Raw genomic sequence first — 115,343 nt, 5'->3', positions numbered from 1 at the left:
TCTTGCGCGCCATGGCTCAGGCCTCCAGGTTCCGGCCGACGATGCGGACCAGGAAGAACGCCAGGATGTTGGCGATCACCACCGCCACCAGCCCGCCCGCCGAGGCGCTGCCGACGTCATACTGGATCAGCGCCTGCGAATAGATCAGGAAGGCGATGTTGGTGGTCTGCAGCCCCGGCCCGCCGCCGGTCGTCACGAAGATCTCGGCGAACACGGTGAGCAGGAAGATGGTCTCGATCAGGATCACCACGGTGATGGGCCGCGCGAGGTGCGGCAGCGTGATGTAGAAGAAGGTCGAGAACGCACCTGCGCCGTCCATCAGCGCCGCCTCCTTCTGCTCCTCGTCGAGCGATTGCAGCGCGGTGAGCAGGATCAGCGCGGCAAACGGCAGCCACTGCCATGCCACGATGAGGATGATCGAGAACAGCGGATATTCCGCGAACCAGTCGATCGGCTGCATGCCGAGCGAGGTCATGATCCAGGCGAACAGCCCGGAGACCGGGTGCATCAGCAAATTCTTCCAGACCAGCGCGCTCACCGTCGGCATGACGAAGAACGGCGCGATCACCATCAGCCGGACGATGCTGCGCCCGATGATCGCCTGGTCGAGCAGCAGGGCGACCAGCGTGCCGAGCACGATGGTGATGAGGAGCACCGAACCGACGAGGACCAGCGTGTTGCGCAGCGAGGCGAGGAAGGCCGGATCGGTGAGGAAATATTCGAAATTCTCCAGGCCGACGAAGCGCTCCATTCCCGGATTGAGCAGATTGTAGCTCAACAGCGAGAAGTAGATCGTCATCGCCAGCGGGACGATCATCCAGATGAGAAGCAGCACGACGGCCGGCGCAAGCAGCATGCGGCCGAGCGTCTGCGTCTGCTGGGTTGCCATGGTGGTCCCCGTTTCCGGTCCCGGCTTCGCGGTGGGAGAGAGAAGGCGCCATCCGGAGCCGACCGTCCGGATGGCTCAGGTACCGCGGCCCCGGAGGAGTAGGGCCGCGGCCTCCGGGAGGACCTATTTGATGTAGCCGGCGCGCTTCATCTCGCGCTCGCTCGCGGCCTGCGCGGCGGCGAGTGCAGCGTCGATAGTGCTGGCGCCGGAAAGCGCGGCGGAGAATTGCTGGCCGACCTGCGTGCCGATGCCCTGGAACTCAGGGATGGCGGCGTACTGCACGCCGACATAAGGCACCGGCTTCACCGTCGGATGGTTGGGATCGGCGCTATCGATCGAAGCCAGCGTCAGCTTGGCGAAGGGAGCGGCCTTGATATAGGCCTCGTTCTGGTAGAGCGAGGTGCGCGTGCCCGGAGGCACATTGGCCCAGCCTTCCTTGGAGGCGACGAGGTCGGTATAGCCCTTGCTGGTCGCCCATTCAATGAACTTGGACGCGGCCTCGATCTTCTTGGAGCCGGCGGGGATGGCGAGGTTCCAGGCCCACAGCCAGTTGGCGTTCTTGCCGAGGCCCTTGTTCGGCGCCAATGCGAAGCCGACCTTGTCGGCGACCTTGGAATCCTTCGGGTTGGTCACGAACGAGGCGGCCACGGTGGCGTCGATCCACATGGCGCACTTGCCGGCGTTGAAGAGCGCGAGGTTCTCGTTGAAGCCGTTGGAGGAGGCGCCGGGCGGGCCGGCTTCCTTCATCAGGTTCACATAGTCGGTCAGCGTCGCCTTCCATTCCGGCCCGTTGAATTGCGGCTGCCACTTCTCATCGAACCAGCGCGCGCCATAGGAGTTCGCCATGGCGGTGAGGAAGGCCATGTTCTCACCCCAGCCGGCCTTGCCGCGCAGGCAGATGCCATAGACGCCGGCGGACTTGTCGGTAAGCTTCTTGGCTGCGTCGATCACGAAGTCCCAGGTCGGGCTCTCCGGCATGGTCAGCCCGGCCTTCTGGAACAGGTCGGTGCGGTACATCACCATCGAGCTCTCGCCATAGAACGGCGCGGCATAAAGCGTGCCCTTGACGGAGACGGCATCGGCGATCTTCGGAAGTATGTCCTTGGCGTCGTAGCCGGCGCTCAGCTTGTCGAGCGGCACCAGCCAGTTCTGCTTGGCCCAGATCGGCACCTCATAGGTGCCGATGGTCAGCACGTCGAACTGCCCACCCTTGGTGGCGATGTCGGTGGTGACGCGCTGGCGCAGCACGTTCTCCTCCAGCGTCACCCATTTCACGTTGATGTCGGGGTTCTTGGTGGTGAAGTCGCTGGACAGCGCCTGCATGCGGATCATGTCGCCATTGTTCACGGTGGCGATGGTCAGCGTGGTCTGCTGTGCAACGGCAGGGGTCGAGGCGAGGCCCACGGCAAGGAACGAGGCACCCAGCAGGGTACCGATCATCGTCTTCATCATCTCCTCCCAGAGATATGAGCATATGCTCTATTGTTGGGCATATGCTCACACCGCTGCGGCAAGTTGTCAACGGCCAATCGATGGCCGCGGCGTGGGTGGCGCTTACACGCGGAGCGTCATCCCGGCCGCAGCGAAGCGGAGAGCCGGGATCGTAAGAAAGTGAAGAGCGTTTGCGCGATCCCGGATCGGCCTGCGGCCGTCCGGGATGACGGCATCTTTATTGGCGCCCGAGCAGCGCCTTCGCCGTCGCCTCGTCGGTGATGAAGCCGTTCAGCGCGCCGCCGGCTAGCGCCGCGCGGATCGCTGGCACCTTGGCGACGCCGATGGCGGCGCCCACGGCCCGCGCCTCGGCCGGCACCCGATGCGGCACGCTGGTGACGCGCTCATTGGAGCCGCCTTCGATGATGCGGCCCTGAGCGTCAAAGGCCCAGCCGGTGAGTTCGCCGACCGCGCCGAGCCGCATCAGTTCGAGCAGTTCCTCCCGGCTGATGAAGCCGTCGACATGGAGTTGCGCGCGCTGGTCGACCTGGCCGATGCCCATAAGCCGCAGGTCCGCCTTCTCGGCGATGGCGCGGATGCGGGCGACGGAATGGATGCGCAGCAATTGCTCACGCTCGGTGGCGGAGGAGACGAACACCGGCAGCGGCATCGGATAGTGCCGCGCCTTGGTGATGTCGGCGAGCCGCGCCACCGAATCGAAGAAGCTCGCCGAGCCGTCCGGCGAGATATTGCCGACCAGCGAGACCAGCTGATGGTTCGGGCAATCCATCGAGCGCACCTGCTCGACGGCGGCGCGCATGGCGCGCCCGGTGCCGAGGGCGACGATCGCCGGCTTGTCGCCGCCGAGCACGGATTCGAGCAGCGCCGCCGCCCGCTCGGCGACGCCGGTCAGCGCATTGGGCGCGGCCGGATCGGTCGGCACGATCTCGCAATAGGTGAGAGCGAACGTCTCCTTCATCCGCGCCGCCAGCTCCATGCAGGCAGCGATCGGGTGCTCCAGCCGGAAGGTGATCAGCCGTTCGGAGAGGCACAACGAAACCAGGCGCTGCGCCGTGGCGCGCGAGACATTGAGCTTGCGCGCGATCTCGTCCTGGGTATTGCCGGCGATGAAATAGAGCCAGCCGGCCCGCGCGGCGGCATCGATGCGTGAGGGCTCGCTGTCGGACGTGGCCATCAGCCTGGTGCCTGGTATCGTCTGAAGTCGGCCATGCGTTCGAACACCCGATCGGCGCCGGCCTCGATCAGCAGCGCCCGCCCGTCGCGCGCCGCGTAATGGCTGCCGCCAACGAACCCCCAGGCCGTCATACCAGCAGCCTTCGCCGCTTGCACCCCGCTGACACTGTCCTCGATCACTAGGGTGCGGGTGGGCTCCGCGCCCATGCGCGCGGCGGCATAGAGGAACAGGTCCGGCGCCGGCTTGCCCTTCGCCACCATCTGCGCGGTGAAGATGCGCTCGCTGAACTGGTCAGCGAGGCCGGTGAGCGCGAGAGAGAATTCGACCCGATCGAGATCGCTCGACGAGGCGACGCAATGGGCGCCGGCGAGCCGGCGCAGCACGTGCTCGATATCCTCGATCGGCTGCAATTCCGCGGCAAAGGCCTGGCGGATGCGGGCGCGCAGCACCTGCGGGAAGTCATCCGGGATGGCATAGCCGGCGGCACGATAGTGCTGGATGATCGCCGTGGTGCTGCGGCCGAGGAATTTGCGGAACACCTCGTCGAGATCGGTCTCGATGCCGTAGCCGCGCAGCGTCTCGATCAGGCAGCGGCAGCTCAGCACCTCGCTGTCGACCAGCACGCCATCGCAATCGAATATGATGAGGCTGTAGTCCATGGCAATGCCGGCGGCTCAGTATGCCGGGACCGAACGCCGGCTTTGTCATTCTAGATCACATGCTCAGCCTCTGGGCAATCGCTCGCTCGAATGTCTCTCGCATGTCTCTCGCGCCCGGAAACGCAAACGGCCTCCCGGGGGGAGGCCGTTCGATGGTGAGGGCAATGGCCGCTATTGCTTGACGCCGGCGACCTCTTCGTTCTCCAGCGCCCGCATCATTGCCGCTTCCTCGGCCTCCATGCGCGCCTGGCGGCGCTTGCCGATCATCGTCATGGCCAGCGAGAATCCCATCAGCGCGACGATCGCCATCGCCGCCGGACGGTGGATGATGTAGAGCAGATCGCCGCCCGACAATTGGTACGATCGCAGCAGCTCGGTCTCCAGCATGCGCCCGAGCAGCAGGCCGACCACGACGGCAGCGACCGGATACTCGAACTTCACCAGGGCGAAGCCGATCAGCGAGAACACGAACAGCGTGACCGGCCCGGTGATCGAGCCCTCGACCGCGTAAGTACCCATGACGGCGATGACCAGGATCGCCGGCAGCACATAGCGGGTGCGGACCTTCACCACATTGCAGGCGACATAGATGAATGCGATGCCGACCACCAGCAACAGCACGGCCTGCACCATGTTGTTGAGGATGATGGCATAGACCATCGGCTTCTGGGTCTGGATGAAGTTCGGCCCGGGCACGATGTTGTGCATCAGGAACGCCGCCAGCAGGATGGCGGTGGCGCCGCCGCCGGGGATACCCAGTGCCAGCATGGTGGCCATCGAGCCGCCCTCGGCGCTGGCGACCGCCGCCTCCGCCGCGACCACGCCCTTGGGGTTGCCCTTGCCGAAGGTCGCGCTGTCCTTGGAGGTGCGCTTGGTCTCGGCATAGGCGATGAGATTGCCGACCGAGGAGCCGACCCCCGGCACCGCGCCGATGATGATGCCGATGATCGAGCCTCGCAGCAGCACGCCGGGATATTTGAAGGTGCCCCAGCAGCCGGCCAGGATCTTCTTCAGGCTGACCTCGCGCGAACTTTCGGCATCGAGGATGTAGTCCCTGGTGGCAAGGTTCAGAAGCTGGCCGGACGCCAGCAGCCCGATCATCGCCGGCACCGGGGCGATGCCGTTCAGCAGTTCCGGCATGCCGAAGGTGGCGCGGACGAAGCCGGCGGTGTTCATGCCGAGCGTGCCGAGCAGCACGCCGAAGCCGGCCGCGACGAGACCGCGCGAGGCGTATTTGGTGCCGAGCGAACCCAGCAGCAGCATGCCCCAGAGCGCCACCGTGAACATCTCGAACGGGCCGATCCGGAGCACGATGTCGGCGAGCGGCTCGACCACGATGAGCAGCAGGACGTAGCCGAGCAGGCCGCACAGGGTGGAGGCGAACAGCGCGTAGCCGAGCGCCTCGTTATACTGGCCCTTCTTGGCCATGGCGTAGCCGTCGAAGGTGGTGGCGTACGACGTTGGCGAGCCCGGTATGTTCATCAGGATCGCCGGCACCGAACCGCCGAACCCGGCGCCGGTATAGACCGAGGTGAGGAACACCACGCTCGGGAAGAAGTCCATATAGAGCGACATCGGCAGCACGATCGCCATCGCCATGCTGACCGAGACACCGGGAATGGCGCTGAAGACGAGGCCGACGACGAGGCCGGGAATGATCCAGCCCCAGGAAGCCACGGACGATCCCATGAGATCGAGCGCGGCCATCATTGCATGAAGGTCCATCATCGCCGCACCTCAGAGGATCAGGGTTTCGAGCGGGTACGGCATCATCGCCTTGAACCCGTAGATTGTGGCCAGCGTGACGGCGAGCGGATAGACCAGCAGCGCCACCGGGCGGCGTTCCCCGCAGATGAACATCGCCGCCACCGCGAACAGCCAGACGCCGATGTCGAAGCCGACGGCATCCATGATGAAGATGGCGATGCCGAGCGACAGGCCGAGCACGCCGATGCGGGCGAGATCCTTGCCCTCGGTCGGGAGCGTCGGCGCCAGGGGGTCCTCGGGCAGGAGTTCGTCTTTATCGACCGCGTCGGCGCGCCGGAAGCATTGCGGCAGCACCACCAGGCACAACAGCAGCACCACCAGCGATAGCGGCTGCACCAGCAGCAGGTTGTTCGTGGCCGTCGATACTGAGCGCGCCTCCAGCAAATACCAGAGCACGGCGCCGAACAGCATCGCCAGGAAGACCAGGTGCTGCCAATTGACGACGTATTTAGTGGAACCGATGTTCATTGTTCGCTCCCCCGAAGCGTCGCGCTCTTCAAACGACACGACTGGCCGACCCCGGCCCCCGGATGTGACTTGCCGTTTCCGGCGCGAATGAACCGATGCGGCACCGACGGCAGCAGAAGCGTGCCGGCGATGCCGCAATTTTTCAGGCCTTCGCCTCAGGAGCCCCGGAGGAGCTCGGCGTGCTTCACGCAAGTGGCGCAGGTGCGCATATAGGCTTCGTTGGAGGCCTCCGGGCCATACCAGACCAGCGGCAATTGCTGGGCCTCCGACGCTTTGACTGCCTCGGGATCCTTGGTCGCCCGCTCGAATGCAGCCACCAGGACCTTGTAGACCTCGGGGTTCTTGTCCTTGAGAGAGGTCTGGATCACCCAGCCGCGCTGGGAGCCTTCGACGAACTCGGCCTTGAAGCCCAGGTCACTGCCGACCTTGACGATCGACGGCGTGCTGTCGAATTCCGGGAACAGCGCCTTGTCCCAGAAGCCGACCAGCGGCTTGATCTTCGACATCAGCGGCAGATAGCCCTCGGCGCCGACGAAGCCGACATCGACCTGGCTGCCCATCACCGCATTGCGCACCACGCCGCCGCCATCATAGGTCACGACGCGGAGCTGGGCGGTGTCGACGCCGGCTGCACGCAGCGCCAGGATCAGGTTGAGATAATCGACCGAGGCCGCCTGCATGCCGAGGCTGAGGCTTTTCGGATCCTTGCGCAGCTTCTCCAGCACTTCCCTGAAGCTGGTGATCGGGCTGTCGGAAGCCACGGCGCCAAGGGTGAAGTCGCGCGACGGCAAGTTGATCGGCCAGAAATCCTCCGCCTTGTACTTGGCGAGACCCTGCGCGATCGTCACCGCCGTGTAGTTCACGCCGGTATTGGAGATGATGTAGCCATCGGGCTTCTGCGCCAGGAGATAGGAATTGCCGAGCACGGTGCCGCCGCCGGGCATGTACTCGACCGTGAGCGGTTGGCCGAGTTCCTTCTGCAGGAAGGGAATGAACACCCGGGTGAGCCGATCGCTGCCGCCGCCCGGAGCGAACGGGATCATGATCTTGATCGGGCGGCTCGGATATTTGTCGGCCGCGCGCACGATGCTCGGGGCCGACACGCCGACCAGCGCGGCAGCGCCGCCGAGCGCGATCGAGCCCAGAACGTCACGTCTCGTAAAACTTCCCTTCATTGCTTCCTCCGCTAGATTTGTTGTTGGTTTTCACTGAATTGTCTTCGTGCTCATCGCCCGACAACGGGCGATGACCGTAATAGTCACGTGCGAAATAGAGCAGCGGCGCACCCGGCTTTGGCGAGCGGGTGGCCTCCAGCCGGCAGACGCAAATGGCGTGGTCGCCAGCCGGGTGGATGTCCTGGATGACGGCAGCGATGTTCACCGTGGCGTCGGCAATGATCGGCGCGCCGTGCAGCAGATCCAGGCTGTCATGTCCGTTGCGCGAGGCGCTGCTCGCGAAGAAGCGGGCAATGTCGGTCTGGTGGCTACCCAGGAACGAGATGCCTATGGGCTTGCCGGAACTGAGATGGGCCCGGCTGCGGCTGTGATTGCCGACGCAGAACAGAGCGAGCGGCGGCTCCATCGAGACCGAGGTCACCGACGTCGCGGTGAAGCCGTGGACCTCGTCGCCGGCATGGAAGGTCACGACCGCAACACCGGAGGCCAGCGCGCGGAACGCCTGCCTGAACTGCTCCGCACCGACATCGCCGCGAGCGGCAGCACCGCGCGGCGCGTCATCGACGATGTCGTCGTCCAGAGATATCAGACCGGATCGCCTCATCGCGCTCTCAGGCAAATTTGGTGCGTATGAACGGTTGTCGACAGGCATTGGATGCGCCGGCCGGGGAATGCCGGCCGGCGCAAATGTAGCCGGCTCAGATAATCTGATCCTGCTCGCGGAGTGTCTCCTGCAGCTTGGCGATGTCGACCAGCCGCGGATTGGTGTTGCTGCGGGCGGAAATCGCCGCGGCGGTGCCGACCGCCTGCCCGGTCACCATGCTCGCCGCCTGCGAGCGCACGCTGCCCAGCGCGTGGTACTCGGCCGAGATGCAGCGGCCGGCGACGAGGATATTGTCCACATCCTTCGGCACCAGGGTGCGGTACGGCACGTGGAACCAGCCCTGGCCGCCGACCTCGACGAGGCTTACCGACTTCTTGCCCGACTTGTCGTGCACGTCCATCACGCTGCCATAGCGGCCAATACCGTCGTCGAAGGAGCGGCCATAGAGCACGTCGTCGTCGGTCAGGGTGTATTCGCCGACAATGCGGCGGGTGTCGCGCACGCCGACCGACTGCGCGGTGTAGGCCATATAGGAATCTTCATAGCCGGGCACATACTTGCGGTAGAAGATCGCCATCTTGTTGGCGAGCTCGCGCATCGCCAGCGTCGCCTTCGACAGCGCGATGCGATCGGTGCCGTCGATATTGTAGGCCATGTCCATGTTGTGGAACGAGAAGTCGTAGCGGAACTTGCCGTTCCGATACATCGTGCGCACCACATACATGATTGCGTCGGGATCGATCTTGTCGAGGCCATACGGGATCGGGTAGTCGCCGTTCTTGATCGCCTCGCGCACCTTTTCCTTGAACGGGAACATGGTGAAGGGCTTGTTCTCGGCCTTCAGGCGCAGCGTGGTCTCGACATATTCCCGGCCGAACTCGTCCGGGTGGTCCTTCATGTACTGGAGCGTCTTCTCCAGATTGACCCCACCGACGGCGAAATACAGGCTGAGCGGCTGGTGGCGGCCATCCTCCGGCGAGCCCTTCTCATAGGAGGCGCCCGCCGCCGCGGCAATCTCGCCGTCGCCGGTGGTGTCGATGGTGACGCGGGCATGGACCTCGACGCGGTCGCGCAGCGTCTCGATCACGACGCCGCGGAGCGCATTGCCCTCCATGATGACGTCGGTCGCGGCAGTGTTCAGCCACACTTCGACGCCGGCCTCCTGGACCATCTGCTCGATCACCCACTTGCCGATTTCGGGATCGAACATCTGGCGGGTCGCGGCCTGGCCCTTCTGGCCCCAGGCGGACTCTACCGAGATCATGCGGTCGATATATTCCTGGGCGATGGAGCGCACGAGCTGCTCATTCTCGAACGAGCTCTCGTAGCCGGTGATGAACAGCTTCTTCTCGTCGAGCGTCTTCGGCGCCGCCATGTGCCGCATCGAACGGATCATCATCACCATGCCGCCAGTGTGCGTGCCGCCGAGGTGATCGCGCTGCTCGAGCAGCAGCACGCTGGCGCCGTTGCGTGCGGCAGAGATCGCCGCCACGAAACCGGCGGTGCCACCGCCGACCACGATCACATCCTTATCGACCCGCGAGTGCTGTTTTTTAGCTACCAGAGGCATGACGGCTCCTACCTTCAAGAAAAATCCGGAACTTGGATCTGGCCGGGATGCGCGGGGCGGAAACCTGGGATGCCGCGGCGCATTCTCTCCCTAGACATCGTTGTCTCATTGAGGCAACGTTGTCTCAGGGGTCAGATATTGTCAAGCGTGGAATTGCCCTGTCTGGTTGCCGGAAGTGTGAAACCGTCGCGTGGAAACCAAATGACCGATAATTCCGAGCGAACCAGCCGCCGCCGGAATAGCTCCCCCACCCTCGCCGACGTGGCCCGGATCGCCGAGGTGTCGATCAGCACCGCGGGCCGCGTGCTGCGCGATGCCGAGTGGCCGGTCGACCCCGCTTTGCGCGAACGCGTGCTCGCCGCCGCCGGCCAGGTTTCCTATGTGCCGAATGTCATGGCACGAACGCTGCGCGGCAGCGCGCCGGCGCTGGTCGGCCTCGTCGTCGGCAACATGCTCGACCCCTATTATGGCGAGGTCGCCGAGGCAGTGACGCGCCACGCCGAAGCCACCACCAAGATGCTGGTCATGGTCTGCAACATGCAGCGCGATCCGCTGCTGGAGCTGGATTATTGCCGCCGCTTCTGGGAGCACCGGGTGGCGGGCCTGATCCTTGCCGGCGGCGGCTTTGACCAGCTCAAATACCGCAGCGAACTGTCCGACTTGCTGGAGCGCATGGCACGCAGCGGCGTCGTCATCACCACGCTGAGCCCACGCGATGTCGGCGCCGCCAGTTTCTGCGTCGACAATCTCGCCGTCGGCCAGATGGCGGCGGCAGAACTTGCCGCGCACGGCCACCGCCGTGTCGGCGTCCTCGTCGGCCCGGTGCGCAGCCTCGTGTTGCAGCAGCGCATGGACGGCATCCGCGGCGTGTTCGACCGTGAGCGGGTCAAATACCACATCGTGGAAACCGAACTCCGGCCCGAGCGCATCTTCGCCGCGGCCAAGGAGTTGCTCGACGCCCATCCGGACATCACCGGCATCGTCGCGGTGTCGAGCGCGGTCTCCGTCAACGCCATCCGTGCGGTCAACGCCACTGGCCGTTCGGTGCCGGACGACGTCTCGGTCATCGGCATTGGCGGCGGCGCGCTGGCGGAATGGGCCACGCCCCAACTCACCCGGATCGATCTCGCCCTCGACGTCTCGGGCAAGGCCGCGCTGGACTTCATCGCCGCCCGGGTCGGCGGCGCCAACCCGCCGGAAGGCCTCATCCACCAGCCGCGCCTGGTACCCGCGACATCAGTCGCGGCCGCCAAGCGGCGCAAGCCGTCGCGGCGGACGTCGGCCGCAGAGGCGTGAGCGCGGACTGCTCCCTCTCCCCGACGGGGAGAGGGTTGGGGTGAGGGGTCTTCGCCGCTTCGCAATCGTGCTTCCCCCTCACCAACCCGCTGCGCGGGCCACCTCTCTACCTCGGGGAGAGGAATAGAGAGCCTCTCACCGCCCCACGCCCATCAATGCCGCTGCCCCGGAATGAAGTCGCGCAGGCTGGCGCCGAGCAGCTTGCGGGTATAGGGGTGCTGCGGCCGCTCGAAGATGTCGCTGGTCGGGCCCTGCTCGACGATCTCGCCGTTCTTCATCACCGCCACGCGATGGGCGATGCCGCGCACCACCTCGAGGTCGTGCGAGATGAAGATATAGGCCACGTTCAGGCGCGCCTGCAGGTCCTTCAGGAGATTGATCACCTGCGCCTGCACCGACACGTCGAGCGCCGACACCGCCTCGTCGCAGATGATGATCTCGGGCTCCACAGCGAGCGCGCGCGCGATGGCGATGCGCTGGCGCTGGCCGCCGGAGAATTCGTGCGGATAGCGCGCGAGATGGGATTCCTTCAGGCCGACATGATGCAGCAGTTCGGCCGCGCGCGCCCGCCATCGGCCGCGTGGCAATATCTCCGGATGCACGATCCACGGCTCGCTCAATATCTGCTCTACCGTCATGGTGGGATTGAGCGAGCTGAAGGGATCCTGGAACACCATCTGCATCTTGCGGCGGACGGCATAGAGCTCGCTTGGGCGCAACTGCAGTATGTCGGTGTCGCCGATACGCGCGGTCCCGGCCGTGGCATCGCCGATACGCATCAGCGTGCGCGCCACCGTGGTCTTGCCGGAGCCGCTCTCGCCCACGATTCCCAGCGTCTCGCCGCGCCGCAGCTCGAAGCTCACATCCCGCAGCGCCGAGACGCTGCGCCCGCGCTTCAAGAGCCGCGCCGGCACGACATATTCCTTCGACAGATTATCGACCCGAAGGATCACCTCTTCGGAGCGGGTCTCCGCCGCCTCGCCGCCGACCCGCGCCGAGAGCAGCGCGCGGGTGTAGCTGTGGCGGGGCTCGGAGAGCACCTGCATGACCTCGCCGGTCTCGACCACCCGGCCATTCTGCATCACCGCGATACGGTCGCCCATGAAGGCGGCGACCGCGAGATCATGGGTGATGAGGATCAGCGCCATGCCGTCCTCGGCCTGGATGCGCTTGATCAGCTCCAGTATCTCGGCCTGCACGGTGACATCGAGCGCGGTGGTCGGCTCGTCGGCGATCAGGATGTCGGGCCGCAGTGCTAGAGCCATGGCGATCATGATGCGCTGGCGCTGGCCGCCGGAGAATTCGTGCGGATAGCGCCGTGCGCTCGCGGGTGGATCGGGCAGGCCGACGCGCTCCAGCAGTTCGATGGTACGGCCGTGGATGTCGGTCTCGCGCACTTCCTTGCGGTGGGCGCGGAACACCTCGCCGATCTGCCAGCCGACGCTGTAGACCGGGTTCAGATGCGACAGCGGATCCTGGAAGATGATGGAGATGCGTCGCCCATTGATCGAGCGGCGCTGGGCGCGCGACATGGTCGACATGTCTGCGCCATCATAGAAGATCGAGTTCTTCGAGATCTCCGCCGGCGGTGCCTCGACCAGATCGAGGATCGACATGGTGCTCACGCTCTTGCCGGAGCCGCTCTCGCCGAGGATGACCAGCGTCTCGCCGGGATCGACATGGAAGCTCACATCGTCGACGGCATTGACGACTTCGCCGTCGCGGTTGAAGCGGACCCAGAGATTGCGGACGTCGAGCAGGTGCGCGCTCATTTCTTCACCCCGCGACGCTGCAGGCGCCAGCGCAGCTGGGGATCGGACACCATGCGCAGCCAGTTGCCGAGCATGTTGAGCGACAGCGTGGTGAGCAGGATTGCCGCGCCCGGGAAGAACGAGATCCACCACGCGGTGCCGAGATAGGCGCGCCCGCTCGCCACCATCGAGCCCCAGGTGAAGTCCGGCAATTGCACGCCGAGGCCAAGGAAGCTGAGCGAGGATTCGATCAGCACCACCGCCGCGAACTGCACCGCCGCGATCGTGCACAGCGTCGGCAGCACCAAGGGCAATATATGCCGGAACAGCACGCGCGAGGGCCGCGAGCCAAGCGTCTCGGCGGCGACGACGAAGTTGCGGCGCTTGATCTCCATGGTCTCCGCCCGCGCGGTGCGCAGATAGACCGGCATACGGGTGATCGCCAGCACGATGATCACATTAGCGATGCTGGAGCCGAGCAGATAGAGCACCACCAGCGCCAGCAGCAGCGAAGGAAAGCTCATGATGACGTCGGTGACGCGCAATATGAGCTGGCTGACGGTGTTGCTCGAATAGCCGGCGGCGAGGCCGAGCAGGCCGCCGGCGCAGAACGAGAACAGCGTGCTCACGGACGCGATCAGCAGCGTGTTCTGCGCCCCGACGAACAACCTCGCCAGCACGCTGCGGCCGAGACTGTCGCCGCCGAGCACGAATTCCCACCCTTGCGCGAACGACAAGGGCGGCACGTTGCGCGCCTTCATGTTCACCTTGGTCGCGAGTTCGCCGAACAAGGCCGGCCCGAGGATCGCGATCAGGATGATGCAGACGAGGAAGATCGCCGAGCACAGCGCAAACTTGTCCGCGACAAGGGCGCTCAGCAGGCTGGCGGCCTTGCCGGGTCGCCGTTGCTCGAGCGGAGTGGCGTCGGTCACGGTCATATCCTGGGATCCAGAACGCGATACAACACATCGACCGAGGTGTTGACGAGGAAGACCACGACCGCGGTCACCAGCACCGCCGCCTGGATGATCGGGAAGTCGCGCTGCAGGATGGCGTCGATGGTGAGCTTGCCGATACCCGGCCAGCCGAACACCGTCTCCACTACCACCGCGCCGTTCGCCATGGTGACGGCGAGGTCGGCGGCGACGGTCAGCAGCGGCAGCATCGAATTGCGCAGCGCGTGCACGAAGATGATGTTGATCGGCCGCACCCCCTTGGCGCGGGCGGTCTTCACGTATGGCGCGTTCAGCGCGGTCACCATCGAGCCGCGCACCACCTGCACCATCAGGCCGAACGGACGCAGCGCCAGCACCGACACCGGCAAGATCCAGTAGCTGATGCCGCCGGTGCCGGAGGTCGGCAGCCAGCGCAGCGACACCGCGAACACCAGCACCCCGACAATGGCGACCCAGAAGTCGGGCGCGCTGGCGCCGACCAGCGACGAGACGGTGGTGATGCGATCGAACACCGTTCCCGGCCGATAGGCGGCGAGCGAACCGATGACCACCGCCAGCACGATGGCGATGCCGAGCGCGGCCGCCGCAATCATCAGCGTGTTCGGCAAGGCCTGCAGCGCGGCGGCCATGGCCGGGCGCTGGTAGAGCATGGACTGGCCGAAATCCAGCCGGGCCAGCGAGGCGATATAGTGCCAGAACTGGACCAGCATCGGCTGGTCCAGATAGTTCATGGTGCGGAATGCGGCCTTGGCTTCTTCCGTCGCATTCTCCGGCAGCATGATCGACGTCGGATCGCCGGTCAGCCGCGCGAGAAAGAATACGACGATCAGCACGCCGAAGATCGAGAGAGCGCCGAACACCACCCTCTGCAAGACTGCGCCGAACATCGAACCTCCTGTCCCTGCCCTCGCCCTGCTGGCGTTCAACTACGCAGCTTGACCTTGCCGATCTCGATCATGTTGTTGGTGGACAGGTCCGGGGTCCAGTTGAGCCGCTTGCTGACCCGGCTGTAGCCGACCATGTGGAACATGAAGACGTCGGCGACCATGTCGTCATGGATGCGGCGGAACGCTTCCTGCAGCGCCGCGGTACGTTCCGGCCCCTGCATCGCGCTGGCCTTGTTGATCAACTCGCCGAGCGGCTTGTCGGTGATGGTCGAGGCGATGCCTTCCGGGGTGTACAGGAACAGCTGCGTGAAGATGGCGTCGCCCATATTGTTGTCGTGCATATGGGTGAGCAGCAGGCGGCGGCCATCCTGGAAAGGCTTGTTGAGGAAGCTGTAGAAGGTGACCGGATCGACCACCTTGAGCTCAAGCTTCAGGCCCACCGCCGCCCACATCGACATCATGGCTTCCGCCACTTCCTTCGCATTGCTGAAGTAGGAGTCGCGGGTCATCAGGGTGAGCTTGGCATCGACCGGAACGCCGTCCTTGCGCGCCTCGTCCAGCAGCCGCTTGGCTTCCTTCGGATCATAGGGGAACGGCTTGAGGTTCGGATTGAAGCCATTGATCGCCGAGACGACATATTGCGCGGATTCGGTCACCTCGCGGCCGACCAGGTCCTTCAGCGCTTCCTTGTCGATGGCAAGGTTCAGCGCCTTGCGAACGCGGATGTCGCTGAGTGGTGGCGTCTGCAGATCGAGCCGGATGCGCGTGGTCTCGGCGTTCTGATAGGCGAAGTCCATGCCTTCCGTGGTGGCGTCCTGCAGCGCGATCGACTGGGCGATGTCGGCCTCTGCGGTTTCCACCATGGCGGCGCGCAGCGCGGATTCCGCACGCCAGATATAGGTCGCCTTGTCGAATTGCGGCTTGGGACCCCAATAGGTGTTGGCGCGCTCCAGAACGATGCTCTCGCCCGGCTTCCAGGAGACGAACTTGAACGCGCCGGTGCCGACCGGCGCGCGCGAGGGCGCGGCATTGTCGGTGCCCTCGGGCACCACATAGACCACGCTCATCATGGTCGGCAGGATGGGCAGCGGCTTGCTGGTGACGACCTCGACCGTGGTGGGGTCGATCGCCCTGGAGGTGAGTTGCGCATCGCCGAACATCTTCTGCCGCGTCAGGCAGTTCAGCGGCGCCAGCGGCATGCGGTCCAGCGTGTAGACCACGTCGGCGGCGGTGAACGGCTTGCCGTTCTGGAACTTCACCCCCTCGCGCAGCTTGAAGCGCCAGGTGGTGGGGTTGATCTGCTGCCAGGAGACAGCAAGTCGCGGCTGGATCGAGCCGTCTTTCGTGCTGATCTCGGTCAGCGATTCGACTATGTTCTGCGCCAGCACCCGGGAGACGTCGCTTGCCGTTGACTGGCACGGCTCCAGACTTCTCGGCTCGGCATTCAGGACGATCTTAATACTTTCCTCGGCTCTCGCTACACTGGCACTCAACAGGGCGAGCGAGACCGCGAGCACGAGTCGCCACGGCGTGACCATGCTTATTCCTCCCAATTCTCTTCGGCTCTTATCGTTGTTGGCGGCAGGCTGAACTCTTAACGGCAACCTGTCAACTGGAACGCCCACCAGTCCAGTTAAGGCTGAAAAGACCTAGCTTTGCACCGCTCCGTCCAGCTCGTCCTCGATATGGATGCGGATGATTTCGTCGAACGATTTCTCCGCCTGGAAGCCGAGCGCTTCCGCCCGGCTGGCATCGAAGCGCTGCGGCCAGCCCTTGATGATGCTGGCGATGATCGGATCGGGCTCGCGGCGGATGAGGTCCGCTGCCGCCTTCCCAGCGACGCGGCGCAGCGCCTCGATCTCCTCGCCCACGGTGGCACACAAGCCCGGCATCGTCAGGCTGCGCCGCGCCCCCATCGCGCCGGTATCGATCTCGGCGGCGCGCAGGATGAACTGGATGGCCGAGCGCGGGCTGGCGAACCAGTGGCGCACATCCTCGCCCACCGGCAGCACCGCCTCCTGGCCGACCAGCGGCTCGCGCAGGATGCTGGAGAAGAAGCCCGATGCCGCCTTGTTCGGCTTGCCCGGCCGGACGGTGATGGTCGGCAGCCGGATGCCGACGCCATCGAAGAAGCCGCGCCGCGAATAATCCGCCAGCAGCAATTCGCCGATCGCCTTCTGGGTACCGTAGGAGGTCAGCGGCGTAGTGAAGAAGCTGTCCGGGATGGTCTCCGGGAACGGCTCGCCGAACACCACGATGGAGGAGGTGAAAACGAGGCGCGGCCGATACGATCCATTGCCGCTGCCCTTGAGCCGCACCGCCTCGAACAAGGCCCGCGTGCCGTCGAGATTGACCTGGTAGCCCTTTTCGAAATTCGCCTCGGCGTCGGCGGAGACGATGGCCGCCATGTGGAAGATCACGTCCGGCGCATCTTCCAGCAGGCCGGCGGCAGCGCCCGGCCTGGTGAGATCGGTGCGGATGAAGGTCACGCCCTCCGGCCATGCCGGCGCCGGCGACGGCTCGACCACATCGACCAGGGTGAGCTTGTCGATATCGCTGCCGCGCAGGTGCCCACGCCGGACCAGCGCATCGCTCAGCTTTCGACCGAGCATCCCCGCCGCACCGATGATCAGGATGTGCATGTCGCCAACCCCTGGCTTTCGCTGATGAAGTCTATTCCTGCGGCCGCACGGCGCGGAGCAGGGTCGCCGCCAGCCTTTCGCCGGTCGGCTCGCCAGGCGCCGAGTCCGCCGCTTTCACCAGCCGCGTGGTGTCGTAGATGCGCTGGATGTGCTTCTCGAAGGCCGCCGCCACCGCCTCTGGATCGCGCGCCTGCACGGCGCGGACGATCTCGGCATGGTCCTGGATGCTGCGTCGGATGGCGCCCTCCCGCGACATCGCCGCCCGGCGCACATCGAGCATATAGGTGTAGAGGTCGACCACGAAATCGGTCAGCAGCCGGTTTTTCGCGCCGTAATAGATCGTCAGATGGAACTCGCGGTCGCAGATCAGGAACCGCACCGGATCGTTGCAGGCCACCATCTGCGTCTCGAGCGATTCCTCGAGCCGCGATATCTCATGGGCGCCGAGGTGCTCGGCGGCGTCGGCGACCACCACCTTCTCCACCAGCAGGCGTGCCTCGTGCACGGCGGCAAGGCTGTAGCCGTTGATCGCCTTGGCGCTGGTGACGCCGATGCGGTGACTGGCGATATCGACATCGCTGCGTGCGATCTTGGTGCGCGCGCCCTGCGACACCTGGACGATGCCCTGCCCCGCCAGCCGCTGGATGGCGCCGCGCACCGTCTCGCGGCTCACCGACAGCATGGCCGCCAGTTCGCGCTCGCTCGGCAGTTCGTCATCGACCTTCAATATGCCGGACGCGATCAGCGACAGGATCTTCTCACTGATCATCTCCTTGGCCGTCTGCTTGTGGATGGCCTCCTGCAGCGGGGAGATTACACGCGGCACGTAGCGAGCTCCATAACTGGACCGGTCTACGGACCAGTAGTCCAAAAATTCTGCCCTGTCACCCTGCCTGGAGCCGAAAGTCCGCGATGTTGGACGAAAGGCCTATCCGCACGGTCGAGCGGATATTCGCGCCGTGCAGGCTGACAGCCGCCCGCTTTGGAGGCTATGTTAACGTTGTCATCTGATGGGGGAGCATGATGAAAGTCGCGGTTATCGGTCTCGGCGCCATGGGATATGGCATCGCCTCCTCGCTGCGTCGCGCCGGGCTGGAGGTCTCCGCCTTCGACATCTCCGCCGAGACCCGAGCCCGATTCACGGCCGACGGCGGCGACGCGAGGGGCAGCGCGGAAGAGGCCGCGGACGGCGCGAATGCCATCGTCATCGTCGTGGTCAATGACAAGCAGACCGAGGCGGTGCTCTCGGGCGGCGTGCTGGCAAGCAGCGCCCCGGGTGCGGTCTTGCTGTCCTGCGCCACCATGGCGCCGGACCGGGCGCGCGCCCTTGCGAAGCTGGTCGAGGATTCCGGCCGGCTTTATGTCGACGCGCCCCTAAGTGGCGGCGCGAAGCGCGCGGCGGCAGGCGAGCTCACCGTGATGGCGTCGGGCAGTCCGGCGGCGCTGGCAGGGGCCCGGCCCGTGCTCAATGCGATGGCGACCAAGTCCTACATACTCGGCGACGAGCCAGGCATCGGTTCGTCCTTCAAGATCGTCAACCAGTTGCTGGCCGGCGTGCACATCGCCGCCGCCTGCGAGGCGATCGTGTTCGCCCGCATGCTGGGGCTCGACATCGCCAAGGTGTACGAGGTCATCACCGCCTCGGCCGGCAACAGCTGGATGTTCGAGGATCGCATCCAGCACGTGCTCGACGGCGACTACCAGCCGCGGAGTGCCGTCGATATCTTCACCAAGGATCTCGGCATCGTCACCGACATCTCCCGCGCCTCCCGCTTCGCGACGCCGATCGCCGGCTCCGCGCTGCAGATGTTCCTGATGACCGCCTCCGCCGGCATGGGCCGCGACGATGATTCCTCCGTCGCCCGGCTTTATGCGCAGATTGCGGGGCTGGACCTGCCGGGGGTGTGAAGGGCAGACAAGGATTTCATTGTCATCCCGGCCGGAGCGCAGCGCAGAGCCGGGATCGTGGGAAGGTGATGCACAACACCTTCCTACGATCCCGGATACGACCTGCGGCCGTTCCGGGATGACGACCCGGAGGTATCACCCACCCGCGGGACCAAACCGCGTCTCCAGGTCCGTCACCTCGTCGCAGGTCAGCACCCGCGTGCGCTCGCCGCGCAGCAGCAGGAACAGCTTCGCCGTTTCCTCCAGTTCCTCGATCGCCTGCGTCGCCTTGTCGAGGCTGGCGCCCGACACCACCGGCCCGTGATTGGCCAGCAGCACCGCGCAATGGGCGCAGGCCTGCTGGCGAACCGCGGTTGCAAGGGTGGACGCGCCCGGCGGATGATAGGGGATCAGCGGCAGCCGGCCGATCTTCATCACGAAGTACGGCGTCAGCGGCGGGATGCAGTTGGCCGCGTCGAGCCCCTCCATGCAGGACACGGCCGCCGAATAGGTGGAGTGCAGATGGACGATGGCGCCGGCCTGCGGCCGCTCGGCATACATGCCGTGATGCAGCGGCGCCTCCTTGGTCGGCGGGTCCCCGGAGACAAGGCGCCCCTCACCGTCGATCTTGGAGAGCCGCGCCGGATCGAGCGCACCGAGTGAGGCATTGGTCGGCGTCATCAGCCACATGTCGCCGAGGCGCACGCTGATATTGCCGCTGCTCCCCGCAGTGAGCCCGCGATTGAACAGCGAGGCCCCGGTCTCGCAGATGCGCTCGCGCAGCGCATTCTCTTCCGCGTTGCTGTGGATCGCCGCGCTCATACCAGCAGGTTCCATGCCTTGAGGAAGAAATCCTCGGTGCCGAAATTGCCGGACTTCAGCGCCAGCGCCAGAGGCCGATTGCCCGGCCCGCGATCGGCCTGCGTCCACGGCACGCCGGGATCGATCTGCGGGCCGATCCTGAGACTCTGCACACCGAGCGCCTTGGTCACCGCGCCCGAAGTCTCGCCGCCGGCAACGATAAGTTGGCCGACGTCGCGCTCCACCAGCCCGCCGGCGATATTGGCGAGGGTATTCTCGATCAAGCCGCCCAAGCGCTCGGCGCCATAACGCGCCTGAGCGGAGCGCACCGCGTCCGGCGAAGCGGTGGAGGAGATCAGGATCGGCTCCTGCCCCAGCTTCGGCGTGGCCCATTCCAATGCCGCGCCGACGATATCCTCGCCGGCGGCGAGCGCGACCGGATCAATCTCGAAGGCCGGATGGGTGGCGCGCATCTTCGCCACTTGCGCCTGCGTCGCGGTGGAGCAGCTTCCCGCCAGCACTGCGCGCGCCCCGTCGCTGGGCGGCAGGCGGTCGGCGGCGTCGGTCAGCCTCAGCAATCCGGCGCGCACGAAATTGGCCGGCAGGCCGAGCGCGGCGCCGGAGCCGCCGGTGAGCAGCACCATGTCGCGGCAGGCTTCGCCCAGCACCATGAGGTCATCATTGGAGAGCGCGTCGACGATGGCGCAATAGTCGCCCTTCGCCTGGAGTGCGGCGAAGCGCTCGGTGATCGCGGGGGCACCGCGGGCGACCGTGCCATGTTCGACCAGCCCGACCGGCCGGGTGGATTGAAGGGCCAGCACCCGCACCAGATTGGCGTGGGTCATCGGCGTCAGCGGATGGTTGCGCATCCCGCTCTCATTGAGCAGCACGTCGCCGACGAACAGATAGCCCTTATAGATGGTTCGCGCATTGGCCGGGAATGCCGGACAGGCAATGGTGAAAGCGGCACCGAGCGCGCCCATCAAGGCTTCCGCCACCGGGCCGATATTGCCGCGATCGGTGGAATCGAAGGTCGAGCAATATTTGAAGTAATATTGGCGGGTGCCCTGCCGGCGCAGATAGTCGAGCGCTCCAAGCGAATCCCGTATCGCCTCGTCGGGCGGCGTGGTGCGCGATTTCAGGGCGACGACGACCGCGTCGACATCGGCCGGAATGGCGCGTTCCGGAACGCCGATCGTCACCAGCGTGCGCATGCCGCCATTGACCAATATGCCGGCGAGATCGGTTGCGCCGGTGAAATCGTCGGCTATGCACCCAAGCAGAATACTCAACACTTCCTCCGTTTAGGCGGTTGCGCCCGGGATCAGCTCGAACCCGAGATCGCTGATTTTCGGCACCTCGATGCCGGCCAACTGGTCGAGGATGGCGGCACCCGCGCGGCATCCCATCTCGAAGCGCCGTGTCAGCGTCGTGGTCAGCGGCTTCGGCATTAATTGCCCGACATCGAGCCCGTTGAAGCCGGCAATCGCCAGCCTCTCGGGCACGGCGATGCCCTCGGCCATGCAATGGAACAGGCCGCCTATGGCGGCATCGTCATTGGAGAAATAGACCGCCTCGATAGCGGGATGCGCAGCCAGCAGACGGGCGAGCGCATCGCGCCCGCCCTGCACCGGCGAAGGCCCGGACATCGTCTCGGTGCCGAGCAGTTGGGCGCCGGCCGCGCGCAGCGTTTCCACGAACGCATCGCACCGCGCGCCGGCGCGCAGATCCTTCGTCAGGACCGGCCCGATATAGCCGAAGCGCCGGTAGCCGCGCCCCAGCAGATGCCGGGCCATGTCCTGCCCGGCCTTGGCGTGCGACATGCCGATGGCGATGTCGATCGGCGCGCCGTCAGTGTCCATCAACTCAATCACCGGCACACTGGCCTCGCTCAGCAGCCGTTCGGTCGCCGCTTCATGCTGCCGACCGGTGACGATGATCGCGGCCGGCCGCCACGACAGCAGCGAGCGCACCAGTTCGCATTCCGCCTCGGGACTGTATTCGGTGACGCTGATGACCGAGCGAAACCCGCCGGCGGACAAAACCTCATTGAGACCGCGCAGCACGTCGAGGAAGACGATGTTGTTGAGCGAGGGCAACACCACGCCGACCAGTTCCGACACGGCGGTGGTGCGCAGCGCCCCGGCAAGGCGGTTCGGCACATAGCCGATGGCGCGGATCGCCGCCTCTACGCGCTGGCGCGTCTCCTCCGCGATCGGCCCCTTGGAGCGGATGACGCGGGACACCGTGATCTCGCTGACGCCGGCCGCGCGGGCGACGTCGCGCAGCTTCAAGGTGTCCCCCCGGCTCCCCATGCCTCATTCGCTCCGACGCGCCGCAAATCCGGCCGGAGATTAGGATGATAACGTTGTCATCGCAATGCGGAGGGTAAGAACCACGTCATCCCTAGCGGTTGGCCAAGGGCCAACCGCGGGGGTGCTCGGGCGCAGCCCGAGCCTCGAAGGATGCTCACAAGTGGGACGATCGCTCTGCTTCAGCATCCTTCGAGGCTCGCTTTGCTCGCACCTCAGGATGACGTGGCTATTTCAAGTCAACCCCTCACGAACGCGCATAGAGCCGCTGGTTCAGGGCCAGCAGCACGACGCTTGCCGTGCCGGCGAAGAGCGTCAGCAGCAGCGTCAGCGCCATGATCAGATCGACATTGTGCAGGCCGATCGCGCTCATCAGCAGGAAGCCGAGCCCGCGCTGCGACGCGAACATCTCGCCCAGCAGCGTGCCGATCAGCGTCAGCGAGAAACCGATGCGCAAGCCGGCGAAGATCTCCGGCAGCGCCGCCGGGAAGATGATGCGCGCGATCATGTCGAACGGACCGAGCGCCATGACGCGCCCGGTCTTCAGATAGACCCGCTTCACATTGCGCACCGCGGTCATGGTGAAGAGCGCGATCGGGATGATGCCGTGGATGGTGCCGAACGCCACTTTCGAGGACAGGCCGAGCCCGAAGGCCAGCAGCAGGATCGGATAGAGCGTGATCTTCGGGATCGAGTAGAGCGCCACCAGCATCGGCTCCAGCACGTCGCTGAGGAATCGGTTGGCGCCGAGCGTGAAGCCGATGGCAAGTCCGATCGCCACCGCCAGCAGCAAGGCGAGGCCGAAAGCCTTGCTGGTCTCGGCGAGATGCGCGGCGAACTGCGGCGTCGAGACGAACCTGGCGGTGAAGGCGAACGTCTCCAGTGGTGAGCGCAGCGCGATATCGCCGACGACCCAGTACAGCCCCTGCCACGCAATCAGCACGACCACGATCAGCGTCAGCGTGTTGCGCAGCATGTTGCCGGATTGCGGGTTCATCGCAGCCCCCGTCGCGCCATCAGCGCCTTCTCCCAGCGCGCGATCACCATGTTGATGCTGATCGAGACGATGAGGATCAAAAGGATGAGCGGATACATCACCGCATTGTCGAAATTGTTGTAGGCGAAGCTGATCTCGTAGCCCATGCCGCCATTGGACATGATGAATTCGGCGCCGATGATGCCGATCAGCGAATAGGCGACGGCGAGCTTGGCGCCGGTGAGGACATAGGGCGAGGCGCAGGGCAGCGTGACGCGAAGCGCGGTCTCCACCGGCCCCATATGGTTGATCCTGGCGGTCTTGAGCAGCACGTTCGGCACCCGGTCGAGGCCGTTCAGCGTGTTCACGATCACCGCGACCACGCCGAGCATGGCGCCGATGAAGATCTGCGGCGCATCGCCGAGGCCGAACAGGATGATCAGCATCGGATAGAAAGCGAACACCGGGATTGCGTAATAGGTGGCGAACAGCGGCTCCAGCGTGTCCCGCACCCGCCGCAGGCGATGGATGACGATGGCACTCGCGACGCCAAGCGCCATGGCGATGATGAACGCGATGAACGCATTGCCGAGCGTCTTGGCAATGGCGGCGTTGAGCGTGCCCGCGGCAAGCATCAGCACCAGATCGACGACGATGCGGTGCGGCGGCTGCATGGTCAGCTTGTCGATCACGCCGGTGAGGCAGAGCACCTCGAGCAGGATCACCAGCCCGGCAATGATCGCGATCCGCCAGAGGATGGGGTTCCTCATGCGATGACCCCGGACGCGACGACCTCCGATGTGGCGCCCGCGGGCGGCGCGGCCTCCACCTTGCCGATCGCCTTCATCGATTCCGCGCGCAGCGAGCGCCACAGCCGCGCGGTGATGGCGCCGAAATGCTCGTCCTGGACGATGCGGCTGTCGCGGTCCCGCGACCAGCCGGTCTCGACGATGTCGATCAGGCGGCCGGGCCGCGCCGACATCACGCCGATGCGGTCGGCCAGCATGGCGGCCTCGTCCAGCGCGTGGGTGATCAGGAACACGGTGGCGCCGGTCTTGCGCCAGAGGTTCAGCACCTCGTCGCCCATCAGCAGCCGCGTCTGCTGGTCGAGCGCGCCGAACGGCTCGTCGAGCAGGATGAGACGCGGCTCGGCGACGAGGGTGCGGGCGATGCAGACGCGCTGGCGCATGCCACCGGAGAGCTGTGCCGGAAAGCTGTTGGCGAAGGGCACCAGCCCCATCATCGCCAGCGCCTTCTCGATGCGCCGCGCCTTCTCGTCCGCCGCAATCCTCATGCGGCGGAGCCCGAAGGCGATGTTGTCGCGCACGCTTAGCCAGGGGAAGGAGGCATCCTCCTGGAACACCACACCGACGCCATCGGGGATCCGCCCCTCGATCGGCTTGCCCTCGAAGGCGACATCGCCGCGCGTCGCGGTGGAGAGCCCGGCCACCAGTTCGAGCAAGGTCGACTTGCCGCATCCCGAAGGGCCGACCACGGCGAAGAATTCGCCATGGCGCAATTCGAGATCGATGGGGCCGAGCGCATGGACGGTGTCAGCCGGCTTCCCGGTCCGGCTGAACACCTTGTCCACATTGCGCAACGAGACTTGTGCGGACAATGCGGCTTGCGCTGCCTGGGTCACGGTCACTTCAGAGCCTTCAGGTCGTCGGGCAGATAGCGGGTATCGACCATCTTCGAGATGTCGACGTCGCCCGAAATGGCGCCGACCATCTTCTGCACCTCGACGGCGCGGTTGAGGCCGTCCATGTGGATCTGCCCCGCGCCCCAATATTCGACGCCATTGGTGCGGCTGCCGACCAGGTTCTTGACCGCGGCAAGCGCCACATCCGGCTCCAGATTATAGACCTTGGCGATGATCGCGCTCGACTCTTCCGGGTTCGACGCCATGTAGGCGACCGCCTTGCGGCGAGCGCGGATCACCGCCTTGATGAACTCGTCCTTGCCGGCCGCACTGGCGCCGGCAGCGACGCCGAGCACATTGGCGATCGGCGGCAGCAGCTCGGAGGCCCGGGCGATGGGGCGGTATTTGTCCTTGAACTTGGACCAGAGCGGCTCGGGGATCGGCGCGATGTCGACAAGGCCGATATCGAGCGCGGCGACGCCCTCGCCGAAGCCGCCGGTCTTGACCAGCTCGACGTCCTCGGCCTTCAGACCGCCGGATTGCAGAACCAGCGTCGCCAGCGCCTGGCTGGTGGAGCGCGGATTGGTGTAGCCGAACTTCTTGCCCTTGAGATCCTTGACCGACTTGATCGAGGAATCCGGCTTCACCGCCCAGACGAACTCGGCGACGGTGAGCACGGTGTCGGCGACGATCTTGATGTCGGCGCCCTGCTGGACCGCGGCGATCACGGCGTTCGGATTGACCTCGGCATAGGGTGCGTTGCCGGCCAGCATGTTGCGCAAGGTGGTGCCGCCGCCGGCGGAGGTCAGGATGCCGGTGACATTGGCGCCTTCCTCCTTGAAGAAGCCCTTCTCCTGCGCGACGGCATACGGCATGCCGTTGGCCGAGACGCCGTAATTGCTGACGACGATGTCCTCCGCCGCGACCGGGCCGGCCGCGAGCGCGAGGCCGAGCACGGCAAGGCCGGCCAATGGTTTGAACCGTTTCATCGTGGCGTTCATCTTATCCTCTCCTCCCTGTCCGCTCTTTGGCGGTTGGTCTTGATATCCGCAGCCGAACGGCAGCGGGTCCGGCTAATCCCGCTGCTGCGTTGCCTCGATCGCGCGCCAGCGCGCCAGGTCCACGGCCTTGTCCAATGTAGCGCGAACCGCTGCGCCGTCCGCCATCGGCGTGAGTGCGGCGGTGCCGTCGGCATGCTCGCGCAGGGCTTCCAGCCCATCACGCAGCGCGGCGACGACGCGAAAGATCAGGCTCGCCGGATACGACACCTGCATGAAGCCCATGGCGCCGAGTTCGGCCGGCGACAACCAGGGCGTATCGCCGCCCTCGAACATCGCGGCCGAGCAATAGCTGCCGCGGAAGGCGGCGCCGACGCGGCGATAATCTTCCTCAGTGCGCAGGCCGGCGATGAAAATGCCGTCGGCGCCCAGCTTCAGAAAACGCTCGGCGCGGCGCATCGCCGTATCGAGGCCGAGCGGTCCATAGGCATCGGTACGTCCGATGATGAAGGTCTCGGGATTGCCGCGGGCCGCGATCGCAGTGCGCAGCTTGGCTTCGATGACAGCTTCATCCACCACCGCGGCCGCCTTGTCGGCGCGCTGCTGCTTGCTGTCGCGATCCTGGTCCTCGATCAGGAAGCCGCCGACGCCAATCGCCTCATAGGCGGCGACGAGACGGGCGACGCTCTTCACATCGCCATAGCCGTCATCGGCATCGGCCAGGAACGGGATGCTGGTGGCGGCCGCGATGTCGCTTATGCCCTGGGTCATGTCGGTAAGTCCGATCAGCCCGATGTCAGGATAGGCATGGCGCGCCGCCAGCATGGCCGAACCGCCAATGGCGAAGGCGTGGAAGCCGGCCTGCTCGATCAACCGCGCCGAAAGCGCATCATGGGCCAGCGGCGTGACCAGCGGGGTCTCGCGAGCGAGCGCATCGCGTATGCTTGAACGTTTCACGATGCGGCGCTCCGCTGCAGCGTTGCCGGGAACAGCCAGTCGCTCGCTCCCTTTGCCGCCGCATAATGGGTTTCAATGGCGTCCTGATGCTGCAAGGTCACCGCGATCTCGTCGTCACCGCGCATCAGCGCCTGCACGCGCGAAGCGGGGATGCGGAAGCCACGCGAGGTGCCGTCCGGTCCGGTGACGGTGGCACCGGCGAGATCGACGCGGAAGCGCGGCGCGGCTTCATTAGCCTCGACCGCGACTTTCAGCGCCTGGAAGGTCGCGGGATCGACGATCGCTGCGACCAGCCCGTTGCGGAACGCGTTCTCATAGAAGATGTCGGCGAAGCTCGGCGCCAGCACGCAACCGATGCCATAGCTCAGCAGCGCCCACACCGCGGCCTCGCGCGACGACCCGCAGCCGAAATTCTCGTCCGCCAGCAGGAGCTTCGCCTCGCGGAACGGCGCGCGGTTCAGCACGAAATCCGGCTTCTCGTTGCCGGCTTCGTCATAGCGATGGCCGCCGAACAGGCCCTTGCCGAGTTCGGCCGATGCTGTGCGCAGATACACCGAGGGGATGATCGCATCGGTGTTGATATTGGCGAGCGGCATAAGCGCCATCACGCCTTCGACCGTCGAGACCGGTTCTCTCATTGCACCAGATCCTCGCGGATGTCGGTGATATGGCCGGCGAGCGCGGCGGCCGCGACCATGACCGGGCTGGCCAGATGGGTGCGGCTGCGCGGGCCCTGGCGGTTCTCGAAATTGCGGTTGCTGGTGGCGATGCAACGCGAGCCCGGCGCCACGACGTCGTCATTGATGCTGACGCACATCGAGCAGCCGGCCTCGCGCCATTCGAAACCGGCGGCGCGGAAGATCTGATCCAGCCCGCGCGCCTCGGCCTCGCGCTTCACCGACATCGAGCCGGGCACGACGAGGCCGCGAACGTTCGGCGAGACCTTGCGCCCTTTCACCACATAGGCGGCGGCTTCGAGATCGGAGATCCGGGAATTGGTGCAGGAGCCGATGAAGGCGACGTCGATCGGAATGCCTTTGAGCGGCGTTCCCGGCTCCAGCCCCATATAATTGAGCGCCTGGGCGATGCTGTCGCGGCGCCTCGCATCCGGCAGCGTCGCCGGATCCGGCACGTGCTCGCTGACGCCGGCGACATGCTCCGGCGTTGTCCCCCAGGTCACCTGCGGCGCGATGCTGTCGCAATCGATCAGCACGTCGCGTTCGAACGGCGCGCCCTGGTCGCTGCGCAGCGTGCGCCAGCGTTGCACCGCGCGCTCATACGCCTCGCCCGTCGGCGCGAACTCCCGGCCCTTCACATAGGCGAAGGTCTTCTCGTCGGGCGCGATCAGCCCGAGCCGCGCGCCCAGCTCGATCGACATGTTGCACACCGTCAGCCGCGACTCGACCGAGAGCGCCTCGATCGCCGGGCCGGCATATTCGACCGCGCAGCCGCGCCCGCCGGCAACGCCGAGTTCGCCCATGGCACGCAGGATCAGGTCCTTGGCGAAGATGCCGGTGCCGGCCTTGCCCTCGAAGCGCACCCGCATGTTGCGCGGCCGGGTCAGCGCCAGCGTCTGCGTCGCCAGCACGTGCTCGACCTCGCTGGTGCCGACGCCGATGCCAAGCGCGCCGAGGCCGCCGACCGTCGAGGTATGGCTGTCGCCGCAGGCGAGGATGCTCCCCGGCAGCGCGAAGCCGAGTTCCGGCGCGATGACGTGGACGATGCCCTGGCGCGGATCATCGATGCCGAAATGCTGGACGCGGCTGGCATAGGCATTGGCGCGCATCAGCATCATCAGTTCGCGCCCGCCGGCATAGCTGTCCTCGTCGCGGCCCGGACGGGTCGAGACGACGTGATCCTGGGTGGCGATGGTGAGTTCGGGATGACGAACCGGGCGGTCGGAGCGCTTCAGGCCGGCGAAGGCGATGGCGCTGGTGGTTTCCTGCAGCACATGGCGGTCGACGAAGACCAGGTCGCGGCCATCGTCAAGCCGCGCCACCAGATGGGCGTTCCAGATCTTGTCGAAGGCGGTAGCGGGCTCAGTCGCCATGGCGAGACCACGCATTGCAAGCATCGTCGGATTGAGCATGCGGACAGCAGCCCGCGATCCACGAAAGCCGTGGCATGATTTTTCCTCCCAGTCCGGCGATTGGTCCCGCCGTCGCTTATTTTCCCGCCGCTTCGCACTGCACCATGCGGTTGCGCGTTTGCGACCTGATTTTAAGTTAGCGTAATATCAATATACGGCTGCCGCATAGGCACAATTTGCGCAGCCTTCCATGAGGAAAACTCAGAGCATGAATCGCCGGCTTCTCCCCCTGAATGCGTTGCGGGCCTTCGAGGCGACCGCCCGCAATGGCAGCCTGACACGGGCCGCGCAGGAACTCTCGGTGACGCAGGGCGCGGTCAGCCGGCATGTCACCCAGCTGGAGAACTGGCTCGGCGTGCGGCTTTGCATGCGGGTGCGCCGCGGCATCGAGATGACCCCGCAAGGCGCCGCCTATGCCGCGGCGCTGCGCTCGGCCTTCGACCAGATCGAGGCGCAGACCCAGCGGCTGCGGGCGCGCTCGATCGAGAACACCTTGCGCATCAAGCTGCCGCCGACCTTCGCCATTCGCTGGTTCGTGCCCCGGCTGGCGCGGTTCCACGCGCTGCACCGGCATATCGATGTGCAGATCACCACCTCGCACCAGCAGGTCGAGTTCGACCGCGACGACGTCGATCTCTGCATCCATTCCGGGGTGACGCCGATCCCCGGCGCACTATGCCGCCGGCTGTTCGGCGAGATCCTGCTCCCCGTCTGCAGCCCCGGCCTGTTCAAGTCGGCGCCGGCGCCGTGCGAGCCCGCCGACCTCGCCCGCTTCGTGCTGCTGTGTTCGATGCACCGCGCCTCCGACTGGCCGGACTGGCTCGACGCCGCGGGCGTGAAGTCGATCGACGGCAATAGCGGACTGAAATTCGAGAACTCCGCACTGGCCTATCAGGCCGCCACCGATGAGCTCGGCATCGTCATGGCGCAGCGTGCCTTCGTGGAGGACGATCTGCGCTCGGGCCGGCTGGTCGCCCCCCTCGCGCTCCGGGTGCACACGGCGAGCAGTTATTTCCTGGCCTATCCGAAAGCACGCCGGGACTCGCCGCTGATCCAGGCCTTCGAGCAATGGATCGTGGAGGAGACGGCGGAGATGGAAGAGGCGATCGCGCAACCGCAGCCGCCGCCGCAGACGACCATCAAGCGTCGCTCGCGGTCCGGCCAGGCTTCAGTCGGCGGCGGGGCCCTGGGTAAGCGCATAGTGGGCTGAGATGCGCGCGGCGCACGCCATGACCAGTTCGGGATAGCGGGCTTCCGCCGCCGGATCGAAGCGATATTTCGGCACGCTGATGCTCATCGCGCCGACCGGGCGGCCGGACCTATTGAGTATGGCAGCGCCCAGGCACTGGATGCCCGGCTCGGTCTCCTCGCCATCGACGGCGTAACCCTGCAACTGCGCCCGCTTCAGCGCCTCCTCCAGATCCTTGCGCCGCGTGATGGTCTGCGGTGTCATCCGCGGGAGCTTCAGCCGGCTCAGCAGCGCCGCCCGCTCCTCATCCGGCAGCGCGGCGAGATAGGCCTTTCCGACCGAGCTGGCGTGCAGCATCACCCGGGTTCCAACCCGCGAGGTCATGCGCACCGCCTGCGGGCTTTCCAGCTTGTCGATATAGACCATCGCGATGTCGCTCGGCACGGCGAGGTGCACGGTCTCGCCGGTGATGTCCCGCAAGTGCTGGATGTCGTCTTTGGCGAGGGCGCGCAGATCGAACTTCGCCCAGCTTTGCGACGCGAGGCTGATAAGGCGGGGGCCGAGCACAAGACGATCCGCCTCGCCAAGAAACCCCTCGGCCCGCAAGGCGGCGACGATGCGATAGACCGTCGCCCGCGGCATGCGTGCCCGGGCGACGAGTTCGGCCATGCCGAGCTCTTCCGGCGCATCGGCGATGATCTGCAGCACCGCGACGAATTTGGAGAACGCCGCGGTGCCGGGCACCTGCGCGCGGGTCGTCTCGCTTCCATCCATCGGTGCAATCATTCCCACGCTTGCGTTCCCGCGCTTGACTTCGCGCCCGAAGCAAAACCAAATGTACCACGAAATGGGCAGATGTCCATATTATGGACATTTTGAGCAATGTGGATTGTTACATGACCGAGCTGTCTTCCGTCGCCAGTGAGAAGTGGCAGCCCTACAAGCATCCCCAGCCCAAGGAATCCCCGCCGGAGCTGGTCATTCCCAACGCCATCCCGAAGGATGAGCGCATCTGGGTGCCGGTCGAGGAGAATGTCTGGTTCCGTCCGCTGTGCCTGTGCGTGTCGCGCGGCTACTGGATGAACCTGTTGCGGGTGCGCAAGTCCGGCGTGCTGTCGCGGCATCGCCACCCGATGCCGGTCCATGCCTATGTGATCAAGGGCGAGTGGCGCTATCTGGAACATGACTGGATCGCGACCGAGGGCAGCTATGCCTATGAAGCTCCCGGCGAAACCCACACGCTGGTGGTCGATCCGCATGTCGAGGAGATGATCACGCTGTTCCAGGTGAACGGCGCGATGATCTATGTCGATCCGGACGGCCGCAACACCGGCTATGATGACGTCTTCACCCGCCTCGACAAATGCCGCGCGCACTATGCGCAGAACGGCCTCGGCGCGGACTATGTCGACCAGTTCATTCGCTGAACCGGCCCTGCCGCCCACGGTTCCCCGTCAGCTCCGCCAGCCGGTGAAGGTGCGGCGTCCCGCGCGATTGCCGGTGCGGCCCAGCGTCGACTGGCAATCATGACGGACATGGACCAGAGTGACGCTCGCCGCGCGCCGCTCGCCCTTGCCGGCGCTGTCCTGGCGCCGGCGTGGAAGCCGCAGCAGCGTACCCGGCGGGAAGAACGATCCTCCATTCATGATGAAGGACAGGGCCTGGAGCGCGATGACCGGCTTGGTGCTGGTCGGTATGAAGCCCTGGGCGCCGCCGCGAAAGGCGATGACGACCTCTTCGGCGTCGTCGCGATCGGCCACGACAACCAGCGGTGAATCCGGAAACCGTTCCTTGAACCGCCTCATCCAGTCCAGCGTATCGGGCAGCGCGACCGACTGAAAGCCGAGATTGAGCATGCCGAGCGCGCATGTCGTGCCGTCCTCGATCAACTCGTAGCCGAGCGCCGGATCGACCGCGCGAAGCTCCACACGGTGGGCCCCCGCCCACTCACCCATCAGGCTGAGCACGCCTGCCCGCCTGAGTTCCAGCGCATCGGCGACAACCACGAGCGGGCGCCGGTCCAGTGCCGCGGATTCGGATACGGCAGCCACCTGAGCTTCTCCGATTCCATATCGGCCCGCACCCGGCAGGACTCCGCGATGGAGTCGGAACGATCGTCCGGTTGCAATGCAAGCCACCTGGCCGCCAGCGATCTGCTGGCGCGGAGAAATTATATTTTATCGGCTGATGAACAAAACGACACATAAGTATTAATAGACTATAGGTGCTACAGCCGATGTATCGGCGAGCAATTAATGCTGTCCGATCTCGATGACAGGGCGAAACCCACCGCCCGACACCATGGCGGGCTGGGATCCAGAGACGATCGCCTGATCGTCACGCCTGGCCGATGGCGGAAATTGCCGGTTGCCCGGGGGTGAGCCCCCCTTCGACAGCTTCGTCGCCATCATTGGCCGAAAGGCCCATTTCCAGCGCGCACAGGGCGGCCTGGGTGCGATTGCATGCGCCGAGTTTGCGCATGATCTGGCGGACATGAACCTTGACGGTGGATTCGCACATGCGCAGTTCGCGCGCGATCCGCTTGTTGGACTGGCCTTGCTGGAGCAGCTTCAGCACCGCGTGCTGGCGCTGCGTCAGGCCATTGCCCGAAAGGCTGAGGTGAGCGGTAGCGAGCGGGATGGCGTCGCGCCATTCACCTACGCCCGGCACGTCCGATACCTCCAGCAATGCATCCGGCGGAAAGAAGACACCTCCCCCGATGATGAAGTCCAACGCCCGGAGCATCACGTGGGGGTCCATGCGCGAACTGATGAACCCTCGCGCCCCGGCCCGCAGCGTCGCGATCACATCCCCCGCGCCATCCCGGTCCGACATGATGACCAGCGGCACGTTCGGCATGCGCTGGCGCAGTTCTTCCATCTGTTCCTGTATGGCGGATACCTCGACCGAGCTCGCCCCGACATTCATCACCACGAGCCGTATATCGGCGGCGACATCGTCGAGTTCGTGTATCGGCACATGGTCGAGAGCATCGAGCGCGAAGTGCCCTTCCGACGCCCACGCTTCGAGGAACTTTTTCAGGCTTGCACGTCGGAGTGCAAAGTCATCGATCAACAATATATGTGGCTCTCTTATGCCACCTTGATCGTCTATGCTCATCTGACGTCTCCTCGGATTCCGAGAATCCTCGATCTGAAGCGTGCGCCAAGATCCGTGTATTCCGGGGATTAGAGAACGGCAGACTGGAGTTCGCCCCCCAAGAATACCGCTGGACGCAGCCGGCGCCCGTGTCTCGACGGCGATGACATGCCCTGAAACCACGGAAACCATCAGGGGGATGGAGATCCGTCGCGCACAAGGCGGGCAGCTGGTGGCGCGTCCGCATGCGCGCCCCCACGCCGCCATCAAGCATCGCCACGTTTCCGCATGATCTTACCTCTCATTCCTTATGTTCCTGCACCAGGAATCCGCTCAAATTCGACGATTCTCCTAGGTAAGCTTACAGATCGCTTATCGGAGAACCACGCAACGCTCGACACTTGATTGTTTTTGCGCAAAGCATGTATTTCAATATCAACCACAATATCAGATTATACACAGTTTTCTTTGCAGTGAAATAGCGACTTTCCAAGCTCTTGCTTACGAACGGAAAAGCCTTGTCAATGAACGTTGCGGCAGGCAGGACGGGCTACCAAGCGGTGCAGGTTCACACCTCGCGGAAGCTGCGCCGCCACGCATCGCGGAACGGCTCGATGAGGTAGTCGATCATCGTGCGCTCCTGGGTGACGATCAGCACCTCCGCCGGCATGCCGGGGACCAGCACGACCAGGGAGCCCAGCTGTTCCATCTCGCTGCGGTCGACCTCTACCCGCGCCATGTAATAGGGCGTGCTGCTCTCCGGATCGACCAGGCGATCGGCCGATACGCTCTTCACCACCCCATCTATCCGCGGCATGGCCCGCTTGGAGAACGCCGTCAGGTGCACCTGGGCCGCGAGCCCGGGATGTACGACATCGATATCCGTCGGCGAGACACGCGCCTCGATGAGCAACCTCTCTTCGTCGGGCACGATATCGACGATCGGCTCGCCGGCGCGAATGACCCCGCCGACCGTCTTGAACCGAAGGTTCACCACCGTCCCGCTGATCGGCGCCGTCACCGAAGTGCGCGCCAGCACGTCGCGACTGACCTGCACGCGCTCGGTGACCGCGGCAAGCTCGACCCGCGCCTTGTCCAACTGGTCGGAAATCTGGTCGGCGCGTTCGGCGTCGAGCTGGAGGAGTTGCGAGCGGGTCTCGCCGATCTGTTGCTCGGCGCGTGCGACCATGCCGCGATATTCGCCGCGCTCTCCTTCGATCGAGGCCTGCGCCCGCTCGAGCGCCAGCAGATCCGGCTTTCGGATCAGCGCCTTGCTGAACAGATGCCGCTTGTCGTCGAGCTCCTGGGCGATGAAGCCGAGTTGCGCCACAGCGCTCTTCGCCTGCGCTTCGAGCGCATTGATCTGCTGCAACGATTGCTCGATGCGTTGGGCCAGCACCTCGCGCCGCATCTCGTGCGCCGCCCGGCGCGTCGCGAATATGGTGCGCTGGCCCTCAATGATCATCGCCAGTTCCGGACCGAGCCGCGCCTCGCTCAGTTCGTCCGGAAAGGTGATTTCCCGTGCGTTGTTCTGCTCGGCACGAAGCCGCGCCTGCAAGGCGAGCAGTGTGTAATACTGATTGAGCTGCGAATTGAGCACGGTTTCGACCTGAACCCGCTCGAGCATGACCAGCGGCTGGTTGGCCGTGACCTTGTCGCCGTCACGCACCTTCAGGCTCGCTATGATCCCGCCTTCGAGGTGCTGGACGGTGCGCCGGCTGCCGTCGGGGCTGATGATGCCGGGGGCAATGGCCCCTCCGGCCAGCTTCGCGGTCAGGCCCCAAAGCGCGAAGCCGCCCATGAAGATGACGATCAGCAGGAAGCCCGCGCGCTGCGGCCCTCTTATGTCATTGCGCAGCGTGACCGCGTCGCTTGGTTCGTGGACATAGGCGGGCTGGCGCTTCTGGATGACGATCGATTTCGCGTTGTTCATGCCCGGCTCCTGTATTTCCAGGATGGATCGATCGCGCCGGCCTCTACATCAGGTCGGCGCGGGAACGGGCGCCTGCGCCTCACGTCGCGCGGCATTGCCGGATGTCACGATCCGCAACCGCTGCAGCGCCTCGTCGCGCGGGGCGAACAGCTCCACGCGCCCCTCCTTCAGCACCAGGATCTTGTCGGCCTGGGCGAGGGTCGAGGGACGATGTCCCACGATCAGCAAGGTCGAGCCGCGCTGCTTCATCTCCTCGATCGTGGCGGCAAGGGCCGCCTCGCCGACCTGATCCAGATTGGCATTGGGCTCGTCCAGCACGATCAGGCGCGGCGCTCCATAGACCGCCCGCGCGAGGCCGAGACGTTGCCGCTGCCCGCCGGACAGGCGCATGCCGCCGTCACCGATCGGCGTGTCGTAGCCCTGCGGCAAATGCTGGATCATCTCGTGGGCATGCGCCATCATCGCCGCCTCGATCACCGCACGGTCGTCGACATCGCCCATGCGCGCGATGTTCTCGCGCACGGTGCCGGGGAACAGCTCCACATCCTGCGGCAGATAGCCGAGATGACAGCCGAGCTCGTCCGGATCCCAATGGCTTAGTTCCGAGCCGTCCAGCCGGATCTCGCCGCTGCCGGGCCGGGCGATGCCCGTGAGGATGCGGCACAGCGTGCTCTTGCCGCTCGCCGATGGGCCGATGACGGCGATCGCCTCGCCGGGCCGCGCATCGAACGACACCTGCTGGAGCACCGGCGCCGCGGCGCCCGGCGGGGTGAAGGTGACGTGATCGAGCGAGACCACCCCCACCGGCACTGGCAGGCGGGCGCGCCGGCGTTCTTCCGGCATGGCCTGCAAGCGCGTCTTCAGCCGCCCGTAGGAAATACGGGCGAGCCCGAAATTGCGCCACGTGCTCATTGCCATTTCGACCGGCGCCAGCGCACGGCCGAGCAGGATGGACGAGGCGATCATGGCGCCGCCTGACAATTCGCCGGCAAGCACCAGATAGGCGCCGAGGCCGAGAATGGCCGATTGCATGAACATGCGGGCGAACTTGGTGAAGCCAAGCAGGAGGCCATTGCGCTCGTAGGTCTGCTTCGAGGCCGAGGTGGCGGCCTCGTTCATGTTTCGCCAGCGATCCACCAGCGCCGGCAGCATGCCCATGGCACGCACCACCTCGGCATTGCGTATGGTGACTTCCGCCTGTTGCGTCGCCGCGATCTGGGCGAGGTTGGACTTCTGGTTGGTGCCGCGCGTAGTGGCTTCGTTGGCCAGGCCCATTACCAGCAGCAGCACCGCCGCACTGACGGCGAGAATGCCGAGGCTCGGGTGCAGCATCCAGATCAGCGCGAGAAAAACCGGTGTCCAGGGAGCGTCGAAGAACACCGTCATGCCGGGCGACGCGATGAACCCCTGGATCTGCGCGATATCCCGCAGCGGCTGGGCGCCGGAACTATCACCGAGCAGCCGCGTCCGCACACAATGGGCGAGGTAGACGGGGCCCAGCCGATCGGTGAGCCAGCAGCTCATGCGCACCATCATGCTGCTGCGCAGGCTGTCCAGCAGCCCGATCAGCAGCATTGCCGCCGCGGTCAACCCGGTCAGCATGACCAGCGTATTGACGCTGCCGGTGACCATCACGCGGTCATAGACCTGCAGCATGTAGATCGGTGACGACAGCATCAGTATGTTGATCGCCAGGCTGAAGAAGCCAAGCATCCATACCATCGACCGACAGTCGGCAACGGCCTGCTGCAGGTCGTTCTCCCGCCGGCCGCCGGTCTTAGCGAAACGCCTGAACATGGTCCGCCCCCCTTGCGTGGCGCCGTGTGGAAGCCCTCCTGCACGTCCTCAGGCGATCAGGTTGGCATCGACGAACAGGTCATTGGCGATCAGCGTGTCGGCGGCGGTCTGCGCCGCGGCGAGGTCGGCGGTCGAGCCGACCACGACAAAGGTGGTGTGCGTGGCGCCAATCAATTGCAGGGCGAGCGTCGGATCGGCCTCGCCGAACACCTGAACCAGCGTCGGCGCCTGCGTCAGGCTGTTGACGAAGATATCCTCGCCCGTCTCGTAGCCCTGGATCAGATTGGTTCCCGCGAGAATGCGGTAGGTATCCGCACCCGCCGTGCCCCCGTCGTCCACGCCGTCGCCGTAGATCGTCTTCGTCCCTGTCCCATTCGCTACCAGGATGTCCGCGCCGCTGCCGCCGCGCAGGGTGTCGTTGCCGTCGCCGCTCACCAGCGTGTTGCTTGCCGTGCTGCCCGTCAGCACGTCGCTGAACGAGGATCCGGTGAGATTTTCGATGGTGTTGATGATGTCGCCCTGGGCGTCACCGCCGGCGCCGACCGTCGCGGCCGCCGGATTGGCGGTGAGGGTGACCGTCACACCGGCTGAGGAGCCGGTATAATCGGCCGTGTCGATACCGGCGCCGCCGACCAGAGTGTCAGCGCCGGCACCGCCGCGCAGCACGTTGTTTGCCGTGCTGCCGGTGAGCGTGTCTGCGAAGGACGAGCCGGTGATATTTTCCATGGTGTTGATGATGTCGCCTGCGGCGTCGCCACCGGCACCGACCGTCGCGCTTGCCGGATTGGCGGTGAGGGTGACCTGCACTGCGGCCGACGAGCCGGTGTAGTCGACCGTGTCGATGCCGTCGCCGCCGACCAGCGTGTCGGCGCCGGCGCCGCCGCGCAGCACATTGTTCGCCGTGCTGCCGGTCAGCGTGTCGGCGAAGGACGAACCGGTGATATTTTCCATGGTGTTGATGATGTCGCCCGCGGCATCGCCGCCGGCACCGACCGTCGCGTTTGCCGGATTGGCGGTGAGGGTCACCTGCACCGCGGCCGAGGAGCCTGTGTAGTCGACGGTGTCGTTGCCGTCGCCGCCGACCAGCGTGTCGGCGCCGGCGCCGCCGCGCAGCACGTTGTTCGCTGTGCTGCCGGTCAGCGTGTCGTTGAAGGACGAGCCGATCAGGTTCTCGATGGTGTTGATCACGTCGCCCGCGGCGTCGCCACCGGCACCGATCGTCGCGTTTGCCGGATTGGCGGTGAGAGTGACCTGCACCGCGGCTGCGGAGCCAGTATAGTCGGCGGTGTCGTTGCCATCGCCGCCGACCAGCGTGTCGGCGCCGGCGCCGCCGCGCAGCGTATCGTCGCCGGCTGCACCTTGAAGATTGTTGACGCCGGTGCTGCCGACGAGTGTGTCGTTGAAGGAGGAGCCGATCAGGTTCTCGATGGTATTGATCACGTCACCCTGGGCGTCGCCGCCGGCGCCGATGGTGGCGGCCGCCGGATTGGCGGTGAGGGCAACCTGCACCGCGGCTGACGAGCCGGTATAGTCGGCGGTATCGACGCCGTCGCCGCCGATCAGCGTGTCGGCGCCGGCACCGCCGCGCAGCACGTTGTTTCCGGTGCTGCCGGTGAGCGTATCGACGAAGGCGGAGCCGATCAGGCTCTCGATGGAGCTCAGCTGGTCGCCCTGCGCGTCGCCGCCCGAGCCGATCGTGGTGCCCGTCGCGCTCAGCGCAACCGTCACGCCGGCCGCCGAGGTGGAATAGCTCGCCGTATCCGTGCCGTCGCCGCCGATCAGCACGTCCGCGCCACCCTGGCCGCGCAACAGATCGCTGCCCGCCCCGCCTTCGAGGCGGTTGACCCCGATGTTGCCAACGAGGGTATCGCCGAGCGCCGAACCGGTCAGGTTCTCGATCTGGCTGAGCAGGTCGCCCTGCGCGTCGCCGCCGGTGCCCATGGTTGCGATGTTCGGGTCGTCGCTGTCGCCCAGACCCACGGTCACTGCGGCCGCCGAAGTCGAGTAGTCGGCGGTATCAATGCCCGCGCCGCCAATCAGCCGGTCCGCGGCCGCGCCGCCGCGCAGACTGTCATTGCCCGCCCCGCCTTCCAGCCGGTTGGCGACGGCGCTGCCGGTCAACACGTCGTTGAAGGCGGAGCCGATGAGATTTTCCATGTCGGTAAGCTGGTCGCCCTGCGCGTCGCCGCCCGAGCCGATCGTCGTTGCCGCCGCATCGAGCGCGACGGTGACGGCAGCGGACGAGGTGGAGTACTCCGCTGTGTCGACACCCGCATTGCCATCCATGATGTCGGCGCCCGCACCTCCGACGAAGGTGTCGCCGAATTCGCTGCCGCTGAAGCTGTCGGCGAGGGACGATCCGATGATGCGCTCGACAAGTTGCAGCGTGTCGCCTTCCGCGTCGCCGCCGGTGCCGGTACCGGCGATGGTCGGATCGGCCACCGTCGCATTCAGCACGATGTTCACGCCCGCCTCGGAGGCCGAATAGTCCGCGGTATCGAAGCCGCCCTGGCCGACCAGCGCGTCTGCGCCGCCGAGCCCAGCCAGCGTGTTGTTGCCGGTGTCGCCGACCAGTATGTCGTTGAACGCCGAACCGGTCAGATTCTCGATGGCCGTCAGCGTATCGCCAGTCGCCGCACCCGAGGTGAGGCCATTGAGCAGGTCGATGCCGACCGGGCCGCCCGCGGCGGAATAGTTCGCGGTGTCGATGCCGTCGCCGCCATCCATGATGTCGGCGCCGTTACCTCCTGCCAGCTGATCGTCGCCGGCATCGCCATGGAGGGTGTCGTCGTCATCGCCGCCGTCGAGCGTGTCGTTGCCATCGTTGCCGTTCAGGGTGTCGGTGCCGGTACTGCCCCGCATCACATCGTTGCCGGCGCCGCCGGACATCTGGTCCGCGCCGTCGCTGGCATCCATCTCGTCGTCGCCGTCGCCGCCATCGAGCACGTCGTCGCCGAGCGAGGCGTTGAGATAGTCGGCTCCCGCACCGCCGCGCAGCGTGTCATTGCCGAAGCCGGAGAGCATCTGATCGTCGCCGCCGCCGCCGTCGAGCAGGTCGTCGCCGTCGCCGCCAGTGAGCGTGTCGTTGCCCATCCCGCCATAGACGCTGTCGTTGCCGAAGCTGCCGACCAGCGTGTCGTTGCCGCCGCCGCCGAAGATCTGATCGTCGCCGAAGCCGCCGTCGAGCGTGTCGTCGCCGCCCGCGGTCGCCGTGTTCACGCCATCGGGGATGCCGTCGCCATCGTCGTCATCGGGAACGCCATTGCCGTCGACATCGACGATGGCGTCGCCGATCAGCGTGTCGTTGCCGTTGAGGCCACGCAGTACGTCCTTGCCGAGGTTGCCGATGAGGCGATTGTCGAGCGCATTGCCGGTCAGGACGTCGTTACTGTTGGAGCCGATGAGATTCTCGATGCTCGACAGGATATCGCCACTGGCATCGCCGCCATTGCCCCGCGCCGTGTTGGTGGGGTCGCTCGGCAGGCTGATGATCACCGCCGCGCTGGAGGTCGAATAGTCGGCCGTATCGTTGCCGTCGCCACCATTGAGCGCATCGGCGCCCGCACCGCCGCGCAGCAGGTCGTTGCCGGCTCCGGCGTTCAGCGTGTCGGTGCCAATGCCACCGTCCAGAATGTCGTCGCTCTCGGCCGCGGTGAGGCGGTCATTGCCGGTACCACCATCGAGATAGTCGCCACCGGTCGTGCCGGCCCTGACCGTGATGGTGTCATTGCCGCCCATACCCTGGATCTTGAACCGCCCGTTGGCGGTGTGCTCGTAGGTGTTGTCGAGGTTGGTGAGCGGGACGGTCTGATACGCCACCGGCGTCGTCGCAGCCAACGCCAGGGCTTGCGCGGGCGCCGCCATCAGGGTGGACATCGCCGCCAGTGTCCCGGCCTCGCTGGTGCCGGCCGCCGGCTGAGAAACGGGCGTTGCGCTCGGTTCTCCCGTGACGTGCCCGGAAACCGTCGGCATGAATTTCCGGGTGATCCTGATGGACATCGCCATGACCGCCTCCCGTGGCCGCCCGTCCGGGCGGGTTGCTCCATTCTCCAAGCGTAGGTGGCAGGAGCCGGCGACAACAACGGCACAACAGGCGAGGCGCCGTAGGTGGTAGAGAGCTTCCCGCTCAACCTGCCGGACTACCCCTTCTTTGCCGTCAAGTGCCCACCAGCATCAGCCTTATGGAGAGGGGCGAGCTACCCCGACACGCGTAAAGCCCCGGACGGGGAATGCCCGCCCGGGGCTTCGCAGTGGCAAGTGTCGCCGGAGGGCCCGCCGTCTGGACGGCGTTCGGCAGCGGCGTGGAATGGCGAGCGATCAATCAGTGATCGCGAACCCGGTGAGGACGAGGCTCGACAGATCGTCCGTCGTGAGGACGGACAAATTGGTCTCCACCGCGGTGTTGTCACCGACGGCTTCCACATCGATGTTGAAGAACACCGAGTTCTCATGGAGCTCGATATCCGGATCGATGCAGTAAGAGACATACGCGTCGCTGTAGTACGTGTTGTCGGTGTCGAAGTCGAGGTCGATATATGCGTCGAACTTTACTTCGACGTCTTTTTCAAACTCGAATCCAGGATCGTCGTGAGGTGTGGGCCAAGGAAAAGTCATCGTCATGGTAACCTCCCATCCCTTATTATCGACATTGCATCGACGAGATAACGCTACGTCCGGTAGAATTTGAGGTCAAAGGAGAAACAGTCTATTAAAACTAACGGAGTATACTTGGGATCGAACGGATACCTTTAAGTTCAATCAGTGCCGGAACCACGTCAGATACATCGAAAGCGTAAAGCGCTGCGCCACACGAAGCCGGCGCGGGCTCATGCGATGGTCGTCGAGGCGTCCGCATCGAAGAGGTGGTGGCCGAACCAGCCGCCATCTGCCAAACCGACCAGATCGTGAGCTACCCACTCGTTCCACGGAGGGGCATCCTCCTTGCCGTCCGCGGGGGACGGAGTCTCGCTATTCCCATCATCGCGATGCCGGTCCTGGACACGCGAGTCATTGTCCCGGTCTCGCCAGTCATTGTCCCGGTCCATCCGTGACCGGGCGTCATTGTCCCGATCAAGGGAGCAGACGGGCTTGCGCGGAGTATTGCACTGGCTGACCACAAGGACGTCGTTCGTGGCCTCCGCGCTCATCACGGAGGTAATACTGGAAAGAGCGTCCTCGACGCTGAGTGCTTCCAGGGCGACATCGACGAGGGTGTTGTCGCCGGTCGCGACATTCGAGATGTCGTAGATGGCGATATTGCCGTCGACATTCGCCGGTGGCGCGTCGAAGACGAAGTTCTCGTCCACTTCGATCACGATGGGACCGCCGCGCGGCATCATCCCTTTTATGTCGATCGCCCAATAGGTGGTGACCAACTGCTCCGCACTCCACGCCTCGCCGTCCAGCGTCCCGGAGCCCGTGGTCTTCGCGGTGTATATGAAGATCACGTCGGCATCGGCGATCCCGACGAGATTGTCCGTCGAGGCCGTTGCGAGATCGTCCTCGGGACCACTGGCGAACGCGGAGAGCGCAATTGTGCCAGTGGCGAGCGTGCCCCAATCGAAAGCGGTGAGCTGACACGCGGCCTCCTCCGACACCAGCGTGTCCACCCCTGTGGCAAGCACCGAGGAACTGACGGTGAGAGTGAGGGGATCGTCGTTTCGCTCGCGTACCCAACACGCCGGTGGCATGCGGAAGCCCGGTCCCATGTCCTGAAATGGAGGCGCATAGGTGGTCAGGATGTTCGATATGGCGTCTCGGCCGAGGTTCATGACGTCCTCCGATCGCACGCGATCCTCAACGTTTGAGATCCTCCCCGATTCATACGATTGCAACGGCCGATTAAGAACAAGGCAATGGAGCATCGACCTGCCGGTGTAGAACTACGCCGTATCGCCATCCCCCGCATGCGCCGATGCGCGGATGGTATCCGCCTTTCGGAGCGTGGCCGCGTCATGGAGACCGGGGGCATGGACGGCGGCCTATACAACCGTATGGGGTGAGCCGACCCATCGCCTAGCCGCCTATATCGTCGTTCAATGTCGAGACTGTATTCAAGGCCGTAGATTTGGGTCGTCATCGCAGCACAGCAAGATCTGTGCGAGCAGGAGAGACGACCATGTACCTCAAGGCGCTTCCCATCCTCCTCTTCTCCGGCCTGATTGCAGGCGCCGCCCTTTCCAATGCCGATGCCGCCACGGTACGCCGAGTCCCCTTGCCGCCGCAGTATGAGGCCTATGGCGCCGATCCGTGGGCCGCGGCCAATGGCGACACCGCCATTGAACTGCAGTCCGGCGACGACCAGGGCAATCACGCATTCAGCCATGGTGACGGCGTGCACGAGGGTCACAGCGGTCACGGCGGCGGCCATCGCTGAGATACCGACATCCCGCCGTTCGTGAAGCGACGATCAGGCGGGGAGAAGAACACCAGAGCATGCTCCACAGGAGTTGGAAGACTCTTGTGGAACATGACCAATAGGGAGTCCTGCCATGTTCTCGCATAATCTTCGTCGAAGCCTGCTTCGTCGAAACCTGCCATTGATCTCATCTGGCCTGCTGCTGATCAGCGTCGGCATGATAACCCCCGCGCTGGCCGAGACCTGCCGCGGCGAGATCGATCAGGTGCAGGCGCAGGTGGATGCCGCTTTGGCGCAGCACGCCGAGACGGCGCCGTTCGCCCCTGAGTCCAGCTTTGCCACTCTGGGCCACCAGCCGACGCCGGCGTCGGTGGCGCGCGCCGAAGCCAGCCTGCACAGTTGGGCAGGTGGTGACGAGGCGGTTGCCGCGCTCGACCGCGCCCGCGAGGCCTATGCTTCGGGTAACACCGGCCAGTGCTTCGCCGAACTCCGGGCAACGCGCCGCGCAATAGGTGTTCCCGCCGAATAGCGAGGCTATCGGCGACACCGGCTTGTTGAGCTCGCCTCAAGGTTTCCGGATCATGTCCGCGCGTGCGGCGCTCTTCGCCGGCGCGCCGTCGAACAGCACCAGCACGCTCAAACCGTCGCTATCCGCATCAAGCGGCAGCAGCGCCTCGGGCTTGGCCCATTTCTTGTTCGAGACCTTCATGCCCTCAATGTCGCCGAGCGGCTTGAGTTCGGCTTCCCCGTCCCACCAGAAGACCGAATAGGCATTGGACGGAATGTCGAGCCTGTCGTCCGGATCGGCCGAGGGACCCGCCAGTACCAGGAAGCCGTCCTTGTACCGGACCAGATCCCGCACGCCCCTGCCCTCGCCGAGCGCCAGCTTGAACAGTCTCGGCTCCGCCGGCGTGCCGTCGAAGAGACCGTCGAGGTTGACCCCGAGGATAGCGGCCCGCGTGCCGTTTTCCAGCACCGGAGCGCGCAGTCCGGCATAAAGCCGGCCGCCGCGCACCGCGACGCCTTCGATTGTCAGGCCATTCTTCTCGAGGCGCTGGTCGACGAATGGACGGAGTTCCTGGTCGGCGGCGAGCAGGGCGTGCAAAGCGGTGGACCGGGTGATTGTGGGCGGGGCCTTGGGCCAGGCACCTGCTGTGTCGGCCGGTTCGACCGCGATGCGCTGGATGACGCTCACCGTGTCGATGCGCTCGGCAAACTTCTCCTTGTCCTCGGGCTGGTCGTCGCTGTGGCCCTTGTCGCGCGGATGTCCGTGCGAGCCGATCACATAGAAGGCACCGTCCGCGAAGCCGACACCCTCGCCGTCGAACTCCAGCGGCTTGCCGCCGAGCATATTGTCGGTCAGCGGCACCGGATCGCCGGCGACGATCAGGCCGTCATTGACCACTACGAACTGCGCGGACTGCGCTTCGTCATCGACCACGAGACAATGGCGCGGGAAGCCGCTCGGCTCGGCACAGGCGATGCCGCTGAGATCCCTCGCGCCCTTTACGTCCCCATTTTTCTTGGACTTCCCGATCAGCTCGCCGGAGACTGCGAAAACCGTCCCGCTAGTCGCCTTCGCAGGCGCTCCCATGAGCAACGCGGCGCCAATGAGCGACGCCGAAACTATGCGGGTGACGGCCTGGCTTCTCATCGATCGCTCTCAATTACGCATTGGTGCAGACACCAACATCCCGGGCCGCATGGTCAATGCTACGGTGCCGGCTAAGCCGCGGAAAGTAACGTCACCTCGACCTTTTGGCGTGCCTGCGATGGCGCTTCGGCAAGGTGGAGGTGCTGCAACGAGACGGCGAACCTTGACATTTAGGTTCATATGCACCTATTTACGCACATGTCAGTCTCGCGCTCTCTCGACGATGCCACCGTTGCCATGATTGCCAATAGCTGCCTGTGCCAGCGCATCCAGCGGGCGGGGCGGATCATCGGCCGCCGCTTCGACGAAGCGTTCCGGCCGCTGGGGATCAATAATTGGCAATTCTCCGTCCTCGTCGCGCTCAAATATCTCGGTTCCCCGACCATCGGCGAACTCGCCGATGCGCTTGGGATGGACCGCACCACCGTGACCAAGAACCTCAAGCCGCTGTCCCGGCGCGCTTTGCTCCGCGTGTCCGCCGACGAGCATGATGCGCGAGCCCGGCGCATCACGTTGACTGAGGCCGGCGAGGCGATCCTCGCCGAGGCTGGGGATAGCTGGCATCAGGCCCAGCAATCGATCATGGCACGCTTCCCGCCCGGGGACGTCGCGGTGTTCGCATCCTCGCTGGAGCGGTTTCAGCTCGGCGACAGGAGCTGACTGATGCCAGCCGGGATCGAAGCTGCGGCAAATATGTGCATATCCACTTATATTGAACCTTCGGATACCCGCCCATGAAACGCGCGCATCTTCTGCTCCTGGTCGCCTTCCCCCTGCTGGCCGTCGGCGCCACGAGCCTTGTCATGGTGTCCGGATCGGCCGAAGAGACCATGGCACCCGACGACCCGCGCAGCGCCCCGCCCATCGTCGCGGTCGCCGAGGCACGCGCGGCCCGGGATTCCGAACGCGCGTTCACCGGCACCATCGCTGCCCGCGTGCAGAGCAATCTGGGCTTCCGTGTGCCCGGCAAGATCGTCGAGCGGCTGGTCGATGTCGGCGTTCGCGTCGTCGCCGGCCAGCCCTTGATGCGCATCGATGAAAACGACCTGAGCCTCGCCGTTTCCGCCAGGCAGAACGACGCCGCGGCCGCCCGCGCGACGGCGGTGCAGACGCGCGCGGACGAGAAGCGCTACGCCGATCTCGCCGCGAAGGGATGGGTGACCAAGCAGCGCTACGAGCAGGCCAAGGCGGCGCTGGATTCCGCCGAGGCGCAGCTCGCCGCCGCCGAGGCCGAGGCGAAGGTCGCGCAGAACGAGGCGGAATATTCCGTTCTCGAAGCCGATGCCGACGGCACCGTCGTGGAGACGCTCGGCGAGCCCGGCCAGGTCGTCTCGGCCGGGCAGGTCGTCATACGGCTCGCCCATGCCGGAGCCCGCGAGGCCACCGTCGCGCTTCCCGAAGCGGTCCGGCCGGCCATCGGCTCGCTCGCGCAAGCCAGCATCTATGGCGGCGGCCGAAGGCGCTGGCCGGCCCGCCTGCGTCAATTGTCGGATTCGGCTGACCCGCAGACCCGCACGTACGAAGCGCGCTACGTGCTTGAGGGCGACGCCGCCTCGGCGCCGCTGGGCGCGACCGTGACGATCTGGATCGCGGACGAGAGCACCGCGGACGCCGTCGAGGTTCCGGTCGGCGCCATACTGGACGATGGCCACGCGACCGGGGTCTGGGCGGTCGACCTTGGCACCTCAAAGGTCAGCTTCCGGTCGGTCACCATCCGCCGGCTCGGCGAGGAGACCGCGATCGTATCCGGCATCGCGCCGGGCGAGCGTGTCGCCGCCCTGGGCGCCCATCTCCTCCATGACGGTGCATCCGTCCGCACGCTGGTCGCCAGGGCGGACGCCCCCATCCCGAGCACGTCGAAGGCCGCTACGCCATGAGCTTCAACCTCTCCGCGCTTGCCGTCCGCGAGCGGTCGGTGACGCTGTTCTTCATCATTGCGATTGCCGTCGCCGGAGCGTTCGCCTTCGTCAAGCTCGGCCGCGCCGAGGATCCGGCCTTCACCGTGAAGGTGTTGACCGTCACCACCGCCTGGCCGGGCGCGACCGCACAGGAGATGCAGGACCTCGTCGCCGAGCCGCTGGAGAAGCGGCTGCAGGAATTGCGCTGGTATGACCGAGTCGAGACCATGACGCGGCCGGGCCTGGCCTTCATGACGCTCACGCTGAAGGACACCACGCCGCCGACCGAGGTGCAGGAGCAATTCTACCAGGCCCGCAAGAAGCTGGCGGACGAAGCGCCGAACCTCCCCGCCGGCGCCATGGGGCCGTTCGTCAACGACGAATACTCCGATGTCAGCTTCGCGCTCTACGCACTGAAGGCGAACGGCATGCCGATGCGTTCGCTGGTCCGGCAGGCCGAGGCGATCCGCCAGCAATTGCTCCACGTGCCCGGCGTCAAGAAGATCAATATCCTCGGCGAGCGGCCGGAGCGCATCTTCGTCGAGTTCTCCTATGCCAAGCTGGTCACGCTCGGCGTGTCGGCGCAGGATATCTTCGCCGCCTTGCAGCGGCAGAACACGGTGACGCCCGCCGGCTCGATCGACACCGACGGGCCGCAGGTCTTCATCCGCCTCGACGGCGCCTATGACGACCTGCAGAAGATCGCGGACACGCCCATCGTCGCTGGTGGCCGCACCCTGAAGCTCTCCGACATCGCCGATGTCCGGCGCGGCTATGAGGATCCGGCGACCTTCGTCATCCGCCACCAAAGCGAGCCGGCACTGATGCTGGCGGCGGTGATGCAGGACGGCTGGAACGGCCTCGACCTCGGCAGGGCGCTGGAGGCGGAAACCGCGAAGATCGCCGGCACATTGCCGCTCGGCATCAGCCTGACCAAGGTGACCGACCAGGCGGTGAACATCACCGACTCCATCGACGAATTCATGCTCAAATTCGTCATGGCGCTCGGCGTCGTGCTGCTGGTGAGCCTGCTCAGCCTCGGCTGGCGGGTCGGCATCGTCGTCGCCGCGGCGGTGCCGCTGACGCTCGCGGTGGTCTTCCTCATCATGCTGGAGACCGGGCGCTTCTTCGATCGCATCACCTTGGGCGCGCTGATCCTGGCGCTCGGGCTGCTGGTCGACGACGCCATCATCGCCATCGAGGTGATGGTGGTGAAGATGGAAGAGGGCATGGATCGGATCCGCGCCGCCGCCTATGCCTGGAGCCACACGGCGGCGCCGATGCTCTCCGGAACCCTGGTGACGGTGGTCGGGCTGATGCCGGTCGGCTTCGCGCGCTCGACCGCCGGCGAATATGCCGGCAACATATTCTGGATCGTCGGCTTCGCCCTCATCGCCTCCTGGGTCGTGGCCGTCGCCGTCACGCCCTATCTGGGCGTCAAGCTGCTCCCCGCGATCAAGCCGGTCGAAGGCGGTCACCAGGCCATCTACGACACGCCGAACTATCGTCGCCTGCGCCGGCTCATCACCTTCACCGTCCGCCACAAATTCCTCGCCTGCGCCGCGGTGGGGGCAGCCTTCGCGCTCGCCGTCGTCGGCATGGGCGCGGTGAAACAGCAATTCTTCCCGACCTCCGACCGCCCCGAAGTGCTGGTCGAAGTGCGCATGCCCGAGGGCACCAGCATCGAGACGACAACGAAGACGGTCAAGAAGGTCGAGCGCTGGCTGGCGGCGCAGCCGGAAGCGCAGATCGTCACCAGCTATATCGGACAGGGCGCGCCGCGCTTCTTCCTCGCCATGGCGCCCGAACTGCCCGATCCCGCCTTCGCCAAGATCGTCATCCTGACGCCGAACGCCGAGGCCCGCGAGGCGCTGAAGCACCGGCTGCGCGCCGCCGTGGCTGACGGGCTGGCGCCCGAAGCCTATCTGCGCATCACCCAATTGGTGTTCGGCCCCTATACGCCGTTCCCGGTCGAGTTCCGCATCACGGGTCCGGATGCCGGCGAACTCAGGAAGATCTCCGACGAGGCGCTTGTCATCATGCGCGGCATCCCCGATGTGCGGCAGGCCAATCGTGACTGGGGCAATCGCGCGCCGACGCTGCGCTATGTGCTCGACCAGGACCGGCTGCGCCTCATCGGCCTGTCCCCGGCGGAGGCCGCCCAGCAGCTTCAGTTCCTGCTCACCGGCGTCACCGTCACCCAGGTCCGCGAGAATATCCGCACCGTCGACGTGGTGGCACGCAGCGCCGGCGGCGAACGGCTCGACCCCGCCCGCCTCACCGATTTCTCGCTCACCAGCCGCGACGGGCATTTGATCCCGCTCGACCAGATCGGCCATGCCGAGGTGCGCATGGAAGATCCGATCATGAAGCGGCGGGACCGCACGCCCACCATCACCGTCCGCTCAGACATCAACGAGGCCACCCAGCCGCCCGAGGTCTCGATGCAGGTCATGGCGGCACTGCAGCCGCTGATCGCCTCGCTGCCGCAGGGCTACCACATCGTGATGGGCGGCTCGATCGAGGAGGCCGGCAAGGCCAATGTCGCGCTCGCCGCGGTGTTCCCGCTGATGATCGCCCTGATGCTGGTCTTCATCATGCTGCAGGTCCGCTCCTTCTCGGCAACTGCCATGGTGATGCTCACCGCGCCGCTCGGCCTGGTAGGCGCGGTGCCGGTGCTGCTCGCCTTCAACCAGCCCTTCGGCTTCAACGCCATTCTCGGCCTGATCGGGCTCGCCGGCATATTGATGCGCAACACGCTGATCCTGATCGGGCAGATCAAGGAGAACCGGGATGCCGGGCTCGACGACTACCACGCCGTGATCGAGGCGACCGTGCAGCGCACGCGCCCCGTCGTGCTCACCGCGCTCGCCGCGGTGCTGGCCTTCATCCCCCTCACCCACTCGGTGTTCTGGGGATCCATGGCCTATACGCTGATCGGCGGCACCGCCATCGGCACCGTGCTCATCCTGCTGTTCCTGCCTGCACTTTACGCGGTGTGGTTCCGCATCAAGCCGGAGGGCGCTCCCGCATCTCAAGCCGGCGCCGGGCGCGCACTCGGGCATGGGGAAGAAATGGCCGTTCCCTCCGCTGCGGAGTGACGCGGACGGGTCCCGGACCTGGAGCGGTGGTGCACTGCGCGAGCTTCGGCGCTCGTACGCGAGCACAATGGTCCGCGCCGGCGCTCCTTTAATGGTTGTGGCCGAGAAACACTACGCCCATCCCCGCCTTCCTGCGTAGCCGCGATGATCCTGCGCACGGCACCGGATCTGCCGGTCACCTTGCTTGCGAACTGACGCGACTTTCGAGGCCCCCTGGATGGTCAGAGCGGTCGCGACCTTTGAAATTGTCTCTTCCTTATTCCGTAGCGCTAAGGACATAGAGCCATGCGCTTCTGCTCTAAATTGAAGCGCGTCATCGTGCGGGATGCTGGCCTCCACCTTGAAGCGCACCGTGATACCTAGTAATCCTCAAATAAAATCTCACAATTATCCATCATAATACCTATATACTGTGATTTCACGCGATAAGATTCAATTTGATAAGAAAATCATTTCATACAGCTTGGTATTCCAGCGCAATTTACATGCGCAACTGCTTTCGTCGACATGCAATTACCAATTTCCCTTCCGTGAATTTGGATTGATTGTCTTTCGCCGTTGATAAATGATGTCTGGCAGTCTCCGGGGGGCTCCGGATGTCAGGCGCAGGCAACGATGTCTATCTGATCGACCGTCAGCTCGGCGTGCGCACGCTGCGCGACACCCTCAACGATGACATGTCGCCGCTTGACGCGGCGCGGATCGACACAGCGCAATTCGACCCAGCAATTCGGGTCGACCCGGCGGACGGCGTAAACAACTCGATGCGGTCCGCCCGCATGCGCCGGCGCCCCACCGCGGTCGTCGCCACCAGCGAGCCCGCGCTTCCGCTGACGACGGATGGCATGCTCAATCCGGGCACGCTCTACCCGGCGTCCGACGGCTCCGCCGTCATGTTCTCGCTCCCCACCTACCAGCCCCTGACAATTGACGGGCGCCATGCCACGCGACTGAAATGGCGCCGTCCTGAGGACGATCCGAACGGCCCGATTGCCTTCCTCACGGTGGCGCTGCGCGGCGTCCTGCCCGCCGCACCGGCCGGCACGACCTTGCGCGAGATCGAGCATCAGGCGCTGGCCCGGCTGATCCACAACGTCCAGGTTGCCGGCGGCACCGACCCGAACGCCATGACCGAAATGGCGATAGAGCTCGGTGTACTGGCGCCGCGCCCGGACGGCGGCCGCGACGTGATGCTGTCGATCCACGACAAGCCGGTGTTCGACCAGCTCTGGCAGGCGCTCACCGATCCTAAGGCGCAGGCGCGCATCGAGCTTCGGTGCCTCGCCGCCGCCGGGCGGCGGTCCTGGCGCCAGGTGGTGCTCCATCGCTATGGCGTGCACGAGCAGGCCTCGCTCCTGGTCGACAAGAACCTCGTCGTCGCGCAGATGGTCGAGCCGAAGAAGCCGGATCCCGCGGCACTCGCGCTCGGCATGCGACGGCTCGCGATCGAGGAGACCGCGATCGCGCCCCATGTGCTGGTTGCGCAGCCGCAACTACTGGTCACTCCGCCCAACCCTGCGCTCCTGGGCGTCGCCCCGGAGACCGCCATTCGTCCGGCGGCGCTGCGCCAGGCCGATCTGGTGCGTCGGCTCCGCGTCAGGCCTCCGGCGGCACCGCAAGTGACGCCGGCCCCCGCTCGGCCAATCCGGGCGATCGGTCGACGCCCGCGCCCCCGGCCGGCCCCGCCTGCGCAGCCGGCGCCGCCGTCGGCCGCGGCACGGAACTGGCGCCGGGAATGGATGAGGCGGCGGAGGCGGTTGCTGCAGCAGGGCGACCTCACGGTGAAGGACAAGCCGGGGGTGCCGCCCGTCGTCATCACCGACCCCAAGCAGCAGCCGGCGCTGATGCGCATCAACGTCACCGCGACGCAGATCGTCGGTGCCTTCACCTTCGATCCGCAGGTCAATGCCTACATGTTCGACGTGCCGGGCGACCTGCGCCCAACGGTGAGCCACATCCTGCTGCGTGCCGAGTTCGATGCCGGTGGCGGCCGCGCGCCGGTGGTTTACTACCAGGACAGCGCCTTCCCCGACCGGTATTATTACGAGCCGCAGGAATTCCGCATCCCGCGGGCGCTGACCCCGCCCTATCTGCCGCAGATTCGACTCGCCTTCTTCGAGGTGGTCAGCAGTGACGGCGAGGGGGACGACGACGCCACCATCAATTATCGCGTGCGCCTCGCCTATCGCGCGGTACCCCATCTTGACGAGTTCCTGCTGGAGCAGTTGCGCGGCAAGCTGCGGGCGAACGGCCGCAGCGCGCAATTTTCCACGCTGATGCCGGGCAAGGCGCGGCTGCTGCTGCGCCTGCCCTCCGACGCCGACGCCGACCGCATCGCCGAGGCCGAGCAGGCCGATGCGGACGTCACCCTCGATGATGGCATTGTCGACGAGTTCGAGTTGTCCCCCGCCGGGCTGGCGGCGGTGGTCGCCATGCTGCAGACCGGTGGTATTGCCGGGCGGGTCGAAGCCGCGCTGATCGGCTCTGACGTCACCAGCATCCCGGTCCGGCTATCGCTGCGCGAGACCTCCGGGCCGATGCTCGGGCGCGCCTTCCGCGGGCCGGTCGGCGACGGCAAGGTCCGGGTGGCGCTGCAGAACCGGCTGGAGAGCACCGTCACCATCGCCGAGCTCTATCGCTCTCCCGCCGGCTCCGCCGTGGCCTACCCCGAGGCGCTCCCCGGCCAGCACATCCCGCCGGGTGGATCGATCGACCTCGATTATCGCATCGTCCCGCCGGATGCCGACGTCGTCGACCTCGACCCGCTGCTGCTGGCCGTAGTCGACGCCGATCTCGCCGCCTTGCTGCCGCGGCTGATGACCAACCAGGGCTATTCGTCGGACACCTTCGAGGTCGAGGTCTCGACCGACCCGGCTTATTTCGGCGTGGTGCCGCCCGGCGGCGCCGAACCGCTCAGCGGGCTGCGGGTGGAGTTCGAGAACGACACCACGGCGACGCTCGATGCTGCCGGGCCATCCGAACGCGCCAGGCTGCGCATCCCCATCCTCGGCTGGCTGCTGAAGCAGCCCGATGCGACGCGCTACCGTTACCGCGTCGTCAACCGTGTCGGGCCTGCGGACGCGGCGCGTGACGGTGCGGCTTCGCCCTGGATGGAGGGCGCCGGCGCCCTTGTCGTCGCTCCGGTGGAGGCCTGACATGCTGGTGTTCGCCCCGCCGCCCGCCGATTGTCCGCTCGCGCCCGGCGCCGGCTTCCCGGACCATGCCGATCCGGGCCAGTTGCATTGCCTGCCGACCGGCCTGCGCCCCGGCCGTGATGCCGACGGCACGCCGCGCTTCTTCCTGGTACGCTATCGCGACAGCGTGAGCGGCGCGGCTGGCGGCATCGTGCAGGTCGAACTCGCGGCCCGGTTTCCTGACGATGCCGAGAAACAGGCGGCGCTGGCCCGGGGCTGGACGCTGCGGCCGATCGGCTTTCACACCGCCCGCGCCCGGCTCGAGGGCTGGTCGACCATCCTCGCCGATGTCGGCGTGCTCGGACCCTGGACCGAAGCCTTCCCGACCGGCGACGTGCTATTCGCCGAGCGCTGCGGGCTTGACCCGAAAGCGCTGCAACTGCTCGACACCCTCCTGAAAGCGGGCGCGCAAGGCGGCGTCAAGGTGGCGGTCGAGGCACAGTATGATGGCCTCGGCCCATGCTGGCCGGTCTTGCTGGGAGCCGACCTCGAAGCGCTGGCTGCCGCCATCCTCCTCGGGACGCCCGCCGCTTCGGGTGCCGGCGTGACCGCGGACGAAGTCGCAGCGGCGCTGCTCTCCCTGCCGCGCCAGCCCGGCATCGCCGATCGCCTCGGCCCGGTCACAGTCCGCGCGCTCGACGGCAATGCCCTCCCCGACGCCGATGCGCTGCTGGCGGAGCTTGCCGGCCGCCTGCTCGGCGACCTCCTGGTCCCGGTGGCGGACGACGACCCGTGGCGCGAGCGGCGCTGGCGCCTCAAGGAAGGCATGGCAGGCCAATGGAACTGGGACCTCTCGATTCCGCGCCGGACGCGCGCCGTCTGGCGCGGTTCATGGTCCGCGGCCGAGCTGTTCGCTGGAATGGGGGTGGAAGAGCGCAAGCGGCATTTCCCCGCCTTGCCGGCGCTGGCGCCGTTCGCGCCGGTGGCGGTGACCGTGGTAGCGGCAATGCCGCTCGATCCGCGCTTTGTCCGCGGGCTGCGGGTGTCGGTCGAGACCACCGGACCCGGCGGCGTGCCGGAGCGCCGCAGCTTCGCCTTTCCCGGCCGCTCGACGGTGGAGCGCTTCACCGCCTTCTATCCCGCGCTCACCAGCGCCTTCGTGCTGGCCGCGAGCGTCACCGCCACGCTCGCCGCCGTCCCGGGCGCTACGACGCCCTGGCCGCGTCCGCTGCCCGCCCGCGCGGTGCCGGTAGTCGGCTCGCTCGTTGAGATCACCCCGGAACTGGCCGGCTTCGGCCTCACCGTCATCAGCGTCGAGCCCGCCGTGTTCGAGCGCGCGGAAACGGTGCGGGCTAGCTTGCGCCGTGGCGAAAACCTGCTCGCTGAGGCGATATTGACGGCACAGGCGCCGTCCGGCGCGCCGGCCTATCCGCTGGCGGAGCCTCCACCGACGCTGACAGTTACGGCGGAGCGGCGAACCGCGTCCGGCACGCAGGCGTTCCTCATCTATCAGGGCGAAGCGCCGCCCGCTTTCATCGTGCCGACTTCCGCGCTGGAGGTGCTGGAGCCGGTGACGGTGGCGGTGACGCTCGATCCGGCGAGTGCAGCAGGCGCGGCCTTCGTCGCCGTTACGCTCGCCGATCCAAGCGGGCGCACGCGGCTGGTTCCGCTCATACCCGGCGCTTCGACGACATGGGCTTGTTGGCCGGCTTCGGTGTTCGACCCCCTCGCTTATCGCGTCCAGGTCCAGCACGTCCCACTGCTCGCCGACGGCTCGACCGCGCCGGTCATCATCGGCCCCTGGCAGGACGCCAGCAGCGCCGCGCTGGTCATCACCCTTCCGTCCCAAGAGGCGGTGTCGTCATGAGCCGCGCGCCCGCCTACCGACCGCGAGGAGGCCGCCCATGCTGACGGTTCCGGCCCGAGATCGCATCGGCGACCTCACCATCTATGGCGACGACACCGAGTTTTTCCGGTTTTATGCGCTGCCTACCGCGCCGCGGCTTCGGCTCGATGCCGACGGCGATCCGGTGTTCCTGCTGGTCGCCTATGCGGGCGAGGCCGTCGCGCCAGGCCAGCCGGCGAGCGGTGGCGGCTACATCGCCTTCGACACCGCCTTCGAGGCGCTTCCCGCCGAGGTGGAAGCGCTGAAGTCCTCGCTCCAACCTCTGGTCGACGCTGAATGGGAGCGGCTGCGCGCCGGCACCGCCGACGAGAAGGCGCGTCCGGGAGTGGCCGGCACCGTCGCCCCGCCGCGGGTCGAACTCTCGACCCCGACCTTCATAGATGGCGGGGTGAAGATGAACGCCCCGCAATCGGCGAGCCTCGTCACCGGGCGCGTCGCCGAGGGCGAGGCCTCGCTGCTCACCGGCAACATCGCCAGCTTCTCGCTCGACCTGACGCCCGCAGGCGCCTCCTTCATGGAGAGCACCCTCGTCGGCAACCCCGCCGACGGCGCCGGCCAGAGCGACGAGACACCGATCCAGGTCGCCTATGACCTAACCTTCTGGGCACGCCTGCCACCGGCGCGCATCCATCTCGAGGTCGATGGCGAGCGCATGCACTCCTATGTCGAGCAGCAGATCCGCGGCCGCGGCGTCAATAGCTGCACCGGTCGGCAGTTGGAGGACGCCAACGTCGACGAGGAGAGCCTCACCATGTCGGGGGCCGTCACGGTGCAGATCGACACCGGCTCCGGCTCGATCTCCGACGAGGTGGTGGCGGAGCTGCGCGCCTATGCCTTCGACGTGCTGAAGCAGCTGGTGGCCTCAACCTTCTTCACCGCCGAAGGCGAGCCGCCCCCAGCCCCCGCGGCATCGACCGCCGCGGCGAAGCCGACGACGCGGCTTCTTCTGCGACGGCGGCGCTATGGCACCCGACGCGTCGTCGCCCGTTCGCTCGACAAAAAGACCATGTCGATCAAGCTGGACCTCGAACAGCGCAGCGTGGTGCCGTGGTCAATCCACCCTACCGGCACGCTGCAGACTCTGCTCGGTGGCGACCCGGCGGCGCGAGCCCGCCATGTGCGTAGGATCCGCGTCGACGATCCATTCTTCGCCACCTTGCAGGTCTCGATCCAGGTCTTCACCGCCTTCCAGGACATCGACCACGCCGAGGTCGAGATTGAATATGAGGCGTCGGATGAGAACGGCGTGGTGCGCCGCGCCTCGACGGCGCCGAGCTTCACCACTTCGGCACCGATAGTGTGGAGCACGCCCGTCATCGGCGGCGAACGGCGTTATCGCTGGCGCTACCGCTCCGTGCTGAAGGGCGGGCGCGCCACCGAATTCAGCCCGTGGGAGACCCGGCAGGCGCCGCAACTCATCGTCTCCATTGTCTCGCCCGGGCGGCTCAGCGTCGAGGTGCTGGCCGGCGCCATCGACTTCAAGGAGTTGGTCAGCCAGGTGCAGGTGCGCCTCGCCTATGAGGACGCCGCCAACGGCGTGCCGCGCGCTGAGTCGGTCGTGCTGCTCACCGCCGAAAAGCCGCGCGGCAGCTATGAGCGCGTGATCGACGCGCCGCAGGCCGGCCCTCTCATGAGCCGGCTTCGTTTCGACCTGAGGTCGGGCGACGTTGTCGAGGAGAGCGAGTGGCACGCGGTCGAGGGGCCGCAGCTTCTCGTCAACCAGCCGACCGAATCCGTGTTGCGGGTGAGCCTGCTCCCGGCCGGCGATGGCTGGGCCGAGGTCGCCCAGGCATGGGTGAACCTGCGCTACGAGGATCCGGCGAACGGCATCGCCGTCAACGACATGTTCACGCTCAAGGGACTCGACAGCTTCGCCACCTGGCAGGTGTATCTGAAGGATCGCGAGAAGCGGAACTATCGCTTCCAGTGGCAGGCCTCGTTCAAGGGCGGCCAGTTCATCCGGCGTGACTGGCAGGACAATCCGGGCGACCCGCTGCTGCCCATCACGGTGAAGCTGCCCGGCATCCGGCTGATGGTTACCGCCGACGCTCTCGACTTGGCCGCCTGCCCGCTCACCGAGGTCACGATCACCCACGACATCCCCGGCGGGAAGCAGAAGACGTTGATCTTCAACGGCAAGACAGCGCAGTTCTGGGATGTCGAGGCGCCGGAGGGCGCGCCCGTCGCCTTCCGCTACACCGTCACCCACTTCCCGGTCGACCGCGACCCGGTGGTGCTGCCGGAGCGGCGCGAGACCGACACCATCATCGTGCTGCCACTCTACCGCGCAGTGGCCGCGGGCCAGCTCCAGGTCCAATTGCTGGCGCAGCTGGTCGATTTCAACGTCACCCCGATCGTCGCGGTCGACCTGCGCTACGAGGACGCCGAATACGACCTCGACCTGCGCCAGTCCTTCACCTTCAACGACGGCGAGCGCGCCGCCGCCTGGCGGGTAGCGACGCGCGATGCCTCACGCATCGGCTTCACCTACCGCACTACCTATTTCCTCGCCGACGGCACCGAGAAGGCGGGCGACTGGATGCAGTCGACCATCCCCCGCGTGGTCGTTCCCAGATACCAAGCCCATTGATGAAGAAGAACGGCAGAAGAGTTCGAGGAGACGCGCATGCTGAAGCTTCCCGCCTGGAGGACCTTCAACGAGCACCGGGTCACCGCCTATCAGGACGACACGATGTTCTGGAAGTTCTACCTGATCCCGAACTACGTCACGATCCGCACCGACGAGGACGGCAAGCCGATCTTCCTGCTGGTGGCGTTTGCCTTTGGCGACCAGGACCGCGAGGAGAAGCCGGACCTGCCGCGCGGCGGCGGATACATGGTGCTCGATGTCGAGATGCGGGTGGAGCCCGCCGCCGAGAAGGCGATCACCACTGCCCTGCAGAAGGACGTCGACCAGCTCTGGAACCAGCTCAAGGCGCTCGCCGACGCCGCCCGCAAGGATGTGCGCGGCTACCGCATCACCAGCCGGCACAATCTGCCGAACCTCTCCACCAACGTCTCGCTGGGCGTCGACGACGTGCTGCTCGGGCTCGGGCCGGAAGGGCCGACCGCCCCGCCCGGCAACGCCCCGCCCAAGGTGATCCTTTCCGATCCGACCTGGACCTCCGGCACCTTCCGCGTCTCGGCGCCACAGAGCCAGCTCCTCGTCACAAACCGGTTGGCCGAGGGCGCGGTCTCGCTGGTCGGTACCAATGTCGCCTCGGCCAATCTCGATCTCACCTCGATGGGCGCCGACTTCATGGTGCAGACGCTGGTCGACCCGGACAATACCGGTGCCACCGATCTGACGCCGATCCAGGTCACCTACAACATGAAGTTCGCCGCCCGCGTGCCTCCGGTGAAGGTGCATGCCAGCGCCAATACCCGCGAGGTCTATACGGCGGTGAAGGGCATCTTCCACAATTACGAGGGCGGCGGCTGCGACGAGGACACCATGTCCCACTCGGAGCAGAACATGCAGATGGCGATCTCCTCCGGGCTGATCGACATCAAGGTTGATGTCGGGTTTCCCGGCACGCCGGACGACCTCGTCACCCAGATGCGACAGGACGCGGTGAAGGCGATCCAGGATGCGCTGGCCGCCCGCCTCGCCAGCAAGAAGCAGCCAGCTGCGCCACCGGCGGATGACCCCACCAAGGATTTCGTCAACAAGGAAAGCGACATCTATTTCCTCAAGACGGAATCCAGCGTCGACTTTTCGACCTTCGTCTATGACGAGGAGCTCAGCACCGTCCGCGAGTCCGCAATCAATCCACAGGGCACGCTGCAAGGCTTCCTGAAGGGGCTCTCCGCCAGCGAAGTCAAACAGTATGTCCGCAAGATCACGCTCGACGACCCGTTCTTCCAGACCCTCAATCTGAAAGCCTATGTGTTCGGCATCGATTGGGACAAGGATCCTGTCGACGCCGTGCAGGTCGAGTTCAAATATGACGGCGTGGACGAGAACAACCGCCCGGACTCCAAATCGACCGCCGCCAATTTCACGAAGGACGTCAAGGAGTTCAAATGGGATCCGAGCCTGATCGGGGCCAAGCGCGAATACAGCTATCGATGGCGGGTGATCTATAAGGGCGGCACCACCAGCGCCTGGACCCAGTTCGAGCGCTCCTCGACGAACCGCCTGTCCATAGCGGTGCGCGCGCCAGGCAAGATCGAGATCAAGCTGCGCGCCGGCAATATCGACTTCGCCAACATCACCAAGACGGTACAGGTCGAGCTGGAATACGAGGATTCCTCGCAGGGTGTCACAAAGGAGACCTCGGCCTTCATCCTCGACGGCTCGGCGGCCGAGCAGGTCTATACGCGCTGGATCTTCGTGCCCCGCACCAAGCCGGTGCGCTACCGTGCCCGCTTCTTCCTGAAGAACGACCAGACGGTCGAAACCCGCTGGGCAGAGACCACCTCGAACCAGTTGCTCATCAACGAGCCGCGCTCGGAGAACCGGTTGGACGTGCAAATCCTTCCGACTGGCCGGTGGAAGCGCGTGGTGCAGTCGGTGGTCAATATCAACTATGCGGACCCGCGCAACAGCGTCTCCGCCGAAGGCGTGTTTCGGCTCAAGGCGGTGGACGAGTTCAAGACCTGGAGTGCGTATCTGGCCGACGGCGCGCCGCGCAAGTTCCAGTACATGATCACCACCTCGTACGATGACGGATCGCTCGATAAGACCAGCTGGATCTCGGCGGAGGGCGACCAGCCGCTGGTAATCGGTGCCAAGGAGCCGGCCGAGCTCAATGTCGACGTCCTGCCGATGCTGCTCGACTTCAAGACCACGCCGATCGTCGAGGTGGGCCTTGCCTACGAGGACCCCGCCAACGGTATCAACGAGAGTGAAACCTTCGCCTTCACCTCGCCTGAGAAGCAGAGCTGGGTGCTGCCGATCCGCAATCCGGGCAAGAAGGATTTCAAGGTCCGCATCACCTATAACGGCAATGACGGCCGGGTCGTCGAGGTGCCGGAATTCGTCTCGCCCGACGAGAAGGTGACGGTGCAGAAGCTGCTTGTCCCGGAGGTCGCCTGCCTCATGGTGCCCAAGCTGGTCGACTTCGTCGCCACTCCGGTGGTCGAGGTCAATATCCACTATGCCGACCCACCGCGAGGCGTCGACACCACCGAGACCTTCACCTTTACAGAGCCGAAGGAGCAGCAGTTCCGGCTGCGTACCGACGCCGCCGGCCCCAAGACCTTCGACGTCGAGGTCACCTATTATCTTACCAACGGCCAAGTGGTGACCCGCGCCCCGGTGCCGATGAACCGTTCGCAGATCGTAGTGCCCAAATACGTCGCGACAGCGTGAGGGCGCAGCCATGCTTTACCTCTCGCCGCCCTTCTTCGAGATCGAAGGCGTCGTCGTTGCCACTGATTACGGCGACCCGCGCCAGTTCTGGTATTACCCGAACCGACCGCACCTCGCGGTCGATGACGGCCATCCGGCGATCCGGCTCCTGGTGCTGCGCGAGGACCTCTCCGACATCGCCCCCGACGACGACACGGTGACGTCGTTCCTGATCTTCGACACCGTGCTCTCCTGGCCCGAGGAGACTCTGAAGAAGGTGGCGCGCAAGCTCCAGCAGGACATGCGACTGGACGAGGAGCCGCGCCTGTCGCCGCTGCTGTTCCGCTCCGGCACCGTCAATCTCACCTTCCTCGACCGCAAGAGCGCGCCGCCTGGCGCCCCTGTCCCGGCGGCGGGCGACCCGCCGCCGGCGGACGAGTGGGTCAGCGTCATCAGTGCGCCGGCCTCGCCCTCGCTCTATGGCGACAACCGCGCGATCTTCAGCGTCGCGCTGACAGCAAGGGCGACGAAGCTGTTCTACGGCTCGTTCGAGGGCTTCATCCCGGCCGGCGTCGTCTACGACCTCAAGTATGTCGGCATGCAGCGCGCCTTCAACATCACAGCCAAGGTCGACTGGGAGTTCACCTACAACTATATTCGCGAATATGAAGAAGACCGCTTCCTCTTCTACAGCGACGAGATGGAGAAGATCGTCGAGAAGCTGGAGGAGAAGAAGAAGATCGAATTCAAGGTGGTGACCGAGGGCGTCGACGACGAGGGCATGCAGGCCCAGCGCGACGAAGTGCGAAAGCTGCTCCAGCAGTTGGTCTTCGAGAAGTTCTTCGAACCCAAGATCAATCCGAAGGAACTGCTCGACAAGGACGTGCCGGGTTCGATCGTGTCGTTGCTGAAGGGCGCCCGCGATGCCGTCTCGCCGATCCACTTCGGCGCCTCCAAGCGCACGCTGGACGTCAGCCAGGTGCGCAAGTTCGAAGCCGACTACACGATGATGCATGCGGTGGAGCGCTCGATTGCGCCCCAGGGCCATCTCAGCGTGTTCTGGGAAGATCTCGGCATCACCAAGGACGACGTCGTTACGATCGTCAACGGCAATGACGCGCTGTGGCGCACCGTCCGGCTGCAGATGCTGGCGGTGGCCGATTTCAGCCCGGCATCGGTGGCGCAAATCACCGTCGACATCCTCTACGGCCCGCTGGTCGGTGGCCGGCTGGCGCCGGACGCACGGCTGTTCGGCGCCGTGCTGACCAAGGAGAGCCCGAAGGCAACGGTACGCGATTGGTTCGATCCAGCGGTCGGCACCAGCTTCCACTACCGTTTCACGGTCGCCTTCCAGCCGCAGGCGGTGGCGGGACCCGATGTACTGCTGACTTCGCCTTGGATCGAATCCAGCAGTACAGACATCACCATCAATCCGGAGACGCTTTACCGCACCCGCTCGCTGGCGTTCCAGCGCTCGCGCCTGCTCGACAAGGCTACCTTCCCCGAGGTCGTGGTGCATCTGCGCTACCGCGATCCCGCCTCCGGCTGGGAGTACGAGAATTCCGAGGTGCTCGACGAGCAGAAACCGAACTGGACGGCAGCGCTGCGCATCCCGGTATCGGCGCCAAAGAGCGTACAGTACCAGCTCAGCTATCCCCGCCAGGGCGCCGATACCCTGGTCACCGCCTGGGAGGAAACCTCCTCCGACATGGTGCTGGTCGGCGATCCGCGCGACAATCTGTTCCTCGTCGACATCATGGTCGGCGACCGCACGGGGCTGGAGCAGATCCTCCTCAAGCTCGAATATTCCGACGAGGAGAACGACATCTTCGAGAGCGCCTCGGTGCGCATCTCGAAGGAGACCGTCAATGGCGAGCACAAATGGCAGTTCTTCCGGGCAAGGCCGGAGCGTACCCGCTACCGCTACCAGCAGACCATACTGAAATCCGACGGCGAACCGGTGCAGACCGGCTGGATCGAGACCGATGCCGGTACCCTCGTCATCGGCGAGCGCTACGCCAAGGAATGGACGATACGCCCCGAGGTGGTGGGCCCGCCGCTCGCCGCCGCCGGCATCGAGACCATCCGGCTGCGCATCGCCTATGAGGACACCGCCAACAATTACCGGGAAGCAAAGGACTTCGCCTTCACCGCCCTGGGCCCCGGCGCGCCGCTGGCGCTGAAGCTGCGCAATCCGGCGGCTCGCGACTACACCTATGACGTGCGCTACGTGATGAACAACGGCTTCGAGCGCAAGCTCGGTCCGATTTCGTCGCGCGACACCTTCCTCGTCATCTCCTCCGTGCCGCCGCAGTCATGAACGCGATACGCACAATGCCGGTCGAAGCCGCCAGCAGCGGGCCGCGCGACCTGCTCTGGCTTTCCGCGCTGCTCGCCGGCCTCGGGCCGCAGGCGCGCGCAGCACGGGCGGCGCTCGCCGGCGGCGAGGGCCCCGAGGCCCGGGCGCGGACCTGCATCGACGGCGGCTCGCCGGCGCTTATTGCCGTGCACGCGCCCGGCCGGCGCACCTGGGAAGCCCATGTGATGGAGCCGGACGCGGGCGACGGCGAACGGCGCAGCTGGCATGGCATGCGCTGGGCGCCGGGTGGTAAGCACCAGGCCCTGCACCGCACGCTCTACCGCTCGCGGCGCGGCGATGCGGCGGTCGCGGCGCGCCATGCCGCCGCCGCGCACGGGCCGCAGGCGCTGGAGCACTTCGAGCGCTTCCATGCCCGGCTCGGCCCGTCGGGACTGATCTATTCGGTCGGGACCGATCCGGAGGATGGCGGCGGTCCGCGCGTCGCCTGGCAGCTCGACCGGCACGTCGATGCCGCCGCCCTGGTCGAAGGCCTCCTCGACCTCGCCGACTGGCGGCAGGCGGTCGCCGCCATCGGGGCGGTACAGGGCATCGATTTCGTCCGCGGCGCCGGTCCGTGGAGCATCTCCATCGCCCCGGCGGCGCCGCAGCGCGGCGTGCGCATCGGCTCGACCCGCTGGGCGCGCGCCGTGGACGATGCAGAGAAGCGCCGCCGCTTCGCGGCCTGGATCGGCGGTCTCGGCGGCGACGGCGCCTATGCCGCCGGCCTCTACCAGCTTCTCGACGAGGCGCGGCCGCAGGGCAGCCTCGAGTCCATCGGCCGGGCCGTCGAGGTCGACCTCGCCGCGGGCTCCGTCATCGCTGCGCGTGCCTATCTCGCGGTGCCGCGCGCCCCGCACCCGCGTCCGCCGGCGTCCGCCGGCCTGTCCGAGAGGAGCGAGCTATGCCTTGGGTGAGGATGCATCCGTTCATAGCGAACTGGCCGGGCGGCGGCGGGCCGCCGGTGTTCGAAATCACCAGCGACGGCAATGGCGAGGCAGTGGTCGAGCTTGCCTGGGATCCGCAGGCGCTGGCCAATCCCGGCAGCTATCCCGATCCAGACGGGCTGCGTTACTACAGCACCGACGTCGCCTTCAGCGCCTCGGTGGTCCGCGACCGAGGCGGCGCCATGAGCGTCAATGTCCCGTCGCAGCGCATCACGCTGCAGGCCAACCGCGCCAGCTTCGCAATTCCGCAGGCGCTTTGGGATGGCTATGTCGAGGAATCGCTGAAGTCGCTGAATTCTCCGCCGACCACCACCTTCTCGCGCAACATCTATTACCGGGTGCGGGTGACGCCGCCGGGCAGCGCTACGGCGGAGGTCTGGCCCTCCGACGCCGTACTCGGCGCGCAGAACGCCACCGCCCCGCCGCCGGCCAGCGGCGTGCTGCGCAGCTCCGCCAGCGGCGCGCCGCATATCGGCATCCTGCCGATCAGCGCCAGCGCCGCCTCCCGCGTCGTGCCTGACACTGCCGCGGTGCAGGCCATGGGCGGGCCGCCCTTCGTGCCCAACCTATGGTCCACCGTCCTGACAGCGATCTGGAATGGGCTGCCGGAGAACGACCCCAGCCGGATGTCGCTCGCCACGGTGTTTGCCCACCCGGTCTTCGCGGGCGCCACCACGGCGATCCGGGCCGACATCCTCAAGCTCTGGCTGTTCGGCGGCAAGTCGCGCACGCAGATCCCGCGACTGCTCTCCCGGCAGGTGGTGACCGGCAGCAATGTCCTGACCCCGGTCATCGCCAAGCGGGCGCTGAAGGGCGGCAAGACCCTGGTGCCGCTGCTGCTGGATCTTTCTGTCATCAATGTCCATCCGGACATCGGCATCCGCACGCGCGAGGACATCATCGACGATGTCGTGCGCGAGATCCTCGATCCGAATGGCCAGGTGAACCAGGGCGGCGCCGGCACCTGCGTGCCGACCTCGATCCAGACCATGCTCATCACCATCAACCCGGCGGAATATGTCCGGCTGCAGATCGGCTGGCTCAGCACCGCCGGCCGCGCCGAACTGGCCAATGGCGCGACCGCGGACGTGCCACCCGGTATCTTCCAGATCGCGCGCTATGTCGGGCCTACCGGCTCGCCGACCAATGTCAGCTTCCTGTTCCGCACCTACGCCGAGATGGCGTTCCAGGGCGCGATCCTGAAGGTGGGCCAGGGCTCGGCGTTTCCGGCCCATGACGGTTCGGAGGCCAGTACGCAGGCCATCTTCACCCATGTCTACAAGGGCGGTCTCGGATCGACCCAAACCCAGACGGCGCTCGCCGCCATCTTCAACACCCCGTTCAAGCTCTCGGGGATAGCCTGGCCGACCACGCTGCCGAACTTCGCCATGCTCCAGCAGTCGCTGAGGATCGGGCTCGTCGCCGACCTCGCTGCGAAGCAGCAGCAGATATTGTTCGCCATCTATTGGGGCGTGCCACCGCAGACGCCGGTGCCGCCGATGGTCGTGCCGGCGAACTTCTTCGGTTCCCATGCAGTGCTGGCGATGCGGCACGAAGGCGGCCGGATGTTCTACAAGAACCCGCAATATGCCGGCTCCACTCCAGTGCCCGGCACCGTGAACGGCGGCAACGGCACCAACCCGCCACGCCGCTACGAGGATATCACCGGCTCGCTGGAATCGATGACCGACGGCGACCTGGACCTGTGGATGTACTGGTACCTCACCCCCGACACCGCGCTGATCTGAGGAGATGGACCATGTTGTATCTGGACCAGCCTATCGGCACCATCGAAGGCCTCGCCATCTTCCGGGACCACGCCGACGACAGCCTTTTCTACTATGCGTCCGAGCGGCCGCGGCTCGCGCGCAACGACGGCGTGCCGGAACTGGTGTTCCTGGTCTATCAGCGGGACATCACCGATAACCCCAACCTCACGCCCGACGCCAAGCAGCAACTCGGCGGCGGCTTCCTCGCCTTCACCGTCGACCTGTCGGTAGACCAGGGGCAACTCGATGAGGTGAAGAAGAAGCTCGCCGCGTTCGCCGGCGGCACCGTCAAGCTTGCCGCGGTGCCGTACCGCAAAGGCACGGTGCGCCTCTCCATCACCAAGGACGTCGCCGAGGCGCCGGGCAGCACGGAGGCGCCCGGCCAGATGTTCTTCGAGGAGATCTACGGCACCACCAAGCCGTCGCTGATCGGCGACAACCGCGCCACCTTCGGCGTCAGGCTCGACCATGAGGGCGCGCTGCTGATGGAGGCTGCGCTGAAATCCGGCATCAGTCCGATCGGCGTCATCTACGAGTTGGAGTATCTCGGGCTGCGGCCGGCTTTCAACGTCAAGATCACCGCCGACTACAAGCGCATCTACGATCATCTGGAGATGCAGTTCGGGGTGCGCGGCGGCGTCGGGCCGATCTCGGCCGCCATCGATATCGGCCTTGCCTGGCAGGAGTTGCGCGACAATGGCTCGGTTCGCGTCGAGGTGGTCAACTTCACCGACGACGAGAATTTCCGCAAGCAGGCGGAAGCCGCCTTCGACTGGTTCAAGACCGAACTGCTGCGCGACTTCTTCAAGTCCTCTCTGGAGCCGCCTGCCTTCATGAAGCAGGGCCAGTCGGCCGGGCTGCTCGGCTCGCTGCAATCGCTGCTGGGGCCGTTGGCGCAAGGCCAGCAGGGCACGCCGGCGCCGGTGCGCGGCCCGCCGACCAACCTCGCCCCGACCGTCGCCCCGCCGCCGACGAGCCTCGATTCCGGCGTGCAGGGCACCGCCGAGCAGAACCGCGCCGCAACCCCGTCCCCGGCCGCCCAGACGCCGACCGGCACCCCTGCCGCAGCCGGCGCCCCATTCGGCGTCCAGGTCGGCTTCACCTTGCGCAAATACCATCAGGAGGAACTGAAAACCCGCGAGTTCGAATACTCAATGCAGGCGGCGGTGGCGCGTGAAGCCGCGCCGCAGGGCCTGTTTTCCACCATGTCGCAGGGCCTCGACCTAGGCCGCGCCATCAAGCGGGTGCGGCTCGACGACGATTTCTTCAAGCGTATCAACGCCACCGTCACCCAGGTTGCCGACCTCGCAGCGGAGAAGATCGCCGCGGTGACGGTGAACTTCGAGTATCCCGGGGAGCGCCCACCCGGCGTGCCGCCGACCACGGTGCAAGGCTTCACCTTCACCGCGCTGGCTAACACGCCGCGAAACTTCGTCTCGCCGCTCGATCGCAACCTCGACCTTCGCTACCGCTACAAGGTCGCGGTCGACTTCGCATCCGACAGCCAATGGGAAGGCAACGAGCCGCATTTCGAATCCGGCTGGGTGCTCACCTCCTCGCAGGCTCCCGACATCAATCCGTTCCAGGCGCTCGACCGGCTGCAGGTCGACATCGTCGCCACCAAGGACCTGGTGAAGGCCGGCATCGAGCAGACGCAGATCGAGCTCGATTATGACGATCCCACCGCCGGCATGCGGGCGACGCGCACCGTGGTGCTGACCGCTGACCAGCCTTCCTTCATCTGGCGGCTACGCTTTGCAGAGGGCCAGAGCAAGACCTTCCGCTACCGCATCACCTATTTCCTGCCGAACAATGTGCGCTACCGCACCGACTGGGTAGCGAGCGAGCCGATCACGACCGAATCCGCCTCGGTGGTGGTCAACAGCCCGTTCCAGGGCCAGCTCGCGCTGCGCGTCATTCCCGTGCTCGATCCGCTGCAGATCATCGAGGCTACGGTCGATCTCGTCTATACCGACTCTGCCAACGGCTTCGAGCAGCGCCGGCAGGTGGTGTTCACCGGCGGCCAGGCCTTCGCCGGCCAGGCCGTCAACCTGCCGACCATTGCCTCCAGCCCGGACGGGCTGACGGCGACGACCACCATCGTGCGCATGGATGGCTCGACCTTTATCGGCGAACCGGTGCCGGTGCGCGATCGCGTCCTCGTCTCGGACGGCCTCGGCGAAACTCGACGCATCCAGGTCGAGTTGACCGGCACTGACTTCAACGCCGCCGGTCTCGTCGCCGCCCGCGTACGACTGCGCGGTCCGGGCGAAACGCCGGACGAAGCGGACGTGATCTTCCGGCCAAGTGACTTTGCGGCGAAGACCGTGGCGCTGGTGCAGCCGATAGACGGACCGTTTCGCTATAGCTACGCCGTCGAGGGCTATACCCGAGACGGCGTGCCGAGGGCCGGCGCGCACGGCGAAAGCGGCGACCTGAGGCTGTTCGTGGGGCTGCCGAGCTGACGTTGCTTCTGGTCGGACGAAGACCTCCGAACTGCTGGTCGTCGCTCCAGCTCAGCGCGTTGGAGCGAGCGACCGACTATGGATGCCTCCTTTCGGGACGCCGTGTCCGATAAAGGCATTTCCCGCCCCGCGCTGTTTCTGTTCCGAGGCCAACAGAGCGCAGGTTCAGGCCAACATCGAGGCCAACGAATTAGCGAGATGCACTGATCGGAATTGAGCGGATATGAGACTGGAGGAGACGAATGCTCGCGGTTTTCTCTAGTAGCATCAACCGCATATGATGCAATTCTAGGCGCGCTGACACTGCCTGATATGGAGGAACTGGTGCCGCGGAAGGGATTCGAACCCCCGACCCACGCATTACGAATGCGTTGCTCTACCAGCTGAGCTACCGCGGCGCCGCGCCACCTGATAAACGCGAAGGCCTGTTTTTTCAAGCGCGGCGCGGCCGACCACCGCAGATACCTCGCTGCGGGCTCGCGGCGACACCCGGCCAGTGCTTCGACGATCGACAGCGTCGAGACCGTGCCGGCGGCCGACCCGATCGCCGCCGAACTCGCTGTCGGCGCCGGGCAGGATCTCTACAAGATCCGCAAGATATAGCTGGACGACGAGCGGCCGTTGCCTTCCGCGCCGGTGACGCTGCTGACCCGCAGCGCCGCGACCTTTGGCTGCCGCTCTATCGTGCGCTCGAAGGGGTCTACGGCTTACCGCCGGAAAGCGCCGACGAGACCATCGTCTTCATTATCGCCGACGTGTGCCGAGACGCTGCGGGTGCCGCTCGGCCACCCGCTGATCCTGGTCGAGCGCATCGTCTATCTCGCCAATGGCCAGCCGGCCTACAGCTCCCGCGCCTATTACCGGGCGGACAGCGTCCAGTTCCGGCGTCGGATCCAGCGCGGCCGGGCCGACAAGGTCATTCGCGCCGCCGCCGAATAGGCGAACGACCTCCGCTCAGCCCCACGGCCCCCGCCGCGTGCCGGCGTCAGTGCCCCAGGCACCGCTGCGCGGCGCACTGGTCGGCTGGGCGCTGGTGCCGCCCCAATTGCCATCGCCGGCGCCCATCTGCTGGGCCAGCGCGCGCAGCGCGGCGATGCGGTTCTCGGTGGCGGGATGGGTAGAGAACAGATTGTCCATGCGCTCGCCGGACAAGGGGTTAATGATGAACATGTGGGCGGTGGCCGGATTGTGCTCGGCTTCCATGTTCGGCACCTGATGGGCGGCATTGGAGATCTTGGCCAACGCTGAGGCCAGCCACATCGGCTGGCCGCAGATCTGCGCGCCGAGCTTGTCAGCCTCATATTCGCGCGAACGCGAGATCGCCATCTGCACCACCATCGCGGCGAGCGGGGCGAGGACCATCATCACGATGGTGCCGATGGCGCCGAACGGTCGATTGTTGTCGCGCCCGCCGAAGAACATGCCGAAATTCGCCAGCATCGAGATGGCGCCCGCCAGGGTCGCGGTGATGGTCATGGTCAGCGTGTCATGGTTCTTGATGTGCGCCAGCTCATGCGCCATCACGCCGGCCACCTCCTCGCGCGACAGCGAATTCAACAGGCCGGTGGTCGCCGCCACCGCCGCATTCTGCGGGTTGCGGCCGGTGGCGAAGGCATTGGGCTGCGGGTTGTCCATGATGAAGACGCGCGGCATCGGCAATTGCGCGCGCCCCGCCAGTTCCTCGATCATGCCGACGAATTCCGGCGCCGAATTGCGGTCGACCTGCCGGGCGCCGTACATCGACAGCACCATCTTGTCGGAGTTCCAGTAGCTGAAGATGTTCATGCCGGCGGCGACGACCAGCGCGATCATCATGCCGCTGCGCCCGCCCAGCAGGAAGCCGACGGCCATGAACAGCGCCGTCATGCCCGCCAGCAGGATCGCCGTGCGAAAATAGTTCATCGGTCCCTCCGGCCGCCCCATGCCGATTGGCGCGGCTTGCGGACTAGGATGGGAAGCGCCGCCGCCTTCCGCAAGGTAGCCTCGCGCGGAGTTGGCCCCGCCGGCCACGCTCCGAACCTTTCGTACTCTTGACGAACGGGTGCCCGCAATGGTTCCAATCAGCCATGGCCGAGAACCGCACCGCCGATAAATCCGAACCCGCCGCGCCGAAGCCCCGCCCGCTCTCGCCCGCGGCACGGCGCGCCATTGCCGAGGCCGAAGAGCGCCGCGCCCAGCGTGCGGCCGAGGAAGGCATAGCGCAGAAGGAAATCAATGGCCGAGGCGGCCCGGAGCCGGTGCGCTATGGCGACTGGGAAGTGAAGGGCATCGCCTCGGATTTTTGAGGGCGTTCGGCTGCAGCATCCTTCGAGGCCCGCCCATGGCGGGCGCCTCAGGATGGCGTCGCGTGTAAAAGAACCACGTCATCCTGAGGTGCGAGCGCAGCGAGCCTCGAAGGATGCTCAAGCAAGGCGACCTGCCCCCTCACTCCCCCCGAAACACCGGCTCGCGCTTCTCGGCGAAGGCGGCGATCGCTTCTTGACGGTCCTTCGTCGAGGCCGTGCGCTCATAGGCGTCGAGCTCGATGCGAAAGCCGGTGGCGAGGTCCACCTCGCCGGCAACGGAAAGCGCCTTCTTCGCCTGCCGCACCGCGACCGGAGCGGCGCTGGCGATGGCCCCGGCCACAGCGATTGTGGCTTCCAGCAATTCGGCGGCCGGGAGCACCTTGTTGAGGATGCCCCATTCGTAGGCCTCAGCCGCTGAGAAGGCGGCGCCGGTGAGGATCAGTTCCTTGGCGCGGCGCACGCCGCAGGCCCGCGGCAGGGTCTGGGTGCCGCCGGCGCCGGGCGAGATGGCGCGCTTGACCTCGGGAAGCGAGAAGGTCGCGCTCTCCGCGCCATAGGCGAAATCCACCGCCAGCACGATCTCGCAGCCGCCCCCCACCGCCGCGCCATTTACAGCGGCGATGATCGGAAAAGGCGAATCGACCAGTTGGCGGATCAGTTGCTCCATCAACGCACGGCGCCGGCGTATCGCTTCCGGGGTCGCGGTCCGAATCTCCTTCATGTCGCCGCCAGAGCAGAACACCCGCTCGCCGGCCCCGGTGAGCACGACGCAGCGCGTCGGGCCGGCATCGATGGCAAGCGCGGACAACAGGCCGGTGAGCTCGGTGACCATGGCAAGATCGACGGCATTGCCCACCGCCGGCCGGTTCAGGGTCACTACCAGAACATGCTCGCGCTGCTCGACCAGCAGCGTCTCATGGGAAGTCGTCACGGCTGTTCTCCGGCCATTCTCAGTTAAACGTTTCACTCCAGGTGGAGCCTTTCAATGAAGCAGTTTCATTGACACGTCCAAGGAAATGTGGAGTTTTCGGAAAACGATTAATCCGCCGCTTCGCCGACTGCCTCGCCTCGCGCGCGGCCCGCAGGAACGGTGCGCCGAAGGCCCGACATGCTCAGCAACGGCAGCCATCCGCACGGCACGGCGCAGCCTGGAACCACAGCGCCCGCCCCGAACCGGACCTCCGGAAACTGGGCGTTGCTGTTCGCCACCATGTTCCCGCAGACCATCATGTCGCTGGTGGTGATGACCCCGCCGGTGGTCGCCGACCGGGTAATCGCCGCCGTCCATCTGCCGGCGGAGGCGACCGGGCTCTATGCCACGCTGAACTACAGCTTCATCGCGGTCGGCACGCTGTGCTCGGCCAGCCTGATCGGTCGGCTGGGACCATTGCGGCTCAGCTTCGCGTGCATCGCCGCCGGCGGCTTCACGATGGCGCTGTTCGGCATGGCATCGCTGGCGAGCGTGCTCATCGCCACCGCCTGCATGGGCCTGTGCTACGGGCCGCTGACGCCCGCCAGCCAGCAGGCCATTGCCGGCCAGGGCCCGATCCCGAACCTCGCCCTGTTCCTGTCCATCCGCCAGACCGCGGTGCCGCTCGGCGGCGTGCTGGCCGGGCTGCTGATCCCGCCGCTGGTGGTGGCGTTCGGCCTGACCAGCGCGATGCTGATCGCTGGCGCCGCCATAACCCTGGGCGCGGTTACCACCGGGACCGCGCTCGCCATCGTGCGCAAGGAGGCGCCGCCACAGCACGTGCCGCGCGCGCCGGGCCTGTTCGCGCCGCTGCGCCTGATACTGAGCGCCCGCCATCTGCTCGGGCTCTGCTTCGCCTCCACCATCTACGGCGCGATGCAGCTGATCGTGAGCTCCCTGCTGGTCGTCTTCCTGATGGCCGAGCTCGGCCGCGACCTGATCCTCGCCGGCATCATGCTCGGCGTCAGCCAGGCCGCCGCCGTCGTCGGCCGCATTGCCTGGGGCTTCATCGCCGACCGCTTCAACGCGTTGCGCCTGACGCTCGGCATCATCGGGCTGATCATGGCGCTGGCCTGCATCCTCACCGGCCTGCTCACGCCGGCCACGCCGAACTGGGTCATCGGAGCGGTGGTGTTCGTGCTCGGCGGCACCGCCAGCGGCTGGAACGGCGTGTTCCTTGCCAATCTGATGCGCGAGGTGGAACCGGCGCAGGCCGGCTTCGCGGCGAGCGGGGCGCTGCTGTTCTCCTATCTCGGCATCGTGCTCGGCCCGCCGCTGTTCGGTGCGCTGGCGCTTCTCATCGGCTTCTCCAATGCGTTCCTGGCGCTCTCGCTGGTGGCCCTGGGCGGCTCCGCGCTGTGCTGGTCGCCAAGGCGCTGATCGAGCGTCGGCCTCACAACAAGTCGACATAAATTTCAATCTGCCGCTTGTGCGAACACCCCACAATGTTCGCGAATGCGTTCTAATCGCTTGTCTTGCAACAAATGCGTCGATACCGAGCATGCGCGAAGTGTCGACCGGCCTCTTGACCGCGATGAATTAATGTCGACACTATTGGTGAGGAGGCCGGGGCGCACCGGCCCGGTTTTAGGAGAGGATCGAATGACGACGAGTGGGCTGATCACGGGCACGCTGGAACATCTGCGTCGCCCCCTTGTGCGAAACATCAGTAAGGGTCAGCGCGTGCTCGTCCTGTCCGACACCGAGCATGATCCGCGGGTGTGGCAGGCCATCATGACGATCCTGGCCGACATCGAGGCCGATGCCACGCTGTGCCTGTTCCCGCGCCGCCCGGCCGACTATTACGATCCGCCGTCCGCGGTCTGCGAAGCCATGATGAAGTCGGACGTCAACATCCTGTGCTCGTCCACCGGCATGCTGCACTGCGCGGCGAGCCTGCGCTCGATGGAAGCCGGCATCCCCTCCATCTGCCTCGATGGCGGCATGCGGCTCGAATGGCTGCAGTCCGGCGCCATCACCGACGACATGAAGCAGATCGCGGTGCGCAAGCACTATGTCGGCAAGAACATATTCGGCGAAGGCGCCAAGAGTTGCCGCGTCACCTCGCGCTATGGCACCGACTTCACCTATAGCGTCGAGAATATGATCTGGGTCCCGCCGCTGCCGTCCGACAGCTTCGATCCCTACAAGATCATCAATTTCCAGAAGGACGAGAACCGGCCCGCCGGCAAGCTCTATTACTATCTGTACCCGACCGGCGAATTCAACGTCGCCCCGATCGAGGGCACCGCCGAGGGCAAGCTGGTGATCGACCTCACCATGCACCATCTCGGCCTGCTCGGCTCGCCGATCGAGCTCACCGTGAAGAAGGGCCGCATCGTCAGCATCGACGGCGGCGTCGACGCCCGCATCCTGCGCGACTTCCTCGCCACCTATGGCGACGACAACGCCTATATGTGCCCGGCCGAAGCCTCGGTCGGCGTCAATGCCAAGGCCATCGTTCGCGGCATCCAGCGCGAAGACAAGAACATCATGGGCACGATGCATTTCGGCCTCGGCACCAATGTCGATGTCGGCGGCTCCATCATGTCCAAGATCCATATGGACGGCGTCATCCTCGAGCCGACCCTCTATGTCGACGGCGTGAAGCGCATCGAGCACGGCCAGTTCCTGGTGCCGATCGAAGGCAACGCCTGATCCAAAGGAGTTCCCGTCATCCCGGAACGGCCGCCAGGCCGTATCCGGGATCGCGTGACGCTCTCTGCCTTCGTGCGATCCCGGCTCGCGCCTTTGGCGCGTCCGGGATTGTCTGTTGGAGATGATGCATTGTGGTGTTGGCCGGAAGCAGATCCGGGGCCGGCCAGCCCCGGATCTGCGCCCGCCGCTGCGGCCGTTCTGGGATCGGGCGATACGCCCGTCGTCATCAAGGTCCGGCGGCGGGCCGGCTTCGTGTGCTTGTTGACTTGACTGGGCCGCGCGAGCGCGCCCGCAGACAATCCGAAGCCGAGCGAGATCATGCCTCAACCCATCCCGCCGGCCAATGCCGGCCTGCGCATCCTGGGCGCCGATGTCGCCAAGGGCAGCATCGTCTTCCATGACGACCAAACCGGCCGCAGCTGGAGCGCGGCCAACACCCCCGAGAGCCTGGGCGCGGCGCTGGCGCCCTACGCCGGCTATGACTGGCTGATTTGCGAGACCACTGGCGGCTACGAGCGCGCGCTGCTCGAGACGGCGGCCGCGGTGGGCTTGCCGGCCGCCCGCGTGGACGCCGCCCAGGCGAAGGCCTTCATCGCCTCCCATGGCGGACGCGCCAAGACCGACCGGATCGACGCCGCCTGGTTGAGCCGGTACGGCCGCGAACGCGCCGCCACCCTGACGCCCTGGCAAGTGCCCAGCCGCGAACGCGAAGCCTTCGCCGCACGGCTGCGCCATCGTCAGGATCTGCTGGCCCAGCGCACCCAGGCCAAGAACCGGCGCGGCGCTCCAGGCGCCGAGCCGCTCCATCAATTGCTGGATCGGCAGATCCACTTCCTCACCAGCCAGATCGCCGAGATCGACCGCCTCATGGCCGAGCAACTCGACGCCGACCCCGACCTGGCGCGCCACGAGCAGATCCTGCGCGCCATCCCGGGCATCGGCCCGGTCGCCGCCCGCACCCTCATCGCCCTGCTGCCCGAACTCGGCCGGCTCGGCCCCAAACAGGCCGCCAGCCTCGCCGGCCTCGCTCCCCATCCCAGAGATTCCGGATCCGCCCGAAAATACCGAAGAATGACCGGCGGCCGCGCAGCCCTGCGCCCCGTGCTCTTCATGGCGGCGCTCTCCGCTGCACGCGCCCACCCAGCCTTGAGCGCCGTCTACCAGCGCCTCACCGCCGCTGGAAAACCAAAGCGCCTCGCCATCGCCGCTGTCGCGCGAAAGCTCGTCGTCATCGCCAACGCTACCCTGCGAGACGCTCAAATCCCTCAGCCAAACTGACTTGATGACGGCATTGGAGGATCCTTGATCGACCATGACGCGGTGCTAGATTCGAACCCTGTTCGAGCGAAGCGGACGATCATGGCTCCGATCATCATCATCGACCTGCAGACTGCCATGTTCGACGGGCTCGCCGAGCCGCCGCTCCACGATGCGGACGGCCTGGTTGACCGCGTGCGTGCGGTGATGGAATGGGCGCGGCGCACGGGCCGGAAGATCGCCTTCATTCGTCATGACGGGCCGAAGGGCGATCCGCTGGCGCCCGGCGAGCCTGGCTGGCCGGTGTGGCCGGCTTTGGGGCAAGCCGAAGATGAGCCCATCTTTGCCAAGAGCGTGGGCGATGCCTTCAGCAATCCGGCATTCGTCGCTTGGGTGGCGGGCCAGGACACCGACGAGGTCGTCCTGCTCGGCGCCCAGACCGACTACTGCATCGCCGCCACCGTGAAGGGCGCGAGCGCGGCCGGGCTCAAGGTGACGGTGGTGTCCGACGCCCACAGCACGGTGGATTCCGCCGACGAGACCGCCGCAGCGATCATCGCCCGGCACAACGCCGCTTTCGCCACCGTCGGCGTGAATCTCGTGACCAGCCGCTCGCTGGTTTCCTCTTTGCCGTCATCCCGGCCCTAGCGAAGCGGAGAGCCGGGATCGCAGGACGACCTGACGGCCGTTCCAAGATGACGACTATTCCTCGAGTGCCACCTGCTTGCGCCGGCGGCGCCGCGGCTTGGTCGAGGATGTCACGTCGCCATCGGCGAACAGCTGCTCCAGCGCGCTCAACGCGTGGAGGTGGTTCGACTTGATCAGGGCCTCGGCGAGCGAGGCGTCGCCATCCTCGATGGCGCTCATCAGCTGGAGATGGTGCGCCATCGACTTGTCGCGCCGGGTCGGCTGGGTCAGCGAGAGCCGGCGCAGCCGCAGCGTGCGCAGCAGCAGCGAATCCAGGATGCGCTTGGCCGTATGGTTCTTCGCCGCGATGGTGAGGCGGTTGTAGAATTCGACGTTCGCCCAGAGATAGGACGACAGATCGTGCGCGTCGTGCGCATTGCGCAGCCTCACCAGTATCTCGCGGAACACCGCGAGGTCCTCCTCGGAGCGCCAGGTGGCGACATCGGCCGCCACCGTGCCGAACAGCACGGCGCGCACGCGATAGATCTCCCGCACTTCGGCAAAGTCGAGCACTGAGACGTGCGGCCGGCGGCGCTGCGGAATACGGACCAGCCCTTCCTTTTCCAGCAGCATCAGGGCTTCGCGGATCGGAGTGCGGCTGGTCTCATAGCGCTCGGCAAGCTCGACCGAGCTCAGATCCTCGCCGGCACCGCGTATGTTCTCGATAATCTCGGCCCCGACTTCGCAGGCGACCCGCGACACCAGCGACGGACGGTCGTGATTCTCGGCGACGATCCGGCGAACCACGAGGACGGCGTTGAGGAAGGATTCCGACTGGTCCGACGGCACCGTCGACATCCAGGAATCCGCCTTCTCGATTTCGATCTGATCCACGCCTTGTCGCCGCCTTGCTGTGTTGTCCGCTCGCGCGCCGGTGACGCTTCGTCATCGGTGAGCGGCACGACGCGCCAATCTAATCATTGGCCCCTTATCTGTCGACAAATTGCCGCGGCAGCCCCGGCCGGCCCGCGAAGAGCCGGCGTCGGCGCTTTCGGGTACGGCCTTTCGACTAAACACTATATGTCGACATTAAACATTCTCTCGCCATGGCCTGCAAGCCGCCAAGTCAAGCGGGAGCCAAAGCGCGCGCCCGATACGCTGTGCCGGCAAATCGCCATCCGACGCACGAAACACCGACAATTCCATCATTTTCGCGCGGACGACGTTCGCATGCCGACGGCTTCGGCGACGGCCGGCGCACGGTCATAGGCACACCTACATTCAGAATCTGTCGACACATATCTTGACAGCGCCGACAGCTTCGGGCTTCGATGCCGCCTTGTGGGAGCCAGAAGAACAAGGGCGTTAAGGGAGAATTTCATGCGTACAGGCTTGGCCTATCTGCTCGGCAGCACCGTCGCGCTGTCGCTCGCCGCTGCGGCGCCCGCGGGCGCCGAGGACGCGCTGGTCGTCGCTGCCTTCGGCGGCAAGCATGGCGAGACGCTGCAGAAGTGCGTCATCCAGCCTTTCATCGACAAGACCGGCATCAAGGTCACCGTCGACCAGGGCGTGTCGACCGTCACCGTCTCCAAGCTGAAGCAGCAGAAGGGCAATCCCTCGCTGGATCTCGTCTGGCTCGACGGCGAAGTCTCGCAGGTGGCGGAAGCCGAAGGCGTGTTCGCGGACATCGACCCCGCGCAGGTGCCGAACATCGCCAACATGATCCCGGAGGGGGTCTACAAAAACAAGGCGGGCAAGATCACCGGCCTCAGCGACGGCTATTACTCGGTCGGCATCGTCTACAACATGGACGAGATCAAGCAGGCCCCGACCTCCTGGTTCGACCTGTGGAAGCCGGAATTCAAGGGCGACGTCACCTGGCCGTCCATGTCCGACGGCTCCGGCCCGGCGATGCTGGTCTATGTCTCCGAACTGCTCGGCGGCAGCGTCGCCAACCTCAAGCCCGGCGTCGACAAGATGAAGCAGCTCGAAGTTGCTGCCTTCTATGATTCCGGCGGCAATGCCTCGAACATCCTGGCCCGCAAGGAAGCCACCATCGGCGTGCTGGACTCAGGCGCGGTGTGGGCACTCGCCGATGCCAACCCCTTCAAGGTCGGCTTCCTGATCCCAAAGGAAGGCGGCCTCGCCTCGGACGCTCGCCTCCACCTCGTCAAGCCGTCCAAGGCGGCCTATGCGTTCCTGAACTATGCGATGACCGCGGAATCGCAGGGCTGCATTGCCGAGAACTATTTCTACGGCCCGGCGGTGAAGGGCGTGAAGCTCAGCGAGAAGGCCACCTCACGCCTGCCCTGGGGCGCCACCGGCTCGATCAAGGACCTGCGCTTCTCCGACGTGAACGCGATCAACGCCCACCGCCAGGAAATCCTGGACGCCTGGAACAAGGACGTCCTCGGACGCCGCTGATCCCGCGCGCTTTCGTCCGGATGAACCTATCCGGACGCGAGTGCTCCAGCGCTCCACCGCCTCACGTGAATCCGGAGTACGCCGTCTCATGCCCCTCATCACCATCGACCGGGTGACGAAGTCATACGGCCCGCTCCAGGTCCTCAAGGGCGTGTCCCTGAATATCGAGGAGGGCGAATTCGTTGCCCTCCTCGGCCCGTCCGGCTGCGGCAAGACCACGCTGCTGCGCGCCATCGCCGGCTTCGTCGAGCCGGATGGCGGCGACATAAGGATTGCCGGCCAGCCCATGATCGGGGTCGAGCCGAACCGGCGCCCGGTCAACATGGTGTTCCAGAACTACGCGCTGTTCCCGCACCTCACGGTCCGGGACAATGTCGCCTTCGGCCCGCGCCGCAACGGCGTCGCCAGGTCCGAGATCCCAGCCATCGTCGCGCAGGCGCTGGAGACGGTCGGCATGGCGGCCTATGCCGAGCGCCTGCCGTCCCAGATGTCCGGCGGCCAGCAGCAGCGCGTCGCGCTCGCCCGCGCCATCGCCAACAAGCCCAAGGTGCTGCTGCTCGACGAGCCGCTCGGCGCGCTCGATCTCAAGCTGCGCAAGCGCATGCAGATGGAGCTGAAGCACCTCCAGCAGCAGCTCGGCATCACCTTCCTGTTCGTGACCCACGACCAGGAGGAGGCGCTCGTCATGGCCGACCGCATCGTCGTCATGCATGACGGCAACATCGCGCAGATCGGCTCCGGCGAGGACATCTATGCCCGGCCGGAGAGCCGCTACGTCGCCGACTTCATCGGCGAAGCCAATATCCTGCCCTGCGAGGTCGAGACCGACGGCCATCTGCGCCTCGCCGGCGACCTGGTGGACCTGCCTTATATGGCGCCGTCCACCACCGGACAGCCCTCGCTGCTGGTGCGCCCCGAGGAGATCCGCGTCGGCGGCGCACCGGAAGGCGGCGTCGAGCTGGCCGCCACGGTCACCGACCGCGTCTTCATCGGCAATGCCACCCGCATCTTCGCCCGGCTCACCAGCGGCCAGACCATCGTCATCCAGCAGGCCGGGACCGAGCGCAGCGGCGGCCCGCGCGCCGGCGATGCCATCCGCATCGGCTGGGCGCGCGAAGCCGCGCGCGTGCTGACGAGCTGACGCGATGCGCATCAACCGCTTCTGGGCCGCCATCCTGCTCGGCATCCCGCTGATCTATCTGGTGGTGTTCTTCGTCACGCCGCTCGGCATGGTCGTCGTCGACAGCTTCTCCAACAAGGCGGGGGAAGTGACGCTCGAGAACTACGCCATCGTGCTCGGCGATCCCTATTACTGGACCGTGCTCGGCTACACGCTGTGGCTGGCGCTGGTCACCTGCGTCGCCACGCTGATCCTCGGCTATCCGCTCGCCTATTATATGAGCCTGATCGAGCAGCGCCGCTTCGTGAAGCGCATCTGCTTCATCCTGATCCTGATGCCGCTCTTCACCTCGAACATCGTGCGCTCCTTCGGCTGGATCGTGCTGCTCGGGCGCGACGGCCTGATCAATCAGGGGCTCTTGATGGTCGGCATCATCTCGAAGCCGCTGCGCCTGCTCTCCACCGAGGTCGCGATCATCATCGGCATGATCTATGTCATGCTGCCCTTCATGGTGCTGGCGATCGCCAGCGTGCTGCAGAACATGAACGCCTCGCTGCGCGAGGCCGCGCGCGATCTCGGCGCCTCCGCCTTCACCACTTTCCTGAAGGTGACGCTGCCCTTGAGCGTACCCGGCATCGTCGCCGGCACGCTGATCGTCTTCACGCTGAGCATCAGTTCGTACGTCACGCCGCGCATCATGAGCGGCGGGCGCTCCGTCGTCTCGTCCATGCTGATCTATGACCAGTTCATGCTGGTCTTCAATCCGTTCCTCGGCAGCGCCATCGCCGTGGTGCTGCTGGTGACCTGCTTCGTGCTGATCGTCGCCTACACGCTGATCCTCGAACGCAAGCAGCCGGCGAGGTAGCCCAGCATGACCCGCCTCTTCGCCAAACTCCGCGACAGGATCGGCACGCTCGCCGTGTCGCTCATCGCCTGGCTGGTGCTGATCTATCTGGTGCTGCCGCTCGCCGTGGTGATCGCCATCTCCTTCACCACCACCGAGTATCTCGCCTTCCCGCCGGTCGGCTTTACGCTGCGCTGGTACCAGCGGTTCCTCGCCGATCCGTCCTATGTCGCCTCGATCCTGCTCAGCGCCAAGCTCGCCTTCGCCTCGACGGTGCTGGGGTTCCTGCTCGGCGTGCCGGCCGCATTGGTGCTGAAGCGCGCCAGCTTCAAGGGCATCCGCTTCATCAGCAATCTGTTCCTGTCGCCGCTGATCCTGCCGGCCATCATCATCGGCGTCGGCGTCTTGCAGATCACCGATGCGCTGGGCTTCGCCCGCAGCTTCCCGGCCATGCTGGTCGGGCACGTGGTGATCATCCTGCCCTATATCGTGCGCACCACACTGGCCTCGCTCGACGGTTTCGACATGTCGCTGGAGGAAGCGGCGCAGGATCTCGGCGCCTCCGGCTTCGCCACCTTCTTTTACGTGACGCTGCCGATGATCAAGCCGGGCATCATTGCCGGCTGCCTGTTCGGCCTGATCATGAGCTGGATCGATGTCGAGGTCAGCATCTTCAATACGGTGATTGCGGAATCGCCGATCCCGGTGAAGGTGTTCAACTATGTCCAATACTCGGTCGACCCGATGATCGCCGCGGTCTCGGCCGGCACCATCTACATCGCCTTCATCCTCGTCTTCCTCCTCGATCGCCTGGTCGGCCTCGACAAGGTCACCGGCCAAAAATGAACACTGGAGCCCCACCCATGCCGAACCCGACCGAACCCCGCCCCGGCCCGCTTGGCGGCATATTGGTGGTCTCGGTCGAACAGGCCGTCGCCGGGCCGCTCTGCACGCTGCGCCTCGGCGACGCCGGCGCCCGCATCATCAAGGTCGAGGCGGCGGAAGGCGACCGCGCCCGCGACTACGACACCGCGATGGGCAGCACCTCGGCCGCCTTCGGCTGGCTGAACCGCGGCAAGGAGAGCGTGGTCCTCAATCTGAAGGACGCCGCCGACCTCGCCATCGTGCGCGAGATGCTGAAGACGGCGGACGTGTTCGTGCAGAACCTCGCCCCTGGCGCCAGCGATCGGCTGGGCCTGGGGGCTGCGCAGCTCACGGCCGAATTTCCGCGGCTGATCGTCGTCGACATCATGGGCTATGGCCGCGACACGTCTTACGCCTCCAAGCGCGCGTACGACATGCTGGTGCAGTCGGAGAGCGGCATCTGCGCCGTGACCGGCACGCCGGAGGTGCCGTCCAAGGTCGGCATTTCCATCGCCGATATCGGCACCGGCACCAATGCCTATGTCGCGGTGCTGGAAGCGCTGTTCGAGCGCGAGCGTACCGGGCGCGGCCAGACCATCGAGGTCGCGATGTTCGACGCCATGGCGGAGTGGATGTCGCTGCCGCTGCTGCATTACGAGCACATGGGCATCGAGACCGCGCGCTACGGGCTCTCCCACGCCTCGGTCTATCCCTACCGGCCCTATCACGCGGCGGACGGCGACATCGTCGTCTCGATCCAGTCGACCGCGGAATGGACGCGCTTCTGCACCACCGTGCTGCTGCGCCCCGAACTGGTGAAGGACCCGCGCTTCATCGACAACTGGGCCCGCGTGCAGAACCGCGACGAACTCGACGCCGCCGTACACGAGGTGTTCGGCGCCCATAGCTGCGCCGAGCTGATCGAGCGGCTGGAAGCCGGGCAGATCGCCTGGGCGCGGGTGTCGACGCTGCACGACCTCTCGGTCCACGGCGCGCTGCGCCGCGTCGCAGTGGAGATGCCCGGCGGCGAGATCGCCCAGCTTCCGCGCCCGGCCGGCCGCATCACCCCGTCGGGCCGCAAGGTGCCGGCGCTCGGCGCGGATACCGCGCGCATCCGCGAGGAGTTCGCCGTGAAGGTTCCCGCGCGCTGAGGCGCGGGTTCATCCGTTTCATTATCGAAGGAGGCCAAGGTGGCAGAAAAGATCGGCTGGCAGGGACGTTTCTATGAGGATTTCGAGGTCGGCGACGTCTATCCGCACCAGATCGGCCGCACGCTGCTCTCCGCCGACAATTCCTGGTTCACGCTGCTGATGGGCGCGCCCTCGCCGGTGCATTTCGACCATCACTACGCAGCGCAGACCGAGTTCGGCAAACCGCTGGTCAATTCGGTGCTGACGCTGGCGACCGTCATGGGCCAGAGCGTCTCCGACCTCTCGCAGAACGTGTTCGGCAATCTCGGCTGGGACGAGATCCGCATGCCGGCCCCGGTGTTCGAAGGCGACACCATCTATTCGCAGTCCGAGGTGCTGGAGAAGCGGCTTTCCAAGTCACGCGAGAGCGTCGGCATCGTTCGCGTCTCCACCGTCGGCTTCAATCAGGACGGCACTGTGGTGATCACCTTCAAGCGCACCATCATGCTCTATCGCCGCGGCTACCAGCCGAAGCTGCCCAAGCCGAAGCTGGCGGAGGCGAAGAAGACCGGGTGAGGTAGTCGGGCGCTCGGCTTGAACATCCTTCGAGGCCGGCCTATGGCCGGCACCTCAGGATGACGTTCATTTAGGAGCCACGTCATCCTGAGGTGCGAGCGCAGCGAGCCTCGAAGGATGTCCACGCAGAGCGCCCTACTCCGCCCCAGCAACCCCCATCATCGCGATCGCCGCGCAGGCCGCGCCGAAGCCGTTGTCGATATTCACCGTCACCAGCCCCGGCGCGCAGCTGGCGAGCGCCGTGTTCAGGGCGACATGCCCGCCGGTCGCGACGCCATAGCCGACCGAGCTCGGCACCGCGATCACCGGCGCCGCGATCAGCCCGCCGAGCACGCTGAACAGCGCGCCTTCCATCCCCGCCACCGCGATGACGACCCGGAAGCCGCGGATCTCCTCCAGCCGCTCCAGCAGCCGCCACAGCCCGGCAACGCCGATATCGGCGATGACCGGCGCCTCGAAGCCGTGGAACACCAGCGCCCTCGCCGCCTCGCCGGCCACTGCGAGGTCAGAGGTGCCGGCGGTGACGATGCCGATACCTGGCTTGAGCGCGCCCGTCGGCGGCGTGCCGAACACCGCGGTGCGCGAGAGTGGATCATAGGCGAGGCGCGCGCGATACTCTGCCGCGAGCGCCTCGAAGGCGACAACATCGAGCCGTGTCAGCAGCATCGGCTTCCCGCCGGCGGCAGCGAGGGCAAGGATGTTGTCGATCTGCGCCGGGGTCTTGCTGGCGCACAGCACCGCCTCCGCCGTGCCGGTGCGCTTGAGCCGGGCGAAGTCGAGCACGGCGTCAGCCATGGTGGACCGCCGGCTTGCCGATGAAGGCCGAGCCGCGCTCATAGGCGCGCACCCCGGCGAACAGGCGGCCGGCCTGCGCGCACAGCACCATGGCCTGCATCTTCAGCATCGGGGTCGCCGCATGTTCGGCATCGGCCTCGATGACGATGCCCTCGCGCGTCACCCGGCAGCGCAGCGCCGCCTGCCGCGGAAGCAGCGGGGACAGCGCGGTCTCGACCTCATTGACGAAGGCGAGGTCATCAGCGGAGATGGCAATGCCGGTCTCGATGCGGCTGGCGAGGCAAGGCTGCGCCGGCAATTCGGCGAGGTCTTCGAGGCCATGGAGCCGCGCCAGCGCCCGCACCTCTGCCTTGGAGATCGCCGCCTCGACGAAGGGGTGTACGATGTCCCGTTCGGCCGCCGCTTTGAGCCCGGGCCGGTAGTCGCCGAGATCATCGGTGTTGGCGCCCGAGGCAATGATGCCGTCGGTCAGCGCGCGGATCCGGTCATAGAGATTGGTCTTGCAGAAATAGCAGCGGTCGACCGGGTTGGCGCGATAGCGCCCATCCTCGAACTCGCCCGAGCCGCCAATGCTGAGCTTCCAGCCATGGGCGTCAGCATGACGCTGCACGCGCTCGGTTGCCGAGCCGGGCACGGCGGGCGACACCGCATGGAACATGGTGACGCCATCCAGTGCCCAGCGATGCGCCAGATGCGCCAGCGTCATGCTGTCGACGCCGCCGGACACCGCGATGGTCAGCGCAGGGTAGGAGGCTAGCACGGCTTGCAGGCGCGCTTCGGGCGAGGCGGTCATTTCTCGCTCCCCTCCAGCCGCTCCTTCACCGCGCGGCGCTCGGTGAGGCCGTCGAGGGAGGCGAGATCGTCGCTCTCGACCTTCACGCTCACGCGGCCAGGCCGGCGGACCTGCTTCACCCGAACCGCCGTCTCGCCATCGCGCCTCGTCTCGCCGCGCCGCTCCAGCAGGTCCCGCTCCTCGAAATGCCAGCGCAGGCCGATGGTCGAGGTCTCATCGAGGCAGCGCTCCTTCACCGCGTCGAGCGCCTCGGGAGCGACCAGCAGGCGGAAGCCGTGCAGCGGCCGGCCCTTCTTGCCGATGAGCGCGGAGATGGCGAGATCGCGCACCCCGTCCAGCGCCCGCAGCCGGTCGGCAGCGACGCCGATCTCCTCGCCGGTCATGTCGTCAATGTCGAAGGACAACACCGCGACGCGATCATGACTGAGGCTCGCCGGTGCAAACGCCAGCACCCGCAATATGTTCGGCATGCCCGGCAGGTCGCGGGTGCCGGCTCCCGTGCCGCTCGCCTCCAGCCTGCCTTCGGCCTTGCCTGTGCCCGTCACCAGATGGCGCAGGATCGCGGCGCCGGTCGGCGTCACCCGCTCGCCACCGATCCCATCGTCGCGCCAGGCGAAGCCTTGCAGGATCTCGACGGTGGCCGGTGCCGGAACCGGGAGCAGACCGTGCTGGGTGCGCACCATGCCGCCGCCGCGCGGCAGCTCGGACACGCTCCAGCGCGTACCCGTCAAGGCAGCGGCAATCGAGCCGGCTGCCACCACGTCCATCAGCGAATCCCAGTCGGCCAATTCGTGGAAATGCACGTCGTCCAGCGCCACGCGGTGGATGTGCGCCTCGGCCTCGGCGATGTGGCGAAGGATGGCGCCAGCATGCGCGGCGGTTCCGTCGCTTAACCCCGCAGCCTCGATCCGCGCCACCAGATCGCGATAGCGGCCATGATGATGATGCGGGTGGGAATGCGACTCTTGTCCATGATGGTGGTGATGGCCATGCGGCGCCATCGCCTCCAGCCCGAAGCGCAGGCAGCGCACCGCTCCGCTGGAGCCCTCGGCCAGGAGCGGCCGGCCGGCATCCTTCGGCAGCACCTTGGCGAGATCGGCGAACACCCGCTCGCCGAGCTGTGGGAAGGCGTCGAGCATGGCGGCGACGAACATGTCGCCGGCAATGCCGCCCACAGCATCGAGATGGATATGGTATGGCCCGGTCACAGCAATGCTCTAGCCCAGCTACAGCCCCGCTTTAGCGCGGCTCGTGCACCGGCACGACATAAGGCCCTTCCGGGATCACCGCTATGGCGCCATCGCCATGCCGGGCGAGGCTGTCCGCGATCGCGGCGTCCAGCCCGGCCGATATCTCCACGCCGGTGATAGCGCGCTCATGGTCGGTAAGCCCGGTGGTGTAGAGCACCACCTTGCCGACGCGCATCGGCTTCAACTGCATCTCGGTCTGCCACTCATCGACATCGGCCAGCGTCTTGGCGCTGATGGTGGCGAGGAAGCGCTCCGGACCCAGCTCGACCAGGCGGGTCTGGGCGTCGCGGAACTCTTCCGAGCCGAAGCCCTCCGAGCATTCCGAGGCGATGATCAGCGTGCCGCCGGGCTCGAGGATGTCGAGCGGCGTCACCATGCCCTTGACCGTCTGGTAGTAGGTCTTGTCCAGCGGATAGCCGGCGGACGAGGTGACTACGGTCTTGAACTTGCGCGGAACCGGAATGCGGGTGGCGCCGCTGATGAAGTCGACCGCCTTGAGATGGCTCGCGATAATCTCGCCGAAGGTGACGTAGACGAGGTCGCGATCCTCGTCGATCACCGTGTTCAGCGCATAGATGTCGCCAATGGTGCGGACGATCTCCAGCTGCTCCTCATGCAGTGGATTGCCGACCAGATTGCACTGCACCGCCAGCGGATCTTCCATGAAGCGGGCGGAATGGAAGGTGCGGATGGTCTCGTGGCCGGCGACGCCCGGCGCCACCACCTTGCGCCCACCCGACCAGCCGGCCATGAAATGCGGCTCGACCAGGCCGGTAGCGATGCGCAGCTCGGCCTCGACGAAGCGCCGGTCGATCGTCACCGGGGTGTTGCGGGTCGTGGTGCGGCCGAGATCGACATGGTCGGCCTCGTTGCGGGCGAAATGGTTCTCCACCCGCACATTGGCCAGCACCCAGGGATCGCCGACCAGTTCGGCCAGTTCCTCGCCCTCGTTCGGGCGATGCAGGCCGGTGGCGACCAGCACATTGATGCGCTCCAGCGGAATGCCGGAAGCCACCATGGTCTCGATCATCGGGCGCAGGAACAGCCGGTTCGGCACCGGCCGGGTGATATCGCAGATCAGGATGCAGGCGCTCGCCTTGCCGCGCGCCAGCTCGCTGAGCGGCGCCGCGCCGATCGGGTGGTCGAAGGCGTGGCGGATGGCGGCGGCCTGGTCCGGCAGCTTGGGCAGCACCGCCTTGCGGATCACCGTGATGTCGGTGCCCGGAGCGAGCTTCAAGGGCAGCTGGCCGCGGCCGAAAGCGATGCTGATGGTGTCATTGGTTCCCGACATCGCTTCCGTCCTTCCAACTAGCCCTGCACGAACTTCTGGCGCTGAACGCCCAGCCCTTCGATGCTCAAGGTGACGATGTCACCGGCCTTGAGATAGGAAGGCGGCTTCAGGCCGAGGCCCACGCCGGGCGGCGTTCCGGTGGAGATGACGTCGCCGGGCTGCAGGCTCATGAACTGGGATATATAGGACACCAGGAAGGCGACGTCATAGATCATCGTCGCGGTCGACCCGTCCTGGAAGCGCCGCTCATTGACGTCGAGCCACATTTTCAGCTTCTGCGGATCGGCGACCTCATCCTTGGTCACCAGCCAGGGGCCGATCGGGCCGAAGGTGTCGCAGGACTTGCCCTTGGTCCACTGGCCAAGCCGTTCGATCTGGAATTCGCGCTCCGACACGTCATTGATGACGCAATAGCCGGCGACATGGTCGAGCGCGTCCTCCTGGCTGACGTACTTGGCCTGCGAGCCGATGACGACGCCGAGCTCGACCTCCCAGTCGGTCTTCGTCGAGCCGCGCGGAATCTCGACATCATCGTCCGGGCCTGAGATCGCCGAGGTCGCCTTCATGAACAGGATCGGCTCGGAGGGGATCTCCGCTCCGGTCTCGGCGGCATGGTCGGAATAGTTCAGCCCGACGCAGATGAACTTGCCGATGCCGGCGACGCAAGGACCGAGGCGCGGCTTGCCCTCGACCAGGGGCAGCTTGGCAACGTCGAGCGAACCAAGGCGCTCCAGCGCCGCGGGTGAAAGCGCCCCGCCGGCAATGTCGTCGACATGGGCTTCAAGCGAGCGGATCCGTCCTTCGGAATCCAGCAGACCGGGCTTTTCCTGCCCGCGCGGGCCGTAACGCAGCAATTTCATGGGTATCGTCTCTCGAAGTGGATAGGGAGCCGGTGGCGGTCCGTTACATCGACCATCCGCCGTCGATGATGTGGGTCTGCCCGGTGGTGTAGGTGGCGGTGGCGAGATAGACGGCGAGATCGGCGATCTCTTCCGGCTCGCCGATGCGCCCGATCGGCTGGCGGGCGATGAAGGCAGTACGCGCCGCCTCATAATCGCCCTGCGCCTTCAGGCGGTTCTGCAAGGACGGGCTCTCCACCGTGCCGGGGCAGATGGCGTTGCAGCGTATGCCCTGCGTCACATAGTCGGCGGCGACCGATTTGGTGAGGCCGACCACGGCTGCCTTGGTCATGCCGTAGGCGAAGCGGTTCGGCACGCCCTTCACGCTGCCGGCGACCGAGGCGATATTGATGATGCAACCATCCTTGCGCTCCAGCATCCCCGGCAGCGCTGCGCGGATGGTGCGGTACATCGACTTCACATTGAGCGCGAAGGCGAAGTCGAACTCGTCGCTGGTGCAATCCAGCACCGTGCCGGCATGCACGAAGCCGGCACAATTGCACAGTATGTCGACGCGGCCGATTTCGGCCACGAGCGCGTTCGCCGCATTGTCGTCCAGCACGTCAAGGCGGCGCAGATTGGCGCCCTCGAGGTCGGCGAGCCCGGCTTCGTTGATGTCGGTTGCCCAGACCGTCGCGCCGGCCTCGACAAAGGCCTTGGCGATGGCGCGGCCGATGCCCTGCGCCGCGGCGGTGACGAGTACGGTTCGGTTGGTCAGGCGTGACAAGGCTCTTCTCCTCGGCCGAATTTATATGTTTATTACCCGGAAGCGCATCCGCGGTCTCGCAATTTTTCCATACCGGAAGAGGTCCCGGCCCGCGATCCACAGGGCGGGCGAAGTATCGCCGGGCATGGCTTCATCGCCAGCCGACATGGAGCCGCAGCCGGTGCCGGGCGGCGAGCATTGACCGGGCAAACTTATCCCGGCAACTATCAAAATCTAACATCTAGATGCAAGTTCATTTCATTGCCTCCGCCCGGGGCATACTGGAATATTGCACACAAGTGTCGACAGACACCATCCTGCTGCCGGACAGCGAATGCCGGCCGTCATGCCGCACTGCATCATACAATTCGGCGAAAAGCCGGGCTGACGCCTGAATCCGCTGGTTCGCCGCGAAAGCCCGCGCCGGAGCGGGATCGACAGGTGCCAAACGCCACAATCGGATTAAATGTGTCGACAGATTTATTGACAATGCAGGCGCGTTCGTTTTCGATACACGCAGCGGAATGCAGGCAAGGCGCGGCGGCTCGCACGCGCCGGGCCGGTGCTCCACGTCGTCGCTACGGGGCGTACGAGGCCCGCCGTCGCGATCAATGAACATCAATGCGCGCGGCATGAACGCGCCCGCGAGTGGAAGATTGGGAGGAGAGCGGAATGACCAAGATAGCTCGGCGCGATGCGCTAAAGATGGCCCTGGCCGCGCCGATGGTGCTGGCGGCCGGACGGCTGGCGAGCGCGCAGACCAAGTGGCCGACACGGCCGGTGCAGATCATCACCGGCTTCGGTCCGGGCGGCGGCGGCGACATCGCCACCCGCGTCGTCTACCAGTCGGTGTCGGAAATCCTGAAGCAGCCGATGGTCATCGAGAACCGCACCGGCGGCAACTCGCTGGTCGCGGCGCAGGCGGTGCTCGGCCTGCCGCGTGACGGCTACGCCTTCCTGATGAACGGCCTCCAGCAGCTCGTCACGCCGCTGCTGATGAAGGACGTGCCCATCAACTTCAAGGGCGACTTCCAGCCGGTCACGCAGATGGTGAAGTACCCCGAGACCATCTCGGTGGCCAAGGACTCCCAGTGGAAGACCTTCCAGGACCTGATGGCCTACGCCAAGGCCAATCCGGGACGCATCCGCTACGGCACCTCGGGCATTGGCGGCGTGCCGCACATCGTCGCCGAGGCCATCCAGCTCTATGGCGGCGTCAAGTTCGTGAACATCTCCTACCGCGTCGCGCCGGAGATCGCGCGTGATGTCGTCGGCGGCCAGCTCGACCTCGCGGTGCTGAACGTCTCCACGCTCACTCCGATGATCCAGGCCGACAAGGTGCGCCTGCTTGCCGTCGGCAACGATACGCGCCTGCCGCAGTTCCCGGACGTGCCGACGCTCGCCGAGCTCGGCCTGCCGAAGGCCAATCACGCCGACTGGGGCGGCATCTTTGCTCCGACCGGCACCCCGGCCGACATCATCCAGCAGATGCAGCAGGCGGTGGCGAAGGCCGCACAGATGCCTGAGGCTCGCGACAAGCTCGCCGCCCAGGGCACCCTCACGGTCGGCTCTTCGACCGCCGACTTCGTGGCGTTCCTGGATGTCTGGCGCAGCACCGTCGAGGAAGTGGTGCGCGAGGCCAAGATCACGCTTTGAGCCTGCTGGGCGCCGGCGGCTCACCGCCGGCGCCCTATTCGTTTCGTTCCGCGTCGCGAGAACACGATGTCCCACATCAAGAACATGAACGACGTCATGGCCGGGTTGGCCCTGATCGCGATCGCCGCGTTCGCGCTGGTCATCGCCTGGCCGCTCAATCCGGGTTCGACGGCAGCGATGGGACCCGGCTATTTCCCCCGCATGCTGTGTTTTCTCCAGATCGCGCTCGGTGCCGGCATCGTGGTCCAGGGCTTCAACACCGAGGGCGAGCCGTTCGAGCGCTGGTTCCCGCGCCAGCTGTTCTGGATCCTGGCAAGCATCGTCTTCTTCGCCGTGACCATCGAGCCGCTCGGCCTGGTCATCGCCGTCGCCGGCGTGGTGCTGGTCTCGGCCCTCGGCAACCGCGGCACGCGGTTCCATGAGGCGGTGCTGGTCGCCATCGGCATGGCGGTCTTCGCGGTGCTCACCTTCCCTGTCGGTCTCGGCCTTCCGATCCGGATCTGGCCGATGGCCTTCGGCCAATGACCGCCTTCGTGCAATGACCGCTCTGGTGCAATGATGGACAGCTTCATCGGCCTGGCACATGGCTTCGCGATCGCCATGCAGCCCTACAACCTGCTCTATTGCCTCATCGGCACGCTGGTCGGCACGCTGATCGGCGTGCTGCCGGGCATCGGCCCGCTCGCTACCGTGGCGATGCTGATGCCGATCACCTTCTATCTGCCGGCATCGTCCGCGCTGATCATGCTCGCCGGCATCTATTACGGTGCGCAATATGGCGGCTCGACCTCGGCGATCCTCATCAACCTGCCGGGCGAGAACTCCTCCGTCGTCACCTGCATCGACGGCTACCAGATGGCGCGGCAGGGCCGGGCCGGCCCGGCGCTTGCGGTGGCGGCGCTGAGCTCGCTGTTCGCCGGCGTCGTCGCCACCTTCGTCATCGCGCTGTTCGCCCCGCCGGTCTCGCAGCTGGCGCTGATGTTCGGCCCGGCCGAATATTTCTCGCTGATGGTGCTCGGCCTCGTCGCCGCCATCGTGCTGGCGCAGGGCTCGATCCTGAAGGCGCTGGGCATGATCGTGCTCGGTCTGCTGCTCGGCTGCGTCGGCACCGACGTCGATTCCGGCGCGCTGCGCATGGCGCTCGGCATACCGGGCTTGTTCGACGGCATCGGCTTCATCCCGCTCGCCATGGGCCTGTTCGGCGTCGGCGAGATCATCAAGAACCTTGAGAATGTCGAGCATCAGACTGTGCTCGACAAGAAGATCACCAATCTCTGGCCGTCGGGCGACGACTTCCGCCGCTCCTGGCCGGCAGCGGTACGCGGCACGGCAATCGGCTCGCTGCTCGGCATCCTGCCGGGGGGCGGCGCGATGCTCTCTTCGTTTGCCGCCTACACGATCGAGAAGAAGGTCGCCAAGGATCCGAAGCGCTTCGGAAAGGGCGCGGTGGAAGGCGTGGCGGCTCCGGAATCCGCCAACAATGCCGGCGCGCAGACCTCGTTCATTCCGCTGCTGACCCTCGGCATCCCCTCCAACGCGCTGATGGCGCTGATGGCGGGCGCCCTGATGATCCATGGCATCCAGCCAGGCCCGCAGGTCATCAAGAACAATCCCGAGATCTTCTGGGGCCTGATCGCCTCGATGCTGATCGGCAATATCTTCCTGGTGATCATCAACCTGCCGCTCATCCGCATCTGGACGATGCTGCTGCGGGTTCCCTATCACCTGTTCTACCCGATGATCCTGGTCTTCTGCTGTATCGGCGTCTACACGGTGAACAGCAGCGTCATCGACGTGTTCCTGCTCGTGCTGTTCGGCTTCGTCGGCTACATGTTCATCAAGTGGCGCTGCGAGCCGGCGCCGCTGCTGCTGGCGTTCGTGCTCGGCCCGCTGATGGAAGAGAACCTGCGCCGTTCGATGCAGGTCTCGTTTGGCGACCCCACCATCTTCATCACCCGGCCGATCAGCGCCGCGCTGCTGCTCGCCGCCGCCGCCTGCCTGGTGCTGGTGCTACTGCCGGCGTTCCGGCGCACCCGCGAGGTCGCCTTCCAGGAAGAAAGCTGAGGCCGGGAAAGCCGCAAGTCGGACGCAAGGTCGCTGAAGGATGGCCAAGCTCCCTCTCCCCATTGGGGAGAGGGTTGGGGTGAGGGGGCTCTATCGCTCCGCAGCCGTTTCACCCCTCACCGACCCGCTTCGCGGGCCACCTCTCCCCAACGGGGAGAGGGAATCTCCCGACGTCCCACATCGTGCCCACCCGAAACGAGGATCCCCGAATGTCCGGCACGAACCTACCCCCGACGCGGCTCCAGCTCGGTGAGAAGCAGCGCCGCGAGGCGATCAGCGTTGCGGCACTGCGTCTCATGGCGAAGCGCGCCCTGCCGACGCCGGTGTTCGATTTCTCCGACGGCGGCGCGGAAGGCGAGCGCACGCTGCGGCGGAACGAGGAGGCCTTCGCCCATTACGCCTTCCTGCCGCGCCCGCTGAACGGTCCCGGCCATCGCGACCAGAGCGTGCGCCTGTTCGACATGGACCTGTCGATGCCGGTGATGATCGGCCCGACCGGGCTCGCCGGGCTGTTCTGGCCCGGCGCCGAGACGCTCGCGGTGCGCGCCGCCAACGATGCCGGTACCGCCTATTGCTCCAGCCACGGCTCGGTGTGCACGCTGGAGGATATCGCCGCCACCGGTGCGCCGAACCGGATGATGCAGGTCTTCATCTATCAGGATCGCGGCTTCACCCGCGAACTCACCGAACGGGCCGCCGCGGCCGGCTACAAGGCGCTGGTGCTCACCATCGACAACCAGTTGCATGGCTGGCGCGAGCGCGATTTGCGCAACGGCTTCACCATTCCGCCGCGCTTCGGGCCGCGCGACGTGTTCGGCATGGCGACCAAGCTGCCCTGGCTGATGCGCATGGGCCGCGAACTGCCGACCTTGACCTTCGGCAATTATGCCCGCCCCGGCCAGCCCTCCGATATCGGCACCCTGGCGAAGCGCATGCACGACATGTTCGACCCGGCCATGAGTTGGGCCGATATCGACGAGTTGCGCCGGATCTGGAAGGGCCCGCTGATCCTCAAGGGCGTGCTGCATCCGGCGGAGGCCGCGGAGGCGGTGGCGCGCGGCATTGACGGCGTCATCGTCTCCAACCACGGCGGGCGCCAATTGGAGGGCGCGGCAAGCTCGATCGAGGCACTGCCGGCCATCGTCCGTGCCGTCGACGGCCGCATCCCGGTACTGCTCGATGGCGGCATCCGCCGCGGCACCGATGTGGTGACGGCGATCGCGCTGGGCGCCACCGCCTGCCTGATCGCCCGGCCATATCTGTGGGCGCTCTCGGTCGGCGGCGAAGCCGGCGTCGCCCATGTACTGGAGCTGTTCCGCACCGAGATCGACCGCGCCATGGGCCTGCTCGGCGCCTCATCGCTGCGCGACTTGAACCCGGACCTGCTTCAGCGCATCGTCCTCGGCCCCCAGCCGGTGACGGTGTGAGTTCCACTCATCTCTGGCGTCATCCCGGACGACGCGCAGCGTCGAGCCGGGATCGCGAGAAGTTCCGTGCAACACCTTCCTACGATCCCGAATACGGCCTCCCGGCCGTTCCGGGATGACGCTGCGTGGTTAATCATAAGAAAAGGGCTCCCGGCCGATCGCCGGGAGCCCTTCGATTTAGTCCGCTCGTTACCCGGATCGACCTTCGAGCCGACCCGGGACGAGAACGGGTTCAGTTCGCCTTCGGCTCCGACTTGGAATCGTAGCGCTTGGCCCATTCGGTCAGGATGCGCTGGCGATTGTCGATCGACCATTCGACGCTGTAGTCCTGCGCCTTGGCGACCGCGTTCGGGATCGAGTTCTTCGGGCCGTTGTTCAGGTCGTCGAAGCCGACTGCGCCATAATACTTGTTGAAGATGGCGTGCGCCTCGTGGCTCGCACCCCAGTCGATCAGCACTTTGGCGGCTTCGGGGTTCTTGCTGCCCTTGACCATGGCGGTGGATTCGATGTCCCAGGCCGTCACGTCATCCGGCACCAGCAGATCGATCGGCGCACCCTTGGTCTTCAGGAACGGGCCGGTGAGGTCGGTGGAGAGGCCGACCACATACTCGCCGGTCGAAGCATATTTGCAGGGCGTCGACGACGAGTTGGTGTAGACCGAGACGTTGTCGTGCAGCTTGGTGAGGAAGTCCCAGGCCTTCTCCTCGCCCATCTTCTGGATCCAGCTATGGACATAGCCATAGCCGGTGTTGCTCATGACCGGATTCGGCATGGCGATCTGGCCCTTGTAGATCGGGTTCGCCAGATCCGCCCAGGTCTTGGGCTTGGGAATGCCCTTCTTCTCGGCTTCCACCGTGTTGAAGCAGATGACGTTCAGGTACATTTCGAGGCCCACCCAGTAAGGCGGGTTGGCGCTGTCGCGGAACCTCGGCTGCAGCTTCATATAGTCCTTCGGCGCGTAGGGCTCGATCAGGCCTTCGCGCTTCAGGCTTACAATGTTGGTGACCGGCATGCCGAACAGCACGTCGGCGCGCGGATTGTCCTTCTCCGCCATGACGCGGGCCTGCATCACGCCGCCGGCGTCACGCACCCAGGCGATCTCGATTTCGGGATGCGCCTTGCTGAAGGCTTCCGCGTACGGCGTCAGCACTTCCTTCTGCAGCGTCGAATAGACGGTGATGGTTTGTTTCTGCTGGGCGCTGGCCGGGATCGACAGCAGCGCGGCACCGGCTCCGACCGCGACGGCGGCGGTCAGCAGATATTTGATCCTATTCATGGTCTCCTCCTCGTTTCCTTGTCTGGTGCCCGCATGCAGAGCGGGTCTTGGTGGCCGGGTCGGCGGTTTGGCATAATGGATAGCCGGCTCCGCTCAACGGATGGCGCCGGCCTCTGCAAGCTCGGCGCGCCGCTCGGCGGAGAGGCCGAGAAGCGTGCCGAACACGTAGTCATTGTCGCGGCCGATGGTCGGGGTCGGCGCGAACTCGCCGCGCCAGCGATCGGAGGCGAGCCATGGCAAGGTCGCCATCTCCACCGTGCCGTCGATCTCGCGGAACAGAGCGCGCTCGCGCATATGCGGATCGGCGACGATCTCGGCCATGTTGCGGGAGCGCGCAGCCGGCACGCCATTGGCGTGCAGCGCCTTCTCGATCGCGCCGGCATCCTGGCTGCGCAGCCAGGCACCGAGCCTGGCATTGAGCTCCGGCTTGGCCTTGAGCCGGGCGGCGTGGTCGCCCACGCCCGCCGCGAAGTCGGCGTCGCCGACCACGCGGCAGAGCCCGCGCCATTCCTCGTCATTGTGCACCGAGAGCGCCAGCCATTCGTCGGCGCCATTGCAGCGGAACACGCCGGAGGGCGACGCGCCGGGCTCGGTGGTGCTGCGGCGCTCCTTCACATCCTCGCCGAGCGCAGCGTGGAGCAGCGCTTCGGGGAGCAACGCCACGGTTGCCTCCAGCATGGACAGGTCGATATAGGCGCCTTGCCCGGTCTGCCGCCAATGCCGCACCGCGGTCAGGATCGCCATGGTCTCCCACAGCGCGGTGATCGGATCGGTCCAGGCCGGCAGGATACCCATCGCCTCCAGCGCCGGATTGGGCTCGCCGATCATGCCGACGCGCCCGCTATAGCCCTGCAGCAGCGAGCCATAGGCCAGCAGGTCGCGCTCCGGGCCGGTGCGGCCCATGCCGGAGGCCGAGACGAACATGATGTCCGGCTTCACCTCGCGCAGCCGGTCATATGAGAGGCCGTATTGCACCAGCACGCGCGAGGAGAAATTCTCCACCACCACATGGCTGCAGGCGACCAGTTCACGGATCAGGTCCTGGCCTTCCGGCGTGGTGATGTTGAGCGTGCAGCTCTTCTTGTTGTTGTTGATGACCGAGAACATGCCGTCGCGCACCGAGAATTCCGGCCGCGTCGAGGATTCGATCTTGATGATCTCCGCGCCCATGGCGCCGAGCATCTTGGTGGTCATCGGGCCAGCCATGACCCAGCTGAAATCGACGATGCGGATGCCGCTGAGGCTGAGTTCGTTCATATGAGGCTCCCGTCCGCAGCGCGGCGCTGCCGGCGTTCAAGGGCGTCCTGCTTGAGCAAGGCTTCGAGCAATGCCTGGGCATTGCCGGCCGGCGCCGGGGCCGCGACCTCGAAACCACGCGCCATCTCCTCACCCTTCTGCGTCACGAAGCGGAACGGCAGGCCCGGCATCGGCACTGCCGTGCCGTTGGCAAAGCCGACTTCGGAGAAGAAGCTGCGCTCGCGCAGCTGGGTGTTCTCAAGCAAATCGTGCGGCGTGCTCACCGGGAAGCAGGCGACGCGCGCCGCTTGCGCGGCGGCGACCACCTCGCGATTGCGCTGCGTCACCGACCATTCCGCCATCAGTGCCTGCAGTCGCGCCGCGTTGTTGGTGCGCACCACGCGGTCGCCGCAGATGCCGGCATCATTGGTCCATTCCGGATTGCCCATCACGTCGCACCAGCGGCGCCACTGATGGTCCTCGCGCGGCGACACCATCACCGCGCCGTCGGCGCAGGGCAGGTACCAGACCAGCCCGCCGGCAATGGTGAGCCCCTTGGTGGGATCGCGCCGGCGCGCCGTAACATCGAGCCCCGCCTGCCAGTCGGCAAAGGGTTCGACCAGCAGATAAGCGAGGATGTCCTCGTGCGAGAGGTCGACCATCGGGCCGGGCCGAGCGCCTTCAGCCGCGTCGATCGCCCATAGCGCGGCGATGCCGACGACGAGGCCGCTGGCGAGCCCGCCTTCCCAATCGGCGCAGCCGACCGGCGGCGTCGCTTCGGGATCGGTCACCGGGCTCGCCTGGTGGAAGGCGAAACCGCTGGCGTGCTGCAGGATGAAGGGCGAGGCGACGCGCCCGGTCGACGGCCCGGAAATGCCATAGGGCGACACCGCGAGCGTCACCGGACGCGGTCCCCAGTCGCCGCCCTCAAGCGCGCCGGCCTCGCCGATCACCAGGTCGCACTGCGCCGCGATCTCGCTTTGCAGGCGCCAGCCGTCGGGGGTTGCCGCGTCGATGCCGACAAAGCTCTTGCCGCGATTGAGATAGGCGAAGAAGGCGCTCTCGCCGCCATCCACCAGCGGCGGCGCATGGCGCAGCGCGTCGCCCTCGGGCGGCTCGACCTTGATGACGTCCGCGCCGAGATCACGCAGCAGGCGGGCGCCGAACGCGACCGCGACATCCGAGCCGACCTCGAGGATCTTGAGCCCGTTCAGCGGTCCCTGGAAGGGAGGCGGTGTGAAACGATTCATATCCAATCCAAGCACATCAGGATGTGTTTCCGTCGGTTTCTCAGGCGGTTGCGCGATTACCCGAGCGCCATTGCTGCTGGCTGCGCAGCAGGACTTTGGTGATGACGACCTGTAGCAGCTTCACCCCCGCGGAGGTGTAGAGGATCATCATCGCCATGGCGCAGGCCGCGCCCTCGTCGCCGGTGTCGTTGAGCGCGACCACGGCGATGGAGGCCACCTTGGTGGTGGAGGCATAGATGAAGATGACGCCAGCCACCGTCGTCATGGCGTTGACGAAGAAATAGGTCGCCATGTCGATGATTGCCGGGATCGAGATCGGGATCGTCACCCGCCGCAGCGTGGTCCAGAACGAGACCCCGAGCGCCTGCGAGGCGGCCTCGAACTCGGCGTCGATCTGCTTCAGCGCGGTCAGCGCCATCAGATGCGGCACGGTGAAATAGTGGCCGATGGTGCACATGACGAGGATCGCCATGGTGCCATAGACCACGTTCAGCGGATTGCTCGGCAGGTTGAAGAAGAACACATAGCCGAGGCCGAGCACGATGCCCGGCACCGCCAGCGGCACCATGGCGATGATGTGGTAGCTGACCAGCAGCGGGCCCTTGCGGTGCTTCTCGGCGAGATAGGCGCCGCCAAAGGCGAGCACGGTGCCGAACAGCGCGGTCCAGGCCGCCATCTCGACGCTGTTCCAATAGGAAGACCAGCCGCCCGGATCATACGCGCCGAAATCGAAGCTCCCCAACGAGAAGGAGAGATCGTACGGCCACAGCGTGACGAAGGAAGCGAACACCGCGGTGCCGAGGATGCCGAGGATCGGGATCGACAGCAGCACGACCACTGCCAGCATGGTGAGGTCGAAGCGCCGCGAGGGCTTCGGCTCCAGGATCACCGCCCGTGAAGTGAGCTGCGAGGTCTGGTGGCGATAGGTGATGCGCTCGACCACGAAGGTCAGCACCGCCGGCAGCAGCAGGATGACGCCGATCACCGCGCCCATCTGAAAATTGGCCTGGCCGATGATCTGACGGTAGACGTCGACGGCGAGCATGTTGAACTTGCCGCCGATCACCTTGGCGATGCCGAAGTCCACGATCGCGGTGGTGAACACCACGAAGCAGGCATTGATCACGCCGTAGCGCGCGCTCGGGAAGGTGATGGTCCAGAAGATGCGCCAGCGCGAGGTGTTCAGCGTCTCCGCCGCCTCATAGAGCCGGGCGTCCGCGGTGCCGAGCGCCGTCGTCATGATCAGCACGACGAACGGGAAGCAGTGGAACACCTGGGCAATGATGATGCCGACCGGGCCATAGATGGTGTGGCCGAACATCAGCCACTTCAGATAGCCCTGGTTGCCGAAGATGTAGATCAGCGCGATCGCCGGCAGCAGCGAGGGCGCTAGGATCGGCAGCAGCGCGATGCCCTTGAACAGGCCCTTGCCCGGCACGCAGCTGCGCGTCAGCGCATAGGAGAACAGGAAGCCGAGCGGGACCACGATGCTGACCGTGAGCGCGGCGACCCACAGGCTGTTGAGCACCGACTGCCGGAGGATCGGATCCTTGGCGTAATTGATGAAATTATCGAGCCCGACGAAATGGCCGGCTTTGTCCTCGAAGCTCTGCGACAGCAGCGCATAGAGCGGCAGCACGACGATGATGAGGGCGATGGCGAGCATGATCGCGGAGGCGACGAACCGCGTCACAGCCTCGGAATCGAGCCGGAACCGCCAGGCGGCCGGCGGGTGTGCGGTGAGATCGCTCATGCCGGTGCGACCTCGCCCAGCTGCTTGGTCTGCTCGGCCGGGAAGATCACCAGCGCCTCGCTCGGCAGCAGCGCACGCACCCGCTCGCCAACCGTGACCGGATGCTCGTTCATCTCGCGGCAGCCGATGTCGGCGGCTATCTCGGCATTGTTGAGCGCCGGCACGATGATCTTGGCGCGCCAGAATGCGCCGAGGAATTCGAGATGGACGACCTGCGCGTCGAGTGCGGCGTCATTGGCCGGCTCGCCGCCCGGCAACAGGCGCATCTGCTCGGGGCGGATGCAGGCGACCACCGAACCCTGGTTCTCCGGCTTGTCATAGAGCTTCGGCACCGGCAGTTCGAGGCTGCCGACGGTGAGGCGCGAGCCCGCCACCTTGCCGGGCAGGATGTTCATCTTGCCGACGAAGCCGGCGACGAACAGCGTGCGCGGCGTGTGGTAGATCTCGGTCGGGGTGCCGATCTGGTCGATCTCGCCGTCGCGCATGGCGACCACGCGGTCGGCCATGCTGAGCGCCTCTTCCTGGTCGTGGGTGACCATGATGGTGGTGAGGCCGAGGCGTTTCTGCAGGTCGCGGATCTGCTGGCGCAGATGCACGCGCACCTTGGCGTCGAGCGCGCTGAGCGGCTCGTCGAGCAGGAGCAGGCGCGGCGACGGCGCGATGGCGCGGGCGAGCGCGACGCGCTGCTGCTGGCCGCCGGACAGTTGCGCCGGATATTTCCGCTCCGAGCCACGCAGGTCGATCAGGTCGAGCAGCTCGGCGAGCCGGGAATCGATTTCACTACGCTTCATGTGCCCATTGCGCAGCCCATAGACGATGTTCTCGCGAACATTGAGGTTCGGGAACAGCGCATAGGACTGGAACAGGATGCCGAAATGCCGCTGCGCCGGCGGCAGGTTGGAGATGTCGTTGCTGAGGCTGCGCAGCGTACCGGCATTCTGCCGTTCCAGCCCGGCAATGATGCGCAGCAGGGTGGATTTCCCGCAGCCCGACGGGCCGAGGAAGCAGACGAACTCCCCGGCTTCGATGTCGAGGCTGATATTGCGCAGCGCGGTGAAGTCGCCGAAGCGCTTCTCTATGTTGCGAATACTGAGGAATGAGGTGGAATTCACCTTAGTCGCCCCGGCATAGGCGGCCGACGACATGTCGCGGGTGGTATCCAGCATGGCAAATTGGCTCTTCAGCGACGATGGAGAGGTGAGCAGCATGTCAGCGGCTCGCACGGTGGCACGCCCGCGGTGAGGCGGGTACGCCCCCGCGGCGGACTGACAGATCGAGGCGGCCATTGGCAGCGAAACGGTTGCCGCGCCTGAATTCGGCGTACAGCTTCCCGATCCAGCACGGGGCTCCCGGCTGAGTCATTGCTTCCTCCTGGCTTGCGCATCGCTTTGCGACCGTCTTCTCGGCCGGCGACGTCGTATTTCCCGATCGAGCGGGTTCTTCGATTTTTGGACGATAAGCCCGTGGCGGCTGCGGCGCAACAATGAAATGAAACGGTTCATCAAATTATTTTAGCGCACACTCACCCCCGTGCGACGGCGACCGGCGGCGGCGCGCAGGAGCCGCGAATGATGAATTCATGAGGCACGATAATGCGTTGCCCCGAGGGTTCGGTACCCGCCTGCAACTGGCTGATGAGCAACTCCGCGGCGCACCGGCCGGTAGCCGGCCAGTCATAGCGAATGGCGGTGATCGGTGGCTCGATCAGGGCGGCAAGCTCGGTGTCGCCCAGCGTGACGATCGACAATTGCTGCGGCACCCGCAGGTTCAACAGCTTCACCGCCTCGATCACCCCGGCAAGATGGCCGCCGCTGGCGATGATGCCGGTGGCCGGCGAGCGCCCGGTCAATGAGGCATAGGCGGCGTCGCGCCCATAAGGGTGCTGGCGCCCGTTGGAATGGACCAGATCGTGCGCCGGTTCCAGGCCGAGATCGGTGAAGGCGGTCTGATAGCCGCGGATCCGCTCGCGCCCGGAATGGGTGATGGCCGGCACGGTGATGAGGCAGATCCGGGTGTGGCCGAGGCCGAGCAGATAGCGCGTGGCGCGATAGGTGCCCTCAAACTGGTTGGTGAGCACGCTGTCGACCCGGATATCGATGTCGCGCTCCAACAGCACCAGCGGCACCGACAGATTGCGCAATTGCTCGCGCGTCGCCGGATCATTGTCGTCCGCCACCATCGCGATGACGCCGTCGACCCTGCGGCGCTTGAACTGTTCCAGCACATCGCTCTCGCGCTCGCGGTCGGAATGCGAATTGGCCAGGAACAGCGTGTAGCCGGCGCGCGCCAGCACCGGCTCCAGCCCGGTGACGGCGGCGGCGGTGAGCGGGTTCTGGATGTCCGGCAGGATGACGCCGATCACCCGGCTCTGCTTCGAGCGCAGGCTCTGCGCCACCGGGTTCGGCTCATAGCCAAGCTCGGTGATGGCTTGCGCCACGCGCCGGCGCAGCGCCGCATCGACATTGGCGGCGTTGTTGAGCACGCGCGAGACGGTGCCGAGCGAGACGCCGGCATGCTGCGCCACGTGCTTGATCGTGACGGTTGCCGGTTGTTCGCGCTGCTTCATGATCTGACTCTCGGCGGCAGGGCCGCGACGGAAGGGCGCCAATCTAGGAGCACGGCATACGGGACGACAAGGTGGACCGAACCCCCCTCTTCCACGGCGCCGGCCCGACGTCGCCGAACCGCCCCCTCACGGCTTGACACCGCCTTGGCCATCCGTTCAATCTGTCGACACTATATTCTTCGAAGCGGAAATGAGCGGGCCTCTTGGCCGTTTCAAATCTCCGCAATATAAATCCGTCGACACTCGGTCGATGAATCGGCGAGCCTCACACGCCGGCGGCAACATGCGGGACACCATGGAAACGGTCGAACTGAACGGCATCGTCGAGGGGATGGGGGATGGCCTCGTCCTGTTGCATCCGATCGGGCTCGACCATTCCTTCTGGGGCGCATTGCCTGCCATGCTGCGCCAGGACCGGCGCGTCCTGCGGCTCGATTTGCGTGGCCATGGCGCGTCACCGATGGGCTCGGCGCGCGCGCCGATCGAAGCCTACGCCGCGGACGTCGAGGCCGCCATCCGGCGCTTCGACATGGGCAAGCCCACCGTGCTCGGCCTCTCCTTCGGCGGCATGATCGCGCAGACTTTGGCGCTGGAGCATCCCGACTCGGTTTCCGGACTGATCGCCTGCGGCTGTCCCGGCGGCATTCCTGAAGAGGCGCGCCCGGTGCTGCGCGAGCGCGGTCTCGCCGCCGAGCGCGGCGGCATGGAGGCCATCGTGCCAATGACGATCGAGCGCTGGTTTACGCCGGCTTTCGTGGGCAACCCGGTCGTCGGCCGGGTGCGCGAGCGGCTCGCCAGCGATCGCGTGGAGGCCTGGTCCGACGGCTGGCACGCCATCTCCAATTTCTATGCGTTGCCGAGGCTCGGCACGCTGAAAGTGCCGAGCCTCATCGTCTCCGGCGAGAAGGATGCCGCCACTACGCCGGCCGCCGCCGCCGCGCTCGCCGCCGCTATTCCCGGGGCAAAGTTCGCCAGCCTCCCCGATGCGCCGCATATGATGCAGTTGGAGACCAGCGGACTGTTCATCGAGACGGTGAGCAACTTCCTCGCCGGCAAGGCCTGAGCGGCGGATATGTCCAGCGACCTCAACCACATCGTCACCGGGGCGGACCGCGATTTCGCGTTGCTGCTGGTGCATCCGCTCGGCTCCGACCTCACGGTGTGGGACGATTTCGTCGCCGCCCTCGTCGGTCGGGTGACAACGCTCGCTTATGACCAGCGCGGCGCCGGACGCTCGCCCATCCCCGGACGACCGGTCGACCTTGCCGAGCATGCGGCAGATCTGGAAGCGCTGCGCGCCGGATCGGGCATCCGCAACGTCGCCGTCATCGGCTGCGCCATCGGTGCCATGACCGCCGCCACTTATGCCGCGCAGTATCCGGCGCACATACAGGCGCTGATACTCACCAATCCGACGCCGTGCAGCACACCGCAGGCCAGGGCGATGCTCACCGAGCGCGCGGCAAAGGTCCGCCGCGAGGGCGTCGCCTCGCTGCTGCCGGGCGCGGTGGAGCGCGCCTTCCTTGAGATGCCGAAGGACGTGCGCTACGACCACTACATGAAACGTTTTTCCGAACAGGATCCGGATGCCTATGCCGAGGCGCTGATCGCCGCCGCCGAGGCGGATGCGTCGGGCGCCTTGCGCGCGGTGCGTTGCCCGACCCTGTTGGTTCCCGGCCGTCACGACGTGCTGCTGCCGATGGAGCGCACCGAGGCAGTCGCAGCCCTGGTGCCCGATGCCGAGATCGTCGTCCTCGAGGACGCCGCGCATTTCATCCCGTACCAGCAGCCGGCCGAATTCGCCGCGCTGGTGCTCGATTTCCTCGGCCGTCATGGCGTCATGCGCCAATCGGCGAATTCCCCTGCCCCGGAGCGACACGCATGAGCAAGAAAGGCTTCCTCCTCGTCCTGATGCAGCCGCCGCCGGCCTTCGAGGACGAGTTCAACGCCTGGTACGATACCGAGCACGTGCCCGAGCGCGTTGCGGTGCCGGGCTTTGAGGCCGGCCGGCGTTATGTGTGCATCGACGGGCACCCGAAATATCTCGCCATGTACGACATGGCGCATGAGGACGTGCTGGAGACCGAGGGCTACAAGCGCGTCTCGGGCGATCGCGCCAGCCCCTGGACCAAGCGCGTCACCAGCCGGGTGAAGGTCTATCGCTCGATCGGCGAGCAGATCTATCCGGGCGACCAGGTCACGCTCCCCGCCGCCCGCGCCACCCTGTTGCGCTTTGCCGGCGCGCCGGCGAGCGTGGGGGACGCGGTGGTGGCGGGCGTGCGCAAGAATTTCGAGGGCCGGGCCCATACCGCGCAGGTGCGCGTGTTCGCCTATCATGTCGATGGTGCGGTGGATTTCCTGGCACTGGTGGCCAGCCGCGCGCCCGACGAGTTCGTGCTCGACACCGAGGTGTTCGGTGCCGCCGCGCCGTTCCTCGATATGGTGAACCGTTACGCGCTGTATTGAGTGGTCAACGCGATCTGCTTCAACATCCTTCGAGGCTCGCTGCGCGAGCGCCTCAGGATGAGGTCGTTTTCTAGTACCACCTCATCCTGAGGTGCCCGGCAAAGCCGGGCCTCGAAGGATGCTCGCGCCGAACAACCCCTTCACCAGACACAAAAAAACCGGCGCTCCCAAGGGGCCAGGAGCGCCGGCGTCGGGCTGGATCGGGAAGGATCAGCGCCGGAAACAGTTTGGGCTTCACTCAGTTCAAGACAGCCGGATCGAACGGATAAGGAACCGCCGGGCCGCCCGTGAGCGGCAGCACGATCACGGCGTTGCCGGGCGAGCCTTCCTTGCCGTTCTGGTCCTTCAGCCCGATTTCGAGCTCCACGACGCCATAGCCGCCGCGCTCGCTCTTGCCGGTCACCCGGCCCCAGGCGGTCAAGGTGTCGCCGGGAATGTTCATGCCGCGATACTGGAAGTCCATCTTCCACACCCAGCCGCTCTCGCCGACCCAGTCGACCAGAACCTGCGCCAGCACATGCTGCTTCCACGAGCCGTTGATCAGCACGTCCGGCAGGCCGTCATGCTCGGTGGCGTAGCGCCAGTCGTAATGGATCTTGTGCCAGTTCTCCATCGCCGCCGACCAGCGCATGATGTGCGCGGTGGTCATCGGGCCCTTGACCACGACGGGGATATCCTGCCCGACGGAAACGTCCTCGTAATGCAGTGCAGTGGCCATTTTCATCTCATGATCATGGTGTTGAGCGACTTCAGAAGCGGCCGGCCATCGGCCGTGGCGTACTCATCCTCGATGAGCACCAGCACCATCGGGCCGGCCTTGCCCTGCTTCTGCGTCACGTCGCGATAGGTCGAGCGGCACACGATACGCTCGCCCACCTTCGGGTAGCTGAAGAACTCGTACTGATAGCCGCCGTTCAGCACGCCGGAGAGTGGCAGCGGCAGCTTGGGCAGGCCCGGGCGCAGCGCCCGCGACAGGCCGTCGAAGTCCGGATCGCCCGCAGCGGCGAGCGCGTCATGCATCTCGTCGGCGGGACGGCGGAACGCATGCACCGGAAAGCCCGGAGGCGCCACCACGCCGCCATAACGCGTGCCCTTGGCATGCGCCTCGTCCCAGAAGCGCGGATTGGGGTCCATCAACGCCTGGAAGAAGCGGCGCACCTCGCTGGGCTCGACCGGATGGGCGGCCTCGGTCCATTCCGACTGCGCGCCGATGACCGCGCGCACCTCCGGCGTGATGTGATTGACCTGTTCGTCGACGGCCATACTCGTCTCCTCGCTTCGCGCCTTGGTGCGCCGCATCGCGCGGGCCCGGTGCCTGCCGCCGGCGGTCCGCAATGCAGCCCCGGCTTGTCGTTCGCAGCGTTTACTGTATCGTGCGATGAAACGTTTTCAAGACGATTTGCTCATCACTGTCCAGTCCAAATCCGGCGGAAAGCGTGCCAATGATACAGAGCCGCCGCACGGCGTAAGCCGAGCCGGCCAGAAAACGGGATTGAGGAGACGCCTTCGTGAGAATCGTTTTTATCGGGGCGTCGCACTGGCACCTCGACCTCTATCTGCTGCCGCTGCTCGAAGTGCCCGGTGCCGAACTCGTCGGCATCGCCGATCCGGATCCGGCCGTGGTGGAACGCCTGACCGCGCGCCTCGGCTGCGCCGGCGACACCGATTTCCGCACCCTCTGCCGCGATGTGAAGCCGGACTTCGTGTTCGCGCTCGGCCGCCATATCGACATGCCGGACGAGGCCCGCTTCCTCATCGAGGAAGGCATCCCCTTCGCGCTGGAAAAGCCCTGCGGCCTGAACCAGGCGGATGTCGCGGCGATCGCCGAGCTTGCGGAGCGCAAAGGCGCCTTCGCCGCGGTACCGCTGGTGTTCCGCAATGGCGATTTCAGCGAGCACCTCAAGGCCCTGAGTGCCGAAGGCGATCTCAGCTATGCTACCTTCCGCTTCATAGCCGGCTTTCCGGCGCGCTACCGCCAGGCCGGCTGCGGCTGGATGCTCGACCCGGCGCTCTCCGGCGGCGGCTCGACCATCAACCTCGCCATCCACTTCTTCGATCTCGCCCATGCGCTGCTCGGCGACGGCGTGCGCGTGCTGGGCGCCACCATGTCGAACCATGCCTGGCGCGAGCGGATCGAGGATTATTCCGTCGTCACTTTCGAGCGCGACGGCGCCTTGTGCGTGGTCGAGACCGGCTATCTCTATCCGGCGCCGACCAGCAATTTCGACATGCACTACGCCTTCCGCTTCCCGCGCAACTACGTGATCGCGCACGATCCGATCACGGTGGAAAGCCTGGAGGATGACGGGTCTTCGCGCTCATGGTCGTCGGTGACGACCAATGTGCCGCACTACCGGACCTTCGTGTTCGACGTGCTGGAACGGGTGCGCACCGGCAGGCCGCCATTGGCGAACCTGTCAGACATGGTGCCGATCATGCGTCTGGTCGATCAGGCCTATGCGAAGGCGGGGCCGTTGCCGCTAGCGGCCATGTCGGCCCTTTGAGTCCCTCATCCCCGGGCTCGACCCGGGGATCCAGAATGCAGCCGTGCGCGCGAGAAAGCCTGGGTGCCCGGGTCAAGCCCGGGCATGAGGGCGTCTGGGCACCTTACACCCGCTTCCCCGCCCCGTTCGCCATCACCCCGGTGCGGAAGGCGATCGATTTCTGGAAATGCTCGCGCACCGCGCGCCGGGTGCGCTCGACATCGCGGGCGCAGATGGCGGCGACGATCTCGTCATGCTCCGCCATCGAATGCACCCAGCGCTCGCGCACCGCGGACGAGCGCTTCTGCTTCTCGAAGCTGCGGAACATCTGCACCATCGGCAGCGTGATAAAGAACAGCAGCGACTTGAAGAACGGCCGCCCCGACAGTTCGGCGATCTCCATATGGAAGACCAGGTCGTCCTCGATGGTGCCGTTCTGCTCGAGGATACGCTTCTTCACCTGCGCGGTCTTTTCCCTCAATCGCGCCAGTCCCGCATCGTCGGCACTCTCGACCGCGGAGACCGCGAGCATCTCCTCCAGCACTGCGCGCACGCCATAGAGCGTGTCGAGGTCGTCGACGCCGACATTGACAGCATTGGCCTCCATGACATTGGAGAGCAGCGGCATCATCGCGTCCGGGCCGATGGCGGCGAGATAGGTGCCGCTCTGCGGGATGGTGCGGATCAGCCCATAGGCCTCCAGCTTGGCATAGGCCTTGGTGACCGAGGAGCGTGATATGCCGAGCTCGGTGGCGAAGCGAATCTCCGAATGCAGCTTGTCCCCGGGCGCCAGCGCACCGGACTTGATCATCGCCTTGATGCGCTCGATCACCTCGGCCGAAGCGTCCTGCCGCGCCGAGGGCTTACGTGCAGCCGCCGCCCGCGCATAAGGCGCAGGCGTATCGGCTGCCAGTGCGCGTGATTTGGCCGGAGGCGATTTGGTCGCCTTTATCCTTGCTGCGCTTTTCGGTTCGCCCGTGCGTTTCATGAACCTGCCTTGCCGGCGCCGCCGATTCGCGAGGATGCGTCGGATCGAAACGCGCGCGGCATTATAAAGGCAAGCCCGATTGCCGCGGCAATTCCCGGTACGTCAGCCGACGGCGGCGAGCTCGACGCAGGATTCGCGGCGGATGAACTCGTAAGGCACGACGAAGCGTTCCGTCTCCACGCGATTGCCGCCGATGCGGCTCACCGCGAGCCGGGCCGCCAGCCGGCCGGACTCCGCCCAGTCATAGCGGATGGCGGTGATGCCCGGCCGCATCAGCGCCGCCAGCTCGGTGTCGCCGAGCGAGACCAGCGAGAGCTGGTCCGGGATGGTGAGGTTGAGCTGCCGGGCGGCATCCAGCACCCCGGCCAGCATGCCGCCCGAGACAATCAGCGCCGTCGGCCGCTCGCGCATCGACAGCACCGCATAGGCGGCGTCGAGCGCGTACTCGCTGGTATAGCCGCCCATATGCACCAGTTCGTCCCTGACGCTCTCGCCGACGTCGGCGAGGGCATTGGCGTAGCCTTGGAAGCGATGACGCCCTGACATGTTGTTGGGCGGCACTGTCACCAGCGCGATGCGGCGATGGCCGAGCGCCAGCAGATAGCGCGCGGCGCGGTAGGTGCCGGCGATCTGGTCGGTGCGCACCGCATCGAACTCGGCACCGATCTCACGCTCCAGCAACACCACCGGGACGGATAGCCGGCGCAACTGCTCCGCCGTCGCCGCATCGTCACGCGCGAGGATGGCGATCACGCCATCGACCCGGCGCCGGGCGAACTCGTTGAGCGTGCTGATCTCGCGCTCGCGGTCGTAGCGCGAATTGGCGAGGAAGAAAGTGTAGCCCTGCCGGGTCAGTTCCTCCTCGACACCGGTGACCGCGGCAGAGGAAAGCGGGTTCTGGAAGTTCGGCACGATGACGCCGATGACATGGGTCTTCTTCGAGCGCATGCCCTGGGCGAGGCTGTCGGGCTGATAGTCCAGCGCCGCCGCCGCGTCGAGCACGCGCCGCTGCAAGGCCGGCTGCACGTTGCGCGCCTTGTTGAGCACGCGCGAGACGGTGCCGATCGACACTCCGGCATTGCGGGCGACATCGCTGATGGTGGCCCGGCCGGGCGGCTTGTCGCGCCGGGCCTCGCGGCTCGTCCCGCGGGGCTTGCCGCTTGTCTTCTCGCGCCCTTCGCCGCCCATATCAAAATACCTGCCGCTGCACTGTGTCCCGCGCCCGCCGGCGGCACGGCGCGAGAACGTTCCATGCTTATCTGATTTGACCGGGTTCCGCGATGTCCCCGACATAGCGGGCAACCATCGTCGCAATGCGCGAGGATGACGTTCCGCAAGCCTGTTCCGTGTCTTGGCCGGCCGCCGCAAGGTTGACCTCCCGTGTCGCCTTGCCTAGGCTCGTCGGGAAAACGTTTTATCAACGAGAGCGCTGCGGCTGCGCTTCGCCGCAGCGCGGCTGCAAGGGACGGAAAGCCATGGGTGAGCGGGTAACGGTGACCGAGGTCGGGCCGCGGGACGGGCTGCAAATGGCCAAGTCCATCATGCCGACCGACGCCAAGGTCGCATGGATCAAGGCGCTGGTCGCCGCCGGCATCCATGAGATCGAGGTCGGAAGCTTCGTGCCGCCCAAGCTGATCCCGCAAATGGCCGATACCGGCGACGTGGTGCGCGCCGGCCTGGAGATTCCCGGCCTGCGCATCGTCGCGCTGGTGCCGAACCTCAAGGGTGCGCAGCGTGCCTATGAGGCCGGCGCGCACGTCGTCACCGTGCCGGTCTCGGTGAGCGAGGGCCACAGCCGCGCCAACACCAACAAGGGCAGCCTCGACCAGGTCGCCGAGGTGCGGGCGATCCGCGAATGGCTCGATGCGCAGGAGCGCAAGGTGAAGCTCGATGCCGGCTGCGTCACCGCCTTCGGCTGCTCGATCGAGGGCAACGTGCCGGAGAGCCGCGTCGTCATGATCGCCGCGGCGCTGGCCGATGCCGGCGTTGACGGCATCCTGCTGGCCGACACCGTCGGCTATGGCAATCCGGCGCAGATCCGCTCGGTGGTACGTGCCGTGCAGCGCGAGGTCGGCGAGAAGCTGGAGCGGCTGCATCTGCACGACACCATGGGCCTCGGCATCGCCAATGCGCTGGCCGGGCTGGACGAGGGCATACGCTGCTTCGATTCCGCGCTCGCCGGGCTCGGCGGCTGCCCGTTCGCGCCCGGCGCCTCGGGCAATATCGTCACCGAGGACCTGGTGTTCATGCTGGAGAGCATGGGCTTCGACACCGGCATCGACCTCGACCGGCTGATCGCGGCGCGCGAGGCGCTGCATCGCGGGCTGCCGGATGCGGAATTGCTCGGTAATGTGGTGAAGGCGGGCATCCCGCGGACTTATCGGCGCGCGGCGTGATCATTCCATAGGGCGTCATCCCGGACGTGCCGCAGGCGCGCGCCGCGATCGCAGGAAGGTGTTGATCCGCACCTTCTCGCGATCCCGGCTCTCCGGCTACGCCTCCGGCCGGGATGACGATAGGATTAGGCCAAGGCCTGGGGCACCTCATGACCATCAGCACCATCACTTATCTCACCCATGTCGAGTTCGGCGCCGGTGCGCTGGCTCGGCTGCCGGCGGCGCTCGAGCAGATCGGAATCCGGCGTCCACTGGTGGTGAGCGACACCGGGCTGGCGAAGCTCGGCATCCTCGACCGCGTCACCGCGCTGTGCCCGGCGGCTTCGCCCGCCTTCCTCGGCGTGCCGACCAACCCGACCGAGGACGCCGTGCTGGCAGCGCTGGAGATGTACCGTGCGCAGGGTTGCGACGGCGTCATCGCGCTCGGCGGCGGCTCGCCGATCGACCTCGCCAAGGCGGTGGCGCTGCTCGCCACCCATCCAGGCCCGCTGGAGACCTACGCCGTCATCCTCGGCGGTGTTGCCCGGATCACGCCCGCGGTGGCGCCGGTGATCGCGATACCCACGACGGCGGGCACCGGCTCAGAAGTCGGGCGCGCCGCGCTGATCACGCTCGATGACGGCCGCAAGCTCGGCTTCATCAGCCCGCATCTGTTCCCGCGCCGCGCGCTGTGCGATCCCGAACTCACCCTTGCCCTGCCCCCGCACCTCACTGCCGCGACCGGGCTCGACGCGCTGTCGCATTGTGTCGAGACGTTTCTCTCGCCGCACTTCAACCCGCCCGCCGAGGCCATCGCGCTCGACGGTGCCGGGCGCATCTGGCGCAATATCGAGCGCGCTTATCGCGATGGCTCCGACATTGCGGCACGCAGCGAGATGATGATGGGCTCGCTGGAGGGCGGCCTCACCTTCCAGAAAGGTCTGGGGGCGGTCCATGCACTGTCGCACGCGCTTGGTGGGCTGAAATCACCGAGCCTGCACCACGGCACGCTCAACGCCATCCTGCTGCCCGGCGTCATCCGCTTCAATGCGGGAAGCGTAGGCGACAAGCTGGAGCGGCTGAAGCGCGCCATGGGCCTCGATGCGATGGCCGACCTTGCCGACGAGATCGCCGCGCTGAACCGGCGGCTGTCGATTCCCGAGAGCCTCGGCGGCCTCGGCGTCCTTCCCTCGCAACTCGACTGGGTGGTGGAGCGGGCGCTCGCCGACCATTCCCACGCCACCAATCCGCGGGTCGCGACGGCGCAGGATTATCGCGCCTTGCTCGACGCGGTGATGTGAGGTCCTGCTCTTCCCCCTCTCCCCCGCGGGGAGAGGGCTGGGGTGAGGGGTCTTCACCGCTCCGCAATCGTACTCCCCCTCACCGACCCGCTTCGCGGGCCACCTCTCCCCGCCGGGGAGAGGGAGGTAGGACTCGGATTCGTCACCCCGGCAGCAGCCGCGCCTTCAGCCGCGGCGCGGCGAAATCGAGGAAGGCGCGCAGCTTCAGCGGCAGCAGGCCCTGGCCGAGATAGACGAGGTGCACCGGCCACGGCTCCGGCTCGAAATCCCGCAACACCACCTCGATCGACCCGGCCCGCTCGGCGGCGACGATCTGGTAGGACAGCACGCGGGTGAGGCCGAGCCCGGCGGCGGCGGCATCGATCGCCGCCTCCGCGGTATTGACCGTCAGCCGCGAATGGATCGGCACGCTGACCTCGCCCTTCGGGGTGCGGAACCGATAGGCGCGGACCGCAGCCAGCCCCTCGAAGGTGATGCAGTCATGCCCTTCGAGGTCTTCGGGCCGCTGCGGCCGGCCGCGCACTGCCAGATAGCCGGGCGCACCGCACATCACCCGGCGGATACTGCCGAGCCGCGTCGCATACAGCCCGCTATCGGGTAGCGCGCCGATGCGGACGGCGAGGTCGACATGGTTCTCGACCAGGTTCACCACGCGGTCGGCGAGCACCAGCCGCAGGTCGATCTCGGGATAGGCTTTCAGGAAATCGACCACCACCGGCAGCACATGCAGCCGGCCGAACACCACCGGCGCGGTGACGGTGAGCTCGCCTTTCGGAGCGGCGTATTCGCCGGCCGCGGTGCGCTCGGCCTCCAAGACCTGTTCGAGGATGCGCCGGCTCGCCTCGACATAGGAGCGCCCGGCCTCGGTGAGCGAGACCTTCCGGCTGGAGCGCACCAGCAGCTTGGTGCGCAGATGCGCCTCCAGCTCCGAGACCTTGCGGCTCACCGTGGCGAGCGGCGCCCGCAGCTTTCGCGCCGCCGCCGACAGGCTGCCCTCATCGACCACCGCCAACAGCACCGACATGGCGTCAAGCCGATCCATAGCCCTCTCGATTTATGGAAGGATGCCTCCAGATCATGCCGGATATTCGAGATTTCCGGAAGGAATATGTTTGCGGTGTCTCCCGCCGACGGGAGCGACGAGGAGATATTCCGATGTCCCGCATCCCCACTCCTGCCACCATCGCCGACGCACCCGAGAAATCGCAGCCCGGGCTCGAAGCGGTGAAGAAGCAACTCGGCATGGTGCCGAACCTGTTCCGGCTCGTCGCCAACAGCCCGGCGGCGCTGGAGGGTTATCTCGGCCTCAATGGCGCGCTCGCCAAAGGTGCGCTGCCGGCCGCCACGCGCGAACGCATCGCGCTGGCCGTCGCCGAGATCAATGGCTGCAGCTATTGCCTCTCCGCCCACACCTATATCGCCAGCAACCTTGCCAAGCTGGACGATGCCGAGATCACCGCCAATCGCAGCGGCGCTTCCAACGACCCCAGGGCCGACGCGGCCGTGCGCTTCGCCACCGAGGTGGTCCGCGAGCGTGGCCATGTCAGCGAGGACGATCTGCGTGCCGTCAAGCTCGCCGGCTATGACGATGCGCAGGTGATCGAGATCGTGTTGCACGTCGCGCTCAACACCTTGACCAACTACATCAACGAGGTCGCCAAGACCGACATCGACTTCCCGGTCATCACCGTCCGTAGCGCCGCCTGAGCACTTGCCCAGAGATAAGGATCTCGCCATGAGCCGCCCGCCGCTTCCCCCCTTCAATGCCGAGACTGCCGCACAAAAGGCACGCGGCGCCGAGGACGCCTGGAACAGCCGTGACCCGGCACGCGTCGCGCTCGCCTATACGGTCGACAGCCGCTGGCGCAACCGCGCCGAATTCCTTCAGGGTCGCGAGGCGATCGAGGCGTTCCTTACCCGCAAATGGGCGCGCGAGCTCGACTATCGGCTCATCAAGGAAGTGTGGGCCTGGCAGGGCAACCGCATCGCGGTTCGCTTCGCCTATGAATGGCACGACGATAGCGGCCACTGGTTCCGCAGCTATGGCAACGAGAATTGGGAGTTCGACGAGGAAGGCCTGATGCGGGCGCGTCATGCCAGCATTAACGACCTGCCGATCCGGGAAGAGGACCGCAAGTTCTATTGGCCACTCGGCCGCCGGCCGGACGACCATCCCTCGCTGAGTGATCTGGGGCTTTAGATCACGATGAATTTGGATCGGGGCGATCCAAATTCATAAAACGTGGTCGATTCCAATAGGTTATTCCATGGACACCCACCTTTATTCCAGCGACGTCGCCTTCACCCCCACGGTGAAGGCGATCCAGGCCAGCAAGGGCTCGCGCAAGGGTTATGCCGGGATGGAGGAACGCGGCTCCTGGCAGACCCGCATCACGCCCGATCTCGCCGGCTTCATCGAGGCGCAGATCAGCGTCTTCCTCGGCACCGCCAATGCCGAGGGCCAGCCTTACATCCAGCACCGCGGCGGCCCCCCGGGGTTCCTGCGCGTGCTGGACGAGACCACGATCGGCCTCGCCGATTTCACCGGCAATCGGCAATACATCACCCAAGGCAACCTCACCGACAATCCGAAGGCTTTCCTGTTCCTGATCGACTACGCCAACCGCCAGCGGGTGAAGCTCTGGGGCGAGGCCAAGATGGTCGAGGACAAGGATCTCATCGCCCGGCTGATGCCGCCCGACTACAAGGCGCGACCGGAACAGGCGCTCATCTTCACTGTCACCGCCTGGGACATGAACTGCCCGCAGCATATCCCGCAGCGCTTCGATGCCGCCGACGTCGCGGCCGCACTGGCCAAACGCGACGAACGCATTGCCGCGCTGGAGGCGGAGCTCGCCGCCCTGCGCGGCTGAGCCTCGCATCGCTCGTCTGATTTGTACTGGTCGGTTAAAAACGCTTGCACGCGGCTGAGTGCTCGCGTAGCAATATTAACCGATCGGTACATATTGGAGATTGCGATGATTGATCTGATCGGCAAGGCCGCGCTCGTCACCGGCGGCACGCGCGGCATTGGAGCCGCTATCGTTCGGCATCTCGCCGGCCGCGGCGCCGATGTCGCCTTCACGTTTGCCAACGCGGCCGACAAGGCCGCGGCACTGGTCGGCGAGATCGAAGCTCTGGGCCGAAGGGCTGTCGCTATCAAGGCGGATAGCGGCGACCCGCAGGCGGTCCGCGACGCGGTCAGCCGGGCCGCCTCCGAGTTGGGGCGGCTGGATATCCTCGTGAACAATGCCGGCATCTTCCCGTCCGGTCCGTTCGAGCAGGTGACGCTCGACGAGATCGACCGCACGCTGGCAATCCATGTCCGCGGCGCCTTCGTGGCTGCGCAGACCGCGCTGGCGCACATGAGCGAGGGCGGCCGGATCATCTCGATCGGCTCCTGCTTCGCGCAGCGCGTGCCCTATGGCGGCGTCACTCTGTACGCGATGAGCAAGTCCGCACTGGTCGGACTGACCAAGGGCCTCGCGCGCGAGGTCGGCGCGCGTGGCATCACCGTCAATGTGGTCGATCCCGGCTCGACCGACACCGACATGAATCCGGCCGACGGCCCCGGCGTCGCGGCCGAGCTCGATCTCATGGCGCTCCGGCATTATGCGCGGCCGGACGACATCGCCGCCACGGTCGGCCATCTTGCAGGCCCCGGCGGCCGCTTCATCACCGGCGCCTCGATCGCGGTCGATGGCGGCTTCTCGGCATGAGTGGGGGAACAATCGCAGCACGAGCGTGCCCGAGAGTGCCATCTTCGATATGGTGTCAACCGGCAGGGATCAGCTCCCGGTGCGGATCGGCATGAGCGTGGCCGGCCTGAAAGTGGTTGAAGCATGAGCGCCAGCGACACGAAGGTGAATTCCGCCCGGGCCATGGGCCGTCCACGCGGCTTCAACCGGGACACCGCGCTGATGGCGGCGATGCGCGTGTTCTGGGCGCGCGGCTATGAGGCCACCTCGATCCAGGACCTGGTGGAGGCCATGGGCGTGAACAAGCCCAGCCTCTACGCGACCTATGGCTGCAAGGAGGAGTTGTTCCGCGAGGCGGTCGAACTCTATGACCGCACCGAGGGCACCCACGTTACCCACAGCCTTGAAGAGGCGCCGACGGCGCGCGCCGCCGTCGAAGGCATGCTGCGCGACAATGCGCA

The 115,343-nt window shown here is 66.1% G+C and carries 99 protein-coding genes and 1 tRNA gene (2 of these 100 only partly in view); 44 read left to right on the top strand and 56 right to left on the bottom strand.

Going from position 1 to position 115,343, the window contains the following annotated elements; translation table 11 throughout:
- The 10 genes from G3545_RS22240 to G3545_RS22195 all read right to left on the bottom strand — a co-directional run.
- Positions 1–13, bottom strand: the 5' end (the start) of a protein-coding gene (locus G3545_RS22240; protein ID WP_170015765.1) for a carbohydrate ABC transporter permease. It extends 818 nt beyond the left edge of the window; 13 of the gene's 831 nt are visible here — the first part of the coding sequence; it begins with the start codon at positions 11–13; its stop codon lies off the left edge, out of view.
- Positions 14–16: 3 nt separating this feature from the next.
- A complete protein-coding gene (locus G3545_RS22235) occupies positions 17–889 on the bottom strand; it encodes a sugar ABC transporter permease (RefSeq protein ID WP_170015762.1) in 873 nt (290 codons plus the stop codon).
- A gap of 123 nt (positions 890–1,012) precedes the next feature.
- Positions 1,013–2,338, bottom strand: a complete 1,326-nt coding sequence (locus tag G3545_RS22230; RefSeq protein WP_170015760.1) for a sugar ABC transporter substrate-binding protein — start codon at positions 2,336–2,338, stop codon at positions 1,013–1,015.
- A 220-nt stretch (positions 2,339–2,558) separates the two neighbouring features.
- Positions 2,559–3,515 (bottom strand): sugar-binding transcriptional regulator, encoded by a 957-nt coding sequence (locus G3545_RS22225; protein WP_170015758.1) that lies wholly within the window; start codon positions 3,513–3,515, stop codon positions 2,559–2,561.
- On the bottom strand, positions 3,515–4,174 hold the full coding sequence (locus G3545_RS22220; protein WP_170015757.1) for an HAD family hydrolase: 660 nt from the start codon (positions 4,172–4,174) through the stop codon (positions 3,515–3,517). The genes G3545_RS22225 and G3545_RS22220 overlap by 1 nt, the downstream gene beginning before the upstream one ends.
- Positions 4,175–4,345: 171 nt before the next feature.
- On the bottom strand, positions 4,346–5,899 hold the full coding sequence (locus G3545_RS22215) for a tripartite tricarboxylate transporter permease (RefSeq protein WP_246702525.1): 1,554 nt from the start codon (positions 5,897–5,899) through the stop codon (positions 4,346–4,348).
- Between the two features lie 12 nt (positions 5,900–5,911).
- Positions 5,912–6,409: a hypothetical protein gene (locus tag G3545_RS22210; RefSeq protein ID WP_170015754.1), complete on the bottom strand. Its 498-nt coding sequence runs from the start codon at positions 6,407–6,409 to the stop codon at positions 5,912–5,914.
- A gap of 155 nt (positions 6,410–6,564) precedes the next feature.
- Positions 6,565–7,584: a tripartite tricarboxylate transporter substrate-binding protein gene (locus tag G3545_RS22205; protein ID WP_170015752.1), complete on the bottom strand. Its 1,020-nt coding sequence runs from the start codon at positions 7,582–7,584 to the stop codon at positions 6,565–6,567.
- The gene (locus G3545_RS22200) at positions 7,559–8,236 is read right to left on the bottom strand and encodes a flavin reductase family protein (protein ID WP_170015750.1); all 678 of its coding nucleotides are present in this window, start codon (positions 8,234–8,236) and stop codon (positions 7,559–7,561) included. Before G3545_RS22200 ends, G3545_RS22205 begins: the two co-directional genes overlap by 26 nt.
- Before the next feature lie 46 nt (positions 8,237–8,282).
- On the bottom strand, positions 8,283–9,758 hold the full coding sequence (locus G3545_RS22195) for an FAD-dependent oxidoreductase (RefSeq protein WP_170015748.1): 1,476 nt from the start codon (positions 9,756–9,758) through the stop codon (positions 8,283–8,285).
- A gap of 201 nt (positions 9,759–9,959) precedes the next feature.
- On the opposite strand from G3545_RS22195, the gene G3545_RS22190 reads away from it, so the two are divergent.
- Complete coding sequence (locus tag G3545_RS22190; protein ID WP_170015747.1) at positions 9,960–11,054, top strand: LacI family DNA-binding transcriptional regulator; 1,095 nt, start codon at positions 9,960–9,962, stop codon at positions 11,052–11,054.
- Between the two features lie 152 nt (positions 11,055–11,206).
- On the opposite strand, the gene G3545_RS22185 is transcribed toward G3545_RS22190, so the two are convergent.
- From G3545_RS22185 to G3545_RS22160, 6 genes are all read right to left on the bottom strand, one after another.
- Entirely contained in the window at positions 11,207–12,826 is a 1,620-nt protein-coding gene (locus G3545_RS22185) for an ABC transporter ATP-binding protein (RefSeq protein ID WP_170015745.1), read from the bottom strand.
- Positions 12,823–13,743, bottom strand: a complete 921-nt coding sequence (locus G3545_RS22180) for an ABC transporter permease (protein WP_170015743.1) — start codon at positions 13,741–13,743, stop codon at positions 12,823–12,825. Before G3545_RS22180 ends, G3545_RS22185 begins: the two co-directional genes overlap by 4 nt.
- Positions 13,740–14,648 (bottom strand): ABC transporter permease, encoded by a 909-nt coding sequence (locus G3545_RS22175; RefSeq protein ID WP_170015741.1) that lies wholly within the window; start codon positions 14,646–14,648, stop codon positions 13,740–13,742. Before G3545_RS22175 ends, G3545_RS22180 begins: the two co-directional genes overlap by 4 nt.
- 35 nt (positions 14,649–14,683) lie before the next feature.
- Positions 14,684–16,186, bottom strand: a complete 1,503-nt coding sequence (locus G3545_RS22170; protein ID WP_170015739.1) for an ABC transporter substrate-binding protein — start codon at positions 16,184–16,186, stop codon at positions 14,684–14,686.
- A gap of 111 nt (positions 16,187–16,297) precedes the next feature.
- The gene (gene denD, locus G3545_RS22165) at positions 16,298–17,290 is read right to left on the bottom strand and encodes a D-erythronate dehydrogenase (RefSeq protein ID WP_170015737.1); all 993 of its coding nucleotides are present in this window, start codon (positions 17,288–17,290) and stop codon (positions 16,298–16,300) included.
- 31 nt (positions 17,291–17,321) lie between these two features.
- The gene (locus G3545_RS22160; protein ID WP_246702524.1) at positions 17,322–18,116 is read right to left on the bottom strand and encodes an FCD domain-containing protein; all 795 of its coding nucleotides are present in this window, start codon (positions 18,114–18,116) and stop codon (positions 17,322–17,324) included.
- A 194-nt stretch (positions 18,117–18,310) separates the two neighbouring features.
- On the opposite strand from G3545_RS22160, the gene ltnD reads away from it, so the two are divergent.
- On the top strand, positions 18,311–19,198 hold the full coding sequence (ltnD, locus tag G3545_RS22155; RefSeq protein ID WP_170015735.1) for an L-threonate dehydrogenase: 888 nt from the start codon (positions 18,311–18,313) through the stop codon (positions 19,196–19,198).
- A gap of 135 nt (positions 19,199–19,333) precedes the next feature.
- Here ltnD and otnC read toward each other — a convergent pair whose 3' ends face one another.
- The 10 genes from otnC to leuC form a co-directional block, all read right to left on the bottom strand.
- Positions 19,334–19,999, bottom strand: coding sequence for a 3-oxo-tetronate 4-phosphate decarboxylase (gene otnC, locus G3545_RS22150; protein WP_170015733.1), 666 nt, complete (start codon positions 19,997–19,999; stop codon positions 19,334–19,336).
- On the bottom strand, positions 19,996–21,270 hold the full coding sequence (gene otnK, locus G3545_RS22145; protein WP_170015731.1) for a 3-oxo-tetronate kinase: 1,275 nt from the start codon (positions 21,268–21,270) through the stop codon (positions 19,996–19,998). The genes otnC and otnK overlap by 4 nt, the downstream gene beginning before the upstream one ends.
- 12 nt (positions 21,271–21,282) lie before the next feature.
- The gene (locus G3545_RS22140) at positions 21,283–22,293 is read right to left on the bottom strand and encodes a LacI family DNA-binding transcriptional regulator (protein WP_170015729.1); all 1,011 of its coding nucleotides are present in this window, start codon (positions 22,291–22,293) and stop codon (positions 21,283–21,285) included.
- A gap of 244 nt (positions 22,294–22,537) precedes the next feature.
- Entirely contained in the window at positions 22,538–23,287 is a 750-nt protein-coding gene (locus G3545_RS22135) for an ABC transporter permease subunit (RefSeq protein ID WP_206151322.1), read from the bottom strand.
- Positions 23,284–24,036, bottom strand: a complete 753-nt coding sequence (locus G3545_RS22130; protein WP_170015727.1) for an ABC transporter permease subunit — start codon at positions 24,034–24,036, stop codon at positions 23,284–23,286. Before G3545_RS22130 ends, G3545_RS22135 begins: the two co-directional genes overlap by 4 nt.
- Entirely contained in the window at positions 24,033–24,914 is an 882-nt protein-coding gene (locus G3545_RS22125; protein WP_246702522.1) for an ABC transporter ATP-binding protein, read from the bottom strand. The genes G3545_RS22130 and G3545_RS22125 overlap by 4 nt, the downstream gene beginning before the upstream one ends.
- The gene (locus G3545_RS22120; RefSeq protein ID WP_170015725.1) at positions 24,911–25,909 is read right to left on the bottom strand and encodes an ABC transporter substrate-binding protein; all 999 of its coding nucleotides are present in this window, start codon (positions 25,907–25,909) and stop codon (positions 24,911–24,913) included. The genes G3545_RS22125 and G3545_RS22120 overlap by 4 nt, the downstream gene beginning before the upstream one ends.
- A 72-nt stretch (positions 25,910–25,981) precedes the next feature.
- Positions 25,982–26,863 carry an isocitrate lyase/PEP mutase family protein gene (locus tag G3545_RS22115; protein ID WP_170015723.1) on the bottom strand — a complete coding sequence of 294 codons (882 nt, stop codon included), beginning with the start codon at positions 26,861–26,863 and terminating at the stop codon, positions 25,982–25,984.
- Positions 26,860–27,501 carry a 3-isopropylmalate dehydratase small subunit gene (gene leuD, locus G3545_RS22110; protein ID WP_170015720.1) on the bottom strand — a complete coding sequence of 214 codons (642 nt, stop codon included), beginning with the start codon at positions 27,499–27,501 and terminating at the stop codon, positions 26,860–26,862. The genes G3545_RS22115 and leuD overlap by 4 nt, the downstream gene beginning before the upstream one ends.
- Positions 27,498–28,913 (bottom strand): 3-isopropylmalate dehydratase large subunit, encoded by a 1,416-nt coding sequence (gene leuC / locus G3545_RS22105; protein ID WP_170015718.1) that lies wholly within the window; start codon positions 28,911–28,913, stop codon positions 27,498–27,500. Before leuC ends, leuD begins: the two co-directional genes overlap by 4 nt.
- Before the next feature lie 247 nt (positions 28,914–29,160).
- Here leuC and gcvA point away from each other — a divergent pair, with 247 nt between their 5' ends.
- Positions 29,161–30,162: a transcriptional regulator GcvA gene (gcvA, locus tag G3545_RS22100; RefSeq protein WP_170015716.1), complete on the top strand. Its 1,002-nt coding sequence runs from the start codon at positions 29,161–29,163 to the stop codon at positions 30,160–30,162.
- Here the strand turns inward: gcvA and G3545_RS22095 are convergent.
- Complete coding sequence (locus tag G3545_RS22095; protein WP_246702930.1) at positions 30,121–30,927, bottom strand: IclR family transcriptional regulator; 807 nt, start codon at positions 30,925–30,927, stop codon at positions 30,121–30,123. The two genes, gcvA and G3545_RS22095, sit on opposite strands and share 42 nt — an antisense overlap.
- 110 nt (positions 30,928–31,037) lie before the next feature.
- Here G3545_RS22095 and G3545_RS22090 point away from each other — a divergent pair, with 110 nt between their 5' ends.
- Positions 31,038–31,568: a 2,4'-dihydroxyacetophenone dioxygenase family protein gene (locus tag G3545_RS22090; RefSeq protein ID WP_170015714.1), complete on the top strand. Its 531-nt coding sequence runs from the start codon at positions 31,038–31,040 to the stop codon at positions 31,566–31,568.
- 27 nt (positions 31,569–31,595) lie between these two features.
- On the opposite strand, the gene G3545_RS22085 is transcribed toward G3545_RS22090, so the two are convergent.
- The 7 genes from G3545_RS22085 to G3545_RS22055 form a co-directional block, all read right to left on the bottom strand.
- Positions 31,596–32,192: a response regulator transcription factor gene (locus G3545_RS22085; protein ID WP_170015712.1), complete on the bottom strand. Its 597-nt coding sequence runs from the start codon at positions 32,190–32,192 to the stop codon at positions 31,596–31,598.
- 286 nt (positions 32,193–32,478) lie between these two features.
- Complete coding sequence (locus G3545_RS22080) at positions 32,479–33,261, bottom strand: response regulator transcription factor (protein WP_170015710.1); 783 nt, start codon at positions 33,259–33,261, stop codon at positions 32,479–32,481.
- 547 nt (positions 33,262–33,808) lie between these two features.
- Complete coding sequence (locus tag G3545_RS22075; protein WP_170015708.1) at positions 33,809–35,173, bottom strand: HlyD family type I secretion periplasmic adaptor subunit; 1,365 nt, start codon at positions 35,171–35,173, stop codon at positions 33,809–33,811.
- Positions 35,174–35,221: 48 nt separating this feature from the next.
- Positions 35,222–36,970 (bottom strand): type I secretion system permease/ATPase, encoded by a 1,749-nt coding sequence (locus G3545_RS22070; protein ID WP_170015706.1) that lies wholly within the window; start codon positions 36,968–36,970, stop codon positions 35,222–35,224.
- A gap of 48 nt (positions 36,971–37,018) precedes the next feature.
- Positions 37,019–40,975 (bottom strand): calcium-binding protein, encoded by a 3,957-nt coding sequence (locus tag G3545_RS22065; protein WP_170015704.1) that lies wholly within the window; start codon positions 40,973–40,975, stop codon positions 37,019–37,021.
- 312 nt (positions 40,976–41,287) lie between these two features.
- On the bottom strand, positions 41,288–41,590 hold the full coding sequence (locus G3545_RS22060) for a hypothetical protein (RefSeq protein WP_170015702.1): 303 nt from the start codon (positions 41,588–41,590) through the stop codon (positions 41,288–41,290).
- Between the two features lie 206 nt (positions 41,591–41,796).
- Entirely contained in the window at positions 41,797–42,741 is a 945-nt protein-coding gene (locus tag G3545_RS22055; protein ID WP_170015700.1) for a hypothetical protein, read from the bottom strand.
- 347 nt (positions 42,742–43,088) lie between these two features.
- On the opposite strand from G3545_RS22055, the gene G3545_RS22050 reads away from it, so the two are divergent.
- The gene (locus G3545_RS22050; protein ID WP_170015698.1) at positions 43,089–43,346 is read left to right on the top strand and encodes a hypothetical protein; all 258 of its coding nucleotides are present in this window, start codon (positions 43,089–43,091) and stop codon (positions 43,344–43,346) included.
- Positions 43,347–43,461: 115 nt separating this feature from the next.
- On the top strand, positions 43,462–43,857 hold the full coding sequence (locus G3545_RS22045) for a hypothetical protein (protein ID WP_170015696.1): 396 nt from the start codon (positions 43,462–43,464) through the stop codon (positions 43,855–43,857).
- A gap of 36 nt (positions 43,858–43,893) precedes the next feature.
- Here the strand turns inward: G3545_RS22045 and G3545_RS22040 are convergent, their stop codons facing one another.
- Complete coding sequence (locus tag G3545_RS22040) at positions 43,894–44,982, bottom strand: DUF3616 domain-containing protein (RefSeq protein WP_170015694.1); 1,089 nt, start codon at positions 44,980–44,982, stop codon at positions 43,894–43,896.
- Between the two features lie 198 nt (positions 44,983–45,180).
- Between G3545_RS22040 and G3545_RS22035 the strand changes: the two genes are divergently transcribed.
- The 11 genes from G3545_RS22035 (at position 45,181) to G3545_RS21985 (ending at position 67,854) form a co-directional block, all read left to right on the top strand.
- Positions 45,181–45,642 (top strand): MarR family winged helix-turn-helix transcriptional regulator, encoded by a 462-nt coding sequence (locus G3545_RS22035; protein ID WP_170015692.1) that lies wholly within the window; start codon positions 45,181–45,183, stop codon positions 45,640–45,642.
- 74 nt (positions 45,643–45,716) lie between these two features.
- Complete coding sequence (locus G3545_RS22030) at positions 45,717–46,859, top strand: efflux RND transporter periplasmic adaptor subunit (RefSeq protein WP_170015690.1); 1,143 nt, start codon at positions 45,717–45,719, stop codon at positions 46,857–46,859.
- Positions 46,856–49,981, top strand: coding sequence for an efflux RND transporter permease subunit (locus G3545_RS22025; protein WP_170015688.1), 3,126 nt, complete (start codon positions 46,856–46,858; stop codon positions 49,979–49,981). The genes G3545_RS22030 and G3545_RS22025 overlap by 4 nt, the downstream gene beginning before the upstream one ends.
- A 596-nt stretch (positions 49,982–50,577) precedes the next feature.
- Positions 50,578–53,136 (top strand): hypothetical protein, encoded by a 2,559-nt coding sequence (locus tag G3545_RS22020; RefSeq protein ID WP_170015686.1) that lies wholly within the window; start codon positions 50,578–50,580, stop codon positions 53,134–53,136.
- Between the two features lies 1 nt (position 53,137).
- Positions 53,138–54,982 carry a hypothetical protein gene (locus tag G3545_RS22015; protein WP_170015684.1) on the top strand — a complete coding sequence of 615 codons (1,845 nt, stop codon included), beginning with the start codon at positions 53,138–53,140 and terminating at the stop codon, positions 54,980–54,982.
- A gap of 37 nt (positions 54,983–55,019) precedes the next feature.
- Entirely contained in the window at positions 55,020–57,611 is a 2,592-nt protein-coding gene (locus G3545_RS22010) for a hypothetical protein (RefSeq protein WP_170015682.1), read from the top strand.
- Between the two features lie 36 nt (positions 57,612–57,647).
- The gene (locus G3545_RS22005; RefSeq protein ID WP_170015680.1) at positions 57,648–60,338 is read left to right on the top strand and encodes a hypothetical protein; all 2,691 of its coding nucleotides are present in this window, start codon (positions 57,648–57,650) and stop codon (positions 60,336–60,338) included.
- Positions 60,339–60,348: 10 nt separating this feature from the next.
- Positions 60,349–62,637, top strand: a complete 2,289-nt coding sequence (locus G3545_RS22000; RefSeq protein ID WP_170015678.1) for a hypothetical protein — start codon at positions 60,349–60,351, stop codon at positions 62,635–62,637.
- A 14-nt stretch (positions 62,638–62,651) separates the two neighbouring features.
- Positions 62,652–63,590 (top strand): hypothetical protein, encoded by a 939-nt coding sequence (locus tag G3545_RS21995; protein WP_170015676.1) that lies wholly within the window; start codon positions 62,652–62,654, stop codon positions 63,588–63,590.
- Positions 63,578–65,368, top strand: coding sequence for a hypothetical protein (locus G3545_RS21990; protein ID WP_170015674.1), 1,791 nt, complete (start codon positions 63,578–63,580; stop codon positions 65,366–65,368). Before G3545_RS21995 ends, G3545_RS21990 begins: the two co-directional genes overlap by 13 nt.
- An 11-nt stretch (positions 65,369–65,379) precedes the next feature.
- The gene (locus tag G3545_RS21985) at positions 65,380–67,854 is read left to right on the top strand and encodes a hypothetical protein (protein WP_170015671.1); all 2,475 of its coding nucleotides are present in this window, start codon (positions 65,380–65,382) and stop codon (positions 67,852–67,854) included.
- A gap of 322 nt (positions 67,855–68,176) precedes the next feature.
- On the opposite strand, the gene G3545_RS21980 is transcribed toward G3545_RS21985, so the two are convergent.
- Positions 68,177–68,252, bottom strand: a tRNA-Thr gene (locus G3545_RS21980).
- 238 nt (positions 68,253–68,490) lie between these two features.
- Here G3545_RS21980 and G3545_RS29925 point away from each other — a divergent pair.
- A complete protein-coding gene (locus G3545_RS29925; protein ID WP_348644658.1) occupies positions 68,491–68,793 on the top strand; it encodes a UTRA domain-containing protein in 303 nt (100 codons plus the stop codon).
- A 15-nt stretch (positions 68,794–68,808) separates the two neighbouring features.
- Here the strand turns inward: G3545_RS29925 and htpX are convergent, their stop codons facing one another.
- Positions 68,809–69,756 carry a zinc metalloprotease HtpX gene (gene htpX, locus G3545_RS21970; protein ID WP_170015667.1) on the bottom strand — a complete coding sequence of 316 codons (948 nt, stop codon included), beginning with the start codon at positions 69,754–69,756 and terminating at the stop codon, positions 68,809–68,811.
- Between the two features lie 164 nt (positions 69,757–69,920).
- Between htpX and G3545_RS21965 the strand changes: the two genes are divergently transcribed.
- Positions 69,921–70,139: a DUF1674 domain-containing protein gene (locus G3545_RS21965; protein ID WP_170015665.1), complete on the top strand. Its 219-nt coding sequence runs from the start codon at positions 69,921–69,923 to the stop codon at positions 70,137–70,139.
- Positions 70,140–70,278: 139 nt separating this feature from the next.
- Here G3545_RS21965 and G3545_RS21960 read toward each other — a convergent pair whose 3' ends face one another.
- Positions 70,279–71,070, bottom strand: a complete 792-nt coding sequence (locus G3545_RS21960; RefSeq protein WP_170015663.1) for an enoyl-CoA hydratase-related protein — start codon at positions 71,068–71,070, stop codon at positions 70,279–70,281.
- A gap of 177 nt (positions 71,071–71,247) precedes the next feature.
- Here G3545_RS21960 and G3545_RS21955 point away from each other — a divergent pair, with 177 nt between their 5' ends.
- The 4 genes from G3545_RS21955 to G3545_RS21940 all read left to right on the top strand — a co-directional run bounded on the left by G3545_RS21955 (position 71,248) and on the right by G3545_RS21940 (position 75,672).
- Positions 71,248–72,489, top strand: a complete 1,242-nt coding sequence (locus G3545_RS21955; RefSeq protein ID WP_170015661.1) for an MFS transporter — start codon at positions 71,248–71,250, stop codon at positions 72,487–72,489.
- Between the two features lie 222 nt (positions 72,490–72,711).
- Positions 72,712–73,767: a hypothetical protein gene (locus G3545_RS21950; RefSeq protein ID WP_170015659.1), complete on the top strand. Its 1,056-nt coding sequence runs from the start codon at positions 72,712–72,714 to the stop codon at positions 73,765–73,767.
- Between the two features lie 318 nt (positions 73,768–74,085).
- Positions 74,086–75,045, top strand: coding sequence for a transposase (locus G3545_RS21945; RefSeq protein ID WP_170010893.1), 960 nt, complete (start codon positions 74,086–74,088; stop codon positions 75,043–75,045).
- 24 nt (positions 75,046–75,069) lie between these two features.
- Positions 75,070–75,672, top strand: a complete 603-nt coding sequence (locus G3545_RS21940; protein ID WP_348644593.1) for an isochorismatase family protein — start codon at positions 75,070–75,072, stop codon at positions 75,670–75,672.
- Positions 75,673–75,726: 54 nt separating this feature from the next.
- On the opposite strand, the gene G3545_RS21935 is transcribed toward G3545_RS21940, so the two are convergent.
- A complete protein-coding gene (locus G3545_RS21935) occupies positions 75,727–76,545 on the bottom strand; it encodes a GntR family transcriptional regulator (RefSeq protein ID WP_246702521.1) in 819 nt (272 codons plus the stop codon).
- 486 nt (positions 76,546–77,031) lie between these two features.
- Between G3545_RS21935 and G3545_RS21930 the strand changes: the two genes are divergently transcribed.
- From G3545_RS21930 to G3545_RS21905, 6 genes are all read left to right on the top strand, one after another.
- Positions 77,032–78,075 carry an ABC transporter substrate-binding protein gene (locus G3545_RS21930; RefSeq protein WP_170015657.1) on the top strand — a complete coding sequence of 348 codons (1,044 nt, stop codon included), beginning with the start codon at positions 77,032–77,034 and terminating at the stop codon, positions 78,073–78,075.
- An 88-nt stretch (positions 78,076–78,163) separates the two neighbouring features.
- Positions 78,164–79,216, top strand: a complete 1,053-nt coding sequence (locus G3545_RS21925) for an ABC transporter ATP-binding protein (RefSeq protein WP_170015655.1) — start codon at positions 78,164–78,166, stop codon at positions 79,214–79,216.
- Between the two features lie 4 nt (positions 79,217–79,220).
- The gene (locus G3545_RS21920; protein WP_170015653.1) at positions 79,221–80,060 is read left to right on the top strand and encodes an ABC transporter permease; all 840 of its coding nucleotides are present in this window, start codon (positions 79,221–79,223) and stop codon (positions 80,058–80,060) included.
- Between the two features lie 6 nt (positions 80,061–80,066).
- Positions 80,067–80,885 (top strand): ABC transporter permease, encoded by an 819-nt coding sequence (locus tag G3545_RS21915; protein ID WP_170015651.1) that lies wholly within the window; start codon positions 80,067–80,069, stop codon positions 80,883–80,885.
- Positions 80,886–80,902: 17 nt separating this feature from the next.
- Positions 80,903–82,054 carry a CaiB/BaiF CoA-transferase family protein gene (locus tag G3545_RS21910; RefSeq protein ID WP_170015649.1) on the top strand — a complete coding sequence of 384 codons (1,152 nt, stop codon included), beginning with the start codon at positions 80,903–80,905 and terminating at the stop codon, positions 82,052–82,054.
- Positions 82,055–82,093: 39 nt separating this feature from the next.
- On the top strand, positions 82,094–82,609 hold the full coding sequence (locus tag G3545_RS21905; RefSeq protein WP_170015647.1) for a MaoC family dehydratase: 516 nt from the start codon (positions 82,094–82,096) through the stop codon (positions 82,607–82,609).
- A 135-nt stretch (positions 82,610–82,744) separates the two neighbouring features.
- Here G3545_RS21905 and larB read toward each other — a convergent pair whose 3' ends face one another.
- The 6 genes from larB to G3545_RS21875 are packed head-to-tail and all read right to left on the bottom strand — an operon-like array spanning position 82,745 to position 88,364.
- Entirely contained in the window at positions 82,745–83,404 is a 660-nt protein-coding gene (larB, locus tag G3545_RS21900) for a nickel pincer cofactor biosynthesis protein LarB (RefSeq protein WP_170015645.1), read from the bottom strand.
- Positions 83,397–84,197 (bottom strand): adenine nucleotide alpha hydrolase, encoded by an 801-nt coding sequence (locus tag G3545_RS21895; RefSeq protein WP_170015643.1) that lies wholly within the window; start codon positions 84,195–84,197, stop codon positions 83,397–83,399. Before G3545_RS21895 ends, larB begins: the two co-directional genes overlap by 8 nt.
- Entirely contained in the window at positions 84,194–85,405 is a 1,212-nt protein-coding gene (locus G3545_RS21890; RefSeq protein ID WP_246702520.1) for a LarC family nickel insertion protein, read from the bottom strand. Before G3545_RS21890 ends, G3545_RS21895 begins: the two co-directional genes overlap by 4 nt.
- Before the next feature lie 31 nt (positions 85,406–85,436).
- Positions 85,437–86,738, bottom strand: a complete 1,302-nt coding sequence (gene larA, locus G3545_RS21885; protein ID WP_170015641.1) for a nickel-dependent lactate racemase — start codon at positions 86,736–86,738, stop codon at positions 85,437–85,439.
- 17 nt (positions 86,739–86,755) lie between these two features.
- Entirely contained in the window at positions 86,756–87,598 is an 843-nt protein-coding gene (locus G3545_RS21880) for a fumarylacetoacetate hydrolase family protein (RefSeq protein ID WP_170015639.1), read from the bottom strand.
- 43 nt (positions 87,599–87,641) lie between these two features.
- Positions 87,642–88,364: an SDR family oxidoreductase gene (locus tag G3545_RS21875; RefSeq protein WP_170015637.1), complete on the bottom strand. Its 723-nt coding sequence runs from the start codon at positions 88,362–88,364 to the stop codon at positions 87,642–87,644.
- Positions 88,365–89,015: 651 nt separating this feature from the next.
- On the opposite strand from G3545_RS21875, the gene G3545_RS21870 reads away from it, so the two are divergent.
- The 4 genes from G3545_RS21870 to G3545_RS21855 all read left to right on the top strand — a co-directional run bounded on the left by G3545_RS21870 (position 89,016) and on the right by G3545_RS21855 (position 93,490).
- On the top strand, positions 89,016–89,999 hold the full coding sequence (locus tag G3545_RS21870; RefSeq protein ID WP_170015635.1) for a tripartite tricarboxylate transporter substrate binding protein: 984 nt from the start codon (positions 89,016–89,018) through the stop codon (positions 89,997–89,999).
- Between the two features lie 66 nt (positions 90,000–90,065).
- Complete coding sequence (locus G3545_RS21865; RefSeq protein ID WP_170015632.1) at positions 90,066–90,524, top strand: tripartite tricarboxylate transporter TctB family protein; 459 nt, start codon at positions 90,066–90,068, stop codon at positions 90,522–90,524.
- Positions 90,525–90,557: 33 nt separating this feature from the next.
- Positions 90,558–92,063 carry a tripartite tricarboxylate transporter permease gene (locus G3545_RS21860; RefSeq protein ID WP_170015630.1) on the top strand — a complete coding sequence of 502 codons (1,506 nt, stop codon included), beginning with the start codon at positions 90,558–90,560 and terminating at the stop codon, positions 92,061–92,063.
- 209 nt (positions 92,064–92,272) lie between these two features.
- The gene (locus G3545_RS21855) at positions 92,273–93,490 is read left to right on the top strand and encodes an alpha-hydroxy acid oxidase (protein WP_170015628.1); all 1,218 of its coding nucleotides are present in this window, start codon (positions 92,273–92,275) and stop codon (positions 93,488–93,490) included.
- Positions 93,491–93,722: 232 nt separating this feature from the next.
- On the opposite strand, the gene G3545_RS21850 is transcribed toward G3545_RS21855, so the two are convergent.
- The 6 genes from G3545_RS21850 to G3545_RS21825 form a co-directional block, all read right to left on the bottom strand.
- Positions 93,723–94,766, bottom strand: coding sequence for an extracellular solute-binding protein (locus tag G3545_RS21850; protein WP_170015626.1), 1,044 nt, complete (start codon positions 94,764–94,766; stop codon positions 93,723–93,725).
- A 93-nt stretch (positions 94,767–94,859) separates the two neighbouring features.
- Positions 94,860–96,023 (bottom strand): CoA transferase, encoded by a 1,164-nt coding sequence (locus G3545_RS21845; protein ID WP_170015624.1) that lies wholly within the window; start codon positions 96,021–96,023, stop codon positions 94,860–94,862.
- Positions 96,020–97,252: a CoA transferase gene (locus G3545_RS21840; RefSeq protein ID WP_170015622.1), complete on the bottom strand. Its 1,233-nt coding sequence runs from the start codon at positions 97,250–97,252 to the stop codon at positions 96,020–96,022. The genes G3545_RS21845 and G3545_RS21840 overlap by 4 nt, the downstream gene beginning before the upstream one ends.
- Positions 97,253–97,292: 40 nt before the next feature.
- Positions 97,293–99,005, bottom strand: coding sequence for a putative 2-aminoethylphosphonate ABC transporter permease subunit (locus G3545_RS21835; protein WP_170015620.1), 1,713 nt, complete (start codon positions 99,003–99,005; stop codon positions 97,293–97,295).
- Entirely contained in the window at positions 99,002–100,171 is a 1,170-nt protein-coding gene (locus G3545_RS21830) for a putative 2-aminoethylphosphonate ABC transporter ATP-binding protein (RefSeq protein ID WP_170015618.1), read from the bottom strand. Before G3545_RS21830 ends, G3545_RS21835 begins: the two co-directional genes overlap by 4 nt.
- A gap of 356 nt (positions 100,172–100,527) precedes the next feature.
- Positions 100,528–101,571, bottom strand: a complete 1,044-nt coding sequence (locus G3545_RS21825) for a LacI family DNA-binding transcriptional regulator (RefSeq protein WP_170015616.1) — start codon at positions 101,569–101,571, stop codon at positions 100,528–100,530.
- Between the two features lie 295 nt (positions 101,572–101,866).
- Here G3545_RS21825 and G3545_RS21820 point away from each other — a divergent pair, with 295 nt between their 5' ends.
- The 3 genes from G3545_RS21820 to G3545_RS21810 are packed head-to-tail and all read left to right on the top strand — an operon-like array spanning position 101,867 to position 104,037.
- Positions 101,867–102,634, top strand: a complete 768-nt coding sequence (locus G3545_RS21820) for an alpha/beta fold hydrolase (protein ID WP_170015614.1) — start codon at positions 101,867–101,869, stop codon at positions 102,632–102,634.
- Between the two features lie 9 nt (positions 102,635–102,643).
- Positions 102,644–103,456, top strand: a complete 813-nt coding sequence (locus G3545_RS21815) for an alpha/beta hydrolase (protein WP_170015612.1) — start codon at positions 102,644–102,646, stop codon at positions 103,454–103,456.
- Positions 103,453–104,037: a DUF4286 family protein gene (locus G3545_RS21810; RefSeq protein WP_170015610.1), complete on the top strand. Its 585-nt coding sequence runs from the start codon at positions 103,453–103,455 to the stop codon at positions 104,035–104,037. The genes G3545_RS21815 and G3545_RS21810 overlap by 4 nt, the downstream gene beginning before the upstream one ends.
- A 238-nt stretch (positions 104,038–104,275) precedes the next feature.
- On the opposite strand, the gene G3545_RS21805 is transcribed toward G3545_RS21810, so the two are convergent.
- Together G3545_RS21805 and G3545_RS21800 are read right to left on the bottom strand one after the other, a co-directional pair.
- Entirely contained in the window at positions 104,276–104,755 is a 480-nt protein-coding gene (locus G3545_RS21805; RefSeq protein WP_170015608.1) for an acyl dehydratase, read from the bottom strand.
- Between the two features lie 2 nt (positions 104,756–104,757).
- A complete protein-coding gene (locus G3545_RS21800) occupies positions 104,758–105,300 on the bottom strand; it encodes a MaoC family dehydratase N-terminal domain-containing protein (protein WP_170015606.1) in 543 nt (180 codons plus the stop codon).
- A gap of 245 nt (positions 105,301–105,545) precedes the next feature.
- Between G3545_RS21800 and G3545_RS21795 the strand changes: the two genes are divergently transcribed.
- Positions 105,546–106,541 carry a Gfo/Idh/MocA family oxidoreductase gene (locus G3545_RS21795; protein ID WP_170015604.1) on the top strand — a complete coding sequence of 332 codons (996 nt, stop codon included), beginning with the start codon at positions 105,546–105,548 and terminating at the stop codon, positions 106,539–106,541.
- 103 nt (positions 106,542–106,644) lie between these two features.
- On the opposite strand, the gene G3545_RS21790 is transcribed toward G3545_RS21795, so the two are convergent.
- Both G3545_RS21790 and G3545_RS21785 read right to left on the bottom strand, forming a co-directional pair.
- Positions 106,645–107,508, bottom strand: a complete 864-nt coding sequence (locus G3545_RS21790; protein WP_170015602.1) for an FCD domain-containing protein — start codon at positions 107,506–107,508, stop codon at positions 106,645–106,647.
- A gap of 102 nt (positions 107,509–107,610) precedes the next feature.
- Positions 107,611–108,696, bottom strand: a complete 1,086-nt coding sequence (locus G3545_RS21785; RefSeq protein WP_170015600.1) for a LacI family DNA-binding transcriptional regulator — start codon at positions 108,694–108,696, stop codon at positions 107,611–107,613.
- A gap of 287 nt (positions 108,697–108,983) precedes the next feature.
- Between G3545_RS21785 and G3545_RS21780 the strand changes: the two genes are divergently transcribed.
- Positions 108,984–109,904, top strand: coding sequence for a hydroxymethylglutaryl-CoA lyase (locus tag G3545_RS21780; RefSeq protein ID WP_170015598.1), 921 nt, complete (start codon positions 108,984–108,986; stop codon positions 109,902–109,904).
- 155 nt (positions 109,905–110,059) lie between these two features.
- Positions 110,060–111,184: an iron-containing alcohol dehydrogenase gene (locus G3545_RS21775; protein ID WP_170018221.1), complete on the top strand. Its 1,125-nt coding sequence runs from the start codon at positions 110,060–110,062 to the stop codon at positions 111,182–111,184.
- A gap of 142 nt (positions 111,185–111,326) precedes the next feature.
- Here the strand turns inward: G3545_RS21775 and G3545_RS21770 are convergent, their stop codons facing one another.
- Positions 111,327–112,226 (bottom strand): LysR family transcriptional regulator, encoded by a 900-nt coding sequence (locus G3545_RS21770; protein WP_170015596.1) that lies wholly within the window; start codon positions 112,224–112,226, stop codon positions 111,327–111,329.
- A gap of 113 nt (positions 112,227–112,339) precedes the next feature.
- On the opposite strand from G3545_RS21770, the gene G3545_RS21765 reads away from it, so the two are divergent.
- From G3545_RS21765 to G3545_RS21745, 5 genes are all read left to right on the top strand, one after another.
- Positions 112,340–112,891, top strand: coding sequence for a peroxidase-related enzyme (locus G3545_RS21765; protein ID WP_170015594.1), 552 nt, complete (start codon positions 112,340–112,342; stop codon positions 112,889–112,891).
- A 28-nt stretch (positions 112,892–112,919) separates the two neighbouring features.
- Entirely contained in the window at positions 112,920–113,384 is a 465-nt protein-coding gene (locus G3545_RS21760) for a nuclear transport factor 2 family protein (RefSeq protein ID WP_170015592.1), read from the top strand.
- Between the two features lie 67 nt (positions 113,385–113,451).
- Complete coding sequence (locus G3545_RS21755; RefSeq protein WP_170015590.1) at positions 113,452–114,057, top strand: pyridoxamine 5'-phosphate oxidase family protein; 606 nt, start codon at positions 113,452–113,454, stop codon at positions 114,055–114,057.
- Positions 114,058–114,162: 105 nt separating this feature from the next.
- Entirely contained in the window at positions 114,163–114,903 is a 741-nt protein-coding gene (locus G3545_RS21750) for an SDR family oxidoreductase (RefSeq protein ID WP_206151318.1), read from the top strand.
- A 123-nt stretch (positions 114,904–115,026) separates the two neighbouring features.
- Positions 115,027–115,343, top strand: the 5' portion of a protein-coding gene (locus G3545_RS21745) for a TetR/AcrR family transcriptional regulator (protein ID WP_206151316.1). 313 nt of this gene lie beyond the right edge of the window; the window shows 317 of its 630 coding nt (coding positions 1–317); the start codon lies at positions 115,027–115,029; the stop codon falls past the right edge of the window.

Origin of the sequence: Starkeya sp. ORNL1 (assembly GCF_012971745.1) — a bacterium.
GTDB lineage: Bacteria > Pseudomonadota > Alphaproteobacteria > Rhizobiales > Xanthobacteraceae > Ancylobacter.
The sequence above is the reverse complement of the archived record's forward strand: the minus strand, read 5'-3'. Positions and strand labels throughout refer to the sequence as shown.

Bases quoted from the DNA above. Each gene is read 5' to 3' on its own strand.
- G3545_RS22235 (WP_170015762.1), bottom strand. From the start codon at position 889: ATGGCAACCCAGCAGACGCAGACGCTCGGCCGCATGCTGCTTGCGCCG.
- G3545_RS22230 (WP_170015760.1), bottom strand. From the start codon at position 2,338: ATGAAGACGATGATCGGTACCCTGCTGGGTGCCTCGTTCCTTGCCGTG.
- G3545_RS22225 (WP_170015758.1), bottom strand. From the start codon at position 3,515: ATGGCCACGTCCGACAGCGAGCCCTCACGCATCGATGCCGCCGCGCGG.
- G3545_RS22220 (WP_170015757.1), bottom strand. From the start codon at position 4,174: ATGGACTACAGCCTCATCATATTCGATTGCGATGGCGTGCTGGTCGAC.
- G3545_RS22215 (WP_246702525.1), bottom strand. From the start codon at position 5,899: ATGGACCTTCATGCAATGATGGCCGCGCTCGATCTCATGGGATCGTCC.
- G3545_RS22210 (WP_170015754.1), bottom strand. From the start codon at position 6,409: ATGAACATCGGTTCCACTAAATACGTCGTCAATTGGCAGCACCTGGTC.
- G3545_RS22205 (WP_170015752.1), bottom strand. From the start codon at position 7,584: ATGAAGGGAAGTTTTACGAGACGTGACGTTCTGGGCTCGATCGCGCTC.
- G3545_RS22200 (WP_170015750.1), bottom strand. From the start codon at position 8,236: ATGCCTGTCGACAACCGTTCATACGCACCAAATTTGCCTGAGAGCGCG.
- G3545_RS22195 (WP_170015748.1), bottom strand. From the start codon at position 9,758: ATGCCTCTGGTAGCTAAAAAACAGCACTCGCGGGTCGATAAGGATGTG.
- G3545_RS22190 (WP_170015747.1), top strand. From the start codon at position 9,960: ATGACCGATAATTCCGAGCGAACCAGCCGCCGCCGGAATAGCTCCCCC.
- G3545_RS22185 (WP_170015745.1), bottom strand. From the start codon at position 12,826: ATGAGCGCGCACCTGCTCGACGTCCGCAATCTCTGGGTCCGCTTCAAC.
- G3545_RS22180 (WP_170015743.1), bottom strand. From the start codon at position 13,743: ATGACCGTGACCGACGCCACTCCGCTCGAGCAACGGCGACCCGGCAAG.
- G3545_RS22175 (WP_170015741.1), bottom strand. From the start codon at position 14,648: ATGTTCGGCGCAGTCTTGCAGAGGGTGGTGTTCGGCGCTCTCTCGATC.
- G3545_RS22170 (WP_170015739.1), bottom strand. From the start codon at position 16,186: ATGGTCACGCCGTGGCGACTCGTGCTCGCGGTCTCGCTCGCCCTGTTG.
- denD (WP_170015737.1), bottom strand. From the start codon at position 17,290: ATGCACATCCTGATCATCGGTGCGGCGGGGATGCTCGGTCGAAAGCTG.
- ltnD (WP_170015735.1), top strand. From the start codon at position 18,311: ATGATGAAAGTCGCGGTTATCGGTCTCGGCGCCATGGGATATGGCATC.
- otnC (WP_170015733.1), bottom strand. From the start codon at position 19,999: ATGAGCGCGGCGATCCACAGCAACGCGGAAGAGAATGCGCTGCGCGAG.
- G3545_RS22140 (WP_170015729.1), bottom strand. From the start codon at position 22,293: ATGGGGAGCCGGGGGGACACCTTGAAGCTGCGCGACGTCGCCCGCGCG.
- G3545_RS22135 (WP_206151322.1), bottom strand. From the start codon at position 23,287: ATGAACCCGCAATCCGGCAACATGCTGCGCAACACGCTGACGCTGATC.
- G3545_RS22130 (WP_170015727.1), bottom strand. From the start codon at position 24,036: ATGAGGAACCCCATCCTCTGGCGGATCGCGATCATTGCCGGGCTGGTG.
- G3545_RS22120 (WP_170015725.1), bottom strand. From the start codon at position 25,909: ATGAACGCCACGATGAAACGGTTCAAACCATTGGCCGGCCTTGCCGTG.
- leuD (WP_170015720.1), bottom strand. From the start codon at position 27,501: ATGAGAGAACCGGTCTCGACGGTCGAAGGCGTGATGGCGCTTATGCCG.
- leuC (WP_170015718.1), bottom strand. From the start codon at position 28,913: ATGGCGACTGAGCCCGCTACCGCCTTCGACAAGATCTGGAACGCCCAT.
- gcvA (WP_170015716.1), top strand. From the start codon at position 29,161: ATGAATCGCCGGCTTCTCCCCCTGAATGCGTTGCGGGCCTTCGAGGCG.
- G3545_RS22095 (WP_246702930.1), bottom strand. From the start codon at position 30,927: ATGATTGCACCGATGGATGGAAGCGAGACGACCCGCGCGCAGGTGCCC.
- G3545_RS22090 (WP_170015714.1), top strand. From the start codon at position 31,038: ATGACCGAGCTGTCTTCCGTCGCCAGTGAGAAGTGGCAGCCCTACAAG.
- G3545_RS22080 (WP_170015710.1), bottom strand. From the start codon at position 33,261: ATGAGCATAGACGATCAAGGTGGCATAAGAGAGCCACATATATTGTTG.
- G3545_RS22075 (WP_170015708.1), bottom strand. From the start codon at position 35,173: ATGAACAACGCGAAATCGATCGTCATCCAGAAGCGCCAGCCCGCCTAT.
- G3545_RS22070 (WP_170015706.1), bottom strand. From the start codon at position 36,970: ATGTTCAGGCGTTTCGCTAAGACCGGCGGCCGGCGGGAGAACGACCTG.
- G3545_RS22065 (WP_170015704.1), bottom strand. From the start codon at position 40,975: ATGGCGATGTCCATCAGGATCACCCGGAAATTCATGCCGACGGTTTCC.
- G3545_RS22060 (WP_170015702.1), bottom strand. From the start codon at position 41,590: ATGACGATGACTTTTCCTTGGCCCACACCTCACGACGATCCTGGATTC.
- G3545_RS22055 (WP_170015700.1), bottom strand. From the start codon at position 42,741: ATGAACCTCGGCCGAGACGCCATATCGAACATCCTGACCACCTATGCG.
- G3545_RS22050 (WP_170015698.1), top strand. From the start codon at position 43,089: ATGTACCTCAAGGCGCTTCCCATCCTCCTCTTCTCCGGCCTGATTGCA.
- G3545_RS22045 (WP_170015696.1), top strand. From the start codon at position 43,462: ATGTTCTCGCATAATCTTCGTCGAAGCCTGCTTCGTCGAAACCTGCCA.
- G3545_RS22040 (WP_170015694.1), bottom strand. From the start codon at position 44,982: ATGAGAAGCCAGGCCGTCACCCGCATAGTTTCGGCGTCGCTCATTGGC.
- G3545_RS22035 (WP_170015692.1), top strand. From the start codon at position 45,181: ATGTCAGTCTCGCGCTCTCTCGACGATGCCACCGTTGCCATGATTGCC.
- G3545_RS22030 (WP_170015690.1), top strand. From the start codon at position 45,717: ATGAAACGCGCGCATCTTCTGCTCCTGGTCGCCTTCCCCCTGCTGGCC.
- G3545_RS22025 (WP_170015688.1), top strand. From the start codon at position 46,856: ATGAGCTTCAACCTCTCCGCGCTTGCCGTCCGCGAGCGGTCGGTGACG.
- G3545_RS22020 (WP_170015686.1), top strand. From the start codon at position 50,578: ATGTCAGGCGCAGGCAACGATGTCTATCTGATCGACCGTCAGCTCGGC.
- G3545_RS22015 (WP_170015684.1), top strand. From the start codon at position 53,138: ATGCTGGTGTTCGCCCCGCCGCCCGCCGATTGTCCGCTCGCGCCCGGC.
- G3545_RS22010 (WP_170015682.1), top strand. From the start codon at position 55,020: ATGCTGACGGTTCCGGCCCGAGATCGCATCGGCGACCTCACCATCTAT.
- G3545_RS22005 (WP_170015680.1), top strand. From the start codon at position 57,648: ATGCTGAAGCTTCCCGCCTGGAGGACCTTCAACGAGCACCGGGTCACC.
- G3545_RS22000 (WP_170015678.1), top strand. From the start codon at position 60,349: ATGCTTTACCTCTCGCCGCCCTTCTTCGAGATCGAAGGCGTCGTCGTT.
- G3545_RS21995 (WP_170015676.1), top strand. From the start codon at position 62,652: ATGCCGGTCGAAGCCGCCAGCAGCGGGCCGCGCGACCTGCTCTGGCTT.
- G3545_RS21990 (WP_170015674.1), top strand. From the start codon at position 63,578: ATGCCTTGGGTGAGGATGCATCCGTTCATAGCGAACTGGCCGGGCGGC.
- G3545_RS21985 (WP_170015671.1), top strand. From the start codon at position 65,380: ATGTTGTATCTGGACCAGCCTATCGGCACCATCGAAGGCCTCGCCATC.
- htpX (WP_170015667.1), bottom strand. From the start codon at position 69,756: ATGAACTATTTTCGCACGGCGATCCTGCTGGCGGGCATGACGGCGCTG.
- G3545_RS21965 (WP_170015665.1), top strand. From the start codon at position 69,921: ATGGCCGAGAACCGCACCGCCGATAAATCCGAACCCGCCGCGCCGAAG.
- G3545_RS21955 (WP_170015661.1), top strand. From the start codon at position 71,248: ATGCTCAGCAACGGCAGCCATCCGCACGGCACGGCGCAGCCTGGAACC.
- G3545_RS21950 (WP_170015659.1), top strand. From the start codon at position 72,712: ATGACGACGAGTGGGCTGATCACGGGCACGCTGGAACATCTGCGTCGC.
- G3545_RS21945 (WP_170010893.1), top strand. From the start codon at position 74,086: ATGCCTCAACCCATCCCGCCGGCCAATGCCGGCCTGCGCATCCTGGGC.
- G3545_RS21930 (WP_170015657.1), top strand. From the start codon at position 77,032: ATGCGTACAGGCTTGGCCTATCTGCTCGGCAGCACCGTCGCGCTGTCG.
- G3545_RS21925 (WP_170015655.1), top strand. From the start codon at position 78,164: ATGCCCCTCATCACCATCGACCGGGTGACGAAGTCATACGGCCCGCTC.
- G3545_RS21920 (WP_170015653.1), top strand. From the start codon at position 79,221: ATGCGCATCAACCGCTTCTGGGCCGCCATCCTGCTCGGCATCCCGCTG.
- G3545_RS21915 (WP_170015651.1), top strand. From the start codon at position 80,067: ATGACCCGCCTCTTCGCCAAACTCCGCGACAGGATCGGCACGCTCGCC.
- G3545_RS21910 (WP_170015649.1), top strand. From the start codon at position 80,903: ATGCCGAACCCGACCGAACCCCGCCCCGGCCCGCTTGGCGGCATATTG.
- larB (WP_170015645.1), bottom strand. From the start codon at position 83,404: ATGGCTGACGCCGTGCTCGACTTCGCCCGGCTCAAGCGCACCGGCACG.
- G3545_RS21895 (WP_170015643.1), bottom strand. From the start codon at position 84,197: ATGACCGCCTCGCCCGAAGCGCGCCTGCAAGCCGTGCTAGCCTCCTAC.
- larA (WP_170015641.1), bottom strand. From the start codon at position 86,738: ATGTCGGGAACCAATGACACCATCAGCATCGCTTTCGGCCGCGGCCAG.
- G3545_RS21880 (WP_170015639.1), bottom strand. From the start codon at position 87,598: ATGAAATTGCTGCGTTACGGCCCGCGCGGGCAGGAAAAGCCCGGTCTG.
- G3545_RS21870 (WP_170015635.1), top strand. From the start codon at position 89,016: ATGACCAAGATAGCTCGGCGCGATGCGCTAAAGATGGCCCTGGCCGCG.
- G3545_RS21865 (WP_170015632.1), top strand. From the start codon at position 90,066: ATGTCCCACATCAAGAACATGAACGACGTCATGGCCGGGTTGGCCCTG.
- G3545_RS21860 (WP_170015630.1), top strand. From the start codon at position 90,558: ATGGACAGCTTCATCGGCCTGGCACATGGCTTCGCGATCGCCATGCAG.
- G3545_RS21855 (WP_170015628.1), top strand. From the start codon at position 92,273: ATGTCCGGCACGAACCTACCCCCGACGCGGCTCCAGCTCGGTGAGAAG.
- G3545_RS21850 (WP_170015626.1), bottom strand. From the start codon at position 94,766: ATGAATAGGATCAAATATCTGCTGACCGCCGCCGTCGCGGTCGGAGCC.
- G3545_RS21845 (WP_170015624.1), bottom strand. From the start codon at position 96,023: ATGAACGAACTCAGCCTCAGCGGCATCCGCATCGTCGATTTCAGCTGG.
- G3545_RS21840 (WP_170015622.1), bottom strand. From the start codon at position 97,252: ATGAATCGTTTCACACCGCCTCCCTTCCAGGGACCGCTGAACGGGCTC.
- G3545_RS21835 (WP_170015620.1), bottom strand. From the start codon at position 99,005: ATGAGCGATCTCACCGCACACCCGCCGGCCGCCTGGCGGTTCCGGCTC.
- G3545_RS21830 (WP_170015618.1), bottom strand. From the start codon at position 100,171: ATGCTGGATACCACCCGCGACATGTCGTCGGCCGCCTATGCCGGGGCG.
- G3545_RS21825 (WP_170015616.1), bottom strand. From the start codon at position 101,571: ATGAAGCAGCGCGAACAACCGGCAACCGTCACGATCAAGCACGTGGCG.
- G3545_RS21820 (WP_170015614.1), top strand. From the start codon at position 101,867: ATGGAAACGGTCGAACTGAACGGCATCGTCGAGGGGATGGGGGATGGC.
- G3545_RS21815 (WP_170015612.1), top strand. From the start codon at position 102,644: ATGTCCAGCGACCTCAACCACATCGTCACCGGGGCGGACCGCGATTTC.
- G3545_RS21810 (WP_170015610.1), top strand. From the start codon at position 103,453: ATGAGCAAGAAAGGCTTCCTCCTCGTCCTGATGCAGCCGCCGCCGGCC.
- G3545_RS21805 (WP_170015608.1), bottom strand. From the start codon at position 104,755: ATGGCCACTGCACTGCATTACGAGGACGTTTCCGTCGGGCAGGATATC.
- G3545_RS21800 (WP_170015606.1), bottom strand. From the start codon at position 105,300: ATGGCCGTCGACGAACAGGTCAATCACATCACGCCGGAGGTGCGCGCG.
- G3545_RS21790 (WP_170015602.1), bottom strand. From the start codon at position 107,508: ATGAAACGCACGGGCGAACCGAAAAGCGCAGCAAGGATAAAGGCGACC.
- G3545_RS21785 (WP_170015600.1), bottom strand. From the start codon at position 108,696: ATGGGCGGCGAAGGGCGCGAGAAGACAAGCGGCAAGCCCCGCGGGACG.
- G3545_RS21780 (WP_170015598.1), top strand. From the start codon at position 108,984: ATGGGTGAGCGGGTAACGGTGACCGAGGTCGGGCCGCGGGACGGGCTG.
- G3545_RS21770 (WP_170015596.1), bottom strand. From the start codon at position 112,226: ATGGATCGGCTTGACGCCATGTCGGTGCTGTTGGCGGTGGTCGATGAG.
- G3545_RS21765 (WP_170015594.1), top strand. From the start codon at position 112,340: ATGTCCCGCATCCCCACTCCTGCCACCATCGCCGACGCACCCGAGAAA.
- G3545_RS21760 (WP_170015592.1), top strand. From the start codon at position 112,920: ATGAGCCGCCCGCCGCTTCCCCCCTTCAATGCCGAGACTGCCGCACAA.
- G3545_RS21755 (WP_170015590.1), top strand. From the start codon at position 113,452: ATGGACACCCACCTTTATTCCAGCGACGTCGCCTTCACCCCCACGGTG.
- G3545_RS21750 (WP_206151318.1), top strand. From the start codon at position 114,163: ATGATTGATCTGATCGGCAAGGCCGCGCTCGTCACCGGCGGCACGCGC.